Origin of the sequence: Herbaspirillum sp. LeCh32-8, from assembly GCF_017814915.1 — a bacterium.
Taxonomy (GTDB): domain Bacteria; phylum Pseudomonadota; class Gammaproteobacteria; order Burkholderiales; family Burkholderiaceae_D; genus Herbaspirillum.
In genome coordinates, this window is record NZ_JAGIPZ010000010.1 from 1 (window position 1) to 112,207 (window position 112,207).

A 112,207-nucleotide genomic window follows, 5' to 3' on the forward strand; every position below is an offset into this window, starting at 1 on the left:
ACGACCGTGTGGCTGCCTTTGGAAGGCAGTGGAAGGTGGGTCAATTGGAGAGGGTCAATTCTGCGAGCAAATCAACATTCTGGGTACATTTTCACTTGATGATAACTATCATCAATGAAAATTTGAGATGAAAGAAGATGCTCAATCGCTTTTTGATTAAGCTTAGGTGCGGCAATATGAAACGCGGACAAGACGTCATTACTAATCTCGCTCCGCTCGACCGGAATCTCAATATTCTCCAACCCACAAATCTGGGAGGCCGACGCGATTCTCTCTGCGGCATCCTCTAGGTCTTGAACATTCAGACCAAGAATATCGTCAAGCCGCTTATCGTCCGAGCGCAGCTTGTGTACTTCACGCGCTACTCGATTGAATACCTCCGTCAGCGAACGAGGTGGGTCATCAAGCAAGTTAATTCGTGCAATAACATCAAGGCCCCCTGGCGTTTGACATAGCCCAAACAAACCACGCTCTCCAGCAGTTTCTATGAGCGATTTACTGTTCGACATCCTCCTCGTTTCTTCCAAATATCGAATTGCTTGGTCTGCTTCCAAGTCCATGAGTCTGAAAACCTTCAATCCAGACGCGGACGTACTCACAACGGACGCCATCTTGGCGTCAGAAACTCCAGCGATTGAATCTACTAGCCCATCCTCGGAATTAGATGAACGCACTTGTACCGTATATTGAACGTCTAGTAGCTGCGCCAACATCGGAAGAAAATTTGGCGTAATAATTGCAGGCCGCGTAGAGAAAACCCATCGCACACGCTCGCGCGCACTACCCAGCTCATTCATCAGCTTGCCGACTAAATACTCGATGTTGTCCCGATGAGTGGCTGCCGCCTCATCCAAAGAGTCAACGAAGAGGGTCAGCAACTCTGTACTCGAATTGCGCCACGCCAAATAGCAAGTGCGGCTTGGCCCCTCCAAAGCACGCTCAAGAGTGTCGAGCGTCAACAATCTTCTTAGCGCCAAAAATGACGCCGGCCGGCCTGCTTCCCGCTCCTCCAGTGCACGCTGCTGCATCTCCATTGTCTTACCTGCATTAGCGGCAGCGATGATTACTGACGCTTTGTTCTCAAGAACATCATCCCAACCAATTCGCTTCCCACGTGCCGCTGCGGCTACAAAATCCTTGTAGTCGTGAGATTTTCTTTCGACAAATTTCCTGTCTAACTTGCAGTAGTCTTTCATTACCCCCCCTTCTTATTGTGCTGACCAACCCCAAAATATCATGCTCACCGATAGCTACTAGCAGCAGCTGAATCCAATCGAAACAGCCATTTGGAAGCGGAAATTGCTAGAATGCCCTGTTTATGTGGCGCTCCATTTGTAAAAAATAGGACGCGCTCTAGTTTTCACCTGTCAACACAATAAAGCTATGCATCGTCGAATTGAAGCCCGTATCGTCAATCCCCTTCTGGGTGACACAATCCCCGTACCGACCTATGCGACTGATGGCTCTGCTGCTTTAGACCTCCGCGCATGCATCGATGCGCCAATCACTATCCGCGTCGGCGGTCGTGAACTGATTAAAACTGGCTTGGCTATCAATATGATGGACCCAGCACTGGTTGCAATCGTCGCTTCTCGTTCCGGTCTGTCCCTCAAACATGGTCTGCACGTTGCTCAAGGTATCGGCGTGATTGATGCCGATTACCACGGTGAAATTGCAGTCATACTCGCAAATTCCGGCGGTGAAGAGTATGTGGTCCAGCCTGGCGACCGAATCGCACAATTGATGTTCCAGCCCGTCGTACAAGTTGCTTTGAGCTTTGTACCGGAGTTCTCGACTGAGACCGAACGCGGCGAAGGCGGCTTCGGTAGCACCGGGAAGTCTTAAACCTACACTTTTTGTTTGCCTACGCTGAAGTATCGCCAACTGAGACAGTTTTTTTATGACTGTTTCGTAAAGCCCAACATCGGAGCGGGTTTCAAGCTTTTGAGACACCTCAGGGTGCGGATAGCCATCGGTCTGATCGACTCCGACTACCAGGGCCAGCTGATGGTCTCGACATGGAACCGGGGCGCTACCGAATTTGTCCTAAACCCCATGGAACGCCTGGCCCAGCTGGTGATCGTCCCCGTGCTGCAGGTCGGGTTCAATGTGGTGGAAGAATTCGACAGCAGCGAACGCGGCGCCGGCGGTTTCGGCAGCACTGGCAAACACTGACGGAGAATCGAATGCTCGCACCCCACATGCCCAAGTCCTCGTGGCAGAAGATAAAAAGTATCGTTACCCTGGCGCCGCTGGCCGTGCTGGCCGCTTGCGCGACGCAGGAAACAGGATCCCCGGCCGCTCCCAGCACTACCCCTGCGCCATCGGTCGCGGTGCAGCCGGTCAGGCAGGTTGAAAACCCGCAGCAAAAAGAATTGCGCGAGCTGATCGCGCAGCAGGATCGCCTCTATCGCGTGGCGGCGCCGCTGCTGACGACCAACGCGCAATTGTGCCGCGGCAATGCCCGTAATTTGCTGGGCTTCACCGCCAAGAACAAGTATTCCTTCCCGATCGAGTACGCCGAAACCGCGCGCAGCCTGGGCTATGACGAGCGCCTGCAAGTCACCGGCGTGCTGCCGGGCAGCGGCGCCGAACAGGCCGGCATCCAGCGCGGCGACGTGCTGATGTCGGTTGCCGGCAAGCCGATGCCGCAAGGCACCGATGCCGAACGCCAAGCCGCCGTACTGCTCTCCCCGCTGGTGGTGAAGAAGGCGCCGATCAGCCTGGGCGTGCAGCGCAAGGGCCAGACCAGCACGCTGAACGTGCCGCTGACCTTTGCCTGCGCCTTCAGCATCGAGCTGGGCAATGCCGACAACGTCAACACCTACGCCGACGGCCGCCGCGTGCTGATTACTCGCGGCATGATGAAGTTTGCGCAGAGCGACGAAGAGCTGGCCTACCTGATCGCCAAGGACATGGCGCACAACATCCTGGGCCATGCTATCCGCCAGCGCATGGTCTCCACTATCGCCGAGGTGATCGACAACCTGCTGCTGCCGCACCCGGATCCGACCACCACGGCCGGCACCGCCGGCATCCGCGTCTATCCGCAGGACCTGGACGCTGCCGCCGATACGCTCTCGCTGTACCTGCTGGCGCGCGCCGGCTACGGCATCGACAACGTCCCGGCCTTCTGGAAGCGCCTAGCGGAACAGTATCCGGCCAGCGTGCCCAACGGCTATACGGCGCTGCACCCGTCGACCGCCTATCGCCTGTCGATGATCGACAAGGTGACCCAGATCGTGAAGGCCAAGCAGGAGGCCGGTAAGCCGCTGGTGCCCTGAGTTGTCGTTGTTTCGGCCTGAATGAACACGGCGCGGTGAGGATTGCCTCCCCCGCCGTTTTTATTTTCTGGCTACGCCACCCTTCCCTCCGTCATCCCGGCGCAAGCCGGGATCCAGTGCCGTTGACCCGGAGCAGCAACGCGCGACGAACGACGCCGGATCCTGACTTTCGTCAGGATGACGGGGATGGGTGGGTGTGAACCGGTCATGCGGGCTGCATTGAAAGTGAGACGGGCATGCCGCCACTGCATTTATTGTGACGGCTTGAATGAAACGCCGGCCGGACGCCGCAGTTTCATTTTGTAGCTACGGCGCTCCCCCCTCCGTCATCCCGGCGAAGGCCGGGATCCAGTGCCGTTTGCCCGCAGCAGCGACGAACGACGCTGGATCCTGACTTTCGTCAGGATGACGGCGGTGGGTGGATGTGAGCCGGCTATGCGGACAGCGTGCGGAGCGAGACGAGCACGCGCGCAATGCCCGTCACGCATGGCGCTCAATGAAGGCCTGCCTGCTCTGCACGGGGATTGAAGGGATGTCCAAGGCCTGCGGATAAAAAAAGCCGGAACTATGGTTCCGGCTTTTTCTTTGCTGCGATGAAGAAAGCTTATTCCACTTCCAGCTTTTCCTGCGGCTCTTCCGGCGGGGAAGAGTCGTCGCCTTCCGGGAACTCCAGCTTGACCTGGTCCTTGTCGTCCATCTCCACGGTCACGCGTCCGCCGTTGACCAGCTTGCCGAACAGCAGCTCGTCGGCCAGCGCCTTGCGGATCATGTCCTGGATCAGCCGCGACATCGGACGCGCGCCCATCAGCGGATCGAAGCCCTTCTTGCCCAGGAACTTGCGCAGGCTTTCCGAGAAGACGGCTTCCACCTTCTTCTCGTGCAGCTGCTCTTCCAGCTGCATCAGGAACTTGTCGACCACGCGCAGGATGATTTCCTCGTCCAGCGGGCGGAAGCTGATGATGGCGTCCAGACGGTTGCGGAACTCGGGCGTGAACATGCGCTTGATGTCCGCCATCTCGTCGCCGGCTTCCTTCTTCTCGGTGAAGCCGATGGTGCGACGCTGCAGGCTCTCGGCGCCCGCGTTGGTGGTCATGATGATGATCACGTTGCGGAAGTCGGTCTTGCGGCCGTTGTTATCGGTCAGGGTGCCATGGTCCATCACCTGCAACAGGATGTTGAAGATGTCGGGGTGCGCCTTCTCGATTTCGTCCAGCAGCAGCACGGCATGCGGCTTCTTGTTGACGGCCTCGGTCAGCAGACCGCCCTGGTCAAAGCCGACGTAGCCCGGCGGCGCGCCGATCAGGCGGCTCACCGCATGGCGCTCCATGTACTCGGACATGTCGAAGCGCACCAGCTCGATGCCCAGGATGAAGGCCAACTGCTTGGCGACTTCGGTCTTGCCCACGCCGGTCGGACCGGAGAACAGGAAGGAGCCGATCGGCTTGTCGGTCTTGCCCAGACCGGCGCGCGCCATCTTGATCGCCGAGGACAGCGCTTCGATGGCAGGATCCTGGCCGAACACGACGTTCTTCAGATCGCGGTCGATGGTCTGCAGCTTGGCGCGGTCATCCTGGTTGACCGACTGCGGCGGAATGCGCGCGATCTTGGAGATGATCTCCTCGATTTCGGGCTTGCCGATGGTCTTTTTCTGCTTGGACTTCGGCAGGATGCGCTGCGCCGCGCCGGCTTCGTCGATGACGTCGATCGCCTTGTCGGGCAGATGACGGTCGTTGATGAAGCGCGCGGCCAATTCAGCTGCCGAAGTCAGCGCCGAGGCGGAGTACTTCACGCCGTGGTGCTCTTCGAACTTGGACTTCAGGCCGCGCAGGATCTGCACGGTCTGCTCGACCGTCGGCTCGTTGACGTCGATCTTCTGGAAGCGACGCGACAGCGCGTGGTCCTTCTCGAACACGCCGCGGAATTCGGTATAGGTGGTCGCGCCGATGCACTTCAGCTGGCCGCTGGAGAGCGCCGGCTTCAACAGGTTCGACGCATCCAGCGTGCCGCCCGACGCCGAGCCGGCGCCGATGATGGTGTGGATCTCGTCGATGAAGAGAATGCCGTTGGGGCTGTCCTTCAACTGCTTCAGCACCGCCTTCAGGCGTTGCTCGAAGTCACCGCGGTACTTGGTGCCGGCCAGCAGCGCGCCCATGTCGAGCGAATACACGACGGCGTTCTTCAGGATCTCGGGGACGTCGCCCTGCGTCACGCGCCAAGCCAGGCCTTCCGCGATGGCGGTCTTGCCGACGCCGGCTTCGCCGACCAGCAGCGGGTTGTTCTTGCGACGACGGCACAGGGTCTGGATGACGCGCTCGACTTCAGCTTCGCGGCCGATCAGCGGATCGATCTTGCCTTCGGCAGCGGCCTTGTTCAGGTTCTGGGTGAACTGGTCGAGCGGGCTTTCCTTCTGCTGGCCTTCGGCCTGCACGTCCTCGGCGCCTTCCGGGGCCTTCTGCGGATCTGCCTGCTGGTCCTTGCGCACGCCGTGCGAAATGAAATTGACCACGTCCAGGCGGGTCACGCCCTGCTGGTGCAGGTAGTAGACCGCGTGCGAATCCTTCTCGCCGAAGATGGCCACCAGCACGTTGGCGCCGGTCACTTCCTTCTTGCCGTTGGACGCCGACTGCACGTGCATGATCGCGCGCTGGATCACACGCTGGAAACCCAGCGTGGGTTGCGTGTCCACTTCATTGGTGCCGGGGACGGTGGGGGTATTGTCGGTGATGAAATTGGTCAGCGTTTTACGCAGATCGTCAATATTCACCGAGCAGGCGCGCAGCACTTCGGCTGCGGACGGGTTGTCCAGCAGCGCGAGCAGCAGGTGCTCCACGGTAATGAATTCATGACGCGATTGTCTGGCTTCGACAAAGGCCATATGCAAACTGACTTCGAGTTCCTGCGCAATCATGCTTCCTCCATCACGCATTGCAGGGGGTGCCCTGCCTTTCGAGCGTGGGTTAAAACGAGTTCCACTTTTGTGGATGCGATATCTTTGGGATACACACCACACATTCCCTTCCCATCGCGGTGAACCTTGAGCATGATCTGCGTCGCGGTTTCACGGTCTTTGTTGAAGTACTCCTGAATGACTGCGACGACGAACTCCATCGGCGTGTAGTCATCGTTCAACAACAGAACTTGGTACATAGGGGGCGGCTTAAGTTTCGCTTCCTGCCGCTCCAGGACAGTACCGCCATCATTTTCGTGCTTGGTTGCCATGCGTTTATTCGACCATCAAAGCTGTGCAACGCACAATGGACACGTAACATCTAGATGAGAGAGATATTACGCGTTTTCCTCATGTCGCGCAGATGACGATGATTTATCCTAATTCAAGGGCGACATCGTCGAACGCCTAAACAGCGGCCCAATCTTTCAGTTGAAAACTGCTTGACTTTTTAATTTCTACCGAGAACAATGGGATTTCATTGACAGGCAGTTACGGCTCGCCGGTAATGAACAGTAGAAAAGGGGGCACGGTTTAAGGGGGGCTGCGTGACGCGCGATGCTTCTTGCTTGACGGCTCGTGTGATAGTTTTTATTTGAAAGAATGCTTTTATGGCAACAGGTACTGTTAAGTGGTTCAACGATTCCAAAGGCTTTGGCTTCATCACTCCGGACGACGGCGGTGAGGATCTGTTCGCTCACTTCTCGGCAATCCAGATGAACGGCTTCAAGACCCTGAAAGAAGGTCAAAAGGTCCAGTTCGAAGTAACCCAAGGCCCCAAGGGCAAGCAAGCTTCGAACATCCAGCAAGGCTGATTTTTTCAGCTTGCAGTGAAGAACCTCGCCGCGGCGAGGTTTTTTTGCGCCTGTCGCCTGGCATGCATTGCCACTGGCTTGCCGGTAACTGCACAATCGAAGAACAATAAAAAACCGGGCATTCATTTGCCCGGTTTTTTTATGCCGAAGATGCGTTCGCGCAGGATCTTACATGTTCTCGATCACCGCCTCGCCGAAGCCCGAGCACGACACCTGCGTCGCGCCTTCCAGCAGGCGCGCGAAGTCATAGGTCACGCGCTTGGACGAGATCGCCTTTTGCATCGCATCGATGATTAGGTCGGCCGCTTCGATCCAACCCATGTGGCGCAACATCATCTCGGCCGAGAGGATGATGGAACCCGGGTTGACGTAGTCCTTGCCGGCGTACTTGGGCGCCGTGCCGTGGGTGGCTTCGAACATCGCCACCGAGTCCGACATATTGGCGCCCGGCGCAATGCCGATGCCGCCGACCTGGGCCGCCACGGCGTCCGAAATATAGTCGCCGTTCAGGTTCAGCGTAGCGATCACACTGTACTCCACCGGGCGCATCAGCACCTGCAGGAAAAAGGCGTCGGTGATGGCGTCCTTGATGATGATGTCACGGCCGGTCTTGGGATTCTTCATGCGCATCCACGGACCGTCGTCGATCAGCTGGGCGCCGAACTCGCGCGCCGCCAGCGCATAACCCCAATCGCGGAAGGCGCCTTCGGTGAACTTCATAATGTTGCCCTTGTGGACCAGCGTCACTGAAGGCTTGTCATGGTCGATCGCGTATTGCAGCGCTTGGCGCACCAAGCGCTCGGTACCCTCGCGCGAGACCGGCTTGATGCCCAGCGCCGAGGTCTCCGGGAAGCGCAATTTCTTGACGCCCATCTCCTTGGTCAGGAACTCGATCACCTTGCCCACTTCAGGCGAGCCAGCCTGCCACTCGATGCCGGCGTAGATGTCTTCCGAGTTCTCGCGGAACACCACCATGTCGGTCTTCTCAGGCTCGCGCAGCGGCGAAGGCACGCCCTTGAAGTAGCGCACCGGACGCAGACAGACGTACAGATCCAGATGCTGGCGCAGGGTAACGTTGAGCGAGCGGATGCCGCCCCCCACCGGCGTGGTCAACGGCCCCTTGATGGACACCAGGTAATCCTTCACGACCTCCAGCGTTTCATCCGGCATCCATACGTTGGGGCCGTACACTTTGGTTGCCTTTTCACCGGCGTAGATTTCCATCCAGTGGATCTTGCGCGCGCCGCCGTAGGCTTTCTCCACGGCCGCATTCACCACCTTGAGCATCACCGGCGTGACGTCCACGCCGATACCGTCGCCCTCGATATAGGGAATGATCGGGTTATTCGGCACGTTCAGGGTGTAATCGGCGTTGGCGGTGATCTTCCGGCCTTCGGCTGGCACTTGGATATGTTGGTACGACGACATCGTGGTCTCCGGCGGTTAAGGCAATATGGCTGAAAAGCAAGGAACAAGCGGGGAATTTTAAGAGATTTCGGCAAACCAGGTGGCAGCAGTGCGTGCAAAGCATGATTTTGTCCCGGCTCGCACCGCAGATCTCATCTATAAGACACATGATATGTCAGGTCGCGACGCCGGAGGGTTTTACGACAAGCCGCGATTTTGCGACACTAGCGCATGCCTCTCATCTTATTCAACAAGCCCTTCCAGGTCATGAGCCAATTCTCCGCCCATCCAGAGCGCGAGACACTCTCAGACTATCTCGATATTCCCGACATCTATCCCGCCGGCCGCCTCGACGCCGACAGCGAAGGTCTGCTGCTGCTGACCGACGACGGCAAGCTGCAACACGAGATCAGCCACCCGCGCCGCAAACAGACCAAGACCTATCTCGCGCAGGTGGAGGGCGAAGCCTCGCCGCAAGCGCTGGAGCGCCTGCGCAATCCGCTCGACCTGGGCGACTTCGTGACCCAGCGCGGCGAAGCCAGGCTGATCCAGGAACCGGGCTGGCTGTGGCCGCGCAATCCGCCGATCCGCGAGCGCAAGAACCAGCCGACCAGCTGGATTGCGCTGACCATCAGCGAGGGCAAGAACCGCCAGGTGCGCCGCATGACCGCCGCCGTCGGCCTGCCCACGCTGCGGCTGATCCGGATCGCCATCGGACCGTTTTCCCTGGCCACGCATCCGGTACTGCCGGGCGAATGGCGCGAGGTCGATCCGCTTGAACTGGAGAAGTAAAACGGATTCAAATTATTTCCACATAGAAATAAATTAAATCCCCCGCTCCACTTCCTCACAAAAAAGTTGAAACTTGCTGTCAACCTCCATTGACGCCTGCCGTTATTGACAGTGATTCATACGAATCATCGTTTGCCTCACATCCCTAACATGTTGAATTGAAGGACGCAAAATGAAAAAATTGATCGCCGCTCTGATCGCTGGTCTGTTCGCAACTGCTGCTTTCGCACAAGCTCCGGCCGCTCCGGCTGCTGCTCCGGCCGCTGAAGCCGCTGCTCCGGCACCGAAGGCCAAGAAGGCAAAGAAGGCCAAGAAAGCAAAGAAGGCAAAGAAGGCAGCAGAAGCTAAGTAATTAGCGTCCGCGCAATTCGAAAAAGGCAGGCTGGTCCTGCCTTTTTTCATTTCTGCGCCACCCGGCAAGCAATCGTCCGCATCCACTTTCCCGCCCTCATCCGACGCCAGCGCGACGGATCGCTATAATCCTGCTGTCCCGCTTTCCGGATTGACCCAAAAACAAATACCGATCATGCGCCAAGCCAAATTACGCCGCTTCCTTAGCCACACCGCCATCGCCCTGCTGACCGCCGCCTGCGCCAGCAGCGCCGGCGCCCAGACGCCGCAGGTTCGCAAATTCCCGACCACCCAGCTCAACATCGGCATCCACCTGATCAAGGCCGAGGTCGCGCAGACCGAGGCCGAGCGCGAGCAGGGCCTGATGTTCCGGGAAAAGATGGGCGATAACGAGGGCATGCTGTTCCTCTTCGGCGCGCCGGCCGGCGTATGCATGTGGATGAAGAACACACTGATCCCGCTGTCGGTCGCCTTCATGGACGAGGACGGCAAGATCATCAACATCGAGGAAATGAAGGAACAGACGCTGGATTCGCACTGCGCCAAGCGCGGCGCGGTCTATGCGCTGGAAATGAACAAGGGCTGGTTCAAGAGCAAGAACATCAAGCCCGGCACCAAGATCGACGGCCTGCCGAAGTAAGCTCGCCCCGCTGCGCCGGGAGCCGCTCCCGGCGCAAGCAAGGCCGGACGATTTATCCGGCCAGGAGGATCAGGCCCACAAGCCGGGCATTGCCCCATATCCTTGGCTCAAATCGTTCGACCAAATGCAAAAACCCGCCTGAAACCAGACGGGTTTTTGTTGTACTGCGAACCGAGGCGAACCTCAGTCGAAGACCGGCGAATTAAGCAGCCAGGGCCTTCAGGGCAGCAGCCAGGCGGCTCTTGTGACGAGCAGCCTTGTTCTTGTGGATGATCTTCTTGTCGGCGATGCTGTCGATGGTCGACACCGAAGCCTGGAACACGGAGGTTGCTGCGGCCTTGTCGCCACCGGCGATTGCCTTGCGAACAGCCTTGATTGCGGTGCGCAGGGTCGAACGCTGGCTCGAGTTGTGCGCGTTTTGCTTAACTGCTTGACGTGCACGCTTACGTGCCTGTGCGGTATTTGCCATGAAATTATCCTAAATCGAGAGTCGTAGTGCGCCGCAAACCCCGGGGACTCGCGATGCCAAATTCTGTAAAGCATCGGATTATAACCATTTTTCCGAAACAGGGCAAATACCCTGCCCGAACGGCCATGAATTTGGGCGCATCCGTTGCTATCCAGCCAAAAAAGCGCAGGCGCGCATTGATCGCGTCGCGCCAAGGGCCGCCTCGCCCCATCCATTAGGGAGAGAGCGTCAAAACAAGGCGAAATATTGTCAAAAAGAATTTTTCCAGTAGCATCGAACCGATTCGAAATCCAACCACTCTACCGCCGCACCTGCCCAGCCCGACTCATCAGGACGGCAGCCCCGACTCCCTGCAACCGGCGGCCGCCGTCATCGGCCGCGCCGCTATAATGCCGCACCATGAACTTGCATAAAACGCTAGCCGCCATCTCCGGCATGACGATGCTCTCGCGCATCACCGGACTGGCCAGAGAAATCCTGTTTGCCCGCGCTTTCGGCGCCTCGGCCTATACCGACGCCTTCAATATTGCTTTCCGCATCCCCAACCTGCTGCGCCGCCTGTTCGCTGAAGGCGCGTTCTCCCAGGCCTTCGTCCCCATCCTGGCCGAGTACAAGAACCAGCGCGGCGAGGAAGAAACCAAGCACCTGGTCGACCATGTCGCCACCGTGCTGATGTGGGTCATGCTGGTCACCTGCATGGTCGGCATCGTGGCCACGCCCTTCGTCGTGTACTTCATCGCCACCGGCCTGCAATACAACCAGGACGCCTTCCACGCCTCGGTGGTGATGACCCGCATCATGTTCCCCTACATCGGCTTCATGGCCTTCGTGGCGCTGGCCGGCGGCATCCTCAATACCTGGAAGGAATTCAAGATCCCGGCCTTCACCTCGGTGCTGCTGAACCTGGCCTTCATTGCCGCGTCGCTGTTCGTTGCGCCCTTCATGGATCAGCCGATCTACGCCATGGCCTTCGCGGTGCTGGTGGGCGGCATCCTGCAGGTGGCGATCCAGGTGCCGGCGCTGGTGAAGATCGGCATGCTGCCGCGCCTGTACTGGAATCCGATGCTGGGCCTGGCCGACGCCGGCGTGAAGCGCGTGCTCAAGAAGATGGGCCCGGCCGTGTTCGCCGTGTCCGCCGCGCAGATCAGCCTGATGATCAACACCAACATCGCCTCGCGCCTGGAACATGGCAGCGTGTCCTGGCTGTCCTATGCCGACCGCCTGATGGAATTTCCAACCGCGCTGCTGGGCGTGGCGCTGGGCACCATCCTGCTGCCCAGCCTGGCCAATGCGCATGCCGCCAAGGACATGGACGAGTACTCCGCCCTGCTCGACTGGGGCCTGCGCCTGACCTTCATGCTGGCCATGCCGGCCGCCGTCGGGCTGGCCACACTGTCCGAGCCGCTGACGGCGACGCTGTTCCACTATGGCAAATTCGACAACCTGTCGGTCACCATGACCGGCCACGCGCTGGTGGCCTACGGCGTCGGGCTGATCGGCCTGATCATGGTGAAGATCCTGGCCCCCGGCTTTTACGCCAAGCAGGACATCCGCACCCCGGTCAAGATCGCCATCGGCGTGCTGATCGCCACCCAGCTGATGAACAGCCTGTTCGTGCCGATGTTCGCGCACGCCGGCCTGGCGCTGTCGATCGGGCTGGGCGCCTGCCTGAACGCCGGCTTCCTGTTCTGGGGCCTGCGCCGTCGCCAGATCTATGTGCCGCGCCCGGGCTGGGGCATGTTCCTGGTGCGCCTGACGGGCGCGCTGCTGGTGCTGGCCGGTGTGGCGCTATGGATTGCGGGTCACTTTGACTGGATCGCATTACGCGCGCATCCCTTACTGCGCATCGGCGCGCTGGGGCTGGTCATCGCGGTCTGCGGACTCGCCTATTTCGGCCCGCTGTTTGCGATGGGATTCAGGCTGCGCGAATTCAAGCGCATCGCGCGCCGCTGAACAAGAGGCGGAAAGAGCAAGAGCTTAAACCGAGGCAGCCTCATCCGCCAGAGCTGCCCGGGAGAAACAACAAGTATTTTTCCTGCGACGTTTTCATGCGTGACGCCGGTCAAAATATTTTGATAGGATGGACGGCATGACGCTCACCTCCCTCGAATATTTTGCTTCGCTGGTGCGCCAGGATGATTCGATCCCCTTGTTCGAATCCGCCTTGACGCTGGGACAGGACTTCTATCCCGAGATGGATTTTGCCGAGCAGGAAATCGAGCTCGACATGCTGTCGGCCAAGCTGAGGCAGCGCCTGCCGACCGATGCATCGCAGATCCAGAAGCTGCGCATGCTGAACCATTTCTTCTTCCAGGAAATGGCCTTCGCCGGCAACATCAACAATTACTACGACCCCGACAACAGCTATATCCACCGCGTCATCGCGACGCGACGCGGTATCCCGATTTCGTTGGCGGTGGTCTACATCGAGCTGGCCCAGCAGGTCGGCCTGGACATGAAGGGGGTGTCCTTCCCCGGCCACTTCCTGATGAAGCTCTCGGTGCAGTCGGGCGAGATCGTGCTCGATCCGATGAACGGCTCCAGCCTGTCGCGCGAGGAATTGGAAGAGCGCCTGGAACCCTATCTCGAACGCCAGCAGCAACACGAGGAAGAGTTCGACGACGAATTGCCGCTGGCCGCGTACCTGCGCGCCGCGCATCCGCGTGAAATCCTGGCGCGCATGCTACGCAACCTCAAGGCCATCTTCATGGAAAGCCAGCGCTGGCAACAGGTGCTGGATGTGCAGGAACGCCTGGTGATCCTGCTGCCGGAGGAAATCACCGAACGCCGCGACCGCGGCCTGGCGCACGCCAACCTCGGCCTGGCGCAAGCCGCGCTGGAAGACCTGGAAGCCTATCTGGCGATGCGCCCGCACGCCGATGACGCACAGAGCCTGCGCGAGATGCTGCCGGACCTGCGCGAGGCGCTACGCAAACCCAACTGAAACCGATGCAATAAGCGACCGGCGATCCCTGCGCGAGCAGGAACGACGGAGAAATGAAAACGGGCGGCATCGTCATGATGCCGCCCGTTTTGTTTGACCGCTCGCTTGGTCGGAGCGACTCGTCGTCCCTGCGAAAGCGGGGACCCAGCGTCGTTCAACCGGCGTCGCGGCACAAACAAAGCCGCTGGCTCCCGCTTTCGCAGGAGCGGCACGGAAGAAATTGTGTCGTGACGCGGTCGCCGCTCTTCGGCTGCCTACTTGCGCCCGTCGATCTCTTCCCAACGCTCCAGGCTGGTCAGCAACTCCTCATCGATCTCGGCGAAGCGCTCATTCAACTTCACCACCTCGTCGGCGTTGCTCTTGTACAGCCCGGGGTCGGCCAGCTTTTCCGAAATCACTTTCTGCTCCGCTTCCAGCTCGGCGATGCGCTTGGGCAGTTCTTCCAGCTCACGCTGCTCCTTGTAGCTGAGCTTCTTCTTCGGTTGCGCGGGAGCCACCGGCGCCGGCGCGGCCATGGTCGACTCGGCCTTGACTTCCACCTTGTCGTTCTTCACCGCCGGCCTGGCCGCCGAGGCCGCCGGGCGCTGACGCTCCCAGTCGGTGTAGCCGCCCACGTACTCGCGCCACACGCCGTTGCCTTCGGAGGCGATCACCTGCGTCACCACGTTGTCCAGGAACATGCGGTCGTGGCTGACCAGGAACACCGTGCCTTCGTACTCTTCCAGCAGCTCTTCCAGCAGCTCCAGCGTGTCGATGTCGAGGTCGTTGGTCGGTTCGTCCAGCACCAGCACGTTGGCAGGCTTGGCGAACAGGCGCGCCAGCAGCAGGCGGTTGCGCTCGCCGCCGGACAGCGTACGCACCGGCGAGCGCGCGCGCTCGGGGGCGAACAGGAAGTCCGACAGATAGGTCATCACGTGCTTGCGCTGGCCGTTGATCTCGACCCAGTCACTGCCCGGCGCGATGGTGTCGGCCAGGCTGGTTTCTTCATTCAACTGGGCGCGCATCTGGTCGAAGTACGCGACCTGCATCTTGGTGCCTTGCTTGACGGTGCCGCTGTCGGGCGCTTCCTCGCCGAGGATCAGCTTCAACAACGTGGTCTTGCCGGCGCCGTTCTGGCCGATCAGGCCAACCTTGTCGCCGCGCATCAGGATGGACGAGAAATCGCGCACGATGGTCTTGGGGCCATAGGCCTTGTTGACGTTTTCCAGTTCCGCCACGATCTTGCCCGAACGCTCGCCCGTGCCAACCTCCAGCTTGACCTGGCCCTGCCGGTCGCGGCGCTCGCTGCGCTGCACGCGCAATGCCTCCAGGCGACGCACGCGGCCTTCGTCGCGGGTGCGGCGCGCCTGCACGCCCTTGCGGATCCAGACTTCTTCCTGTGCCAGGAATTTGTCGAACTTGGCGTTCTCCACTTCCTCGTTGGCCAGCAGCTCGGCCTTGCGCGTCTGGTAGGTGGTGAAGTTGCCGGGGAAGGACAGGATCTTGCCGCGGTCCAGCTCGATGATGCGGGTAGAGACGTTGTCCAGGAAGGAGCGATCGTGGGTGATGAACAGGATGCTGCCCTTGAAGTCGCGCAGCAGGCCTTCCAGCCACAGGATGGAGCCGAAGTCGAGGTGGTTGGTCGGTTCGTCCAGCAGCAGCACGTCAGGGTTGCCGACCAGGCCGCAGGCCAGCGCCACGCGTTTCTTCATACCGCCGGAGAGCTCGCCGATCCTGGCGTCGCGGTTCAGGTTGAGCTTGTCCAGCGTGGTTTCGACCTTGTTGCCGATGGACCAGGCATCGGCCGCGTCCAGCACGGTCTGGATCTGGTGCATGCGCTCCAGCAGCGCGTCGTCGTTGTCGCCGCCGAACTGGCCGGTGATGGCCTCGTACTCGGCCAGCAGCGCCGGCAATTCGCCCAGGCCCGAGGCCACGGCATCGAACACGCTCATCTCCGACGGGAAGTGCGGCTCCTGGTCGACATAGGCAATCTTCAGGCCCTGCTGCATCACCAAGAGGCCGTCATCGAGCTTGGAGCGGCCCGCGATGATCTTCAGCAGTGAAGACTTGCCGGTACCGTTGCGGCCGATCAGGCCGATGCGTTCGCCGGTCTCCAGCGAGAATTCGGCGTGATCGAGGAGCGCTACGTGGCCGAAGGCCAACTGCGCGTCGGTGAGGGAAATGACTGCCATAGGATGCTGTACCTGGAGTGCGCCGACCGGGGCCGCGCGACGGATGGGTGAAAAGGCGCAGATGCGCGTAAAGAGCGGCATTGTACCGGCTGGCGCGGGGAAATGCTGCAAAACGGGCGGGAAGAGCGTTCGAAAGGCGACATCTGGCGGCGCCGAAGCAATTGTTTGCTTTGCGACATCAAAAGCATCGAGCAGGCGCCTCGGCGAAACATCTTTTACATCTCGTTAAGCATTGCCCGCAGCCGCCCCGGCGGGCCGGCGCGCCCGATGCGGTAAGATAGCGCATTCAGATTCCCGCTCACCCCATGCATCTTTCCAACTCCCCGCCCCCGCTGCGCCGCCAACGCGGTTTCCTCAATCCCAATATCGCCAAGTTCATCGGCTTGTCCATCGTCGGTCTGGCCATCGCCGGCGCGCTGCTGGTCGTGTATGCGCTGATCTTCATCAATCCGCGCCTGCCCTCGCTGGACCTGATCACCGATTACCGGCCCAAGGTGCCGCTGCGCATCTGGTCGGAGGACAAGGTGCTGCTGGGCGAATTCGGCGAGGAAAAGCGCAGCCTGGTCAAGCTGGACGACATTCCGGCCGACATGAAGAACGCCGTGCTGGCGATCGAGGATTACCGCTTCTACCAGCATGGCGGCATCGACTACATCGGCATCGCCCGCGCGCTGGTCACCGACGTGCTGCGCGGCAGCGCCTCGCAGGGCGCCTCCACCATCACCATGCAGGTGGCGCGCAACGTGTTCCTGACCAAGGAAAAGACCTTCTCCCGCAAGCTGTATGAAGTGCTGCTGGCCAACAAGATCGAATCCGCGCTGACCAAGGACCAGATCCTCGAGGTCTACATGAACCAGATCTACCTGGGCCAGCGCGCCTTCGGCTTCGCCGCCGCCGCGCGCACCTACTTCGGCAAGGATCTCAAGGACGTCGACCTGGCCGAGGCCGCGATGCTGGCCGGCCTGCCCAAGGCGCCGTCGGCTTACAACCCGATCGTCAACCCCAAGCGCGCCCACATTCGCCAGCAGTACATCCTGCAGCGCATGCTGGACGTCGGCTTCATCACCCAGGCCCAGTACGACAAGGCCGCCAAGGAAGAAGTGAAGGTGCGCGCGCCGGGCAGCCAGTACACCGTGCATGCCGAGTACGTCAATGAGATGGTGCGCCAGATGGTCTACGCGCAATACAAGGAAGACACCTACACCCAGGGCTTCAATGTCTACACCACCGTCAACGCCGCCGACCAGCAGGCCGCTTATCTGGCCGTGCGCAAGGGCGTGATGGACTACGACCGCCGCCACGGCTACCGCGGTCCGGAAGAGACCGTGCCCTTGCCGACCAATGCCGAAGACCGCGCCGCCGCCATCGACGACGTGATGGACGACCATCCCGACAACGACGACATCCTGGCCGCCGTGGTGGTGGCCGCCAGCCCCAAGCAAGTGGACGCGGTGCTGCGCTCGGGCGACAAGGTCACCATCAAGGGCGAGGCGCTGCGCTTCGTCGCCAATGCCCTGTCGGAGAAGGCCAAGAAGGAGATCCGCATCCAGCCGGGCGCGCTGATCCGCGTGATGCAGGACGCCAAGCAGAACTGGCAGATCGTGCAGCTGCCGCAGGTGGAATCGGCGCTGGTGTCGGTGGTGCCGCAGGACGGCGCGATCCGCGCGCTGGTGGGCGGCTTCGACTTCACCCAGAACAACTTCAACCACGTGACCCAGGCATGGCGCCAACCGGGCTCGACCTTCAAGCCCTTCATCTATTCGGCGGCGCTGGAAAAAGGTTTCGCCCCGGCCTCCATCGTCAATGACGCACCGGTCTCCTACCCCGCCGGTCCCGGCCAGCCGAACTGGGAGCCGCGCGATGACGAACCGCCGGCCGGCCCGATGACAGTGCGCACCGCGCTGCAGAAGTCGGTCAACCTGGTGGCGATCCGCACGCTGGACAACATCGGCGTGCCCTTCGCCAAGGACTTCATCACCGGCACCTACGGCTTCGATCCGGACAAGGTGCCGCCTTACCTGCCGATGGCGCTGGGCGCGGGCCAGACCAACCCGCTGCAGTTGTCGGCGGCCTATGCGGTGTTCGCCAACGGCGGCTACAAGATTCAGCCCTACCTGATCTCGCTGATCACCGACGCGCGCGGCAAGGCTCTGTCGCAGGCGGCACCGCTGGTGGTGGGCAACGGCGCGCCGCGCGTGGTGGCCGAGCGCAACAGCTACATGATGACCAACCTGCTGAAGTCGGTAGCCCAGCGCGGCACCGGCGCGCGCAGCAACAGCCTGGGCCGCACCGACTTGGCCGGCAAGACCGGCACCACCAACGACGCGGTCGACGGCTGGTTCGCCGGCTATCAGCGCACGCTGGCCACCGTGGTGTGGATGGGATACGACCAGCCCAAGAGCTTGGGCGGCATGGAATTCGGCGCGCAACTGGCGCTGCCGATCTGGGTCGACTACATGGGCAAGGCGCTCAAGGGCGTGCCGCAGTTCGAGCAGCCGGTGCCGGACGGCATCCGCTTCATCGACGGCGAGCCGTACTACGACAACTTCACGCCGGAGAACGGCCTGGTCACCAACGTCGGCGTGACGGTGGTCGATGCGATCTCCAACTTCTTCGGCTGGACGCCAAGTTCGGCGCCAAGCGGTCCGGCGCCGGCCACGCAAGCGGCGCCCAGCGCGCCCGGCACGCAAACGCCGGCGCGTCCGACGCAAAACGAGAACGCACGCCGCTTCAACGACAATACCTATCAGAGCCCCTGATAGTTCGCCCTCATCGGCCGAGGCGGGCCGCAAAAGAAAAAAGCGCAGAAGACATCTTCTGCGCTTTTTTTATGCTGGCGCCCCCGACACGGATCGAACGTGTGACCTATCCCTTAGGAGGGGATCGCTCTATCCACTGAGCTACGGGGGCAGCAAGGGCGTTATTGTATCCGCTGCGCCATGGCTTGCAAAGCCGCGCTATTTTGCCGCCCGCTCATGCCGGGCCATGTATGGCCCTTGTATGGAACAGTGGCGCGGCGGCTTCCACTACAATAGGCCGGCACTGCATCCGCTTCACTCTCGCTGCGCCGCCGGACACTCAGAGAAAGGAAGACCCGCTTGAGGTCGCAACCCATCCCGTCCCGCTGGACCCAATGCCTGCCGGCGGCCTGCCTGGCGCTGGCGTGCTGGATCGCCGGCGGCCCAGCGCAAGCACAGACGCAGGCGACGGTCGCACCGCCCGGCATGGCCGAACGGGTAGCGGCCTGCACCGCCTGCCACGGCAAGGAGGGGCGCGCGACTGCAGACGGCTACTATCCGCGCATCGCCGGCAAGCCGGAAACCTATCTCTTCAACCAGCTGCAGAATTTCCGCGACGGGCGCCGCCAGTACCCGATGATGAATTACCTGCTGGCCAATATGTCAGACGACTATCTGCACCAGATCGCCGCCTTCTTCGCCAACGAACACCCCCCCTATCCGCCCCCTGTGCCGCCCGCTGCCACTGCCGCGGTGCTGGAGCGCGGCCGCGCACTGGTCACCGACGGCATCAGGGAGCGACGCATCCCCGCCTGCGCCGCCTGCCACGGCGCTGCGCTGACCGGCGTGCAGCCGGCCATCCCCGGCTTGCTGGGACTGCCACGCGATTACATCAATGCCCAGCTGGGCGCCTGGCGCAACGGTGTGCGCAAGGCGCGCACGCCGGACTGCATGGCTGACATTGCCCAGGCGCTGACGCCGGAAGACATCAACGCCGCCAGCAGCTGGTTGTCGGCCCAGCCGGTACCGGCCGGCGCGCTTCCCGCCGCGTCCTTGCCGGCGCCGCTGCCCATGACGTGCGGCAGCATGAGCCACAGCGCCAGGAGCGGCCGATGAAAAAAACCGCACTGCTCATCGGCGCACTGGTGCTAGCCCTGTTGCTGGCACTGGCCGCCGTGCTTGCCTGGCAAGTGCTGCGCGATGAAGATCCCGGCGTAGCCACGCCTGTGGCCGACCGCGCGCAGCAACTGCGACAAGGCCAATACCTGGCGCGCGCCGGCAATTGCATGGCCTGCCACACCATGCGCGGCGGCGCCGCTTATGCCGGTGGACGCGCCATCGACACGCCGTTCGGTGCGCTGTATTCCTCCAACATCACACCGGACAAGGAAACCGGCATCGGCAACTGGAGTGCCGACGACTTCTGGCGCGCGCTGCATCACGGGCGCGCGCGCGACGGCAGCTTCCTCTACCCGGCCTTCCCCTTCCCCAGCTACACCAAGTTAAGCCGCGACGACAGTGATGCCCTGTTCGCCTACCTGCAGTCGGTGCAGCCGGTGGGACGCCCCAACCAGGAGCACGCGCTGCGCTTTCCCTACAACCAGCGTTTCCTGCTGGCCTTCTGGCGCGCGCTGTATTTCGAACCCGGCCAATATGTGGCCGAGAGCGGGCAAAGCGTGCAATGGAATCGCGGCGCCTACCTGGTGCAGGGCTTGGGCCATTGCAGCACCTGCCACAGCGAACGCAACAGCTTCGGCGCCAGCGTCTCGCCGCTGCAGCTGGCAGGCGGCATGATTCCGGGTCTGGAGTGGTACGCGCCGCCGCTCAATGGCGAGCGCCGACACGGCCTGGGGGACTGGCAGGCCGAACATTTGGGCGCGCTGCTGAAGACCGGTGTCTCGCCGCGCGGGGCGGTGTTCGGACCGATGGCAGAAGTCGTCGGCAAGAGCCTGCAATATCTGGATGAGCGCGACATCGCGGCGATGACGCTGTACCTGCAATCGCTGCCGCCGTCGCCGGCCTCGCCGAGCACGACCAGGCAGCAACCCGAGGCGGCGGAGGCGGAACGCATCCTGCAAGCGGGAAAAAAACTCTACGGCGAATTGTGCGTGGATTGCCACGGCAGTAAGGGCCAAGGCAACGCGCCGGACTATCCGCCGCTCAACGACAACCAGGCTGTGGCCGGCCCTTCCGCAGTTAACGCCATCCGCATCGTGCTCAACGGCGGCTATCCGCCCTCCACCACCGGTAATCCTTATCCGTTCGGCATGCCGCCATTCGGGCCGCGCCTGTCCGACCAGGAGGTGGCGGCGGTGGTTTCCTACATCCGCAACAGCTGGGACAACCGCGCCGGCTTTGTTTCGCCGGTGGAAGTGAACCGCTATCGCAGCGTGCCGCTCGACTGAGCATTCGAGCGGCTTGCGGCAATAAAAAAAGCGATCCGGCCGGATCGCTTTTTTTATGCTGACGCGCGAGGCGCGCCACGTGCGCGACTACTCCTGCACCTCGGCGCTAAGCTTGTAGCCGACGCCGCGCACGGTCTGCACGTAATGCGACAGGTCGCCCAGCGATTTGCGCAAGCGCATGATGTGCACATCCACGGTACGCTCTTCGATGAAGGTATGGTCGCCCCAGACCTTGTCGAGCAACTGCGCGCGCGAGAAGATGCGATCCGGATGCGCCACCAGGTAACGCAGCAGCTTGAACTCTGCCTGATCCAGCGCCACCGGGCGCCCGTCCACCGACACCTGGCGTCGCTCGACGTCGATGCTGATGGCGCCGTACTTGAGCGCCTGGCTACCGATCTCCGGCGCCTTGCGGCGCAGCAGCGCCTGCACCCGCGCCACCAGCTCCTTGGGCGAGAACGGCTTGGTGACGTAATCGTCGGCGCCCTCATTCAAGCCCTTGACCTTGTCTTCTTCCATGCCCTTGGCGGTCAGCATGATCACCGGCAACGCGGCGGTGCGCTGATCGCGACGCAGCTCGGAGAGCAGCGCCAGGCCGGAGCTGTCGGGCAGCATCCAGTCCAGCAGCACGGCGTGCGGCAACGCCTCGGCGATCAGCCGGCGCGCCTGAGCGACATCGGTGGCGATGGTGGTGGCAAAGCCGGCGCCCTGCATCGTGAAGCGCAGGAGCTCGGCGATACTTGGCTCATCCTCGACCATCAGGATATGGGGTGACTCTTTTGACATTGTCCTTTTGTCTGAAAATGGCGGGGAAGGATTCGATCGCGCAGCGCTCAGAGCACCTTGTCGGCGATGCGCTGGGCCATGCTGCGCGCCAGGTCGGCATCTTCGGCTTCCACCATCACGCGGATCAGCGGCTCGGTGCCCGACGGGCGCAGCAGCACGCGGCCGCGCTCGCCCAAGCTTTCCTCCACGGCGGCTTTCTCGGCCTGCAATGCGGCGTTGGATTTCCAGTCGTAGCCCAGCGGGATCTTGACGTTGATCAGCGCCTGCGGGAACAGCTTCAGGTCGGCCGTCATCTGCGCCAGCGTCTGGCCGCTGCGACGCAGCGCCGACAGCACTTGCAGCGCCGAGACGATGCCGTCGCCTGTGGTGTGCTTGTCCAGGCACAGCAGGTGGCCGGAGCCTTCGCCGCCCAGCTGCCAGCCTTTTTCCTGCAGCACTTCGAGCACGTAACGGTCGCCCACCTTAGCGCGCTCGAAAGCAATGCCCATCTTCTTGAACGCCACCTGCAGCGCCATGTTGGTCATCAGCGTGCCGACCGCGCCCTCGACCGGGCCGGTAGCCAGGCGATCCTTGACCATCAGGTACAGCAGCTCGTCACCGTTGTAGATGCGACCGGATGCGTCGACCATCAGCAGACGATCGGCGTCGCCATCCAGCGCGATGCCGAGGTCGCCGCGGTATTCGCGCACCGACGCGGCCAGCGCCTTGGGCGCGGTGGCGCCGCATTCTTCATTGATGTTGTAGCCGTCAGGCTGATTGCCGATGGTGATGACTTCGGCGCCCAGCTCATGGAACACGTGCGGCGCGATGTTGTAGGCCGCGCCATGGGCGCAGTCCACCACCAGGCGCATGCCGCGCAGGTCCAGCGCGTTGGGGAAGGTGCTCTTGCAGAACTCGATGTAGCGGCCCGGCGCATCGGACAGGCGGCGCGCCTTGCCCAGCTTCTCCGAGGGCACGCAGTCCATCGGCTGTTCCAGCGCGGCTTCGATGTCGGCTTCGACCGAGTCGGGCAGCTTGTTGCCGGTGGCCGAGAAGAACTTGATGCCGTTGTCGTGGAAAGGATTGTGCGAGGCCGAGATCACCACGCCGGCCGACAGGCGCAATGCGCGCGTAAGGTAGGCTACCGCAGGCGTCGGCACCGGGCCGGCCAGCCAGACATCCACGCCGGCCGCAGCGAAACCGGCTTCCAGCGCGGCTTCCAGCATATAGCCGGAGATCCGGGTGTCCTTGCCGATCAACACCGTCGGTTTCGCCACACCGTCGCGGGTCTTGGCCAGCACCTTGCCGGCGGCATAGCCCAGGCGCATGACGAAATCAGGAGTGATGGGCGCCACGCCCACGCGGCCGCGCACGCCGTCGGTGCCGAAGTATTTTGCTGCCATGGTTTTCCTTTCCTTCCCAAACTGGGTGTGCCGCGTCCCGCGGCATCGCAAGGAGCGGCCGATGCCGCTCGCTGAATCGAATTCTTGTGGCCGGTGAAACCGGCGTCCCCGTTGTTGCTGTCTGCTCTTTGCTGTTGCTGTCGTTTTTGCTGTCGTTGTCGGGTGCCGGCCGGGCCGACGGCCATTCACCGACCCGCCGACCATGCATCGGTCACTGATGGCCTGGTTACTGCGCGTCTTCCCGTCCCGCCTGCCACATCTTGAGCGCATCCACCGTCTCGGCCACGTCGTGCACGCGCACGATCATCGCGCCCTGCTGCGCCGCCGCCAGCGCCGCACCTATGCTGCCGGCCATGCGCTTTTCCAGCGGCTTGCCGGTAACCGCGCCCACCATGGATTTGCGCGACATGCCGGCCAACAGCGGCAGGCCGAGATTGGCAATCAGGCGCCTGGTGCTTTTCAGCAAAGCCAGATTATGCTCCACACTCTTGCCAAATCCAAAACCGGGATCGATGCAGATGCGCTCACGCGCCACGCCGGCCGAGCTCATCAGCGCCACCTGGCGACGCAGGAATTGCTCGACCTCGCCCACCACGTCGTCATAGCGCGGCTCCTGCTGCATGGTCTGCGGCTCGCCTTGCATGTGCATCACGCACAGGGCGGCCTCGCTGTCCTTCACCGCATCGATCGCACCCTCAGCGCGGAAGCCGTTGATGTCATTGATCATGTCGACCTCGGCCAGCAGGGCTTCGCGCATCACGGCCGGCTTGTAGGTATCGATCGAAAGCGGCTTGCCGCAGTCGCGCAGCGCGTAGATGATCGGCATCACCCGCTCGAGCTCCTGCTCCAGCGACAGCGGCGCGATGCCCGGGCGGGTCGACTCGCCGCCGATGTCGATGATGTCGACGCCGTCGGCGATCATCTGCTCGGCATGCGAAAGCGCAAATTCAAGGGAATTGTGACGGCCACCGTCGGAGAACGAGTCCGGCGTCACATTGAGGATACCCATCACCAGGGGGCGACGGCCTTGCTGGACCGGCAGGCGGAACCTGCCGCATTTGAGGAATGCTGGTGTCATCTTGCCTAACTTCTTTGTCTTGCCATGTTGTTACGTGTTGCTTGCCGCCTGAGGTCGGCGCATGTACTTGCTGCCGGCAACCGGCGGCGAATGGATACGGTCCGACGCCAGCCACGATGTTGCCTTTTTTATCACTGACCAGACGGAAAAAAGGGCGAGGATTGCTCCTCACCCTTTGATCGGTTCGCTGTCCAAACCGGCTTGATCGTCAGAATCAGGCCGGTGCAGTAGCGTTCGGCGTAACGTCGCCCGGACGGTTGTTGTCCGAGGACGACTTCTTGGCCGGGACGCCGTTGCGCGGCGGACGCGGCTCGTCGCCGTTCATGATGTCGTTGACCTGGTCTGCATCCAGAGTTTCCCACTCGAGCAGCGCCTTGGCCATCACGTCGACCTTGTCGCTGTGCTCTTCCAGCAGCTTGCGCGCCAGGGCGTATTGCTCGTCCAGGATGCTGCGGATCTCGGCGTCGACCTTCTGCTGCGTCGCTTCCGACACAGTCTTGGCGGACATGCGGCCGAAGTAGGCATCCTGCTCGGAGTCCTCGTAGACCATGGTGCCAAGGGTCTCGGACATGCCGTAGCGGGTCACCATCGCACGGGCCAGCTTGGTGGCGCGCTCGAAGTCGTTGGACGCGCCGGTGGACATCTGGTGCATGAAGATCTCTTCGGCAATACGGCCACCAAACAGAATGGAGATCTCTTCCAGCATCTTGTCCTTGTACATGTTCACACGGTCATGTTCAGGCAGCTGCCAGGTCAGGCCCAGCGCATAGCCGCGCGGCATGATGGTGACCTTGTGCACCGGATCGGCCTTGGGCAGCAGCTTGGCGACCACCGCGTGGCCGGACTCGTGGTAAGCGGTGTTGCGACGTTCTTCTTCGCGCATCACGGCCGACTTGCGTTCCGGGCCCATGACGATCTTGTCCTTGGCGTCTTCGAAGTCCTGCATTTCGACCAGGCGCTTGTTGCGGCGCGCAGCGAACAGGGCGGCTTCGTTGACCAGGTTGGCCAAGTCGGCGCCGGAGAAGCCCGGGGTGCCGCGCGCCAGGATGTCGGCTTTGACGTCCGGAGCGATAGGCACCTTGCGCATGTGCACGTACAGGATCTGTTCGCGCCCACGGATATCGGGCAGGCCGACCATCACCTGGCGGTCGAAACGGCCCGGACGCAGCAGCGCCTTATCCAGCACGTCGGAACGGTTGGTCGCGGCGATCACGATGACGCCGGAGTTGGCCTCGAAGCCGTCCATCTCAACCAGCATCTGGTTCAGGGTCTGTTCACGCTCGTCGTTACCGCCGCCCATGCCGGCGCCACGATGGCGACCGACGGCGTCGATTTCGTCGATGAAGATGATGCAAGGCGCATGCTTCTTGGCGTTTTCGAACATGTCGCGCACGCGGGACGCGCCCACACCGACGAACATTTCAACGAAGTCGGAACCGGAGATGGTGAAGAACGGCACCTTGGCTTCGCCGGCGATGGCGCGAGCCAGCAGCGTCTTACCCGTACCCGGGGGGCCGACCATCAGCACGCCGTGAGGGATACGACCACCCAGCTTCTGGAACTTGGTGGGATCGCGCAGGAACTCGACCAGCTCCTGCACTTCTTCCTTGGCCTCGTCGCAACCGGCGACGTCGGCGAAGGTGACGGAGTTGCTGTTCTCATCGAGCATGCGCGCCTTGGACTTGCCGAAGGAGAATGCGCCGCCCTTGCCGCCGCCCTGCATCTGACGCATGAAGAAGATCCACACGCCGATCAGCAACAGCATCGGGAACCAGGAAATGAAAACTTGCGACAGGAAGGATTGCTCTTCCGGTTGCTTGACGTCGAACTTCACGCCGTTGTTCAGCAGGTCGCCGACCAGGCCGCGATCCAGCACGGTGGCCGCGGTCTTGACCTTGGTGCCGTCCTGGGTGGTGGCAACGATGGTGCGGTCTTCAAGGGTTGCATCCTTGATGTGGCCGGCCTTCACCTCGGTGATGAAGTCGGAATACGCGATCGACTTGGCATTCGACGCCATGCTGCGGCTGTCGAACTGTTTGAACACCATAAACAGTACGAGCGCGATGACCACCCAGATGGCCGCCTTGGAAAACATGTTGTTCACTGGAACTCCTCCGACGCGCTATGCGCCACGTTGCCTTTGTACGCTCCGATTTTACCCGGATTCAACCACCCTTACTAGGAAACCGCCGAGTCGCCCCTGCCCTGCCGTGCCAAGCCAGCAACGCGGCAATGAAGATACAACCGGGGAGCCTGCATTGCCGCACTGATATTCATCGACATTGACGACCGTTGTCGGCGTCACGTCGGCAGTACAGGCGATGGAAGCAAAACTACATCGGGCTTGCCGAAAAGACAGCAAACACGGCCTGATGACGGCTTCCGAAAATCGATATGAGGCTGAAAGTGGGCAAAACAAGACGCCAAAACGGCTTCTTTTGACAGTTTTTGAGCAAAAAACGGCGTGTTGATTCCTGCTTTTCCGCACTTCTTTCGGTCACTGTACCTGATTTGTCAGCGCGGATTCTTCAGGATTTTCCCTAACAGGAAAATTTCGGACGACTTGTCGCGGCTGGCCTTGGGCTTCTTGGAGGCGACGGTCTTGAACTCGGCGCGGAATTTATGCACCAGCTCGTTGTAGCCGGTGCCGTTGAAGCACTTCACCAGTAGCGCGCCGGTGGGTTTCATGTGCATCTGTGCGAACTCGATTGCCAGATCGATAAGATATTCGACCCGCGCCGCGTCGGCGATCGCCACGCCGGACAGGTTGGGCGCCATGTCCGACAACACCAGGTCGACCTTGCGGCCGTCCAGCAGCGCCTCGAGCTGCTGCAGCGAGTCCTCTTCGCGGAAGTCGCCCTGAATGTAATGCACGTCGGCGATCGGATCCATCGGCAGGATGTCCAGGCCGATGATGGTGCCGTGGATGCCGCCGCCCTCGGCGCCGGCCAGCTTGTTGCGCACGTACTGGCACCAGCTGCCCGGGGTGCAGCCGAGGTCGACGATGATCTGGCCCGACTTGATCAGGCGCTCTTCCTCGTCGATTTCCTTGAGCTTGTAAGCGGCGCGCGCACGATAGCCTTCCTTTTGCGCAAGCTTCACATAAGGATCGTTGATATGGTCGTGCAGCCAGTTTTTGTTCAGTTTGTTCTTTGCCATTCGCGTAGAATACTGGTTTTATCTCTTTCAGGGACAGCTTCGCGCCACCGGCGCCCGGTCCCGCTTCGCATTCCCATGTTGACACTTACCCCCGCCGAGCGCAGCGAACTGCGCGCCCAGGCCCATGCCCTCAATCCGGTCGTAATGGTCGGCGAAAGCGGCCTGTCCGACTCCGTCTTGAAGGAAATCGACAAGAGCCTCAACGCCCACGGCCTGATCAAGGTGCGCGTGTTCGGCGACGACCGCGAAGAACGCATCGCGATCTACGAAACCATCTGCGCAGAGCTCAAGGCCGCGCCGGTGCAGCACATCGGCAAGCTGCTCGTGCTCTACCGCCCGCGCAAGGAAGACCTGAAGAAGGCCGCCGCCGGCGCCAAGGGCGGCCTGCGCGAAGTCACCATCGTCAAGACCCACACCACCAAACGCCCGACGGTCAACAAGGTCATGCTCAAGGGCAATGAACGCGTCACCGCCGGCGGCCTGGTCAAGCGCGCCAAGCCGCGCCAGCGCAGCACCAAGAAGTCGCTGGGTTAAGCCGGCGCTGCGGTCGGCTCCGGATTGCGCCGAAGTCAGAAAACAGAATGCCCGCTGATGCGGGCATTTTCACGTCTTGCTCCGGGTCCGACTCCCTCACGGCCGCGCACGGCGGCGTGAGGCCTGGTCCCGCCGGTTCGGACGGGACGCGCGCATCATCAGACGTAGCGCACTTCCAGGATTTCATACTCCTTCAGGCCCGACGGCGCTTCCACCGCCACCACGTCGCCGGCGCTCTTGCCGATCAGGGCGCGCGCGATCGGCGACGTCACCGACACCTTGGATTCCTTGATGTCTGCCTCGTCCAGGCCCACGATCTGGTAGGTCACCTTCTCGCCGCTTTCCAGGTTTTCCAGGTCCACGGTGGCGGCGAACACCACCCGGCCATCGGCGCTCAATTCCGCCGGGTCGACGATCTGGGCCGCGCCCAGCTTGCCTTCCAGGTCGGCGATACGTCCTTCGATGAAGGACTGGCGCTCCTTGGCCGATTCGTACTCGGCGTTTTCCGACAAGTCACCCTGCGCGCGCGCTTCGGCGATCGCATTGATGACTTCCGGACGGTCTTTGGATTTCAAACGTTGCAACTCTTCTTTCAGAAGTTCGGCACCACGCTTGGTAAGGGGAACTGTGCTCATAAGTCTCTTGCTCAAGGTTAGGGAATTCCGGAAAACGCAGGCAAGGTTCACCCGCGCGATTGCAAACGCAAAAGGAGAACTCCGTCGCGCAATCTGGCGACCGGTCGTCGTCTTTCCGGGAACAATCATCACTGATGAACGGAACGCTGCTGCAGAAGTTCCGTCAGCTCTTCAACAACACGCGCGCCTGCCTCAGAGCCGCTAACAAAATACCGCCGTCCGATTCATCCAGAACGATAGGCGGTGGCGGGATTTTGTTAGCGGCCCCCGGACGGATCTGCCCTGCAACATTGAACATGTTGTGGCCGCAGGGAGTCGCCCTACGAGTCGCTAACAAGAAACTGCTGGCGGTACATGCCATCACTCTCTTGTTAGCGACTCTAAAAGTCAGAGAGGGCATCGATTGCTCAGATGCCCTCTGCGCTTGCCAGCGTCAATTCAATTCCAGCCGGCAATCCAACGTGTTGTGGGTTTAGTGTATAGCTTTATGCAGGCCTTGTAAATCGTAGACGTCCAGCGTGTCCAGATGGCGCATGCCTTCCACTGCCGCCTCAGCGCCGGCGATGGTGGTGAAGGTGGTCACGCGCGCGGCCAGCGCCGAGGTACGGATCGCACCGGAGTCGGCAATTGCGTTGCGCTTTTCTTCAACGGTATTGACCACCAAGGCGATTTCGTTGTTCTTCACCATGTCGACGATGTGCGGACGCCCCTCGACCACCTTGTTGACGGTGGTCACCGGAATACCGGCGGCGTTGATCGCAGCCGCAGTGCCCTTGGTGGCGACCACCGAGAAGCCCAGCGCGACGAGATCCTTGGCCACTTGCACGGCGCGCGGCTTGTCGTTGTTCTTCACCGACAGGAACACCTTGCCCGAGGTCGGCAGCTTGACGCCAGCGCCCATCTGCGACTTCACGAAGGCTTCGCCGAAGGTCTTGCCCACACCCATGACTTCACCGGTCGACTTCATTTCAGGGCCGAGGATGGTGTCCACGCCCGGGAACTTGACGAACGGGAAGACGGCTTCCTTGACGCTGTAGTAAGGCGGCACGACTTCGTTCTTGATGCCCTGGCTGTCCAGCGACTGGCCGACCATGCAACGTGCGGCGATCTTGGCCAGCTGCAGGCCGGTGGCCTTGGACACGAACGGCACGGTACGCGACGCGCGCGGGTTCACTTCCAGCACGAACACGGTGTCGACGGTCTTGCCGTCGACTTCGCTTTGCTGGATCGCGAACTGCACGTTCATCAGGCCGACCACGTTCAGGCCCTTGGCCATGGCGGCGGTCTGGCGCTTCAGTTCGTCGATGGTGTCCTTGGACAGCGAGTACGGCGGCAGCGAGCAGGCGGAGTCGCCCGAGTGCACGCCGGCTTGCTCGATGTGCTCCATCACGCCGCCGATGAAGGTGCGTTCGCCGTCGGACAGGCAGTCCACGTCCACTTCGATGGCGTCGTTCAGGAAGCGGTCCAGCAGCACCGGCGAATCATGCGAGACCTTCACGGCTTCACGCATGTAGCGCTCGAGGTCGCGCTGCTCATGAACGATTTCCATCGCGCGGCCGCCCAGCACATAAGACGGGCGAACCACCAGCGGGTAACCGATTTCCTGCGCCAGGCGCAGCGCGTCGGCTTCGGTACGGGCGGTACGGTTGGGCGGCTGACGCAGGCCCAGGTCCTGCAGCAGCTTCTGGAAACGCTCGCGGTCTTCGGCGGCGTCGATCATGTCCGGCGAGGTGCCGACGATGGGCACGCCGTTGGCTTCCAGGTCCAGCGCCAGCTTCAGCGGGGTCTGGCCGCCGTACTGGACGATTACGCCGACCGGCTTTTCCTTGTCGACGATTTCCAGCACGTCTTCCAGCGTCACCGGCTCGAAGTACAGGCGATCGGAGGTGTCGTAGTCGGTCGAGACGGTTTCCGGGTTGCAGTTGACCATGATGGTTTCATAGCCGTCATCGCGCATCGCCAGCGCCGCGTGCACGCAGCAGTAGTCGAACTCGATGCCCTGGCCGATACGGTTGGGACCGCCGCCCAGCACCATGATCTTCTTCTTGTCGGTCGGGTTGGATTCGCACTCTTCGTCGTAGGTCGAATACATGTACGCGGTGTCGGTCGAGAACTCGCCCGCGCAGGTGTCGACGCGCTTGAAGACCGGACGCACGCCCAGCTTCTTGCGCTGTTCGCGCACGGCGGTGTCGGTGGTCTTCAACAGCTTGGCCAGGCGACGATCCGAGAAGCCCTTCTGCTTCAGCTGGAACAGGGTGGCCTTGTCCAGCGACTCGAGCGCCACGTCCTTTTCCAGCCACAGTTCGATGTCGACGATCTCCTTGATCTGCGACAGGAACCACGGGTCGATGTGGGTCAGGCCGTGCACTTCTTCCAGCGAGAAGCCTTGCGCGAAGGCGTCGCCCACGTACCAGATGCGGTCCGGGCCGGGTTCGCCCAGCTCTTCCTCGATGGTCTCGCGGTCGGTGGTCTTCTCGTTCATGCCGTCCACGCCCACTTCCAGGCCGCGCAGGGCTTTCTGGAAGGATTCCTGGAAGGTGCGGCCGATCGCCATCACTTCGCCCACCGACTTCATCTGGGTGGTCAGGTGCTTGTCGGCCTGCGGGAATTTCTCGAAGGTGAAGCGCGGGATCTTGGTCACGACATAGTCGATCGACGGCTCGAACGACGCCGGGGTCGCGCCGCCGGTGATCTCGTTGCGCAGTTCATCCAGCGTAAAGCCCACGGCCAGCTTGGCGGCGATCTTGGCGATCGGGAAGCCGGTGGCCTTGGAGGCCAGCGCCGAGGAACGCGACACGCGCGGGTTCATTTCGATGACGATCATGCGGCCGTCGGCCGGGTTGACCGAGAACTGCACGTTGGAGCCGCCGGTGTCCACGCCGATTTCACGCAGCACCGCCAGCGAGGCGTTACGCATGATCTGGTATTCCTTGTCGGTCAGCGTCTGCGCCGGCGCCACGGTGATCGAGTCGCCGGTGTGCACGCCCATCGGGTCGAGGTTTTCGATCGAGCACACGATGATGCAGTTGTCCGCCTTGTCGCGCACCACTTCCATCTCGTATTCCTTCCAGCCGATCAGCGATTCTTCGATCAGCAGTTCGGAGGTCGGCGAAGCTTCCAGGCCGCGCTTGCAGATGGTTTCGAATTCTTCGGCGTTGTAGGCGATGCCGCCGCCGGTGCCGCCCATGGTGAAGGACGGACGGATGATGACCGGGAAGCCGATGGTCTTCTGCACCGCCCACGATTCTTCCATCGTGTGCGACACGCCCGAACGGGCCGAGCCCAGACCGATCTTGGTCATGGCCTGCTTGAACTTGGAACGGTCTTCAGCCTTGTCGATGGCTTCCGGGGTGGCGCCGATCAGCTCGACCTTGTACTTGTCGAGGATGCCATGGCGATGCAGGTCCAGCGCGCAGTTCAGCGCGGTCTGGCCGCCCATGGTCGGCAGGATCGCGTCCGGCTTTTCCTTGGCGATGATGCGCTCCACCGCTTGCCAGGTGATCGGCTCGATGTAGGTGGCGTCGGCCATTTCCGGGTCGGTCATGATGGTCGCAGGATTGCTGTTGACCAGGATGACCTTGAAGCCTTCTTCACGCAATGCCTTGCAGGCCTGTGCGCCGGAGTAGTCGAATTCGCAGGCCTGGCCGATGATGATCGGGCCGGCGCCAATGATCAGGATGCTTTTAATGTCGGTACGCTTAGGCATTTTGTTTCTTCTCCATCATCGCCACGAACTTGTCGAAAAGGGGGGCGATGTCATGCGGTCCAGGGGATGCTTCGGGGTGGCCCTGGAAGCAGAAAGCAGGCTTGTCGGTACGCTCGAAGCCTTGCAGCGAGCCGTCGAACAGCGAGACGTGGGTGACGCGGCAATTGGCCGGCAGGGTCGCCTGGTCCACGGCGAAACCGTGGTTTTGCGAGGTGATCATCACCTGCTTGCTGTCCAGGTCCTGCACCGGGTGGTTGGCGCCGTGGTGGCCGAACTTCATCTTCAGCGTCTTGGCGCCGGAAGCCAGCGCCATGATCTGGTGACCCAGGCAGATGCCGAAGGTCGGGATGCCGCGCTCGATCAGCTCCTTGGAAGCCGCGATCGCGTAGTCGCAAGGCTCCGGATCGCCGGGGCCGTTGGACAGGAAGATGCCGTCCGGATTCAGCGCCAGCGCGTCCGCTGCGGTGGCTTGCGCCGGCAGCACGGTGACCTTGCAGCCGCGCTCGGCCAGCATGCGCAGGATGTTGTACTTGACGCCGTAGTCGAAGGCGACCACGTGGAACTTGGGGGTGATCTGCTGGCCGTAGCCGCGGCCCAGTTGCCACTCGGTCTCGGTCCAGTTGTAAGCCTTCTTGGTCGACACGACCTTGGCCAGGTCCATGCCGGCCAGGCCCGGGAAGGCGCGCGCCAGTTCCAGCGCCTTGGCGGTGGCGGCTTCGATGTTGGCTTCGCCGGCCACGATGGCGCCGTTCTGGGCGCCCTTCTCGCGCAGGACGCGGGTCAGCTTGCGGGTATCGATGCCGGCGATGGAGACAATATTGCCTTCCTTCAGGTAATCGGACAGCGATTGCTGGCTGCGGAAGTTCGACAGCAGACGCGGCAGATCCTTGATGATCAGGCCGGCGGCGTGGATCTGCGAGGCTTCGACGTCTTCACGGTTCACGCCCGTGTTGCCGATGTGCGGATAAGTGAGGGTGACGATCTGGCGGCTGTAGCTGGGGTCGGTCAGGATTTCCTGGTAACCGGTCATGGCCGTGTTGAACACCACTTCGCCAGTGGTATTGCCTTCGGCGCCGATAGAAAATCCTTGGAAGACGGACCCGTCCGCGAGCGCGAGAACCGCTGGGATCGCGGGACCGGAAAGAAGAGGCAGCAAGGGTAACTCCTGAGATGTTACCGCCGCGGCTGGATGACCGGAAGATCCTTGGCGCGCCAAACCGGCCGGCGCGAACTCCCCGACTCATTCGGTACGGGAGCTGGCTTGTGGCCTGTAAGGAACGAGGTGGAGAATGGGTATGCGCTACGGCGGAATTAAATTGGCTAAACCGCGTAATTATAGCGCAAGAGGCTCCCTCCGGCAAATCGATGATCGCCGAAAGTTGCTGCGAGATGCGTCCAGATGGACGCAATAGGCAGGATTCGCCGGCCGGCCGCAGCCGCCGGCGAAGCGGGAATATTACAGACCCAGCGCGGCAATGCCGGCCTTGGCGATCTGCACATCCTCGGAGGACTTGACGCCGGACACACCCACGGCGCCCACGTACTGGCCGTCGACCACGACCGGCACGCCGCCTTCCAGCAGGCCGTCCAGGCCGGGGGCGCTCATGAAGGAGAAGCGGCCGTTGTTGATCATGTCTTCATAGATCTTGCTTTCGCGGCGGCCCAGCGCAGCGGTGCGCGCCTTGCCCGGAGCGATCTGCGAGGAGATCGGCGCGGTGCCGTCCATGCGCTGCAGCCACAGCAGGTGGCCGCCGTCGTCGACGATGGCGATGGCCACGTTCCAGTTGTTGGCACGGGCCTCGGCTTCAGCGCCGGCGGCGATCTTCTTGACATCATCCAGCGTCAGGTAAGGTTTGGTTTGCATGCTTGCTCCGGTATGCTCAAAAATTTGAACGCTGATTGTACGGCGAGAAAGACGATTTGGCACCAAGCGCGTCGGTGAGAGTTTTTAACTGAAGCGCGGCGGCATGGGCGGCCATCCCTGCGTAAATCATTTAGCTCAAAAAAAATTTCAGCCGCTTGTAGGAGAAACACTTACTGGGAGATACCACCCGAAGCCCCGATTTAGCCCCGCGAACGGTGCAATTATGACAATTTTTCAGGAAATTAGCTTTTGACACAGCGTAAGAATTCACTTACAGTCCCGCAATCCTACTTTGTGAGAGGATTCTGATGACCCAGCGCCGCTCTGATCGACTACGACGACACACCGCCCGCGCGTGTGCGATCGCTGCCGGACTCCTGATCAGCGCACAGGCCTTCTCCGCCGACCTCTCCCTGGCGGCACAGGATCTCCCTCCTCCCCAAGCAACATCCCCGCAAGCCCAGCAGCTCATCAGCAAGACCAACCTCGCCATCGCGCGTCTGCAGGACATCACCAACCGCGCTTCCGAACTGGCAACGCAGGCGCTGGCCATGCTGGGCATCAACTATCGCTACGGCGGCAACACCCCCGACACCGGCCTGGATTGCAGCGGCCTGGTGCGTTATGTGTTCAAGGAAGCATGGGGCACCGACCTGCCGCGCACCTCGCTGGAAATCTCCCGCGTGGGCGAAAAGATCGGCAAGGACAATCTGCAGCCGGGCGACCTGGTGTTCTATAACACCCTGCGCCGCGGTTTCTCGCACGTCGGCATCTATCTGGGCGACGGCAAGTTCATCCACTCGCCCTCCTCCGGCGGCCAGGTGCGCATCGAGAGCATGGACGAGTCCTACTGGAAGAAGCGTTTCAACGGCGCGCGCCGCATCGCCGCCGACGAGGAAGAAGGCAAGTAAGCCTTCGCCGGTTCCAGCCAGACAAAAGCCGCCCGAGGGCGGCTTTTTTGCTTTCTGCGAATCAGCAATGAGTCAGCCGCGCCGGCTCAGTTGCCGGCCATCGCCTTCAACTTGCGCTTGATCTCCGGCATGGCCGCCATCGCCGCCTGCTCGCCGGCCAGGATGGCCACGTTGCGGCTGGCGAAGTCGCTGCCCTTCATCGCCCCCAGCACCGGCTGCAGCACGATGTCGGCGTTCTTCAGTTCGTACTGGTTGATGGTCTGCCCCATGATCGCGAAGGTCTGCAGCAGCACGTCCACCGAGGACGACGAGGCCTGCGCCTCGGGCTGCGCGGAGATATTCACCGCGATCACGAAGTCCGCCCCCATCTGGCGCGCAAACCGCACCGGCACCGGCGCCACCAGGCCGCCGTCCACATAATAGTGGTCGCCGATCTTCACCGACTGGAACACCCCCGGCACCGCCGAGGACGCGCGCACCGCAATGCCCGGGTTGCCGCGCTGGAACAGGATGGGCTGGCCGGTCTTCAGGTCGGTCGCGACCGCGCCGAAGGGGATCTTGAATTTCTCGATCGGCAGATTGTTCAGGGTCTTGTTGACGTAGTTCTGCACACCCTCGCCCTTCAACACCCCCGCCACCTTGGCGAAGAACGGCACCGACCAGTCGGAAATGGTGGCCTCGTCCATCGCCAGCGCCAGCTTTTGCAGCGCGAAGCCGTCGTTGCCGGCCGCGTACATCGCCCCCACGAGGCTGCCGGCGCTGGTGCCGGCCACGATGTCGGCATCGATGCCCTGCGACTCCAGCGCCTTGATCACACCGATATGGGCAAATCCGCGCGCCGCGCCACCGCCCAGCGCCAGGCCGATACGAACCTTTTTGGGCGTGCTGGCGACCGGCGCCGGCGTGGTGGAGACGCTATCGGCCGGCTTGCCGTCGGAAGATCCCTGCAACCAAGTGGTGGTGCCGCAACCGGCCAGCACGAAGGTGGAGACGATGGCGGCACAGGCCGTGCGGCGAAGCGAAGAAATACGCATGAACGTGGATGATCTGATGAATACGGGCAATACAGGATAGACAAGCGCTCGAACCGCCGCTGCGCGTGACGACGGCGAACGCAGCTCACGGCGGCAAGCGGCGTCACATTCTACTGCAAGCGGCGCGCGCGCCCCGGCGTCCGGGCCGCGCTGCCCGCTGGTGTAGAATGCGGCCCCGGCCCCAGCGACACAACGATGCCCCAATGAATATCGTCATCAACGAAGAACTGCAGAAGTACATCGATCCCCTCACCCCCAACGAGTACGCCTCGCTGGAGCGCAGCATCCTGGCCGAAGGCTGCCGCGATGCGCTGGTGCTGTGGGGCGAAGTGCTGGTCGACGGCCACAACCGCTACGAGATCTGCCGCAAGTACGAACTGCCCTTCAACACCGTCCAGAACGAAAGCTTCAAGTCGCTCGACGACGTGCTGCTGTGGATGATCGACAACCAGCTCGGCCGCCGCAGCGTGTCCGACTTCCAGCGCGGCATGCTGGCGCTGCGCAAGCGCGACATCATGGCCGCCCGCACCAAGGCCGCCGGCAAACCGCCCAAGGTCGATGACGGCGCACACGCGCTGACCGAAGCCGTGGACGGGGCTACGGACGCAGCGCCGGCAAGCGAGGCCGGCGATCCGCCTTGGCACGCCGACGACACCACCGGCCCCATCAAGACGCGCGAGGACATCGCCCGCGCCGCCGGCATCAGCAGCGCCACCGTCGGCCAGATCGACCGCATCCGCAAGACCGCAGCACCCGAGCTGGTCGAGGCCGTGCGCACCGGCGCCATCTCCATCAACGCCGCCGCCGCGGTCGCCTCGCTGCCCAGCGAAGACCAGGTCAGCGCGGTAGCCGGCGGCAAGAAAGAACTGCGCGAAGCCGCCAAGAAAGTGCGCGAGCAAAAGGCCGCCACCCGCACCCCGCGCGCGCCGAAGGTGGAAGACGGCAACGCCGCCAACGCCATCGCGCTGGTCGAGGGCCAGGAGAACGAACTCACCGCCACCCTGCGCCGCGAGATCGCCGCGCTGCAATCACGCGTGTCGCAACTGACCCAGGAAAACCAGGGCCTGCGCGCCGAAGTCGCCCTGCTCAAGGGCGACGCCTGAGCCTGAGCGACTGAGATCAGGAACCGCCGCCCGTGCCCACCTTCACCATCGCCGCACGCACCGAGATCGAGCTGGACATCCGCAAGAGCCGCTTCATCGGCATCGTGATGCCGGTAGCCGGGCGTGAGGCCGCGATGGTAGAAATCGAACGCATGCGCGAGGCCCATCGCGGCGCCACCCACGTGTGCTGGGCGCTGATGGCCGGCGGCCAGTCCGGCATGTCGGACGACGGCGAACCCTCCGGCACCGCCGGCCGCCCGATGCTGGAAGTGCTGCGCCACCATGAGCTCGACGGCGTGCTGGCCATGGTGGTGCGCTACTACGGCGGCATCAAGCTGGGCGCCGGCGGGCTGGTGCGCGCCTACACCGATGCGGTGGCCACCGCGTTGAAGAACGCCGAGCGCACCGAGCGCGTGCCGCAGGCCGAGATCGAAATCGGCATCACCTACGCCGCCGAACCGCAGCTGCGGCACTGGCTGGCGCAACACAAATACGAACTGCTGGACAGCCGCCACGACGCGCTGGCGCATCTGCTGCTACGCCTGCCGCAAGCGCAGCTGGCTCAGGCGGAAGAAGAAATCCGCCGCGTGGCCTCGAACGCCTCGATCAAACGCATCATCTGATCCATCCGTTCGCGGTCGCCCGGCCGCGGCCGGCGCGACCACAAGAGGTCGAACTCCGCCACCAGCAGGTGGTATCCGATCTCGTCCAGTTCGGCATGCATCGTCATCCTCCCTGTCTGCGGATATCTGCTCAATGCGCGCGCGCCAGACGGCGCGCCAAACGCACCGCCAGCGCCGGGGCAATGGCGAACACCGCGAACAGCACCGCAGCGGCCTGGCCGGCGCCCTCGACGCCGCCCGGCGCGATCACCCCGGCCTGGTTGGCCACTAGCCCCACCAGCGCCGCGCCGATCGCCATGGCGTAAAGCTGCACGGTCGTCACCGCCGCCGAGGTCAGGTTCTCCTCACCCGGCTTGGCGGCCCGCATCGCACGTTCGATCAGGTGCGGCCAACCGAGGCCGATGCCCATCCCGGCCGCCGCCAGCGCCAGCACGATGAAGGCATCCGCAAGCCAACCCGCGCCGACCCATACGCCCGGCAGCAGCACGGCCAGCGCCAGCAGCCCTGCGCTCATCAGCATCGGGCCGACGCGCACCATGCGATCGGCCGTCGTCGCGGCGCGCCCGGAGCTGAGCAACGATCCCACGCTCCAGCCGCCGGCCATCACCGCCGTCATGTAGCCGGCCGCCAGGGGCTGGTAGCCATGCAACGTCTGCAGGAAATACGGCACGAAGATCTCGGTGCAGCTGCCAATCACCAGCAGCGAGACGCACGCAAACACCTTGCCCATCACCGTGCCGGTGGCGTAGCCGTCACGCGGCAGCAGGCTCACGCGATGGCGCAGGTCGATGCGCATCACCATCCAGCCCAGCAGCACGCCGCCGGCCACGCAGGCCATCGATTGCCAGCCGGCGTCGGTCTGCGCGGCCAACGCCATCAGCAGCACCGAGCCTGCCAGCAACAGGATGCGGCCCAGCGGCATGGCCGCGCCCGAGCTCTCCACCTTGCGCACCGAGCGCGGCCCCAGCTGGCCGGCCACCATGGCCGCCTGCAACAGCAGCAAGGGCATCAGCGCCCAGAAGGCCAGCCGCCAGTGTCCGCCGGCCGCGAACAGCCCGCCCACCGCCGGCCCCAGCAAGGTGGAGATGCCCCACATGCCGGACTCCAGCGCGATCGCGCGCGACCACAGGCGCTGCTCGAACACCAGCGGGATCAGCGCATAACCCAGGCCCGCAAGCAAACCGCCGCCGATGCCCTGCACCGCCCTGCCGCCCAGCATGCCCATCATGCTGTCGGCAGTGGCGCACAGCAGCGCGCCGGCGCCGAAGATCGCCAGTCCCAGCAAGTAGGTGCGGCGTGCGCCCAGGGCGGCGAGCAGCTTGTTGGTCAGGGTGGAGCCGATGATGGAAGTGACCACGAACAGCGTCACGTTCCAGGCGTAGTAGTCGAGCCCGCCGATGTCGCGCACCACCGAGGGCAGGATGGTAGTAACGATGTGCACGTTGATCGCATGCAGCGCAATGCCGCCGGTCAGCGCCACGGCGAGCAGACCGTTGCGTCCGCTCAATAGCTCGCCCCAGGAGGCGCTTGATTGCTGCAGGGAATCGACCGGCAGGTCGGTCGGTGAGGTGTGGGAGGTCATCTGTTGCCCTTCGCTTCTTGTGGTGGCTCAGGCCCGCAGTCGACAAGTCGCCGCTGCAGGAATAATATGCAAGCATTCGTTTGCTTATTTGATGGCATGGTAAATCGTCCCGATTAATTTAACAAGTAAACACTTGGAAAAATAAATGCAACCCGATTCTTCCCAGGCCGGCCCGTCCACCGCCGAACGCATCCTGTTCCGCCTGAAGACGCGCGGCCCGGCCTCTACCGCCGAGCTCGCGCGCGAGCTCGGCATGACTTCGGAAGCTGCGCGCCAGCAGGTGCAAAAGCTGGTGTCTGAAGGCCTGATCGCCGGGCATCAGGCCAGCGCCGCGCCCAGGGCCGGACGTCCGCGCCAGGACTGGGACCTGACCGCGGCCGGCCATGGCCGCTTCCCCGATACGCACGCACAGCTGACGGTGCAATTGATCGGCTCGATCCGCCAGCTGTTCGGCGAGCAGGGCCTGGAAAAACTGATCGGCCAGCGCGAGGAAGAGATGCGCGCCGACTACCAACGCCATTGCGCCGGCATCGCCTCGCTGCCCAAGAAGCTGGAGAAGCTGGCCGAGATCCGCAGCGCCGAGGGCTATATGGCGCACGTGGAAAAGGACGGAAAGGACTGGCTGCTGCTGGAGGATCACTGCCCGATTTGCGCCGCGGCGCAAAGCTGCCAAGGCTTCTGCCGCTCGGAGCTGCAGCTGTTCCGGGAAGTGGTGGGCGACAAGGCCAGCGTCACGCGCGAGGAGCACCTGCCGGCCGGCGGACGGCGTTGCGTCTATCGCATCGTGCCGGTGTGAGCACGGCGGGCTGGCAGGCAACCAGCCATGGATTTCCGGATGCCGTACCAGTGGAGCGACTGGCACGGTGCTATCGCGGCCGGATGGCTTGCGGGCGTCGCCGTCGCTTGACCCTGCGTCACTTACGTAATAATATAAGTTACATGAAACGCAGCGACCGCCTCTCGATTGCCCTGCACATCCTGTTGCACATGGGCCAGCGCCCCGACGCGCCGATGACCTCGGAAGAGATCGCCGGCTGGGTCGGCACCAATCCCGTCGTCATCCGCCGCACCTTCGCCGGGCTGCGCGAGGCCGGCATCGTCGCCTCCACCAAGGGGCACGGCGGCGGCTGGTCGCTGGCGCGGCCGATGGAAGAGATCAGCCTGCAGCAGGTCCAACAAGCGCTGGGCGAGCGGCTGGTGACGCTGGGCGCGCGCGAAGAGTCGCCCGGTTGCCTGGTGGAGATCGCCGTCAACCGCGCGCTCGACGATGTGATGGAAGAAGCCAACCGCATCCTCGACCAGCGCCTGGCCGGCATCACGCTGGCCGCACTGGCCAGGGATGTCGGCCCCCATTTCCACAACTGGCAACCGCCGCCACACTGACTTCACTGACGACGCTGAGCGCATGGACTTGTACTGACGCCACTGGCCGTATCCGGCGGCCCGTCTCTTCGTCACCGCTCCACTGATTCACCTTCTCGCTGTTCCACTTCCGCGCCCGGCCGCACCGGGCGCGCGGGCAGGCTCACGCCTGCATTCCTGAAAGGAGCTTTCATGCAATACGATGTCATCGTCGTCGGCGCCAGCTTTGCCGGCGCATCGGCCGCCATGCAACTGGTGCGCGCACGACGCAAGGTGCTGCTGGTCGATGCCGGCCTGCCGCGCAATCGCTTCTCCCACGCCTCGCACGGCTTCCTCGGCCAGGACGGCACGCCGCCGCACGAGATCGTCGCCATCGCGGTGCAGCAGTTGATGGCCTATCCAAGTTTTGAGCTGGCCGTGGCGCACGCCGAACACGCCGCCGCCGATGAGCACGGCGTCAGCGTGACGCTGGAAGACGGCCGCAGTTTCCGTGCGCACCGCCTGATCCTCGCCACCGGCGTGCGCGACGAATTGCCCGCCATCCCTGGCCTGCAGGAGCGCTGGGGACAGACCGTGATCCACTGTCCCTATTGCCACGGCTACGAAGTGCGCGACCGCCAGCTGGGCGTGATCGCCACCTCGCCGCTGTCAGCGCACCAGGGCATCATGCTGCCGGACTGGGGGCCGACTACCTACTTCACCCAAGGCCAGTTCGAGCCGGAGGAAGCGGAGCTCGATCTGATGCGCAAGCGCGGCGTCGCCATCGAGCGCACGCCGGTGGTCGCTGTCATCGGCACGGCGCCGGAGATCGATGCGGTGCAGCTGGCCGATGGCCGCAGCGTGGAGATCGGCGCGCTATTCGTCGGCCCGCGCGTGCACATGTCCAGCCCGCTGGCAATGCAGCTGGGCTGCGCCTTCGAGCAAGGCCCGATCGGTCCCTACATCCGCACCGACGAAATGCGCCAGACCTCGGTGCCCAAGGTGTTCGCCGCCGGCGACGCGGCGATGGTGTTCAGCAACGGCACCATGGCCTCGGCCTCGGGCGTGATGGCCGGCGTCAGCGCGCATCGCTCGCTGGTCATGGAGTGACTTGCTGCTGCCGAAAAAAAGGGCGCCGCATGGCGCCCTTTTTTCTTTGCATCCCTGAAATCCTGAGATCGTCGGGACGCTCACATCCCCATGTAACGCCCGGGACGATGGTTCAGCGCGATCACCAGGTTGGCGACCACCGCACCGAGGATCGACGCCGCCAGCACCGTGGGTGTGACCACGAACAGCGAGGCCAGCACGATCACCACGTCCACGCCCATCTGCAGCTTGCCGGCGCGCAAGCCGTAGCGGTCCTGCAGGAACAGCGTCACCACGTTGACGCCGCCCAGGCTGGCGCCGTGACGAAACAGCATCACGAAACCGCTGCCGATCAGCAGGCCGCCCAGCACGGCGCTGTAGAAGAGGTCCAGCTTGTCGTAGGCGATGAAGTGCGGATGCAGCAGCGAGAAGCCCGACACCAGCGCCACCGCGCAGAAGGTCTTGCCCATGAAGCGCATGCCCATGCGACGGAATGCGAAGTAGTAGAACGGGATATTGATGACGAAGAACACCACCCCGAACGGCAGCCCCGAGAGGTAATGGATCAGGAAGGCCAGGCCGGCGGTGCTGCCGGTCAGCAGCCCGACGTGGGTGTACATGTTCACCCCCAGCGAGATGAACAGCGTGCCGGCCACCAGCGCCAGCGCATCTTCATAGACGCGGTGCCGCACGTCCGGCTGCACCTTCAGCAGCGCCTCAGCCACGCAGCACCTCGGCCATGGTCTCGGCCACGCGCGCGACGTTGCCGTCGTTCAGGCCGGCCACGCAGATGCGGCCGGTGGCAATCGCGTACACGCCGAACTCGTTGCGCAGGCGATCCACCTGCGCGGCCGTCAGGCCGGTGTAGCCAAACATGCCGTGCTGGCGCAGCAGGAAGGAGAAGTCCTGGTCCGGCACCGCAGTTTTCAGCTGCGCCGCCAGCTTGGTGCGCATGTCGCGCACGCGCAGGCGCATCTCCTCGACCTCGGCGCGCCATTGCGCGGCCAGCGCCGGATCCGAAAGCACCCGCGCCACCAGTAGCGCGCCGTGCATCGGCGGGCTGGAGTAGTTGCGACGCACGGTCAGCTTCAGCTGGCCCAGCACGTTGGCGGCTTCACCCCGGTTCGGACAGAACACCGACAAGGCGCCCACGCGTTCGCTGTAGAGCGAGAAGATCTTGGAGAAGGAGTTGCTGAGGAAAAAGGCGATGCCCCGGCGCACGCATTCGCGCACCGGCCAGATGTCCTCATCCAGGCTCTCGGCGAAGCCCTGGTAGGCCAGGTCGAAGAACGGCAGCAGGCCGCGCTGCTCGATCACGGAAACGATCTGCTGCCACTGCTCGCGGGTCGGGTCGACGCCGGTCGGGTTGTGGCAGCACGGATGCAGCAGCACCACCGCCCCCTTGGGCAAGGAGCCGATCTTCGCCAGCATGGCGTCGAAGTCCAGGCCGCGAGTGGCGGCGTCGTAATACGGATAGCGCTCGACCTTGAAGCCGGCGCCTTCGAAGATGCCGATGTGGTTGTCCCAGGTCGGATCCGGAATCCATACGGTGGGCTGCGGGAAAAAGCGCGCGATCAGATCGGCGCCCACCTTCAGCGCGCCCGAGCCGCCCAGCGTCTGCACCACGGCCAGGTGTTCCGGCGCCGGCAGGTCGGCGCCGAACAGCAGCTGCGCCACCGCCTGGCGATAGTTGCCGAGGCCTTCCATGGGCAGGTAGACGTAAGGCGTGGTGGACTGGGCGATCTCGGTCGCCGCCGCGCGCACCGACGGCAGCACCGGCACGACGCCACGGCCATCGGTATAGATGCCGATGCTCAGGTTGACCTTGTTGGCGCGTTCATCGCGCTGGAACACTTCCATCAGGCTGAGGATGGGGTCGCCGGCGTACGGGGGGAGATGGGAAAACATGATGGCCTCTGCGGAACAAATGATACGAATGAAATGCGGCGGCGATGCAGCGCCGGCAGTCTGACAATCCGCTATGGTAGCGCGCCCGGACGAAAAAAAGCGGCCGTAGCCGCTTTCTCGTCCGCATCGCCGCTACGACTTATTGCTGGCCGAGCTCGCGATACAGCTGATTGGCGCGCGTCAGGTGGGCGCGCATCGCCTCGGCGGCGGCGTCGCCGTCATGCGCGGCGATGGCGTCGACGATGCGCTGGTGCTCGGCCAGGGTCAGCTCCTCGGCGCCGGGCGCGCGCACCAGGGTGGTGTAGAACTCGCTGGCCCAGCGGAACATCGATTCCACGATGGAGGGGAAGATCGGGTTGCCGCTGATGTCGGCGATCTCGCGGTGGAAGGCCATGTCGCGCTCGATGAATTCTTCCAGGTTCACCATCGAGGCGCGGTGCGCATCGATCGCCTGGCGCAAGCGCGCGACCTGCTCTTCGGTGGCGCGCTCGGCCGCCATGCGGGCGGTGCTGGTCTCAAGAAAAACGCGCGCCTCCTTCATGTGCTTCAGCATGTCGGGCTTGGTGCGCAGCAGATGTTGCGCGCCGGCGGCGATCTGGGCGATCAGGCGATCGGCGGTCGGGTCGACCACGCGCGCACGCTCGCCGTGGGCGATCTCGACGAAACCGGAACGCTCCATCGCCTGCAGCGCCTCGCGCACGGCCGGACGGCCCACGCCGTATTGCTCCATCAGTTCGCGCTCTGAGGGCAGTTGGGAGCCCGGCGGGAAATCGCCGTTATGGATGCGTTCCATGAGGCGTTCCAGGACTTCCTGGTATAGCTTGCGTCGCTGTATCGGTTCCGGCATGGGCAAAATCGTCTCGGGTGGAGTTGTCATAACTCATGTCATCAGTCACATGAAATGAGTTGCTGTATCGCTGGACGCGCACTCTACCACAATCCAGTCCCGGCCTGCCTTTGCGGCGGTTCCGGGCTTGCCTGCGACACAACTTTCCGGTCAGCCGGCGGGCTGCCCTTCCAGCACGTCGCCGAAGAAGCTGCGCGCACCCACCTGCCCGCCCTTCAACACCAATTCGAGTCCGTCGCGACGGGGATTGTCCGACCATGCGCGGCACAGCGGCGCGCCCGGCGCCAGGCCGGCGCAGACCGACAGCGCGGCGATGTCCAGCGCGCTGGCCACCTCGCCCGAGCTGTCGCCGCCGGCAATGGCGATACGCTTGAGCGGGTGCGCATCCAGGATGCGTCGCATCACCTCGGCCAGCGCCACGCCGACGCTGCGCGCAGCTTCCGCGCGCGGCATGCCGGCGCCGCGGGCGATGGCGTCAAAGCCGGTGACCGAGGCGTCGTCCGGCCCCTCGGCAGAAAACACCAGCGGACTGCGACCGGCGCGGATGGCTTCGCCTGCGCGTTGCACCAGGCGCACCAGTTCCGCCTCACGGCTCAGCGCACCCAGCACTGCCGGCAAATCCATGCGTTCGGCGGCGAAGCCGTGCTCGCGCGCCCAGGCGATCTGGCCGGCGGTCACCGGCGAGCAGCTGCCGCTGACTGCTGCGATCACCGGCACGGTGCCGGCCTGCGGCAACGAAGGTTGCGCCGCAATCCAGCCGCGCGCGCGCCAGTACGCCGCCAGCGCATATTGCAAGCCCGAGGACGAGGCGCTGAACGCGCCGGCGCCCTTGCCTTCCCACACCAGTCGCCCGGCTTCGCGCAGGGTCTCTTCGTCCAGCACATCGACCAGCACCACCGGCCTGTCGTCGCCGCGCAAGTCTTGCAGGCGCGTGTGCGCCGCGGCGCCGCCGTCGCGCAACTGCAGCATGTCCACCAGTTCGACGCGGCGCGACGTTTGCTTTCCCAGATGGCGACGTAGGTCGGCTTCGTCCATCGGCGTGACCGGATGGCGCGCCATGGTGGGATGGCGATCAAGCCGGTAGCCGACGCCATCCACCGCTGCGAACAGGTTGCCGAACATCTGGTAGCGCTTCAGGCGCGGTGCGCCCACCACCATCGGCGACCAGTCGCCCGGCATGACGCGCACGCCGAGGTCGATGGCGCGGCCGATCGAGCCGGTGTCGGCGGAAGAATCGAAGGTGGAGCACACCTTGTATTGCATCAGCGGAGGACGCAACGCCGCCAGCATCTCGAAGGCCGGCGGCAGATGCTGCTCCATCCATTGCGGCGAGCGCCCGCGCGAAGAACCGGCGATGCCCACGCAGCGCGCATCGGGGAAACGTCCCAGCAAGGCCGCATCCGGCGTACGCAGGAACAGCACAGTGGACAGGCCGGCCGCCGTCATCACTTCCATGGCGTCGGTGGAGCCGGTGAAGTCGTCGCCGTAATAGGCCAGCAGCAGGCCCGAGGGCAGCGCGCCGCTGTCGGCGCCGTGGCGGGATGTCATTTCCAGAATCCCAACGCCGCCTGCAAGGCCTTGTTGCCCTTGGCATGCTGTTCCAGCGGCACGCCTTCCATCGCCGCGACCCAGGCTTCGCGCAGCGCCTCGACACCGGCCGATACGCCTTGCGGGTGGCCGAAGATACCGCCGCCGGCGGTGTGGATCAGGTCGGCGCAACCGATCACGGCATAGGTGTCGGCCGCCTGCAGGCCGGTCTGGCCGGAGCTGAACACCGGCATGGTGGAGACCATGTCGACGCCCTCGACCACCGGCTTCAATACCGAACGCGCCGCCGTGACGACGCTGTCGTCAGGCTCACTGAATTTGTTGCGAAGGCCGTTGACGTGCATGTGGTCGGCGCCGGCCAAACGCCACAGCTGCTGCCACGGCGCATAGTCCCAGCCCAGCTGCGGGCTGCGCGTGAGGTAGCCCCAGCCGGCGCGGTGCGCGTGAATCGGCACTTGCGTATGGCGACGCAGCTCGCGCAGGCCGACCAGGCCGATCGAGTTCAGCACCGCCATCGCGCAGGTGCCGCCCTCGGCCACGATCAGGTCATGGCGGCGACGCATCTCGTCAAGGTCGCCGGTAAGGTTGAAGGCCATCATGACCTTCTTGCCGGTGCGCTGCGCATGGTCGTTGATGACGCGCATGACGGCGCGCACGCGCTCGTCGAACGGGCAGCGGCCGCCATCAGCCTGCAGCTCGTCGTCCTTGATGAAGTCGATGCCGCCGGCCACCAGCTCGCGCACCTGCTGCACCGTCTCTTCCACCGAGAGGCCGATGCTGGGCTTGATGATGGTGCCGATCAGCGGGCCGCGTTCCACGCCGGTCAGCCTGCGCGTGCCTTCGATGCCGAAGGCCGGGCCCGGATAGGCGTCGGCGAAGGCCTTGGGCAGCTTCAGCCCGGTCAGGCGCAGGCCGGACACCTGGCGCAACTCGAACAGGTTGCCGGCAATCGTCGACATCAGGTTGGGCAATGAGGCGCCGGTGTTTTCCAGCGGCCACGACAGCTCCAGTTCGCACTGCGTGTAACGCTCGGAACGCATGCCGCCCGGCAGGCTGGGCTCCTTGCTGTGACCGAGGATGTTGAGCCGCTCGACGCGGGCGCCGGAGCGCTCCTTCAGTTCGGGAGTCTCGGTGGCCAGCGCGACGAAGGTGCCGCTCGATTGCTCGCCGGCGATGACGTCGGCGGCGCGCGCGGGGTCGTCGCCGGTTTCCAGCCAGTAGCTGGCGTAGATGCGTTCCATGCTTGATCTCTTCTCTCGTGTTCGTTCTTCATGCGCCGCGGGCCATCCCTGCCTTGTCCATCATGCGGCAGGGATGAGCCCGCGGCGGTGCGGCGACTCCGTCAGGTGATGCGACGGATGCTCTCCGCGATTTCATCATGATCGAACACCTTGAGCCAGTCGTCGCGCAACAGGCGCGGCAGGCCGTTCTGGATCGCCTTGTTGCAGGCGTCCGAGAAGGCGCCCGGGATCTCCTTGAAGATCACCGCGCCCAGGATGTTCATGTGCCCCAGCAGGAAGTCGCGCGCGGCTTCTTCCGGCACGCCGCGGCGCACGGTTTCGTCCATGGCTTGCTTCATCGCGTAGAGCAGCGTGGCGCACACGGTTTCCGACAGGCCCGGCTCCAGGATCGCCATCTGCTCCACGGTCAGGCGATAGCTGCGCAGGATCGGCTGGTAGATCACCTTGGCCACGTCCTCGCCGAGGTCGAAGGCGGACTCCGGACCTTGCATCAGCGCGCTGGTGATCGATTGCTTGGCGGCGCCGCCACCGAAGAAGTCGCGACGGCCTTCCGGCGTGGTCTCGTCGTTGAAGATCGGCGGATGGCAGGGGTGGGCCACGAAGTAGACCAGGTCCGGTCGATCCGGCAAATGGCCGGCGAACGGCGCGGCCGCGTCCAGCGTCATCACCATCACGCCGGCGCGCAGCTTGGGCGAGATCTCGGCGGCGATCTTGCCGATCAGGGTGTCGGGCACCGCCAGGATGACAACGTCGACATTGTCCAGCGCGGCGTCGATGCTGACGCAGTCGATGCCGACTTCGTCCTTCAGGCGCTTCTGCCCCACTTCGCTGACTTCGACGTGGGCCACCACGTAGTCGGATTTCTTCAGGTTCTTGGCCAGGCGCACGCCCATCTTGCCGCCGGCGCCGAACAGGGCGATTTTTTCCTTCATGATTTCTCTCCGTTCAAAATGCATTGCTGCACAGGTGATTCGACTGCTTGGGGAAGCGGCGCCACGCCGCCTCCGGGATTCATTCGGCGATGACGCGGCCCTGCAATTCGGCCGCCTCTTCACGCGCACCGGCACCGATGGCGAAGATCACCACCGCCGACAGCAGCATCAGCGCGCCCACCACGAACATCGGCGCCTGGTAGGAACCGGTGGCGTCCTTGATGGCGCCGGTGATGAATGGCGCCATGAAGCCCGCGGCGTTGCCCACGGTGTTGATCAGCGCAATGCCGGCGGCCGCCGCAGCGCCCGACAAGAAGCGCGCCGGGATCGACCAGAAGGTCGGCAGGGCAGAGAAGATGGCGCAGGCGGTGACGGTGATGGCCAGCACGGTGGCGGCCGGGGTCTGCATGTACAGCGCGGCCGGGATGCTGACGGCGCCCAGCAACGCCGGCAGGCCGACGTGCCAGCTGCGCACGCCGCGGCGGGTGGCGTCACGGCTCCACAGGAACAGCGCGACGGCGGCCGGCGCGTAAGGAATGGCGGTAATCAGGCCCTTCTGGAAGACGTTGAATTTGGCGCCGAACTGGGTCTCGAAGCCGCCGATGATGGTGGGCAGGAAGAAGGCCAGCGCATACAGGCCGTAGATCAGGCCGAAGTAGACCAGCGCCAGCATCCACACGCGGCCGTTCTTCAGCGCGGCGCTGGCGTGCGGGACGTGCTTCATGTCCTTGCTGCTGTGCTCGGCTTGCAGCGCCGCGGTCAGCCACTTGCGCTCGGCTTCGTTGAGCCACTTGGCGTCGGACGGCTTGTCGGCCAGATAGAACCACGCGACCACGCCCACCACGATGGCCGGCAGCGCCACGCCGGCGAACATCACGCGCCAGCCTTCCAGACCAAACAGGCCATGCGCCTCGATCAGCAGGGCCGCCACCGGTGCGCCGATGACGATGGTCAGCGGCTGCGCCAGATAGAACAGCGCGAGGATGTGGCTGCGATGCTTGGCCGGCACCCACAGGCTCAGGTAGAGAATGGCGCCGGGGAAGAAGCCGGCCTCGGCCACGCCCAGCAGGAAACGCAGCACGTACAAGCCTTCCACGCTGCTGACCCAGGTGAACAGCAGCGCGACGATGCCCCAGGTGACCATGATGCGCGCCAGCCAGCGGCGCGCGCCGTATTTGTGCAGGGCCAGGTTGCTGGGAATTTCCAGCAGCACGTAGCCGATGAAGAACACGCCCGCGGCGAAGCCGAACTGGGCCGCCGTCAGCGCCAGATCCTTGGTCATGCCGTTGGGACCGGCGAACGAGATCGCCGTGCGATCGAGGAAGTTGATGAAGAACATCAGGCCGACGAAAGGCACGAGCCTCATCGCGACCTTGCGGATGGCCGATTTCTCGACCGCGCTGGTGGTTTGCATACTGTCTCCTGGCTGGTTGCGAGGCTGATGCCCTTCAACAACAACCTCTTTTTTGTGGTGTCGGTCCGCCAGGATCCGCGGGGGCTGCGAACGCCTGCGTTCGCCTGGCTGCCGTCTTTTTGCATGGCCTGCTTTTTTGCGTGCTCTTGCCGCGCTGTGCGCTGTTATTGCCGGTTGCCATGACTTTCCCTTACAAAAGCCGTATGTTCGCAACTGGTATCATCACTATACCAGTTTAATTTTTGAGTGTTCGATTAATTTTTTGCACGCGAAAGATGAGCGCAACCAGCATGCCGGGAGGCAACATGCCGCCGGCAAGCGGCGCCCTCCCGGGAAGAAGGGCGCGGTAAGGAGATAACAGTCTGAACGGCTCGCAGGCCCTGGGCCGTGTGGACGCCTCAGGCGCCGAAGGTCTTGCGTGCGCCGCCCTGCTCCAGCAACAGCTGCACGAAGGAGCGCGCCGCCGGCGACAGCTCGCCCCCCTTGCGGGTGACGATGCCGATGGTCTGCGACACCGAGGTCAGCGCCACCGGCAGGATGCGCAGCACGCCGCTGTCGACAAACATCTTCGCCACGCTGGTGGGCAGGATCGCCACGGTGTCGGCGGCCTGGCGCAGCACCGCCACGGTGACGAAGGTGGAGGCCGTAGAGATGACGCCGGCCGGCAGGTCCAGCCCGGCCAGGTCGAACTCGCGCTCCAGTACCGCGTGCAGCGGCATGTGGCTGGGATAGGTGACCCAGCGCAGCCCCTGCAGGTCGGCCAGGCTCACCGACCTGGCGCGCAGGCGCGGATGTTCGCTGGACACCACCACCGACAAGGGCTCGTCGGACAGCGGCTGGTAGTGATACTTGGCGGGATTGTCGGACACGCTGGCGCGGCCCAGCAGCAGGTCGATGTGGCCGTCGTCCAGCAAACCCAGCATGTGCACGCTGGTGTCTTCGATGATGTCGATGGAGAGCTCGGGATGGCTCTGGTGCAGCGCGTTCACGGCCGGCACCACCAGCTCGGGCACCGCCCCCATCACCGCGCCGATGGCCAGCCGGCCGCCGCGGCCCGAGCGGATCTGCGCCATCTCCTCGCACAGCGCGCCGAGGTCGGTCGCCATCAGCCGCGCGTAGCGGATCACGCAATGGCCGAACTGGTTGGGCACCAGCCCGGCCTTGGTGCGCTCGAACAATTGCGCATCCAATATCGCCTCCAGCTCGGCCAGCGACTTGCTGGCGGCCGACTGCGTCATGGCCAGCGCGTTGGAGGCCTTGTGCAGGGACTTGTGATCGTCCAGCGCGATCAGCAGCTGGAGCTGCTTCATGCGCAGGCGCGACAGGAGACTGTTGAGGTTCTGCAGGCTGGAGACGGGTTTCATGAAGATGGCCTGATGAGTCGCAAAAGCGATCACATGATGGAAAGTCTTCACTATACAGCCCCTGCCCCCGGACGTATATTCGTCGCCATCCGGAGCCATGCGCGCTGCGCTGGAAGCCGGCCGATTTCATTCCAAACACAAGCGGAGACTGCATGAGCACCCCCATCTACCGCGGCGTATTCCCCGTCGCCCCGACCATCTTCGACCAGAACGGCAACCTCGACCTGGAAGGCCAGAAGCGCGCCATCGATTTCATGATCGACGCCGGCTCCAACGGCATCTGTATCCTGGCCAACTTCTCCGAGCAGTTCGTGCTGTCCGACGAGGAACGCACCCTGGTGCAAAACACTGTGTTGGAACATGTGGCCGGCCGCGTCCCGGTGATCGTCACCACCACCCACTACGGCAGCCAGATCTGCGCCGAGCGCAGCCGCGCCGCGCAGGACGCCGGCGCGGCCATGGTGATGGTGATGCCGCCGTACCACGGCGCCACCTTCCGCGTCTCCGAAAAGCAGATCTACGAGTTCTACGATCGCGTCTCTTCCGCCATCGACATCCCCATCATGATCCAGGACGCGCCGGTGGCCGGCACGCCGCTTTCCGCCCCCTTCCTGGCCAAGATGGCCAAAGAGATCGAACAGGTTTCCTACTTCAAGATCGAGACCGCCGGCGCCGCCTCCAAGCTGCGCGAGCTGATCGAGCTGGGCGGCGACGCCGTAGTCGGCCCGTGGGACGGTGAAGAAGCGATCACCCTGATCCCCGACTTCGACGCCGGCGCCACCGGCGCCATGACCGGCGGCGGCTACCCGGACGGCATCCGCAAGATCGTCGACGCCTACTTCGCCGGCGACACCGAGAAGGCCGCGGAGCTGTACATGAACTGGCTGCCGCTGATCAACTATGAAAACCGCCAATGCGGCCTGGCGGCCTGCAAGGCGCTGATGGTCGAAGGCGGCGTGATCAAGTCGGACATGCTGCGCCATCCGCAGCCGGCGATGCACCCGAAGGTGCGCGAAGGCCTGCTGCGCGTGGCGCGCCGCCTCGATCCGCTGGTGCTGAGCTGGGGCAAGTAAGCGCCGCTGTCCGCGCCCACCCGCGCGAGAACCCTATGCCGTTCAGGCGAGTGCTGAACGGCATTTTTTTTGGGGAGCGTTGATTTTGCTTGGCGTTTGACCCCATCCCCACCCCAACCCTCCCCTTGAAGTGGAGGGAGTGTTCTATGAACTTCCCGTCTTTCCCCATCCCTTCATGGGAGGGGGGTTGTGAACATCCTGTCTTTCCCCCTTCCCTTCAAGCGAGGGAGTGTTCTGTGAACTTCCTGTCTTTCCACTCCCCGTCCCTTCAAGGGAAGGGGTGCTTTGTGAACTTCCTGTCTTTCCCTTTCCCTTCAAGCGGGGAAGTGTTCTGTAGACTTCTTGTCTTTCCCCCTCCCCTTCAAGGGGAGGGCCGGGGTGGAGATGGGTTCAAAAACCCGGACTCGGGATAGCTTCAAAACCTTACCGCCGAAATATGTCATCCTGCCTTTTTCCTTCCCGCCTACAGGAGCCCGTCTTGAGCCAACCGCCGCCATCGCCCCACTTCCGTCCCGTCGCCCTGCACCACGCCAGCCGCCTGATCAACCACGGCCCTACCGTACTGGTGAGCGCCGCCCACGACGGTCGCCGCAACATCATGGCGGCGGCCTGGTCCATGCCGGTGGAATTCACCCCGCCGCGCATCGCCGTGGTGATCGACAAGAGCACCTGGACGCGCGAGCTGATCACCGCCTCCGGCGGCTTCGGCCTGATCGTGCCGGGCGCGGCGCTGATGGATCTGACCTACGCGGTCGGCAGCGAATCCGGACGTGACCATGACAAGTTCGTGCACTACGGCATCGAGGCCGGCGCCGGTCCCGAGCTGGGCATGCCGGTGCTGGAGCATGGTTGCGCGGCCTGGCTGGAATGCCGATGGATCCAGGAGACCCGCAGCGAGACTGCCTACGACACCTTCTTCGGCGAAGTGGTCGCGGCCGCGGCCGACGCGCGCATCTTCGACAACGGTCACTGGAACTTCACGCCCGACAATGCCGAGCTGCACACGCTGCACCACCTGGGCGCAGGCAAGTTCGTCGTGGCCGGCAACCAAGTGCAGGCCCGGGCGTTGACGCCGATCGTCCGATAAACAATGAACATCAAAGGCAAGCGTCCAGCGCTTGCCGTGACTTGCCTTCGACAGGAATCGCCATGACACAGCCAGCCGCCAACGCGCCAGCCGAGAGCTTCGAGCAGTTTCGCCAGTCCATGCTGGCGCAAGGATACGACGAGGTGCTTGAACGCACCTGGGAGCCGGACACCGTGATCGACACTCACACCCATCCCTTCGAAGCCAACGCAGTGATAAGTCGGGGCGAGATGTTCCTCGCCGTACAGGGCCAGGCCGAACGCCGCCTGCTGCCGGGCGACCGTTTCCACCTGCTGCCCAACGTGCCGCATGCCGAACGCTACGGCGCGCAGGGAGCGACCTACTGGGTGGCGCGCAAGGCCTGAGCCGCATTGCCGCCGGCCATAAAAAAAGCGGCCGCCCGGCCGCTTTTTGCGCTGCATGCGATCACCCGCGGCGCGTTGCCTGCGCCTTACTCGTCGTCTTCCCGGCTGCGGCGCACCGGTTCGGCATCCTCATCGGCCGCCGCCGCGCGCGCCTGGCGGAAGCGCTCGGCGGCGCGCTGGTTGATCTGATATTGCTCTTCGGCATGCTGGAAGGCCAGTTGCTCCTTGGGCGAGCGGCTGCAGCCGGTCAGCGCGAGGAGTAGCAGCGACAGCAGTACAGCTGGGTAGCGGCTCACGTTTGTCTCCGATTGTTATATTTCCACTTGGAAATATACTCCTCACAAATCCTCATAGCAATAGTCCCGGCCAGCCTGCATGCGCCACACCGGGCGTCGAAAATTTGCGTAAAGGCGCAGCCTGCCCCCATAATTGAAAACAATTCTCATTCTTAAAAATTAACCAGAACATGCCAGGGAGGGCAATTTGGCGGCCGCCGATTCGTCTTTGCAGCAGGAAGTGCGCATCCTTTACCAGGACCATCACGGCTGGCTGAAAGGCTGGCTGCGTTACAAGCTTGGCAATGCCTTCGATGCCGCCGACCTGGCCCAGGACGTGTTCATGCGCCTCTTGGCGCGCCAGGAACCGGTGGCCGCGCGCGAACCCAAGGCCTTCCTCTCGACCATCGCGCGCCGCCTGGTGATCGAGCACTGGCGTCGCCGCGAGCTGGAGCAGGCCTGGCTGGAAACCCTGGCCGCCCAGCCTGAAGCCGAAGCCCCCTCGCCTGAAAGCCGGGCTCTGTTCCTGGAGACGCTGGTGGAAATCGACGCCGTGCTCGATGGCCTCAAGCCGCCGGTGCGCTCGGCGTTCCTGATGGCGCAGCTGGACGGCCTGACCTGCCCGCAGATCGCGCGTGAGCTCGGCGTCTCGCTGGCCACCGTCGAGCGCTACCTGGCCAAGGCGCTGCGCGCCTGCTACGCAATGCGTTTCGAGTAAGCGCGCCGAGATGTCCGCCCCCGGCAACGCAGGCAGCCCGCGCCTGCCCGAGACCGTGATCGACGCCGCCATCGTGTGGGGCGTCAAACTCAACTACGGCGAACCGACACCGGAAACCCGCAACCGCTTCCAGCACTGGCTCGCGGCCGATCCGCTGCACCTGCTGGCCTGGGAGCGCATCGGCTCGTTCAAGCCGGCCGCCGGCTCGCTGCAGCCGGCGCTGGGCCGCGACGTGCTGGCCGCCGCCGAACGCGCGCGCCGCCAGCAAGGCCACGAGCGCCGGCGCACGCTCAAGGTGCTTTCCATCGGCGGCCTCGCCGTCCTGTTCGGCTGGCACCTGCGCGACGAGTTGGGCTGGCTGCGCCTGAGCGCTGACTCGGTCACCGCCGTGGGCGAACAACGCCGCCTGCTGCTGGCCGACGGCACCGCCATCATGCTCAACACCGACAGCGCCGTGAGCACCGACTTCAGCGGCGAGCGCCGCGTGGTGATCCTGCGCCGCGGCGAGATCATGGTCACCACCGGCGCCGACGGCGACTCGGCCGCGCGACGCCCGTTCTGGGTCTTCACGCCCTTCGGCAAGATGCAGGCGCTGGGCACGCGCTTCGTGGTGCGGCTGGAGCCGCAACGGGCGCGCATCAGCGTGCAGGAAGGCGCGGTCGAACTGCACCCCTCCGCCGGCGGCGCTTCGCTGGTGATCCACCCCGGCCAGAGCGCCTGGCTGGCCGACGACGGCGCACAGGCCGCGGCTGCGCAGGGCTTCGCCGCCGACGGTTTTGCCGAGGGCGTCATCGCCGGCCAAGACATCCGCCTGGACGCCCTGCTCGACGAGCTGGCGCGCTACCGGCGCGGCATCATCAGCTGCGATGCGGCGGTGGCCGGCCTGCGCGTATCGGGCGTGTTCCACGTCGACGATACCGACCGCGCGCTGCAGTTCCTGCTGCAAACCCAGCCGCTAAGCGTGACCTACCGCACCCGCCTGTGGGTGGTGGTGGGGCCTGCCCGCCCGGGCTGATGCGCTTGATGCTTACGCGCCTGTGGAAAAAATAATGCGAAAAAAGTGAGGGGATTTCGCTTCTCGCCCGACCTGACAGATAAGAGGCCTGCTCACAGGCTCCCACCCTCTCACTGTCGGAAACCACCATGAACCTCAGCTCCACGCACCATCCACGCCATAGCGCGCTGGCTCTTGCCATCTCCCTCGCCCTGCTCGGCGCCGCCGCCGGCACGCACGCGCAGACGCCGGCCGCCCTGCCGCCGGGCGCCGCCGTCAGGCACTTCGACCTGCCGGCCGGCCCGCTGGCGCAGGCGCTGGACCGCTTCGGCCGCAGTGCCGGCGTCAACCTTTCCTACGACCCGGCGCTGGTCAACGGCGTCACCACGCAAGGCGTGTCGGGCGAGGTCAGCGTCGAGTCGGCCTTGCGCGCGCTGCTGCGCGACACCGGCCTGGAAGCCGTGGCCCAACCGGGCGGTGGTTATTCGCTGCGCAAGGCTGCGGCGGGCGCAGCCGCCCCGGCCGCCGCCGGCGCGCTCCCGCACATCACCGTCTCCGGCCAGGCCGAGACCGAGAGCGCCACCGGCCCGCTGCGCGGCTACCTCGCGCGTCGCAGCGCGAGCGCCACCAAGACCGACACGCCGGTGCTGGAAATCCCGCAATCGATCTCGGTGGTCACGCGCGACGAGATGGATGCGCGCGCCGCCAACAGCGTGCTGGAAGTGCTGCGCTACATGCCCGGCGCCAATACCGAAACCCACGGCGTGGATCCGCGCGGCTATGACTACTTCAACCTGCGCGGCTTCATCAACGCGCAAAACACCAGCGACTTCCTGAACGGCCTGCGCCAGGTCGGCGGCGGCTTCGGCATGTTCCGCACCGAGCCTTACGGCCTGGAACGGGTCGAGGTGCTGCGCGGCGCAGGTTCGGTGATGTTCGGCCAGGGCGACCCGGGCGGCACCATCAACCGCGTGAGCAAGGTGGCCGGCACCGGCGCCGGCAACGAGCTGATGGTGGACGTGGGCAGCTTCAACCGCCGCCAGGTGACGGCCGACCTGAACGGCAAGTTCGACGAGGACGGCAAGCTGCAGGGCCGCTTCGTCGGCCTGCTGCTCGACAGCGACAACCAGTTCGACTACGGCAACGGCCGCGCCGGCAACAATGACCGCGTCTACCTCGCGCCCTCGCTGAACTGGCGACCTTCCGCCGCCACCAGCTTCACGCTGCTGGCCAGCTACACCAACGACAGCAGCGGCAGCGGCCGCTGGACCGCGGTGCGCCCGGACGGCACCAAGACCCATCTGCTTTACGGCAACCCAGACTTCGACAAGCAACACAACGAGCAATGGTCCCTCGGCTACATGCTGGAGCATCGCCTGGACGACACCTGGACCCTGCGCCAGAATTTCCGCCAGGCCGGGCTCAACTCCACCTATAACGCGGTCAACCCGGTCGCGCAAAGCGGCAACCTGATCACCCGCACCACCGCCACCTACTACAGCCAGATCAACAACACCCTGCTGGACAACCAGGCCCAGGCCAAATTCAACTGGGGGCCGACGCAGCACACGGTCCTGCTCGGCCTGGACTGGCTGCGCATGACCGACCGCGAGGTGCGCTACCGCGGCGCCGCGCCGGTGTTCAACATCAACGCGCCCGACTACACCACGCCGATCGCCGCGCCCACCACCTTGTTCGGCAACCTGGACGAAACGCTGACCCAGACCGGCCTCTATGCCCAAGACCAGATCAAGTACCAGCGCTTCATCCTGACCGCCGGCGCGCGCTATGACCGCGCCAAAGACACCACCCGCAACTACCTGACCAACACGCGCGTGGTCGCCGACGACGGCGCCGTCAGCGGACGCGTCGGCCTGACCTACATGGTCACGCCGGAACTGGCACCCTACGTCAGCTACAGCACCTCCTTCCTGCCGCAGTCCGGCTCCGACTTCTTCGGCACGCCGTTCGAGCCGTCCAAGGCCAAGCAGTATGAAGTGGGGATCAAGTACCAGCCGGCCGACCAGAAGAGCCTGTTCACCGCCGCCGTGTTCGACCTGACCAAGACTAACGTGCTCACCAGCGATCCGCTGCACACCAACTTCTCGGTGCCCACCGGCGAGGTGCGCTCGCGCGGCGTCGAACTGGAGGCCAAGGGAGAAATCGCGCGCGGGCTCAACATCACTGCCGCCTACACCTACACGCAGGTGGAAAACACCAAGAACACCACCGCCAACCTGCAAGGCAAGACCCCCATCCTGGTGCCGCGCCACGCGGCCTCGCTGTGGATGGATTACACGGTGCAGGCCGGCGCGCTGGCCGGTCTGGGGCTGGGCGGCGGCGCACGCTATACCGGCCGCAACTACGCCAACGCCGTCAACACGGTGCAAAACGCCTCGGTCACCGTGTTCGACGCCGTGCTGCACTTCACCAGCGGGCGCTGGCGCTACGCGCTCAACGTCAACAACCTGACCAACAAGGAATACACCTCCTGCCTGGCCGAGCCCAACCTGACCTGCTTCTGGGCGCCGGAACGCACCGCCATCCTGAGCGCGCGCTACAAGTGGTAAGCCGCTGACGCCGTCACGCCAAAGACAAACGGCCCGCCATGACAAGGCGGGCCGTTTTTCTTTTTGCAGCAGCGATCAGTACTTCCAGTTGATCGCCACGCTGCCGTTGACCGGCGGCGCGTAATAGCCCGATCCCTGCGACACGCTGTAAAGGTACTTCTTGTTGAACACGTTGTTCAGGTTGAACGACAACGTCAGGTTGCGGCTGATCTCGTAGCTGGACATCAGGTTGAACACCGAGTAACCGCCCTGGTAGGCGGCATTGCTGGTGTCGTAGCTGGTCTTGCCCTGATACAGCAGGCTGGCGCCGACCTTGAGCTGCTCCAGTTGCGGCACGCGATAGGTGGTGGACAGGCGCAGTTGGCGACGCGGAACATAGTTGCGCACCTGCGCGCCGTCGTCGCCGACGATGCGCATCGTCACCAGGCCGAGGCCGGCCTGCCAGTTTCGGGCCAGTTGGCCGTTGAGGTTGAACTCCACGCCTTCGGAGCGGGCGTTGATGCCGGTGTAGTAGTAGGAGCCGTCCGAGGCCATGCCGGCGTAGCTGGCCGCGCCGTTCTGCTTGACGCGGAACACCGATGCCGAGCTGTTCAGGCGACGCTCGAAGAACTCGCCCTTCAGGCCCAGCTCGTAGCTGTCGCCGCGGGCTGCGGCCAGCGTGGCATGGTTGACGTCGACCTGGTACTGCGGGTTGAAGATCTTGGTGTAGCTGCCGAAGGCCGAGATGTGTTCGCTCAGGTCCACCACCAGTCCGGCGTAGGGCGAGCTGGCCGACTGGTTCAGCACGTGCGAGCTGGACTCCGAATAACCGGTGGAGTCGGCACGCGTGTAGTTGATGCCCAGCAGCAGCTTGACGCGGTCATGCAGGTTCAGGCGCGTGGCCGCGTAGACCGTCTTGCGCGTGTCGGCATAGGCCTGGGTGGTCATGTCGCCGTTGTAGACCGGCGTCGGGAAGGCGCCGCCGAAGGCCTGCGACAAGGGGATGTCGTAGTAGTAGCCGCCGGCGCCGGAGTCGGAGTTGCGGCTGACCTGGTCCTGCGTGGAGCGCGACCAGCTCACGCCGACGTTGAGGTCATGCTCGCGCCCGAACAGGCTGAATTTGCCGCCCACGTTGCTGTCGGCGAAGGTGCGCTTGTTGCTGCTGACGGTGGCCGACGGAAAGCCGTAGAGACCGGTGCCGCTCGAGGCGTCATAGGCGCCCGCGACATAGAACAGGGAACTGTCGCTATCGATGGCGTCGTGGTTCAGCGAGGTCTTCCACGTCCAGCCGTTGCCGAGTTGCTGCGCCAGCTCGGCAAACGCGCGCTGCTCCTTGGAGTCATAGTAAGACCAGTCGGCCGAGGTGTTGGCCCCCACCCCGTACTGCGCCGGGCTGCCGTCCGCATACGTCAGCGGCAAGGCGCCCCACATCGCCCCCTTGCCATGCACCTTCTGGTAGCTGTAGCCCAGCGTGACCGTGGTGGCGCTGCTGATATCAGCCTGCAACACGCCATAGACCAGGTCTTTGGTCGGATGGTAGCGGTCAAGGTAGGAGTCGCCCTCCTGGTGCGCGACCACCAGGCGACCCGAGAGCGTGCCGGCTTCGTTGAGCGGGCCGGAGATGTCGGCATCCATGCGCTTGGTGTTCCACGAACTGAGCGTCAGGCCGGCCGAGGCCTGGAGCTCCTGGGTGGGACGCTTGCGCACAAAGTTGACCGTGGCCGACGGATTGCCGGTGGACACGGCCAGGCCGTTGGCGCCCTGCAGCACTTCGACGCGGTCGAACATGGCGGTATCAAGATCACCCGCCTGCGCGCCGTAGGTCAGCGGCACGCCCACGCCGTCGAACATGAAGTTGGTGACGTCGAAACCGCGCGCGGTGAAATAGGTGCGGTCGGTCTCCGACTTCTCCACGGTGATGCCTGCGGTATTGGCCAGCACATCGTTGGCGGTATTGAGCTTGAAGTCATCCATCTTGGCGCGCGTGGTCACCGTGATGGTCTGCGGCGTTTCGCGCGGCGACAGTCCCATGCGGGTGGCGGTGCTGCTCTCACGAATGGTGTAGGTGTCCGATCCCTGGGTCGGCGCCTGCCCGGTGCGCGCGGCGGCCACCGTCACCACCGGCAGGCTGGCGCCGGTGTCGGCGCTGCCGCCCTCGCTGCGCTTCAGGGTCAGCGTGCCGTTGGCAGTCTGCTGCAATTGCAGGCCGCTGTCGGCGATGGCCTGCTGCACCGCCTCGATGGCGCTGAGGTTGCCGCGAATGGCCGGCGCCTGGCGACCACGCACCAGCTCGGGATCAACCGCGATGGCCTGGCCGCTCTGCTGCGCGATCTGCATCAGCGTCGTCCCCAACGGCCCGGCCGGCAATTGATAGGCGCGCGTCTGCACGGCAGCGGCGGCGCCCGCAGCCTGCGCCATGGCGGCAGGCGCCGCCAGCACGGCGCACGCGGCCGAGATTGCCAGCGCCAGTACGCGCGGCTGCAAGCGGGAACGGGAAGAGCGGAAGGGACGCGGATTCATGAAGAGGGTTTCCTTTTTAGAATGATGTATCGGTCTAAAAAGGAGGTAACGCCAACCGTCGGAAAGTGATCATTCCGATGAAAGAAAAAATAAAAAATTCCTGTGGCTCTGCCCAGCCCTATCGCACATCGATGGTGACCAGCACATTGCCGAAGTTGCGGATGCGCAGCGGCATGGTCTGTTCCAGCGAACGCAGCACGTTGTCGGTGTCGTCCAGCGGGAAGGCCCCGAGGACGCGCAGCCGCGCTGCCTCAGGCGACACCCGCAGGAAGCCCTTGCGGTACGGGCGCAACGCGGCCACCACATCGCCCAGCGGCTCCTCGTTGGCTACCAGCATGCCGTCGGCCCAGGCGGCGCGGCCGCTGCGATCATCCACGATGCGCTCGATGGCGCCAGCGTGATAGTAGGCCGCTTCGCCCTGCCGCAATTCCTGCCGACTGCTGCCGTTGTCCACACGGATGCTGTGCTCGAGCACCAGCGCCATGCTGCGCGCCTCTTCCAGCCTCACCAGAAAACGCGTACCTAATGCGCGCGCCGTTCCGTGCGCAGTCTCGACCACAAAGGGACGCGCGGCATCCGCCGCCACCGTGGCGATCAGCTCGCCTTGGCGCAAGCGCACGCGGCGCTGCTTGCCGCTGAAATCGATGTCGACGGCCGAACGGGCATTGAGCACCAGCGTGCTGCCGTCCGGCAGCGCGACACTTTTCCGCTGTCCGGTGCCGGTGCGCAGATCGGCGCTGAGATCGGCCAGGGACCAGGAGCGGTGGAGCAGCGTCGCCGTGGCGACGCCGGCGGCGGCGAAGGCCAGCGTGCGGCGCAAGGCCTTGCGCCTCGCCGGCGAATCGGCAGATTGCGGCGGACGCAGCATGATCCGCTCGACCGCCGCGGCCTGGCCGGGCGAACGCGCGTCGGCATCGCGGATCGGCGCGAAAGATCGCTGCAGCATGCCCTGCATGCGCTCCCAGGCTTGCGCATGGCGCGGGTCGGCGGCGCTCCAGATGGCAAAGCGGTGATAGTCGTCGGGCGTGGCCTCGCCCGAGCGAAATAACACCATCCATTCGATGGCCTGCTCGGCGACGGGATTGTCGAGCGCCGTCGCGGCGCCGCGGACGCGCGCGCTCATTGCGGCTCGGCCGCGAGCCAGCATGCGCGCATGGCTTGCGTCATGTAGCGGCGCACGGTGATGACCGGCATGCCCAGCCGCTCGCCGATCTGGCTGTAGGTCAGCTCATGCAACTGACTCAGCAAGAAGACTTCGCGCACGCGCGGCTTGAGCCCACTCAGCACGGTATCGATCTGCTGCAGGGCCTCCAGCACCAGGGCGCGGTCTTCTTCCGACGGCGCCCAGGCGGCGGGAAATTGCGCCAGCTCCTCCAGGTAGGCCCGCTCGATGTCGCGCCGACGCCAGAAGTTGAACATCACCCGCTTCGCCAACGTCGCCAGGAAAGCGCGCGGCTCCTCGATCTGCGCCACGTTGCGCGCAGCCACCACTTGGATGAACGTGTCCTGGCTCAGGTCAGCGGCATCGTGCCCACAGCCCAGCCGCTGACGCAGCCAGCCTTGCAGCCAGTCATGATGGGCATCGTAGAACTGCGCCAGCTGGGCATCTTGCGCGCCGGAAGACATGATGGTGGGAACGTTTCATCGTTAAAAATGAGAATTATTACTATTAACGATGATGTGTGCAAGGCCGGCAACGCAAGCGTGGTCATGCCGACAACGTCCCATCCTTCTGTGGCTCGGGAATCACACGGTAAAAGATTTTCACTTGTAAAGAAACCGGCCACGCGCCGGCTGCCGGACGTTATTTGACTAACAATACGAAACATCCGGCAACGCGCCCGGGCATACCGACACGATGCAGACAGGGGAATGGCAAAGTTGAAGAGACGGCCGACTAGCCGGTGGTCTTGCGCATGATCGCGAGGTGGGCGGTCCAGATGCCCATGCTGCGCAGGCTGGCAAAATCCGGGTAGAGGCTCTCGGTATCGCGCAGCAGTTCGGTCTCCGCTCCCTTGCGCAACTCGACCGCAAGCCGCCACCCGCCGGGCATTTCATAGCCGACAATGGTGACATCGAAATTGCGGTAGGTGAAGCCGCAGGTGAGCGACGCCATGGAAAGGTCCGATGGTGAGGGAAAGATTCAAACGCCAGGACTCAGGCGCCAAGGTTCATCGATTATATACGGATGAGATTGCATTTCGATTACACGGATTGCCTCTGCGCCGCCCTTTATCGGTCACACAAGTGATGAGATATCGGATCGTCAACGCTTTCACTCTCCTACCAGGGTCATCCCCGCGCCGCTTGCTCCGCCTGCTCATACAACTCCAGCGGCAAGCCGTCCGGATCGGCGAAGAAGGTGAAGCGCCGCTGCGTGTATTCGTCGACCCGCACCGGCTCCACTTGCACGCCTTGCCCCTCCAGCCAACGCTTGGCGAATGCCACGTCCTCCACCGCAAACGAGAGATGGCGCAAACCGCAGGCCTCCGGCCGCGACGTGCGCGGCGGCGGCGAAGGGAAAGAAAACAGCTCGAGCTGTCCGCCATTGGGCAGGGCCAGATCCAGCTTGTACGACTGGCGATCCGCGCGGTAATTTTCCGCTACCACGCGCAGCCCCAGCAGATCGACGTAAAAGGCCCTGGACACCTGATAGTCGGAGCAAATGATGGCAACGTGATGGATGGCGTGCAGGCGCATGATGAAAAGCGATGATGTCGTGGGCTGGTTGGCGGCGGCGATATGGTTCAGAGCTTACCGCAGGGGAATTGTTCAACGCCAGGTCAACGCAACGGCAATACGCCGGACACGCTGAAACAATCCCCTGCGGCAACATTTGCGTTATCCCGGTGGCATCAACACCTGCTCGCGCAGCAAGGTCGCAACAGAGAAGCAAGTTAGGCAAGCCGCAAAAGTTGCCGGAGGCTAAAATACCCTTCGCCGCGCATCCGATTGTTTTTGCGCGGCAAGTATTTGCAGATCCGTTATTCATGGCTTTAGATCCCACCACCATCCTCATTCTTTCCACTGCACTGGCCGCGGCCGCGGGCCTGTACCTGGCGGTGGAATGGACCAGCGTACGCGAAAAGTCCCTGCTGTTCTGGAGCGCCGGCTTCGCCGTCATCACCGTGGGCTGCGTGCTGGCCTTGGCGCGCTCGGCCGGCTTCCTGTTGCTCGGCATCTGGTTCGCCAACGGCTTGCTGATCGCTGCCCACGGCCTGTTCCTGGCCGGCGTGGCCTGGTTCACGCGCACCCGGCTCTCCCGCGGCTGGTACCTGATCGCCGTGCTCTGGCTGGCGATGCTGCTGCTGCCCAACCAAGCCTGGTGGTCCAAGGTGATGCTCTGCATCCAGTCGCTGCTGATCGCCGGCATCACCTTGCGCGCCAGCTTCCTGCTGCGCCCGCACGGCGTGTCGCTCAGCGTGGGCGCGGTGCAGCTGCGCTATGTGCTGCTGGTGCACGGCCTGTTCTACCTGGCCAAGGCCGGCTCCACGCTGGTGCTGGGCGGCAGCGTCGACCTGCCCGCCTTCCGCGGCCTGGTGATCCAGATCTCGCTGGTGGAAGGCGCCATGGCGATCATGCTGATCGCCTTGTCCATGACGGGCACCGAGCGCCACCGTCGCGAAGAACGCATCGAACAGCTCGCCGCGCGCGACCCCCTGACCGGCCTGTACAACCGCCGCGCACTGGACCGTCGCGCGCCCGGCCTGCTGGCGCTGGCCTCGCCGGCCAATCCCGGCGCCCTGCTGCTAATCGATATCGACAATTTCAAGCAGGTCAACGACCTCTACGGTCATGCCGCCGGCGACAAGCTGCTGGTGGCCCTGAGCGACATGATGCGCGACGCCCTGCCGCGCAGCGCGCTGGCGGCGCGCCTGGGCGGCGACGAGTTCCTGATTCTGCTGGAGGGCTCATCCGACGACGACGTGGCGGCGCTTTGCGACAATCTGCGCGACGCTTTTGCGCAGAAAGCGCAGGAGGAGTTCCCCACCCCCAACGCAGTCACGCTGAGCGTGGGAGGAACGCTGTTCGAGCAACCGTCGTCAGGCCTGGCTGCGCTGATTGAACGCGGCGACGGCGCCCTCTACGCCTCCAAACGCGAAGGCCGCGACAGGCTCAAGCTCATGCCCGCCGCGTAAGTACAGGCACCGCGGCACCCTCTGCCATAGCGCCTGTAGGGCATTTCCTGATAGACGCAAAGCGGGTTCTTTAGAAAGATGTGTTCCTGAGAAAAGCCGTTTCAGGGACGCATCATGACAGGTCAACCAACATCGCATACATCACGGGCAACGAAGATCTTCGTCGTCCTGGTGTGCGCCGTCATCGTGACGTTGGAAGCCTGGTCCGCCTAGCGGGCCCGCAGCGTCGAGATCGAACAGGCCAACACAGCCTCCTCCAATATGGCGGTGGCGCTCGCGCAGCATGCCGACCAGACCTTCAACGAGGTCGACATCGTGCTGCAAAGCGTGCTGGAGCATCTGCAAAACGACGGCGCATCCGCCGCCGGCCGGATCAGAACGCATGAATTCATGGTGACCACGGTGGGCGCCATGCCGCAGCTGGCGGGCCTGTTCGTCTACGACGCCAAGGGGCGCTGGCTGGTCAATTCGCAACCCCTGCTGCAGACCCGCTTCAACAATGCGGAGCACGATTACTTCCGCTATCACCTCACGCACCGCACCGACAAGGCCTACATCGGCAAGCCGATGCGCAGCCAGACATCGGGCCAATGGGTGCTGACCGTCAGTCGCCGCGTGAACAATCCCGACGGCTCCTTCGCCGGCGTCGCGCTGGCTACTATCGATCTCTCCTACTTCGACCGCTTTTACCAGCAGTTCGATATCGGGCGCGAAGGCGCGATCCTGTTCGGGTTGAGCGACGGCACGCTGATTCACCGCCGCCCGCTGCTCAGCGATTCGGTGGGCAAGAATATTTCGCGCATGCCGCTGTTCCGCGACTACGTCAGCCGCGGCCCGGGCGGCACCTTTGAGATGCGCTCGCCGCAGGATGGCGTGGTGCGCATCAGCAGCTACCAGCATCCGGCCGCCTATCCGCTGTTCGTGGTGGTATCGCTGGGCAAGAACGACGTGCTGGAAGACTGGAGCCGCCACCTGTGGGTGCGCAGCCTCGGCGTGGCGCTGCTGCTGCTCGTCATCTGTTACGGCGGCAACAAACTGGTGGCCCAGGTCTCGCGCCGCGAAGCCGCTGAACGCCAGGCCATCGAGTCGAAACTGGAGCTCGAAGAGCTGTACCAGGCGCTGGAGGCGCAGGCGCAAAAGGATGGCCTGACCGAGGTGTTCAACCGCCGCTATTTCGACCAGACGCTGTCCTCCGAACTGGCGCGCTTCAGTCGTTCCGGCGGCTCCCTGTCGCTGGTGATGCTGGATGTGGACCACTTCAAGAAATTCAACGACACCTACGGCCATGCCGCCGGCGACGTCTGCCTGCAGCAGGTGGCCGCGGCCATCGCCAACGTGGCGCAGCGGCATTGCGACGTGGTGGCGCGCTATGGCGGCGAGGAGTTCGCGCTGATCCTGCCGACCTGCGGCAAGACCTGCGCCCATGCCGTGGCCGACCAGATGGTCGAAGCAGTCCGTGCACTGAGGATCGCACACGCGGCCAGCCCCGGCGGCGCGGTCACCATCAGCGTCGGCGTGGCCACGCTGGCGCATGCCGGCGGCTTCCAGGCAGCGCCGCGCGATCTCATCGAGGTCGCCGACGAAGCCCTGTACAGCGCCAAGGAGCAAGGCCGCGACCGCGCCGTGCACCGGGACTTCACCGTACTGAAGACGCTCGGCAAGACTTACATGGCGGCCTGATCCATATCGCCTGCCGCCTCCCCTCAACATTCACGCCACCGGAATCCGACCATGCGCTGCCTCATCAGATACCAGCTTCGCGACGAAGACAAGCCCGCCCGCTATGAATTTTCGGACAGCGCGCCCGACTTGGAGAAGGTGATCACGCGTCTGACAGAGTTCCTGCATCCCGAGGTCACCTATGAATTTCTGCCGATCCAGAAAGACGGCGCCGACACAGTCACCCAGCTGCGCGCGCGCATCGCCGACGCCCGGGCCTTCCTGGAACACTATTGCGGATTGAAGAGCTTGTCCTACCGCCTGCAGCGCGACGATGCTCCGCCGTCGGACGCCGAATGGTCGGGACTGCTGTTGGTCGATGGCCTGCAGGACTGGAGCGACCTGCCGACGGCCGGCTCGCTCGCGCCCAGACGGGTGATTCCGGCCGGCTTCACGGCGTTCGCCTGAGTCTCTCCTGCGCAGCAACGCTGCGTTGCATCACGCATATTCGTCCACTAAAATAGTACGAATATGAGCAAAGACCTTGACCAGCGCATCGGCGCACGCATCCGCATCGAAAGGGAAAGCCGCCATTGGTCGCTGACTGAGCTGGCCGAACGCTCGACGGTGTCGCGCGCGATGATCTTCAAGATCGAGCGCGGCGAAAGCAGCCCCACCGCCAATTTACTGGCCAAACTCTCCGGCGCCTTCGGCCTGAGCATGTCAGCGCTGATGGCGCGCGCCGAACTGGGCCAGGGAAAATTGCTGCGCAAGGAAAACCAGCCGGTCTGGACCGACCCGGACAGCGGCTACGTGCGCCGCCATGTATCGCCGAAGTCCGATCTTCCGCTCGATATCGTGCACATCACCCTGCCGGCGCGCACCGCAGTGCCGATGCCGGCCTCGGCCTACGCCTTCATTCGCCAGCAGATATGGGTGCTGGAGGGCGAACTGGTGTTTGTCGAAGGCAACACCCGCCATGTGCTGCACGAGGGCGATTGCCTGGAGCCCGGCCCACCGGCCGACTGCGTCTTCGAAAACGAGAGCGACGCCGACTGCACATATGCCGTCATCGTGCTGAGCACCACCTGATTCCGGCTGCGCTCAAGCGCTATTGCCCTTGCCGCAGTCGTCCACTATAGTAGACCACCTTGATAACACATGACCGACTCCACCATGCTGATACGTGAGGCCAACGCCGGCGATGTGCCCGGCATCGCCGCGATCTATAACGACGCCGTCAACAACACCACCGCGATCTGGAATGAAACCCCGGTCAGCGAACAGAACCGCCTGGAATGGCTCAACACGCGGCAGGCCAGCGGCTATCCGGTGCTGGTGGCCGTATCGCCTGCGGACGAGGTGCTGGGCTACGCGACCTTCGGCGACTGGCGCGCCTTCGACGGTTATCGCCACACGGTGGAACATTCGGTCTACGTGCACAAGGACCGGCGCGGCGCGGGCATCGGCAAGCAACTGATGCAGGTGCTGATCGACAAGGCGCGCGCCTTGGGCAAGCACGTCATGGTAGCCGGCATCGAGGCCAATAACCGCGGTTCGGTGGCGCTGCACGAGAAGCTGGGCTTCGAACACGTGGGTCACCTCAAGCAGGTCGGCACCAAATTCGGCCAATGGCTGGACCTGGCCTTCCTGCAGCTGACGCTGGACGACCGCGAGCGCCCGGCCAACTGATTTGCGCGCAGCGAAGGCTGCGCAGACGCAACAATGTCCACCGGCGCACGCCAATCAGTCCTCGCGTGCGCCGCTGTCCCTCAAGATTTCTTCAAAGCCGGCCTCCACGCCGCGCTCCAGCTTGCGACGCCTCTCGGCGCCATACACCTCGGAGTGAATCCGCCATAGTTCCAGATGCCGGAAGTAGGTCGAGCCGCTGTCGACCCGCCTGACCGCCCCCACCGGATCAACCGGGATAACGGGCGTAACTGGATTGCGCGCCATGTTGCCTCCTTCTGTAATGCGGGACGCCGGATGGCGTCATCTCAAGCACGGGGTGCGACCAATGCCCGCCCTTGCCTGCGCAGGTGCATGAACTGCGCGGTCAATCCCACGATCAGCAGAACCAGCAAGGCCGCCTGCGCGCCCAGCAGCAGCGGCGAGGTCAGATCGGTGACGAAGGGATGGCCATCCGGCACGCGACGCAGCGTTTCGCTCACCGTCGGCACCATCAGCAAGAAGGCCGTGAAGCTCAGCAAGCCCGTCTCCACGTAACGCCCCGCCCGTCCCAGCCAGGCCAGCCGCCCGACGCCATAACCCGCCAGCAGGCAGGCCAGCGTGGCGACACCGATGGCGTTGCTGATCGGCTGGCGCGCCACCAGGAACACGGTGACGGCGCCGATCAGCATTGAAATGAAATATACGATGCCGGCCGCCGAGCGCGGCACGATGCGACCGTAGCGCGCAAACATGTACACGGCGACAGGGATGGCAGGCAAGCTGCCGAGGGTATGGATCCATCCGAGAGGGGAAATGCCGAACATGGGTGTTCCTCCATTCAAAAATTAAAAATGATGCGTAACAGGAGCGGCCATTCATTCCCGCAGGAAAGATCGCCGCCTGATGCCTTAAATCTACCTACCAGTAAGTAGGATTCATGTTCCAAAAATAGCGCCGCGTTGCCGGGCGGCGCAGGATGCCGGAGCGTGGGCCGACCTCCGCTCAAGCCCCCATGCGCGCCAGCACCGCACCGACGATCGCGCTGAACATCTTGGTATCGCCATAGGCCCGTGCCGCCAGCATGGCGCCGTGCACGGTCGCCATCAGGGTTTCCGCCTCGACCTGGGGCGCCTGTTCCAATCGCAGGCTGCCCTGCTTGCCGCCGCGCTCAAGCACCGACGCCAGCCAGGCCGATAAAGCCCGGAAATGCGCCCGGACCTCGAGCGCGATTTCTTCCGGCAACATCGGCATCTCCGCGGCCAGCAAGGCGCATACGCAGAAAGACGACGCCGGATCGCCAATGCAGGCTTCCCAATAACCGCAATACGCACGCAGCTGCACCACCGGATCGGCCACCTTGCGTTCCATTTCTGCGATCCCCGCCTGGGAAGCCTCGCGGTACTGCTTCACCAGCGTCTGCACCAAGATCGCCTTGCTGGGAAAATGGTGATGGATGCTGGCGTTGCGAATGCCGATCACCTTGGCGATATCGGCATAACTGAAACCGTTGTAGCTGCCGGCCACGATCAGCGTTTGCGCGCACTGCAGGATTTTCTCGGCGGTATTGGATGAGTTGGAAGAAGTAACCATGCACGCATCCTACTAACTAGTAGGTATGTCGTCAAGCGGCGGCTGAAATTTCATGATGCGGCAACGCGACGATGGCGCGCGCCGCTGTCGCGCCATGACACGCGCGATGGTCGCTGCGCTTGATTTATCCGGTCGATCAACGTAACTTTTAATCAGCAAAAATACTTAACCAATCCGCATGTTGCAGCAAGACAAGCAGCGGAAACGATGGAGGGCTGTGTGAAGAAACGTTTGTTCTGGCTGGCGATGCTCCTGTTGTCCGCCGGCGCCGCTCATGCCGAGCGCACGGTCATGCTGGAGCAGGACATGGGCTGCGATAGCGTGGAGGTGCAGCAGATGCGCGTACAGCTTACGCGCATCATCATGAACACCGACAATGAACAGTCCAAGGACGAGGCCACCCGCAGGATCGTCGACCTGACGCAGCAGCACTGCGTGGCCCTCTCCGGCATCTTCCCGATCACCGGCAAGGCGAGCGGCCTGCTGAAGGTCACCACCCGCGAAGGCCGGGATCTGTGGCTGGTGGAGTGAGGGCGCAGACCGCCTATGGGGATTCCAATGAACACCGCGGTGGCGGAGGCGGAGGCGGAGGCGGAGGCTTCTTGGCCGCTTCTTGCCGATTGCATCGGGCTCCTCCCGTACCCGGACGATGCCACCATGAATCCCGCACAATCAGCGCGGCCCTCAGGATTTTCCCGATGGGCGCAATCCGGCGTCGCCTCTAAAATCTGCACACGTCTCCTGAATCCTGCAAGATTCAGCTCCGCCTCCGGTCTCGCGACCGGGGGCTTTTTTTACAGTGGCAGCGCCGAACCTATGTCTATCTCCATCGATCTGGATATCGCCGACCGATACGCCGCCCTGATCCAGGATCTCGCCGCGCTGGCCCGTAGCGGCAACTATGTGACGGCAAATCTCGCCTGCGCGCTCGACAACGCCAGGCGCGACTTCGATGCCGGCGACCGCGACGCCTGCCGCCAGTGCATCCAGACGCTGGCTTATGCGATGCAGGATGAAGATGAAGCCAATACTTCAGTAATATATAACGCCGTCCTGCACTGGGCGATCAAGGGCCTGCACACGGATTGATCGCGTGGCGGCAACGCCTTCCCACTTCGCTTCCACTTGAAGAAAGCCAGCAATGCTGTACCGCGTCCTGAGTTGCTTCCTGCTGCTGGCCTCCCTGCCAGGCCCTGCGGCCATGGCCGCCGACCAGATCATCTGGGGCAAGCATCACGTGCCGCCCTACATGATCCGCGAGGGCGAATGGGCGCACCAGGGCATCTTCGATCTGACCCTCGACGTCATCAAAGAAAACCTTCCCCAGTACCAGCACATGGAGCTGGGCGCCCCCTTCCCCCGTGTGCTCAGCGAGATAAAGAAAGGCAGCCACTGGTGCTACATCGGCACGCTGAAGACGCCCGAGCGCGAGGCCTTGGGCCACTTCTCGCTGCCCACCTCGATCTTCTTGCCCTTGCGCATCATCGTGCGGCGCGACCGCCTGGCCCAGTTCAAGAGCCCGCAATCCTTACAGGCGCTGCTGCAAAATCGCCAGCTGACCACCTCGGTCATGCGCGACCGCTCCTATAGCCCGACGGTGGACAAGCTGCTGGCCGCCTACCCGCCGCGTGAATACTATTCCGAGCAGGTCGAAGCCATCAGCATGCTGCTGGCCGGGCGCATCGACTACATGATCGAGCTGCCGCTGCTGGCCTTCGACCAGGCCCGGCTGATGGGCCGCGCCGGCGAACTGGTCGCCATCCCCACGCAAGAAGCGGACGAAGTGGTCTTCAACCGGGTGATGTGCCCCAAAAACGAATGGGGACGCAAGGTCATCGAGCAGATCGACAAAGTACTCGCCGCCAACCGCGACAAGCCCTACTACCGCAGCATCGTCGAGAAGTGGCACGACCCGGAATCGGTAGCGGAGATCCGCAAGATCTATGACAGCGTGTTTCTCAGGATCCAATGATGGCGCTCACAACGACCGTGAGGCGCCCACAAAAAAGCCCGCAACCGCGGGCTTTTTTCATCGGGAGAAGAACGGCCATCGGCCGCATCCAGGCGCATCAACCGCGATAGCGCCCCGGCTTGTGCCAGACGATCAGCATGCCGTTCATGGCCACGGTGCCCAGCACCGACCACAACATCTTGGTCAGCGGCAGCGACGCCGCGGCCAGCGCGAACAGGAGCAGATCAAAGCCCAGCTGGGCGATGCCGGCGTTGATGCGATAGCGACGCTGGATCCACAGGGTGACGGCGCCGGTGCCGCCCATCGATGCATTGTGGCGCGCCAGGCACAGGATGCCCATGCCCAGGAAAGTGCCGCCGGCAATGGCGGCGAAGCCGCTGCCCACGCCCGAGACATTGAGCCAATGGTCGATGCCGGCCACCACGGCGCCGATGGCGGCGCTGACCACGATGCTCTTGGAGGCGAAGAAGCGGCCCATCGCAAAGAAGCTGAACACGATGAACGGGATATTGATCAACGGCACCAGCGGCGCAGGCGCCAGGCCGGTGAGCAGGGACGTCAGCAAAGCCATGCCGGCGATGCCGCCGGTGATCAGCCCGCCTTTGGCCAACAGGGAAATCCCCATGGCCGAAAACAGCACGCCAAGATAAAGGCCGTACAGATCGTCCAGGGCATTGTGGGGGACAAGCTGGGCCTGACTGGCAGTCTGGGCGGGAATATCGGTGAGATTTGTTGCGCTGCGATGCGTGCGATTCAACGGGCCGGTCCCGGTCAGGGCGGTGCGCGACACATCCAGGCGATCGCCGGCAACGCGGCGTCGAGTGCTGAAATACATGGTTTCCCTTGAAGGTAATCTGGGGACTGAACCTGCGACCGTGAGCGTTTGCTTGTGGCTTGGCGATGGTCGAGGCGAAACGATTTGCTGCAAGTATACATTTCTTTTCCCGGGGATCTGCCGGACAGGCGGCGGCGAGCTTGAAAAAGATGCTGTGTGTCGTTAATTCGCCTAAGGCGGATCGATGCAACGGCGGCGGAAAGTAGAAAAATGCCAACAGAAAACGCAAACGCCCCGGTACAAGCCGGGGCGAACGGTATCCATCTTGCCGCGCCGCTCGACGCGCACGCGGACTGCCTTCTCATCTGACGAGCTTGCGCAAGCCGGCTCAGGCGTCCTGCCACCCCAGGCTTGCCGCCTCGGCGGCGCTGAGCGCCCTGCCGCGCAGTTCATCCGGGATCTGGTGCGCGTCCTCGTCGTTGACGCGGTAAACACGTACATCGGTGCCCGGGTGCAAACCCAGTCGGCGGGCCTGCGCGACGGCGGCGTCCATGTCGACGGCATCAAGGATGGCGTGGCCCAACCAGCGCGGCGGCGCCGCCCCTGAGGCGGCAAAGGCCAGCCAGAAACTCATTGTCGGCTGCGCCATGTCGGGATCATCCACGGTATCGCCGTAGACCGCGGCCACGATGGCTCGCAAGGCGGCTTCCGCCGGTGTGGCGCCGTTGCCCCAGGGACCGTCGCTGCCCTTCAGCTCGGCGCTCCAACGCTCGCCGGCCCTGAAGGTCTCGATGCGATGTTTGGCCAGCAGCGCATCGCTGAGCGTTTTGTCCTGCGTCGGCTGGTAGCGCTGCGCGGCTTGCCCGGGCTGGGCGCCGGCCAGCAGGCATTGCCCGCCGTGGCGAACGACCGCGATGCCTTCGGCCTTGCCGACCCAGAAATCGAGGTCAGTCCCGGCAAGGTCGTTTGTGTAGAAATGGGGCATGGCGATCGGCGATGAGTACGATGAGGAAGAAGATAAAGCGGCCGCGCATTGTACTGCCCGCCGCCTCGCCTCATCAAACCCGCTCAGACCCTGGCGGCGGCGCGTCGCTTCGACGACAGGTAGATACCCGGCAGCACCAGCGCCGCGCCGGCGGCATGGAACCAGTGCGGGGCCTCGCCCAGCACGATCCAGGCCGCCAGCACCGCGTAGATCGGACTCAGATAAAGCAGCAGCGCGGTGCGCGTGGCGCCCAACTGGCGCAGCATGAAGGTGTAGGCCAGATAGGCCATCAGCCCGGGCACCAACCCGGCGATGAAAATGAGCAAACACGCATAGGGCGTCAGCCAGCCGACAGCGGCATTGGCCGTCTCGTACCAAGTGAACGGAAACAGGATCAGCAGCCCGGCCAGCGTGCTGCCGAACAGGCGCTGCACCGGCGTCAGCCCGGTTTTCCACCATTGCTGCAGCAGCGTGAAGCCTATCCACGCCAGCGTCGCCGCCACGATCCACAGGTCGCCGGCCACGAAGCGGATGCCCAGCAACGCATCCAGGCTGCCCTTGGAGATGATGAACATCAGCCCGGCCAGCGCCAGCAGCATGCCCAGCCGCTGGCGCAGCGCCAGCCGCTCGCGCAGCAGGTAGCTGCCGACCAGGGTGATGCCGACCGGTGCGGCCGAATAGATCAGCGCGATGTTGGTGGCCGAGGTGGTCTGCCCGGCGATATAGGGAAACGAGCCGCAGATCCAGGTGCCCAGCGCGCCAAAGCTGAGCAGCTGCTTCCATTCGCGCCGGCCGTGCTCGACCAGCGCACGCCGCTCGCGCCACACCAGCGGCAGCATCAGGGACAGCGCCACCAGCCAGCGGCCGAAGGCCAGCGTGTTGGGCGGCACCACGCCGACACCGACGCGAGCGATGATGTAGTTGGAAGACCAGATGGCCGGCGTCACCCACAGCAGGATTTCCGCCAGTCGGGTGGACGTGAGATTGACCGATGGCAGGGGCGTGGCGCCGCGTGGCATGGTTGCGCTTCCGGAGGTGTCAGTTGGAATGCGCTTTATTCTGGACGAGAGCGCCACCGCGATGGGTGAAAATTATGCAATGCCGGACGCGCCCTGCCCCGGCTGCCGGGGCCTTGCCCGCTATGTGGACGCCAGCCAGTCGAGGACTTCCTCGGTCGGCATCGGCCTGGCGAACAGGTAGCCCTGCCCCAGCGTGGCGCCCAGCTCGCTCAGGATGGCCAGATGCCCTTCGGTCTCCAGTCCTTCCACCACGCAGGCGACCTGCATGTCATGGCTCAGCGTAAGCAGCGACTTGACGATCTTGTAACTCACCGTGTCGTGGCCGATGTCGGCCACGAAGCTCTTGTCGATCTTGATGCGTGTCAGCGGCAACGCCAGCAGATGGCTCAGGCTGGCATAGCCGGTGCCAAAATCGTCAAGCGTCACGCCGCAGCCGAGCTGGCGCAGCTGCGTGATCATCCGGCTGGTCTTGTCCAGGTCGTGCAACACTGCTGTCTCGGTGATCTCCAAATCCAGCCGCTGCGGCGCGAATCCGGAATCCCGGATCACGCGCATGATCTCGGCCAGCCCTTCGCTGGTGTTGATGTCGTTGGCCGACAGGTTGAACGACAGGCGAATATGCTCCGGCCAGCGATAGGCCGCCTGCAGCGCCTTTCGCAGCAGGGTGACGCTGAGCTGGTTGATCATGCCCATGCGCTCGGCGGCGGGGATGAATTCCATCGGCGAGACCTGGCCGACCAGCGGGCTGTTCCAGCGCGCCAGCGCTTCGAAAGCGATCGTGCGGCGATCGCGCAGGTCGACGATGGGCTGAAAGTACACACTGAGCTCGTGACCGAAATTGGCCTGGCGCAGCGCCTGTTCGATGTTGGCATTGCGCTGGATCTGCGCCTTGTCCTGTTCCGAAAACAAGGTTACGGTACCGCGCCGCTCGCGCTTGCCGTGGTACAGCGCGTAGTCGGCGTGCTCGTAGAGCGACCGGGCATCGCAGGCCATGTCGGGGAAGGTCGCCACGCCGACCGAGGCGGCAATCTGCACGGTGGCCTTGAAGATCACGAAGGGCCGGCGCAGGACGTCGCAGATCTGCTTGCCGATTTCCTGCAGCGCCTCGTCGCTCAGGTCGCGGTCCATGATCAGCGCGAACTCGTCGCCGCCCAGGCGCGCCAGGTGGAAGTACTCCGCCCGGCAGGTGTCGAGCAGGCGCCTGCCGACTTCCTCCAGCAGGCTGTCGCCGTAAGCGTGGCCGTACAAATCGTTGACGGCCTTGAAGCCGTCCAGGTCCAGGATCGCGACCGCGAAGCGGTCATTGCCGGCCTGCGCGCGCTGGCAGACCTCGTCGAGCAGCGTGAAGAACTTGCGCCGGTTCGGTATCTGCGTGAGCGAATCGAGATTGGCCAGTCGGGAGTTTTCATCGCTCAGGATGGCCGTCTTCACCTGGGCGTCGATCAGGCGCCTGAACTCGATGTAATGGCTGTTGACCACCACCAGCATCACCGCCGTCACCAGCACCACGTTGAGCGCGGCCGCAACGAACACCGGAATATCGGTGGAGACGAAGAACACCGTGAAGATGCCGTTGACGATCAGCGCCGCCGTCAGCGCCGCGGAGCGCAGATACATCAGGCAGAAGATGCAGCAGATGACGGTGACGCCCATATAGAACGCCACATGTGCATGCGCGTAAGCATCGCCATACGGGAACAGCATCACCGCCCAGACGGAAAAGCTGACGGCAATCGGGGCGGTCAACACATTGGTGCGCGTCAACGCCGTAGCCGCCTCCTCCGGGCTGGGGTCGATCTTGCGGCCGCGCCACCAGAACGCGAAACGGGCTGCGCAAAACACCGTCATGACGGCCGGATACACGATGCTCAACCAGCGCGGAGCCCAGTCGAGATGGGTATAGGCTAGCGCCCAGGTGTTGACCACCAGGATGAGATACATCATCGGCATCTTCCGGGAAAATGCCTTGTATTGGGCGGCCAGCAGTTCCGGCTGGCTATTGTCTATGCGCCAGTAACGGCGCAGCTGGTCGATCATGGGGAGGGTGAATGGCGTATCACGAGGTGAGCTATTTTATCCGGCCTCGCCCCCTCACCTCATCAGGAAATCCCCGAGAGACAGGCAGCGGAGGCTGAATTGCGCAACTGCATTTCCGCACGGTATTTTTTGTTTGCCACTGTGCCGACCTGGCAGCGCACTGGAAAAATTCCCTCTTCCCGCATAAAAAATGCCGACGCAATGCGCCGGCATCTTTTGTGGCCCACTCATCAGGCGGGTCAATGACTGGTCTGCGTGCGCGTCTCGGGAGCGGGTGTCGCGTTCCTTTTATTGGACACGATCAGCAGGATGAAGCCTATCACCTGCAGCGCGAGGATAGGCGTCAGCGCCAGCGCGAAACTGCCTGTCTGTTCCTTGATCACGCCGATCAGGTAGGTGCCGACGAAACCGGCAAGGTTGCCGACGGCGTTGATCTGCGCCAGGCCGGCAGCGGCAGCTGCAGGACCCAGCCGCTCTGTAGAGAGTGCCCAGAAGGGCCCCTTGAACGCGTAAGTGCCGACCAGCGTGAGCACCATGAAGAGCATGGCCGGCGCCAGCTGCTTGGTGAGCATGCCTGCGCCCAGCGCGCAGGCCGACAGCAACAACGGCAGCGCGGTGCTCCAGACGCGTTCACGACGACGGTCCGAGACGCCGCCCCACCAGATCATCATCACGGATGCAATGGCGAAGGGAATGGCGTTGAGCCAGCCGGTCTGGATGGTGCTCAGGCCAAAGCTCTTGATGATCTGCGGCTGCCACAGCGACAAACCGTTGCTGGCTGCCGAGGTGCCGGCATAGACCAGTGACAGCAGCAGCACCTGCGGATGGAAGATGATCTTCCAGGTACGTCCTTCACGCACCGGCGCTGCACCGGCGCCGCTGCGCTGGCGCTCGGCCTCCAGTGTGTTGCTGAGCCATTGCTTTTGCTCGGCGCTCAGCCATTTGGCATCGTTGGGCGAATCCGGCAGCCAGAAGTAGGTGAAGAAGGCCAGCAGCACGGCCGGCGCCGCTTCGATCACGAACAGCCACTGCCAGCCGTACAGGCCGCCGATCCCGTCCATCTGCAGCAAAGCGGCGGAGATGGGTGAGCCGACGAAGCTGGACAGCGGCACCGCGACATAGAACAGGCTGACGATGCGCCCGCGCGTGGCCGCCGGGAACCACTGGGTCAGGTACAGGATGACGCCGGGAAAGAAGCCGGCCTCGGCTGCGCCGAGCAGGAAGCGCACCACATAAAAGGAGTTCGGCCCCGTGACCAGCGCCGTGCAGGCCGAGATGATGCCCCAGCTCAGCATGATGCGGGCGATCCACTTGCGCGCCCCGAACTTCTTCATCGCCAGGTTGCTCGGCACTTCGAATAGGAAGTAGCTGATGAAGAACAGCCCTCCCCCAAGACCGAACACCGCCGGCGTCAGCCCGATGTCCTTGTTCATCTGGAACGCGGCGAAGCCCACGTTGACCCGGTCGATGAACGACACCAGGTAGCAGATCATCAGGAACGGGATCAGTACCCTGGTCACCCGCTTGACCGTTGATGCCCCAATTTCGTCAGCACTCATAGTTATTGTCTCCTCAGCAACAGATATGTTCAGGATTTAAAAATAATTCCACATACATGCTAACGTATACGTTAAAGTATTCGTTAACTTATTTCTTGGCTGATGCACAATTGCGCTTCCTGGTTCTATCAAACATGGTGAGAAATGAGCGCTAACGAGTTGCAACAGACGATGGAAACCGAGGCCCCCAGCGGGCGCATGGCCGATGCCGCCTATGCCACGATCAGGCAGCGGATCCTGGACAACGTCTGGTCCGCCGGTTACCAGGCCACCGAAGCGATGGTGGCCACCGAGCTCGGCATGAGCCGCACGCCGGTGCGCGAAGCGTTGATGAAGCTGCAGCAGGAAGGCCTGATCAAGGTCACGCCGCGCCACGGCATGCGGGTGCTGCCGGTCTCGCCCGAGGACATGGAGCAGATCTACCAGATCCTGACCTCGCTCGAGGCCACGGCGGCCGAGCTGGTCGCCGCGCGCGGCCTGGACGATGCGCAGTTGAAGCCGCTCAGCGACGCCACCACGGCAATGGACGAGGCGCTCAAGGTCGACGACCTGGATGCCTGGGCCGCGGCCGATGAGCAGTTCCACGCTCACCTGCTGACGCTGTGCGGCAACGACATGCTGCGCAACGTGGTGCTGAACTTCTGGGATCGCGCCCACCGCGCCCGCATGGTCACGCTGCGCATCCGGCCCAAGCCGACCCATTCGACCCGCGAGCACATCGAGCTGGTCGCGGCCATCCGGTCGGGCGATGCAAACCTGGCTGGGAGCGTGCAACGCGCCCACCGCAAACGGGCAGGCACCGAACTGCTCAGTCTACTCAACCGGTTAGGGCTCAATCGGCTCTAGCTTTTCGTATGAGAAATCATACGCACTCACTTAGGTATCAACATGTCCCAGACTACCCCGTCGATCTACGATATTGCAGTGCTGCCAGGCGATGGCATTGGCGTTGAAGTGATGCAGGCGTGCGTGGCGCTGCTTGAAGCAGCCCAGCAACTCGACAAAGGCCCGCAGCTCAAGCTCACCCGCTACGACGCCGGCGCCCAGCACTACGCCAAACACGGGGAAGCGCTGCCGGAACGCACGCTCGACGCTGCGCGCTCAGCGCACGCGGTGCTGTTCGGCGCGATGGGATGGCCTAATGTGCGTTATCCGGACGGCACCGAACCGATCCCGCAGCTCGACCTGCGCATGGCATTGGATCTCTACGCCGGCGTGCGCCCGATCCGCTGGTTCCCGGGCCTGCCCAAGGTGCTGACCGACGAGCGCGCCGAGAAGATCGACTTCGTGCTGGTGCGCGAACAGACCGAAGGCCTGTTCTATGCGCGCGGCAAGGGCTCGGTCAACGAGGCCGGCGAATCCTACGACACCATGCAGATCACCCGCCGCGGCACCGACCGCGTGAGCCGCTTCGCCTTCAAGCTGGCCGAGCAGCGCAAGCGCCGCCGCGGCCAGGCCAATGTCACCTGCGTCGACAAGGCCAACGTATTCACCTCGATGGCCTTCTTCCGTGACGTGTTCAACGACGCCGCCAGGGATTTCTCCGGCATCACCTACGATCACGCCTACGTCGACGCCATGGCCCTGACCATGATCAAGAAACCGTGGACGCTGGACGTGATGGTGACCGAGAACATGTTCGGCGACATCCTCTCTGACCTGGCCGCCGGCCTGATCGGCGGCATGGGCATGGCGCCCTCGGCCGACGTCGGCGACCACCACGGCCTGTTCCAGCCGGCGCACGGCACCGCGCCCGACATCGCTGGCCAGGGCAAAGCCAATCCCGGCGCGATGTTCCTGTCGGGCGCCATGATGCTGGACTGGCTGGCCGACCGCCACGACCAGCCCGAGCTGGAAAAGCGCGCGCGCACGATCGAAGCTGCGCTGGAAGCGGTGCTGGGCAGCGGCAAGATCCGTCCGATGGAATACGGCGGCGACGCCGGCACCAAGGCCATGACCGACGCCGTCATCGCCGCACTGCCGGAAGTCGCCGGCAAATAAGCCCGCGGCGCCGGCGACTGGCCGGCGCTGTTCCCCATTCAAGGAAAGCCATCCCGCCATGCTCATCATCGCCGTCACCTTCAAGGTCAAGCAAGACAACGCCGCCGCGTTCCGCGCGGCCATCCTGAAAAACGCCGCCACCTCACTGGCCGAGGAAGCCGGCTGTAATCTCTTCGACGTCTGCGAGAACCAAGAAGGCGTCTTTTACCTCTACGAGCGCTACACCGACGACGAGGCCTTCAACATCCACCTGCGCTCCACGCACTTCGTGGAGTTCGACAAGCTGGTCGCTCCCTGGGTAGAAACCAAGAAGATAGAACGCTACTCGCTGATTTCACCGGTTTGATTCAATCTCCCAATTGAGCAAGCCTTGGTTTGGCCCGGTTGTTTCCAACCGGGCCTTTTTGTTTTGCGGGATGGCGGCAAGAAAACACCAGCCTCAGCGGCGGCGGTACGAAGCGCCGGGCAGTGCGATGCAGACGCGGCCTTTCACGCGCGTCCAACAGCCGATGCCGCTGATGAAAAAATAGCCGCCGACCTGCGTCAGCGGCTATCGGCGCGACGCAATGCGGCCGGCGTCAGAAGGTCTCCCACTCGACGTCGGACGTCGCCTGTGCGCCGGCCGCGGGGAGCGCCCGCCGCGCGGCTGGCAAGGCTGCTTTCGGCACGGTTGTCGATACTGTCGTCGATGCGGTCTTTGCCGCAGCCTTCAGGCGCACCGGATCAGCCCCGGACGCGGCGCTTGCCGACGCCAGGGTCGGCGCCTGCACATGGGCGGCCGACAACTTGAAGACGCTCACCAGACCCGAGAGCTGTTGCGCCTGATCCTGCAGCGATTGCGCGGCGGCGGCGGCCTCTTCGACCAGCGCGGCGTTTTCCTGCGTGCTCTGGTCCATCTGCATGATCGCACGATTAATTTCCTCGATACCGGTGCTCTGCTCCTGGCTGGCGGCGGAAATCTCCGCGACGATGTCGGTCACGCTGCGCACCGCATCCACCACTTCGCGCATCGTGGCGCCGGCGCGGTTCACCAGGGTGCCGCCGACCTCGACCTTGGCCACGGAGTCGTCGATGAGCTGCTTGATTTCCTTGGCGGCGGTGGCCGAGCGCTGGGCCAGCGAACGCACCTCGGACGCCACCACTGCGAAGCCGCGCCCTTGCTCGCCGGCACGCGCGGCCTCCACCGCGGCGTTCAGCGCCAGGATGTTGGTCTGGAACGCGATGCCGTCGATCACGCTGATGATGTCCACAATCTTGCGCGACGATTCATTGATGGACGACATGGTGTCGACCACCTGGCTGACCACGTCGCCGCCCTCCACCGCAACGCGCGAGGCGGTTGCGGCCAGGGCATTGGCCTGGCGCGCGTTGTCGGAGTTCTGCTTGACGGTGCCGGTCATCTGCTCCATCGCGGAGGCGGTTTCCTCCAGCGAGCCGGCCTGTTCCTCCGTGCGCGAGGACAGGTCGAGATTGCCGTGCGTGATCTGGCCCGAGGCGGTGGCGATGGTGTCGGTGCCGGAGCGCACCTGCGCCACGATGCCGTGTAGCGCGTCGTTCATCAGCTTGAGGGCGTCCATCAGCTCGCCGGTTTCATCGCGGCTGTTGGCGCGGATGTCCGTGCGCAGGTCGCCGCCGGCCACGGCGCGCGCGGCCACCACCGCCTGACGCAGCGGGCGCGAGATGGAGCGGGCGACATAGGCGGCCAGGGCGATGCCGGCCAGCATGGCCAGCGCCAGGATCAGGATGATGCCCAGGCGCGCGTCGGCAAAGGTGTCGTCCGCCCCGCGATTGGCCCGCTCGGCGCCTTCTTCATTGATCTTGACCAGCTTTTCCAGATCGGCGGTCAGCTTGAAATAGTTGGCCTGGCCATCTCCGCGAAAGACGCGCTTGGCCTCGTCCAGCGTATGCGCCTGCATGGCCTCGGCGATCATCTTGTGATGCTGCAGCAGCGTTTCCACGTTCTTCTTGAACGTCGGGTAGATCGCCTGCTCGGCCGGCAGGGCGATCTGCGTTTCGTAGGTGGCAAGCGTCTTGTTGAGCACCTTGATGGCGTCCTCGGTGCGCGCATTCACCTTCTTGCCGGCTTCGTCGTCGCCGTCGGTCAGTTGCAGCTGCGCGTCGTTGCTGCGCATGCGGGTCAGCACCAGCTTGAGATCGGCCAGCGTGGCCAGGCGCGGTATCCAATTGCGCGACATGTCGCTGGAGGCGCCGTTGACCGCCTTGAGCTGCACAATGGCAAAGCCGCCCGACAGGGCCATCAATATCAATACGCATGCGAAGGAAATCGCCAGCTTCTTCGCAATCTTCATGTTGTTGAACCAACTCATCATTCCCCCCTTATGTATGTAATGCGACGGCGGGCATACCGCGCCGCCGCTAGGCATGTTGGCGCCAGCACGGATTATTGCATGCATTAACGTATTCATTAAAATTGAATTGGGGCAATAAATCGTTTGCCGTTCGGCTTGACGCGGATACGCAACATCCTGGATGCAAGATGGGGAACAGATCGTCGACACGGCCTTGGCAGGCGCCCGATCCTGCCGACCGGCGGCCGGCGGCGTTGAATTGCGGGCAATACCCGACCGGCCCTGATGCCCCGGAGGCGCTTGTTCCGACAATAAAAAAACCCGCGCAGGCGGGCTTTTCACATTCCGGCGTCATCGCCGATACGACGGTGCGGCGGCGACATAGCGGTCATTCCAGGGGGGCTTGCAGCGGATATGTCGTCCGGCGGCATCACCTCGCTTGCGCAATCAGCCGCCTCCCATCATCAGGTTCTCCAGGGCGAACTTGATCAATTCGGTACGCCCCTCGATGTTCAATTTGCGCTTGATGTTCAGGCAATGCGTCTCGACGGTGCGAACGCTCAGCGCCAGCGTATCGGCGATGCTCTTGTTCGACGCGCCCCTGGCGATCTGTTCCAGTACCTGGCGTTCGCGCGCGGTCAGCGACTCTTCCTTCACGCGCGGCTGCGCGATGATGGGCATCAGGGCGGCGCTGTAATAGATGCCGCCGTTGAGCACCGCCTCGATGGCGCGCACGATGTCGCTTCCCGGCGCATCCTTCAACACGTAGCCGCGGGCGCCGGCGCGCATCGACTGCAGGACGTACTCGGCCTTGTTGTGCATGCTCAGGACCAGTACCGCGATATGGGGAAAGTCGGCCTGGAATTTGCCGGTGAGCTCGATGCCGCTCACCCCGTTCAAGTTGATGTCCATCAGCACCAGATCGATCGGCTGGCGCGCGGCGTGCTGCAGGGCCTCGTCGGCATTGCCGGTCTCGGCGACGACGCACACTCCGGGCATGCTCTCCAGCCGTGCGCGCAAGCCATCCCTGATCATCGGGTGGTCGTCGACGATCATGATGTTTTTGGTTGCCGTCCCTTCAAGCATGCAAAGCCTCCTTTGTCGACAGCGAAACGCGCGCGGTCACCGTAGTGCCGTCCGGGCCGGATGATACGGAAAAACTGCCACCGACGGCGCCCAGCCGTTCGGCCATGTTGCGCAAGCCGATACCCTGCTTGGGATGCTTGGCGATCTGCCCCGGATCGAAGCCGGCGCCGTTGTCACGAACCACCAGCACCAGCCAGCCATGCTCCTCGGCCAGTTCAAGCGACACCGCCGTGGCCTGCGCATGGCGCCAGGTATTGTTCAAGGCCTCCTGCGCCACCCGGAACATGACCGTATTGATCATCGCGGACGCCGGATTTTCCTGCGCCTTACAGCTGAAATCGACCTGCATTTTGCCATGCGCGCCCCATTCGTCGCACAGGAACTGCAGCGCGCTGCCCAGGCCCAGATCATCGAGGATGGCCGGCCGCAGATCATGCGAGATGTGGCGGATTTCGCCCAGCAGGCGGTTCATCTGCTGCACGGTGTGCTCGAACGCCCGGCGCGCGGCTTCGACCTGCTGCGGCGCTTCCAGCTTGATGATGGCGGCTTCGGACTGCAGCTTGATGGACACCAGGTGCTGGCTGATACCGTCATGCAGGTCGCGCGAGACGCGTGCACGCTCTTCTTCCTGCGACAGCACGACGCGCTGGGCCAGCTCCCTCAGCTTGACGTCGGCCACACGCTGCTCGCTGAGATTGAACAGCAGGCCGAGGCTGGCGACGGCCGCCACCGCCAGCAGCGCAATGATGGCGATCATGCGCATGGTGTCGCGATTGTGTCCGGAGACCTGCTCGTCGATCTTGGCCAGGGCCGCGTCCACGTCGTCGAGATAGATGCCGGTGCCGATGATCCAGCCCCATTTGGGCAGTGCGATCACGTAGGCCAGCTTGGGCGCCACCGTGCTGCTGGACGGCTTGCTCCACAGGTAGCGTTCGTAACCGCCGCCGTTGCGGGCGCGGTCGATCAACAGCCGGATGGTCTTGGTGCCGTCGACGTTTTCCCAGTTCCACATGTTTCTTCCGAGCAGCTCGGGCTGGCGCGGATGCACCAGCGTATTGCCGTCGAAGTCGTAGGCGAAGAAATAACCGTCGTCGCCGTAGTCCAGCTGCGCCAGTATCTTCAGCGCTTCGCGCTTGGCGGCCTCGGTGTCGGATCGTGCGTACAGATGCGAGATGGAATGCTCGGCCAGGTCGACGTAGTGGCGCAGCTCCGCGTCCTTGCTGCTCTGGTAGGCCTCCTGGATCGAATGACGCTGCTGGTCGCCGAGTCGGATGGTCTGATGCCAGACGACGACGGCAATCACCGCGAACGAGATCAGCAGCGGCGTGGCTGCGTAGAAAATGATCTTGTGCCTTAGTTTCATTCCAGCAATATCTCCTCTGGCGGACAGGCCGCGCGCACTCCCTGATGCGCCGTCCCGTCAAGCATCCCGCTTGTTTGCCCGCGATTTTATGCCGGATCGCGCATGGCCACCTACGTGTTCCTACGTAGAAGCGCTAAGTGATCCCCCGCTTGTCCGGCAGCGGGGAGTTGCGAATACTACGGCTCATAAAAAAATGCCCAAGAAACGATGCACGCCGCTGTCGCATGTATCCGGAGACATCCTCGCAACACCCCAGCCGCATGCCTTGTCGCGGATGTACTCCAGGCCACCTATCCATTTTCCATAACGACATAGGAGATCTGATGTCCACCGACATTTCATCCGGAAAAGAGGGGCGGAGCTATCTGAAAGCCCTGCTGCTGCTCCCCTTCCTCGCCTTGCTTTGGGTTCCGTTCTACAACGCCGAAACGCCTGAGCTGTTCGGTTTCCCCTTCTTCTACTGGTACCAGCTGCTGTGGGTGCCGCTGACGTCCCTGATTATCTGGATCGTCTACCGCGACGGCCTGAAGAAAGGAGTCGAATAATGGAAACCAACAACATCCACTGGTCGGCCCTCTGGGTCTTCATCTTCTTCTTCGCGCTGGTCACCATCATGGGCTTCTGGGCCTCCAAATGGATGGCCGGCCCCAAGAACAAGGGCGCCCACCTCGATGAATGGGGCCTGGGCGGCCGCAACTTCGGCACCTGGATCACCTGGTTCCTGGTCGGCGGCGACTTCTACACCGCCTACACCGTGATCGCGGTGCCGGCGCTGGTGTATGCGGTCGGCGCCTACGGCTTCTTCGCGCTGCCCTACACCATCCTGGTCTACCCGATCGTGTTCGTGATCATGCCCAAGCTGTGGCACGCCGCCCACAAAGCCGGCCACGTGACTGCGGCCGACGTCGTCTGGGGCCGCTACAAGTCGCGTCCGCTGGAGTTCGCCATCGCGCTGACCGGCGTGGTGGCGACCATGCCCTACATCGCCCTGCAGCTGATCGGCATGGAAGTGGTGATCAAGGCGCTGGGACTGACCGGCGAGCTGCCGCTGCTGGCGGCCTTCGTGATCCTGGCCCTGTACACCTACTCGGCCGGCCTGCGCGCTCCGGCGCTGATCGCCTTCGTCAAGGACATCATGATCTACATCGTGGTGCTGGTGGCGGTGATCGTGGTGCCGGCCAAGCTGGGCGGCTACGGTGCGGTGTTCAGCTCGGCGCGCGAAGCCTTTGCCCTGAAGGGCGGCGCCACCGGCCTGACCTTGAAGCCGACGCAGTTCCTGCCCTTCGCCACCCTGGCGCTGGGCTCGGCGATGGCGGCCTTCATGTATCCGCACACCCTGACCGGCATCTTCGCCGCCAAGGATGCGAACACGATCCGCAAGAACGCCGTGTTCCTGCCGGCCTACACCGTGCTGCTGGGCCTGATCGCGCTGCTGGGCTACATGGCCTACGCTGCGGGCATCAAGGTGCAGACCAACAACGACGTGGTGCCGGCGCTGTTCAACGGCCTGTTCCCGGGCTGGTTCGCAGGCTTCGCCTTCGCCGCGATCGCGATTGGCGCGCTGGTGCCGGCGGCGGTGATGTCGATCGGCGCCTCCAACCTGTTCACCCGCAACTTCTGGAAGCCTTACGTCAACCCCGGCATCAATGCCGAAGGTGAAGCCAAGGTCGCCAAGATCGTGTCGCTGGTGGTCAAGTTCGGCGCGCTGGTGTTCATCCTGTTCCTGCCGACCAAGTTCGCGCTGGACCTGCAGCTGCTGGGTGGCGTGTGGATCCTGCAGACCTTCCCGGCGCTGGTGTTTGGCCTCTTCGTCGGCTGGTTCGGCGCACGTGCGCTGCTGTGCGGCTGGGCGGTGGGCATCATCGGCGGCAGCTGGATGGCGTTTGCCGACGGCATCAAGCCGGTGCACACCTTCGTGGTGGGCGGCGACTCCTACACCATGTACACCGGCCTGATCGCACTGGCCGCCAACATCGTGGTGGCGGTCATCGCCAACCTGGTGCTGGGCCGCGGTTCGCAGCCGGCGCTGAAGCAGTCGTAAGTTTCAGCAGGCATGCAAAAAGCCGTGCCCGCCGGAAGGCCGAGCACGGCTTTTTTTCAAGGCCGGCGCAATGAAAAAAGCGGCCCCTGAAGGGGCCGCTTTCATTTGAGGCTATCGATGAAGATCCGCACTCGACTGCAAACCGCATGCCGTTACGCCGACATGTCACTTCGGATCCGACCCTGCAGCCCAGAGACGATTATTCTTGCTCGAACCATTCAGGCCAGGAGCTGCGGTGCCGTCGTCCTGCTTCGACATGAGGGATCAATCGCTGCGCCAGCACGGGTAAGCGATTCGCTGATTTGGCAATCCGGTATTTGACGATGTGCACGCATTCCCGGTCGCCAAACTCGCAGCGATTGAGCGAGGTGCCGCCGCAAGGACCGTTCGCCAAGCCTTTGGGACATGTCTCCGGACATATGTAGACGGTGTCCTGCAGGCGGCAGCTGCCGCAGGTATCGCAACCGACCAGCGGTCGCTTGACGGCGCGCTCGACGGCGCGCAGTGCGTCCGCCCCCATGCCGGCCTTCCATACCGGCCGCGTTACGCTCCAGCCGAAGGCTCTGCCCAGCCATCCCCTGCGGTTGAACAGCTTCTCATGCACTGCAGAGAGCAGCGTATATCGGAAGCGCTCCCCACGGGTGGCGGCGACGTCTGACTGCCCTCTTTTCCAGCCGCCGGGTCCGGGGGAAAAACACACCCGTACCATCCCTGGCATCTGCCAGCTTGCATGCCATTGCTCCCGCCAATCGGCCAGCGAGCTCACGCTGTCGCGCAGCTCGGCAATCGCTCGCTCCAGCGACAGCAGCTCGTTCAACGTATGCACCCCTGGCATATGTATGCCGGCATAGCCCATCAATTGCAGGCCGACGATCTGCAGCGCCAGGCGTTCCAGGCTGCGCGCGTCGGCATGGGCCGGCGATACCAGCTGCTCCCGGGCCAATAGCTCGCGCATGGATGCGGTGATCACGATGCCCGGCACATCCCGGAGCATGGCCGCACGCTTGCCGGTCAGCCTCATCACGCAGGCCAGCATGGGTTTCATGCGCGCCTGCGCGCGCATCCAGCTCAGCGCTTCCATATGCTTGGCGGCATCGAAGCCCAGTTGCAGGGTAAGGAAATCGGCGCCGGCCAGCAGCTTTTTCTGCGCCTTCAGATACTGGGCGCAGCCTTCTTCCTCGCGGTATTTGAATGGATTCAACGCCGCGCCCAGCAGCCAGTCCGGACCGTGCTCGCGCGCAATTTGCAGCGCGGGCACCGATTCCAGATAACGCACCGGCGCCCGGCCGGGATGATGGCCGGGCAAGCGATCGCCGCTGAGCAGCAGCAGTTGCTTCAGGCCTCGGGCCTTCATCGATGCCATCTGCTGCAACACGTCGGTTCGTTCGCGATCCTTCCCCGAGAAGTGGAGCAAGGAAGAAGCCGGGTCGCCCAACGCCGCTGCGCCTTCCATGGGGCTCATGTCCGAGTGCAGACCGACGCGATCGGAAAAGGACGGCATCAGCGGCCAGCCCGCCAGATACCCGCGCCGGGTGATTTGCGCAAGCGCGGCGACGCGCGATGGGGAATGTTGAGGAATGACTTCCAGCACGCAGACGAACCGACCTTCGTTCAGCGCTTGTTGCAATGGGCTCAAGAACAGCTCGATACCTGACAGATCCGGGGGATGCGCCAGTGGAGGAGACAAATTATCAAACCGCGCCATGCGCGGCGATGTTGCGATACTGCCCTTTGAAGTACAGCAGCGGGCGCAGGTCGACTTCCGGCAGGTCCAGCGCTTTCACCTCGCCGATGACGATCACGTGATCACCCGCGACGTGTTCGGCGTAGATCTCGCAATCCAGCCAATGCATGCTGCCGGCGATGATTGGATTGCCCAGCGGGGACTCCCGCCATTCGATCCCATGCCATTTGTCCGCGCCACGCCGGGCGAACTGGTTGGAAATATCGATCTGCTCATCGGACAGGATGTTGACCGCGAAGCGGCGCGCCTGACGAATCTTTGGATAGCTGGCCGAACCGGACATGACGCTGAATGACACCAGCGGCGGGCTCATCGACACGCTGTAAAACGACTGACAAGTGAAGCCGACCGGCTCGCCATCGATCTGTGAGGTAATCACCGTGATGCCGGAGGCGTAGTGTCCGAGCGCTTCGCGAAAGCGCAACGGCTCGATGGCGATACTGGAATGTGACATGGCAGGTGCCCGGCAGGTGCTCAATAAAATGGCCGTCGCAAACAGCGCGCGACGGCCTTTTCCGTGGATAGAGTTACTTCGCCAGTTCCTGGCGGATGATCTCCGCGCCTGCGCTCAGGGCGTTGAGCTTGCCGCGCGCAACCTCACGCGCCAGAGGCGCCATGCCGCAGTTGGTGCACGGATAGAGCTTGTCGGCATCGACAAACTTCAGCGCCTGGCGCAAGGTGTTGGCGACTTCCTCAGGCGTTTCAATGGTATTGCTTGCCACGTCGATGGCGCCCACCATCACCTTCTTGCCGCGGATCAGTTCGATCAGGTCCATCGGAACGTGCGAGTTGTGGCATTCCAGCGAAACGATGTCGATGCTCGACTTTTGCAGCTTGGGGAAGGCCTCTTCATATTGACGCCATTCCGAGCCCAGGGTCTTCTTCCAATCCGTATTGGCCTTGATGCCATAGCCGTAGCAAATGTGGACGGCGGTCTCGCACTTCAGCCCTTCGATTGCGCGCTCCAGCGTGGCCACTCCCCACTCGTTGACTTCATCGAAGAAAACATTGAACGCGGGTTCGTCGAACTGGATGATGTCGACGCCGGCCGCTTCCAGCTCGCGCGCTTCCTGGTTCAGGATCTTGGCGAATTCCCAGGCCAGCTTTTCACGACTCTTGTAATGATCGTCATACAGGGTGTCGATCATCGTCATGGGGCCCGGTAACGCCCACTTGATCGGCTGATTGGTCTGTTGCCTGAGGAACTTTGCATCCTCGACGAACACCGGCTTGCGACGCGCCACGGCGCCGAACACGGTCGGCACGCTGGCGTCGTAGCGGTCGCGAATGCGCACGGTCTTGCGGTTCTCGAAATCGACGCCTTCCAGGTGCTCGATGAAGGTCGTCACGAAGTGCTGGCGCGTCTGTTCGCCGTCGCTGACGATATCAATGCCGGCGTGCTGCTGCTCTTGCAGCGACAGGCGCAGGGCGTCACGCTTGCCGTCGATCAGTTCCTGGTCTTGCAGCTTCCAGGGGGACCACAGTTTTTCCGGCTCCGCGAGCCAGGAAGGTTTGGGCAGGCTGCCGGCGGTCGAGGTGGGTAACAGTTTTTTCACAATGGATGACCTGGTGTGTTGAATGAATCAGTAAATCAGTGCGCGTAATTGGCGGACCATTGCGCCAGAACCGTCTGGTAAGGTTTGATGAAGTTCTCCTCCACAAACCTGCCCTGTTCCACCGCGAGACGGCTGCGCTCTTCGCGGTCATAGACGATCCGGGTCAATGAATAGTCCTGGTGCTTCAGGCTGGGTTGATAGGATTTTCCCGCCGCTGAATTGGCGTTGTAGATCTCGGGGCGATAGATCTTCTGGAAGGTATCCATCGTGCTGATGGTGCTGATCAGCTCAAGGTTCGTGTAGTCGCCCAGCAAGTCGCCCGAGAAGTAAAAGGCCAGCGGCGCTGCGCTGTTGGGCGGCATGAAATAGCGCACCTTCATGCCCATCTTCTTGAAGTATTCATCGGTCAGGGAATACGCGTCCTGGAGGTATTCCACGCCCAATACAGGATGCCGATTTTCGGTGCGCTGATAGGTCTTGCTGCTCGACACGCTCAGGCAGATGACGGGCGGCTTCTTGAAATGCGCCTTGTATGCGTCCGAGTTCACGAAGGACTTGAACAACTTGCCGTGCAGGTCGCCAAAATCCTCCGGTGCGCTGAAGACCGGCTGGTTCCTGTTGCGTTCCAGCAGGACCACGCTGAAGTCGTAGTCGCGGACGTAGGAGGAGAAATTATTTCCGACAATCCCGGCGATGCGTTCATTGGTGTGGCGATCGATGACGGTGGTTTTCAGGATCTCGATCAACGGCAGCGCGTTGCCGGCGCTCTCGCCATCGACACTCATCTCGACCGACACGATCTCCAGCTGCACGCTGTAACGGTCGCCGGTGGGATTGTCCCAATCGGCCAGGGCATTGAAGCGGTTGTCGATCATCCGGAAGGTGTTGCGCAGGTTTTCCCGGCGGCTCTCTCCTCGCGCCAGATTGGCGAAGTTGGTGGTGATGCGCGTGTTCTCCGAAGGACGATAGTCTTCATCGAAACAAATGCTCTTGATCGCGAAGGTAAATTCTTTGCTCATGATGTTCCGGTATCCCGATGTCTGAAATGAAGCTGCGTTGGCTTCCTGCTTCTTCAGTGCTTCGCCCGTTTGTTGCTTGTCTGTTGCCGGCTTTTTTGTCCGGCGGACTGCGCACTGTCGATATCCGGAGTGAATTTTATGTCGATCCATCCATGAATAAAAATGAATTGATCTCATAAAACCATTAGATTTACTCATGACAAAAATAGATGTGCCGATGCTCGCTCAGGATTGCCCCTCATGCGGAGCCTTGCGCTGCGCGCTGACGACGGCCGTCGGCCTCGACGTTCAGTCGGGCCGGCAGCCAGGTGAGGGAATTATCGCGAGGGGACGAGTTTGCCTGGGCGGCGGGGATTTGCTCGCGTCGGATCGATGCGAGCGGGGAGCGATGAAATGGAGCGTGGGTGAGCGCAGTCTCACTCACCGCAGCGGCAGGAACTGATGAATGCAAGGGCGGCGCTTGCCCGATTTCTCCACGATCGCAGACGGCAAAAGCCTGCCGCCCGGCATCAAACGGCGGCGGGGCTTTTCGCCTGCTCGATGAATGCGCGCAGGTAGTCGGTACCGACGTCCGCTTCTCGCGCGCCCAGGAAGATGTGCTTGGCGATGCCGTTCTTGCCCAGTCGCACCGGCACCACGTCCATCTTGTCTGCATACTCCAGCACCAGCCAGCGCGGCAGCGCCGCCACACCGCGACCGCTGGCGACCATCTGCAGCATGATGTCGGTGGTCTCGATCGGCTTGTGACGCTTGGGCGTGATGCCGGCCGGCGTGAGGAACATGCTGTAGATATCGAGGCGGTCCACCGGCACCGGGTAGGTCACCAACACCTCATTGCTCAGCTGCCTGGGCTTGACGTATTCCTCCTGCGCCAATTTGTGGTTGCCGGCGACGACCAGGACCTGCTCATAATCGAACACCGGCTCGAACACCAGGCCAGGCTTGTCCAGCGGATCGGGAGTCACCAACAGGTCGATCTCGTACCCGAACAACGCGCCGATGCCGCCGAACTGGAATTTCTGCTTCACGTCCACATCCACGTCCGGCCACGCGGCCAGATAAGGCGACACGACCTTCAACAACCATTGGTAACAGGGATGACATTCCATGCCGATGCGCAGCGCGCCGCGCTCGCCCTGGGCGAACTGCTGCAAACGCTCTTCCGCCAGGTTCAGCTGCGGCAGGACCCGGTTGGCCACTGCCAGCAGGTACTGGCCGGCTTGGGTCAGGCGCAGGCTGCGCCCTTCTCTCAACCAGATATCGGTGCCCAGCTGCTGCTCCAGCTTCTTCATGCTGTGGCTCAAGGCCGACTGCGTCACATGCAGCACGCCCGCCGCTGCGGTCAGAGAGCCTTGCTTTTCCACCTCTTGCACGATGGACAGATGAATGCGATCAAGCATGGTAAATGAATGAAATTCATGATTTTTTCACAGAAGACGATTTTACTTCATCGCTGATACGCCCGTAAAAACGCTCCTTATCCAGTCGACGCCGCTCCCGACACGGATCAACGCTGTCTCGACAGTGTCAGCTTATCGTCAGTGGTTTGTCAGTGCATCATGTAAAGATTGCATGACGCAACGATGCTCTGGGAAGCATCCTCATACGCGCTTTTCAAAAAAATCCAACGGCATCCAAAGGGGGAATCTTGGACAAGGGGCACGCGCAATCGATCGATTGGCTGCAGCGGCACTGTGATCTGCTGCATCGGAAAGCGAACGATGTATGGAACGAACTGACCGGCGCCATGGCGCCGGCGATGTCGTCGACGGAGCCCGCCGAGCGGCTGTTCACTCAGCTGCTTGATGCGGAAATCGCGCTGTGCCGGGCCATCGGCCTCAAGGCCCACCTGGAAGGCGAGGACAAATCCCTGCGCTTTGACGATGCCAGCATCGGCGGCCTGTTCGAGCGGGTCCATACGGAAGAGACCGCACTGGTCGACCAGTTTGAACGATGGAAGGGAAAAACGGCGCCGCCTCTGGCCGCCGTTGACCTGGCGCCGTGGCGCGAGGCGATGGCCTCTTACTTTCGCGCTTCGCCCGGAGAGATCTGAAGTACCCTGCCGCGGCAGCGGCCCCACGCATGTCGTCCACCGCCGCTGCCCATCTGACTTACGCCCCCTCACCGCGGCTCACGCCGAGTCAACGCGCGCGTCTTTTCTCGACGCTTGCAAGGCTTATAGCGCGTGATACCCTAGCCGCCAGCGGACGACGAGCACCTCCTCGCTTGTCTGTGAGCCTGACCACGTCGCCCCCTTGCCCAAACGGCAGCGCCCTCCATTCAACGCACACCAGGAAAATCGACATGACCGACCAGGCCCGACATCTCCGCATCGACAATATCGAATTCAACGTCGCCGACATCGCACGCAGCAAGGCGTTCTACGGCAGGGTGTTCGGCTGGAGCTTCGTGGACTACGGCCCCGCCTATACCGAGTTCAGCGACGGCCGCCTGGCGGGCGGCTTCACCACCGGCGAGCCGGTCAGGCCTGGCGGCCCGCTGGTCATCCTGTATGCCGACGATCTTGAGGCCATTCAACGCAAGCTCATCGACGCCGGCGCCGCCATCAGCCGCCAGACCTTCTCTTTCCCGGGCGGCAAACGTTTCCACTTCATCGACCCCGACGGTTATGAATTAGCAGTGTGGTGCGCCGACGCAGCGTAACAAGGCATCAACGACCTCTCGCCAAGTCGAACAGGCAAAACCGACGAGAACGGTTCGGGAGAGGTGGCCCATCTGCGTCCGGGTCAAGGCGCCTTCGGTAATGCGATAATTGTGCCTGGTCATTTTTTCCCATCGCGATGAAAGTGAAAGCCACGTCTCTTGATCTTCTCTGTCCCACCTGCGGCATGACCGTCCTGCAAGTGCACGCCCAGACACGGCCGATACAAGAAAACAAGATCACTTGCCCCGCCTGCAAAGAGCAGACCAGGATCGCCTTGATGCACACAGCTTACGGGTCGACCTTCCAGGCCTATCTGCGGGATTTCAAGAACAAGGGAAAAATCCCTTTGTACGAGCCGCACCTGACGCCGTATGGAAAGTCCCGGCCAACCAAGAGCGATGCAAAGGCAAAGCGCAAGGGTGCGCAGCCAACGTCGGACCACGGCTGAAGCGCCGCCGGTCGGCCTCTTCGCCAGCCCGGACTATCTGGCGCGGCATGGCATGCCGGCTCCCGGCAGCGAATGCGCGGGCCATGAGATCGTGGCCTACAAGCCTTATACAGCGCCTGCGAAGGCGTTTTCGCTGGTGGATGAACCCTGCATGCGAAGGTGCGATTGTGGCGCTGATGAATTCAGGCCTGATGTTGAGACGGGTGGTTGCAGCTGGCCCGGGCATCGGGGAAATGCCCCTGCACGTGGGCGAAGCGATGGACTGGTGCCGATTTGGGCGCAGAAAGTGCGCAAGCCGGATGACGGCGTCTGGCTGGTCATGCATCCGGATCTGCGCGGCACCGCGAGGGCTCGGACCGTCGCAGACTTGCTCGCGACCGCAATTCGTTCCGGCAGAACGGGGACACCCAGCTCCCCATCACTCTCGATTCTCACTCAGTATGGCCGCGCACCGCGCCGCAGAGTCAGTTGGGCGAGCGTATCAATATCGACGGGCTTGACCAGATAATCGTCCACGCCGGCATTGAATGCCTGCTGCTTGTCTTCATCGCCGCTGAATCCCGAACAGGCAAGCAGGTAAATGTCGCGGGTACGTTCATTGCCGCGCAGGGACCGGATCAGCTCATATCCGGTCATGTCCTTCAAACCGATGTCCAGCATCACGGCATCGGGTCTGATCTCCGTTGCGCGGCGAATGGCATCTGCGCCGCTGTAGGCGACATCGGCCTCATGCCCCAACAGTTCCATCAACTCCTTCATGGTGTCGGCGATATCGATGTTGTCATCCACGACAAGGATACGCAGCGGCCCCTGATTGACCGGCGCTTGCCCCGGCGCCGGCGGTGCGTCCTGTGCGCCGTCATTGGCCGAGCTCGCCGCTTGCGGCAACTCGACGCGGAAGCAGCTTCCCTTGTCCAGGCCTTCGCTATGGGCAGTCAGGCTGCCGTCATGCAGCTCAATCAGACTCTTTGCCAACGATAAACCGATACCCAGACCATCCTGCCGGTCATGTCCCAGTACATTGGCCTGCGCGAACATCCCCCAAATCTCCTCCAGTCGCTCCGGTGAAATGCCGATGCCGTTATCGCTGACGGTAATCACGACCCGGCCGTTCTCGCTGTATGCGGCCAATTCGATCAAGCCGCCATCGGCCGTAAATTTGGCGGCGTTATGCAGCAAGTTGATCAAGACCTGGGTCAGCCGTACCTCGTCGCCCATCACAGCCAGGTTTGGATCGGCGCATACGGTTTCCAGTCGTTGGCGCTTGCGCTCCATCAGCTGGCGCGTGGCTTCCAGCGCGCTCTGCACGATATCGCCCACGCTCGTTCGCTTCGATTGCAACGCCAGCTTGTTGTGCGACAGCCGTGAAACATCCAGCAGATCGTCGACCAGCCGCACCATATGGTCGAGATGCCGCGAAATGGTAGAGCGGGCGCGCAGCTCCCAATCGGGCGCATCCGGCGCCCGCGTGTTGAGAATGCCGATGGCATTGCGGATCGGCACCAAAGGGTTGCGCAATTCGTGCGCCAGGATGGCGAGAAACTCATCCTTGCGGCGATCCATCTCGCGCAGTTCGCTCTCCACCTTGGCCAGGCGCAGCAGCGCGTTGACATTGGCGACCAGCTCGGCCGGTTCGATCGGTTCGAACAGATAATTGTCGGCGCCGCCTTCCAACGCCCGGATCTTGTCGGCCACGCCGATGTAGGAGGCCGATGTCTGCAGTACCAGGATGAAGGACGTGGCGGGGTCGGCCTTCAGGCGGGCGCACACTTCCATGCCGTGGATGTCCGGCAGCTTGACGTCGAGCAGGATCAGGTCCGGCCTCAGCTCACGCGCCAGCGCCAGGGCTTCGGTGCCGCTTGCCGCCTCCACCACGCGCATGCCGGCCTTGGTCAGGATACGGGTCTTGGCATAGCGCGCGGCGTCCGTATCGTCGACATTGAGGATCAGTTGTTGCTGGATAGTCATATCGAGGAAGCGATCAATGGTTTAGCCGTTGACCGCGCGCAAAGGCATTTCGTTTCCATCCGGCCCGGCGCCGACCAGCGCGCGCAACGCGCCCAGCAATTCGTCGCGGCTGACCGGCTTGTGGAAATAGGCGTCGGCGCCCAGGCCCATGGCTTTGTTCTTGTCGTCGACATCGGATGCAATGATGACCGGCACGTGGCTGCGCGTTTCATCGTTCTTGATGCTGACCAGCCAATGCCAGGTGTCTTTCTCGCCCAGCAAGATGTCGAGTACGACTGCACGGGGTTCGACATTGCGCCAGAAGGTCTCGGCCTCCGCCAGGGAAGACGCCTGAAGCAGACGGAATTCCGATTGATGCAGATAGCGCTCATAGAGCAGCCGCAGTTCGGCACGGTCTTCTATCACCAGCACCGGCAAGCGGACGTCGTCGCTCTTCTGCGCCGCGAATTGCTCGTAACCGGATGCGGGCGCCTGGAAATGGACGGCCGGAATCACGGCGCTGAAGGTCGATCCTTGGCCGGGCCGACTCTCGACCGCGACTTCGCCCTTGAGCAAGGTAGCAAGCTGGCGGCACAGGGGCAGCCCCAATCCGGTGCCCTTGACATGGCGCTGCAGGTGATTCTCCACCTGGCTGAACTCCTCGAAGATGGTGGCAAGATGCCCTGCGTCTATGCCTATCCCGGTATCGGTGACGGAGAATCTGATCGAACCCGCTTCCGGCACGGGTTCTGCCGTGACCGTGATGCTGCCTCGCTCGGTAAATTTGATCGCGTTGGAGATGAAGTTGCGCAGGATTTGCGACACCTTCCCCTCGTCGTTGTACATTTCGCAATCCTCAGGCGCATGGAAACTCAACTGCAGCCGCTCCGACACCAACAGCGGTCGCAGCATGCCGCGAAGCGCGCTAAACAACTCCGCCACCTGGAAGGTGCTGGGCCGGATTTCCACTTTCCCGGCCTCGATCTTGGCCAGGTCCAGCAGGTCGTTGACCAGCTCGGTCAGCGAGTTGGCGCTGTCAAGGATGAAGCGAACCTGCTTTTCCTGCTCCACGCTCAAGTCGCCGTCGACCCGGTCCAGCAGCAATTTGGCCAACGCCCGCACGGATGACAGCGGGGTGCGGAATTCATGGCTCATGTTGGACAGGAAGCGTGACTTGGCTTCGTCGGCGCGACGCAGGTGATCGGCCTTTTCATCCAGCTCGGCATACAGCGCCACCACGCCGCGGTTGGTGTCTTCCAGCTCCCGCGTCAACTGCAGCAACTCTTCCTGGCGACTCTTCAGTTCGGCCAGGGCCGTCAGCAACTCCTGGTTTTGCTGCTGTGCCTCGGACAGTGCCACATCCATGGTCACCGAGGCCAACGAAGCGCCGACCTCGCCGATGACACGCGGTGTCACCAGCCGCGCCGCCGGCGGCAGGAGCTTTCGCAGCAGGATGGTGGTGCCCTGTCCTGCGGCGGTATGGACCTCGAAGGCATCCATCAGCTTCTTCGCGCCCAGCAGGCCCAGTCCCATGCCGGTGCTGGAACGATAGTGTCCGGCCAGGATCTGGTCGATATCCTGTATTCCCGGCCCCTTGTCACGCACATGCATCAGCAAGGTCTGCGGCGCGGTGCTCCCTTCGATGGCGAAATCAACATGGCCGCTGCCCGCATAACGAAAGACATTACGCGCCAGCTCGGAGATGGTGGTGGCGATGCGCACCTGATCCTGCTGCGCGAAACCGCATAATTCGGCGATGTGGCGCGCACGCTGACGGGCGCTGACGACATCGACTTCGCTGCGAATGGAAACGGTGAGCAAGCGGTGCGTCATGAAGAGGATCCCCTGCGAATGACCAGAACGCTGACATCGTCGCGTCCTCGGTAGAAATCGCGATAAAGCACGCCGGCGATGATCGCCGGATGCGTCTGTTCCAACCCGGGATAGGCATCCAGCGACCAGCGGCTGGTCAAGCCATCCGAATGGAGCACCAGCAGCATGTCGTCGCGCCAGGCGGCGTCGAACTGCTGCGTCTTGCGAATGTTATGGCCGACGATGCCGTTGAGCGAAACCAGGTGACGGCGCTCGCCGCCCACGATGGTGCAAGCCGCGATGTTGCCAATCCCGGCAAACGCCGCCCTGCCGCCGGACGAATCCAGTCGGGCAATGGCCACCGCGGCGCCGCGCGTCTTCTGCAGTACGGTATGCATCCGCAGCGCCAGCTCGGCAGGCGGCAACACGAAAGCCAGCGCCGGCATCAGCGCCACCGCCTCGTCCGAGGCCAGGGCCGCGGCGTCGCCATGCCCCAGGCCATCGCTGATCATGGCGACGACCTCGTTATCGCGCACCGCGGCCCAGCCGGCGTCTCCGCAGCTTTCTTCGCCGGCCAGCGGCACGCACACCAATCCGCATTCCCACCGCTCGCGCGCGCCGGCAACTTCCCAGACCACCGCCCGCAACACGGTGCCATTGCCGGGTAGTGAAAAAATATCGAATGTGTCGGCTTGACGCCGGATGGCGCCAAGCCCGACCCCATAGGTTCCGGCGGTGGAATTGCCGTCGACCATTGATGCACCGGTATCGGCCATGCCGGCGCCCTCGTCAAGGGCGAGCAGCTCGATGCCTCGCGCCGTGCTGCCGTCCGCGCCCTCTCCTTTCAGGGTGCGCAACAGGATCTGGCCGTGACCGGCATGTTTAAGCACGTTGGTGGCCGCTTCCGTCACCACCAGCGCCAAGCGCCCCGAAACCTCCTCGGGAAAGGCGATCTGCCGCGCCAGATCGGTCGCAGCACGCCGCGCCGCGGCCACATCGGCGGCCTCGCTGATGGCGACGATCTCCTCGGTGCGAGAAGCCGTCAGAACATTTTCCATTTGATGATGGTGACTTGTGTACCCGCGCCCGGCGCGGTGTTGATGTCGAATTCGTCTGCCAGACGCTTGGCGCCCGAGAGCCCCAGGCCGAGGCCGCCGCCGGTGGTGTAGCCGTCCGTCAGCGCCAGTTCGATATTCTCGATGCCCGGCCCCTGATCCGCGAACACCAGCCGGATGCCGCGCTTGACGCCGTTGTGCATTTCGCTCACGTGCGCCTCGCCGCCACCGCCATAGCGAAGAGTGTTACGCGCCAGTTCACTGGCGGCGGTCACCATCTTGGTTTGTTCGACCAGGGAAAAACCCATCCGCACCAAGTGGTCACGTACCAGCTTGCGCAGACGAACCACATCCTCATCGGAGCCCAGCGATTGCGTCAGCAGGCCCTGTTCATCCACCGCGCACCCCGCGCGATCGCTCAAGGCGTCCCATCACTCAATCTCCAGCTCAAGCAGCTTGACGCCACGCTCGACATTGAGCGCAGTCTTGACGCCCTCCAGCGTCAGGCCCAGCTCGACCAGCGTGATGGCCACGGCCGGCTGCATGCCGACCACCACCGTCTTGGCATCGAGCACGCGCGCCATCGACGCGGTATTGCTGATCATGCGGCCGATGAAGGAGTCCACCACATCCAGGGCCGAGATATCGATCAATACGCCGCGCGCGCGGTCGCTGACAATGCGCGCGGTAAGATCGTCCTGCAGCGTCATGGCCAGCCGGTCATGCATATCGACCTGGATGGTCACCAGCAACAGCCGGCCCATGCGCAAAATTGGAATGCGCTCCATCGCTTACTCCGCGGCGGATTGGACGGTAACGCGGGATCCGGTCTTTTTCAGCGCCACCATGAAGGCGTCGGCCAGCGTAGCCTTGGTGATGACGTCTTCCAGGTTCACGCCCAGATGCACGATGGTTTGCGCAATCTGCGGGCGAATGCCGCTGATGATGCAGTCGGCGCCCATCAGGCGCGCCGCCGCAATGGTCTTGAGCAAGTGTTGCGCGACCAGCGTATCGACGGTGGGCACGCCGGTAATGTCGATGATGGCAATCATGGCGCCGGTCTCGACGATCTTTTGCAGCAGGCTTTCCATCACCACTTGCGTACGCGAGCTGTCCAGCGTTCCGATCAGCGGAAGCGCCAGCACGTTTTGCCACAGCTGCACCACCGGCGTGGACAACTCCAGCAATTCCTGCTGCTGGCGCAGGATGACCTGCTCGCGCGCCTTCTGGTGCACCTCGATGGTGTACAGGCCGAGCTTGTCGAACAGCGTGCTGGTGCTGGCGATCTCCAGGGCCAGTTGCTCCGGCTGCGCCGCCATGGCGATGCGCAGATGCTCGTACAACGGCTCCTTGAGGGCAAACACGAAGGTGGCCGTATCCAGCGAGGAAAAACCTTGCAGCGCACGCGTGCGCGACACCTCGCCCAGCAGATGGCGCATATCGGCCCAGTCGGCGGAATCGGTGTCGCCGCCGGCGCCGGTTTCCAGCGTCTTGATCAGGATTTGCAGGAATTGCTCGGCCTGACGGCGAATTTCGAATTCACCGCCTTTTTCCTTGCGGCCCAGTTTTGAAGTCAGCGTCTTGAGCCAGTTATCCAGCAGGGATTGCTGATGTTGGTTCAGGGTCGCTGCCAGTTGTTCGCTTCGCGCTGATGTCATTTTTTTCTTGTGTCCTTAGCAGAGCTAACCCCGGCTGCCTGTCGGCCGGCCGGGGCGTCGTAATGAGGGTGCAGGATGAGCGCGACCAGATTCCCCCCAGCCGCGCCGAGGGCCATTCTAGAAGGGGGCCGGACTTGCGCCTGTCGGAAACCGGCGCGAGCGCGTGTAGGAATTCATAACCCTCCTGCAATATTTCTCGCATTGCGAGATCAATGGAGCACCTTCCTCCCGGCGGCGGGGCTTCGCCGTAGAATCCGACTCGCCTATAATTCGGCTGTGTGTATTTGTGAATTTGAGCCATCACCATGATTTTTCGCTATGAAATCAAAGGGAATGCGTCAGCCTTCACCTTCGGGGTGTGGTGCTGCATGAACGGTGGTTCATGGATCGTCAGCGGCGTTGAAATTCGTCACGACACGATAGGCTCGCTCTTTCCCAAACGCTCGCTTCCCGGCCTGTTCGACTCCAAAGCGCTCGCATTGGCGCGCGGCATTCGTTGGTGCGAGAGCGTTGCGCACCAGCTGCTGGACGCGGAAGTGCCCGACGTGCCGGCGGAGATGGTCCGCCCCATCCGGCATTTCCTGCGCCCGGCGCTCTGATAACCGTCCTGCCTTGCGTTCACTGCAGCTGAAGCGCTGCAGATATGTCCATCGATCCGGACGACAGCGACTCACGCTTGCTGAACCGTCATAATCGCCTCCGCGCGACGTCCCGACTGGTTGTCCGATTCCAGCAGGAACAGCAACAGGGAATGCGGCGACACCGTATAGCCCTCGCCGGGCGAGAAGCGCGGCAGCTCCGGGCGTTGCGGTACGTTGGTGTCGATCAGGCCGATCCAGCGCTCGCCGTTGGCCACCGGCGGCATCGTGAATTCCACCACGTCATGATGGCTGTTGAAGACCACCAGAACCGTCGCATCCCCGGCATGACGCCGGATGTTGCTTTCCCGCGAGCGCCCGTCGAGCACGATGCCGAAGCATTTCATGTGGGCGTCGTTCCACTGCTCCTGCGTCAAGGTCTCGCCGTTGGCGGCGATCCACATGGAATCGGTGACGCCCAGGTCTTCGTTGTATTCGCCGTTGAGGAAACGGCTTCGGCGCAGCACGCCCAGTTCGCGGCGCAAGGCCAGCAGGCGGCGCGTGAAGTCCTGTTGTGCGCGGCCGGCGTCATCGATGGCTTGCCATTGCAGCCAGCTGATGTCGTTGTCCTGGCAATACGCATTGTTGTTGCCCTGCTGCGAGCGGCCGAACTCGTCGCCGGCCACCAGCATGGGCGTACCCTGCGCCAGCAGCAGCGTCGACAGCAGGTTGCGTTGCTGGCGCCGGCGCAGCGCATTGATCGCCTCGTCCTCGGTCGGCCCTTCGGCGCCGCAGTTCCAGGAGCGGTTGTCGGAATGGCCGTCGCGGTTATCCTCGCCGTTGGCCTCGTTGTGCTTGTCCTGGTATGACACCAGGTCGTGCAGCGTGAAGCCGTCGTGAGCGGTGATGAAGTTGACGCTGGACCAGGCGCGCCGGCCATGATGATTGAACATGTCGGCCGAGGCGGAGAAACGCGTGGCCAGCTTGGACGCCATGGATTCGTCGCCCTTCCAGAAAGCGCGCACATCGTCACGGAAGCGGTCGTTCCACTCGGCCCATCCGGGTGGGAAGCCGCCCACCTGATATCCACCCGGACCGCAATCCCAAGGCTCGGCGATCAACTTGACGGCCGACAGCACCGGATCCTGCATGCAGGCGTTGAGAAAGCCGTTGCGCTGCTCAAAGCCGTGGTCCTCGCGCCCGAGGATGGTGGCCAGATCGAAGCGGAAGCCGTCGACATGCTGCTCCTGCACCCAGTAGCGCAGGCTGTCGGTGACCATCTGCATCACACGCGGATGAGACAGGTTCAACGTATTGCCGGTGCCGGTATCGTTGATGTAGTACCGGCGGTCGTCCGGCATGAGGCGGTAATAGGAGGCGTTGTCGATGCCCTTGAAACTCAGCGTCGGGCCGAGCTCGTTGCCTTCCGCAGTGTGGTTGTAGACCACGTCGAGGATGACTTCCAGCCCGGCCTCGTGCAGCGCGTCGACCATCTCACGGAACTCCGACGGATCCTGGCGCGAGAAATAGCGCGGATCCGCTGCAAAAAAGCCGATGCTGTTATAGCCCCAATAATTGGTCAGGCCCTTGTCCAACAGGTAGGAGTCATTGACGAAGGAATGCACCGGCAGTAATTCCACCGACGTCACGCCCAGCTCCTTCATGTAGCGCACCAACGGTTGTTGGGCCAGGCCGGCGAAGGTCCCGCGAAGGTGTTCCGGCACCTCCGGGTGGCGCATGCTCATGCCGCGCACGTGGGCTTCGTAGAATACCGTGCTATCCCATGGCACGCGGTGCCGGGTCGGCACAAGCGGCGTATCGGCGGCGTCGACCACCACGCACTTCGGCACAAACGGAGCGCTGTCACGGGTATCGAAACTGAGGTCGCCTTCGGGACTGCCGAGCTCATATCCGAAGATCTCCGGCGCCCATGTCAGCTCACCCAGGTGACGACGCGCATACGGATCCATCAGCAGCTTGTTGGGATTGAAGCGGTGGCCATTGGCGGGGTCATAGGGGCCATGCACTCGATAACCGTAGACGGTGCCCGGCTGCAGTCCGTCAATATGCACGTGCCATACTTCATTCGTATATTCCGGCATGGGGATGCGCGCGATCTCATGTTCGCCCGCCTCGTCGAACAGGCACAGGTCCACGCCCGTGGCGTGCGCTGAAAAGACAGCGAAATTTACGCCGCTTCCCGTGTAGGTGGCGCCGCGAGGAAATGGAGCTCCCTCTCGAATGCGCGCTGCGTAGTCGCCGGCATCGGGAACGAAGGGTTGGGATGCGTTTCTGACGTCGTCTTTCATGGATATGGGCGTTCAGGAAAATGATGGAAGTACGGCGCATGCAATTGCAAGACGCTTTCCCGAATGGCGGCCTTTGTTTCAGCCGCCGGAAAACATCGGATGCCCTGCCGCGATGTGAAGCAAAGTTTAGTTACACTTTTTTTTCGCGGCAGTCGGATGGCATCGCAAGCTCATGTAGGCCACCCGGGAAGTTGCCACGCCGGTGCCCGTGCGGCAAACCACGCAATATTGACGGAAGGAAACGCCCTCTCGGGACCGGATGCGATACCTGTAAAGCGACGCGCGTACATCGTTCATGCAATAGCATCGACAAGCGAAGGCGCCACCCGCAAGCTGACGCTGGAGCCGGTTCAGATGCCCGCATCTCTTCCGAGCTCGGGATTAACCTGATAGCCCGCCTGAAGCGCACAGCCTAAAGTAGAACTTATAGTAGAGCTTAAGGACGGGGAGATGGCAATGGAGACGAGAACGCTGCTTGTGGAGCATTATCTGCTTCTGATCAAGAACATCGCCTACCTTACCGCGCACGGCATCCAGTATCTGGAACGCATGGAGCCGCTTTTACTGCGCGCGATAGACCATTTGCATGTGGCGCATGTTGCTGATGCGCCTACCTGCAAGGCGCTTTTAACGCTCGCCATAGAAGATGAGCTTTGTCATGTGCACAGCCAGCATCCGCAATATGCGCATTCCCTTCGCATGGCGCTGCAGAGCCTCGGCCGCTAATCGCGCGCCAGTCTGACGGGGCGCGCCGCCCACATTCACTCACCGGGCACGTTGTCCGTGTTCAGATGCGCGACGATGGCTTCGCACCACTCGATGCCGCGCGCCACCGCCTGAGCCTCGCTGGCAAAAACGCCATTCACCTTGCGCCACTGCGTCAGGGGCTCGTCATCCATCACTACCTGGGCGGCGTCCAGCTGCCATCCGTCGGCTTGTTCGCTGTAGCGAAAGCGATAGAGATATTTTCCCTCGTGTGCTTTTCGTTCGTAGATCGGCATAGCGTGTTGGTTGCGAAGGCGCCCCGGCGCGGTGAATTCTTGTCGACGTGGTGATATCTCTCGCGCCGGACTCGGCGCTTGCCGGTTTGAACGCCCCATCGAGTCCCGGTTCCGCGATCGACCAGGCTCTGTCAGCGGGCTCGCACGGGCGTGCGCTCGATCCTACCGCGCCATCGGCGTCTTCCCACACGCACGGCGGGCATCGGCCGATAGCGCATCCACCGCCGACACCGCATGCTCAGTGATGTCTCCTATTGCTCAAGAGGTTGTATGCGAACCACCGCACATGAATTGGCGGCAGCCGAGTCGGCGTCACGTCGCTATCAGGATCATTCCGCCATCGCATCCGCCGGCGGCATCGCTGCCGAGGTTTATGGCAGTTTGTTCGTACCCGGACCCAATGCGTCGGCATTGCTTGCCGGTCGGCAATTTCTTGATGCGCGGCTGCGCGACGCCGAAGCGCTGGATTGCGATCTGCCTGCGGATCCCGCATTGCTCGCAGCATGGATGGAAGAGCGTAGCCTGCGCGTGGGTGAGGCGTATGAGGAATATCTGCAACAGCGCACCGCTGGCGCGCCTCGCCGATTCTTCTCGAGTCGCGCCCATGCGCTGAACTTTCTGATGCGGGTCGCGCCGACCAAGCTGGTGGACGGCGCCTGGCTCTACAGTGCGCTCAAAGGTTGGCGCGATCCGCTGTTGGCTCCGCTCATCCTCACTTATCTGGAAGAATTGGGGGACGGAGATCCGGCGATGAACCATGTAGCCTTGTTCCGCAGTCTGCTTCAGTCCAGTGGCTGTGAGCACACAGGGCGGCTGTCGGATGAGCATTACGTGCAGGGCGCGATACAACTGGCGCTGGCCCATCACGGCCATGATTTGCAGGCCGAGGTATTCGGCTTCAATCTAGGTTATGAGCAATTACCGCTACATCTGCTTATCACGGCCTATGAACTTAACGAGCTGGGCATCGATCCTTACTATTTCACGCTGCATGTCACCATCGACAATGCCGCAAGCGGTCATGCCAGGAAGGCGGCGCAAGCAGTCATGGCAGCCGCGGCCCTCGCTCCCGACCGTGAGCGCTTCCTGCTGGGCGTAAGGCGCGGCTATCTGCTCAACGAGCTTGGCGCCAGCACCATGAGCGTGATCGAATCATTCGATACGCAGCGCGAAGTGGTCAGGATCCTGGCGGAGAAGGCCCGCTACGGGAAAATGATGCACTCGGACTATTGCCGCATCGGCGGCAAGACCGTCAACGAGTGGCTTGAAGAGCCCGCCTCGATCGCCCGGTTTCTCGTGGAGCTGGTGAACGGAAAGTGGATACTCCGCGGTGCCCCGGCAGAGCACAGCCGCTTCTGGCGCCTCGTGAACGCAGCCGGCGGCGAAATGTTCGGCGTATTTACCAGCTACGAAAAAGCTGTACTGAAAGAATGGATCGAAGACGGCCGCGTGCCGGCGCCGCGCACCGCGAGCTTTCGCGCCAAAGCGCGGACGAGCATGGCGGCAACCGGGCCTGTCGAGGTTCCTTTCACCCCCCGCTCTGTTGCTGATTTAGATGAACTGATCGCCGAATTGGCGCCGGGCCGTCATTATTTTTCTGATGGTTTACTGGCCACGCGCGTCTTCAGCCGCGCTTATCGTCATGGGCCAACAAGTTAATGGCTTCTTTGATGATGGATAGGGGGAGACGGTGACGCCTGGATGGTAACGTCTCCCTATCGGGTTGGCGTCAAGCCGCCACCCTACCCTGTCGTCGCTATCGATGAGGCCGCTGCCAGCCTGGTCAATCAGATTCGCCCGCATCTGCAAGCTTCTCATCAAGCCGGTCGATCGCTGTGCGCGTGTGCTTTTCGGCGTTGGCCAGGGCATCGTGTGGATCGGCGTACGACATCGCCTCCGGGACAAACAACAGCAAGCCATCCACATGGACGACCGCAACCCATCCGCTGTGGTCACGGGCGGCCAGCACGCGGATCGACAGCTTCCTGCCCTTGTACGTCAGCTTTGCCGTCACCGCCGGTGGTCGGTCTTTCGATGCTTTGCGCCGGTAGATACTCATCCGCCAGTCCTCCCTGGGCCAACTCATCGGTTTGCACCGTTGATCCGCGGCAGCCGCTGCATTCACGCCCGGGCGCTTGCGCCCCGTGGGTCGCGAAAATCGTGCGTCTGCCTATTCGTCTTTTTGGGGCGTGCCCTTCTCTGTCAATACCCCGCCCGGCCCGGGCTTCTGAACGCCCGCGGGAGCGTGCAAAGGCGCCTGCCCTCCCATCGTTCCCTGCTTTCCTTCGGCCTCCTTTTCGTAATGCGTCTCGCGTGAGGTCTCGCCGGGCTTTGCCTCATTTTTCTGTTCGCGCATATTCATCTCCTCAAAATATGCAGACTAATGCGCTGAGGGCCTGCTTCCCATCGGGATAAAACGCTTTCGTTCGTCAGAAAAATCCTCACATTCGGAGAGCCGGCTTTAGAAAGGCAAACGTCCTGGTGAATCTAAGTCTGCGGGCGGCAGTCAAACTTCCATCCAATATCAGGAGTGCGCGATGAACGTGCAATGGGATGAGCTCACCAGCTTCAGCGTCTCACCGCTGGAAATCGTACTGCGGGGCACCTTGATCTATCTGTTCTTGTTTGTGTTCTTCCGATTCGTTCTCAGGCGCGACACCGGCAATGTGGGCGTGGGCGATTTCCTGTTGGTGGTGATCGTCGCTGACGCGTCGCAGAACGGCATGAGCGGCGACTCCGACACTGTGCCCGATGCCCTGTTGTTGGTATTGACCTTGATGACCTGGAACTACCTGATCGACGTGGCCAGCTTTCATTCCACCCGGCTGCGCAAGCTGCTGGAGCCGCGACCATTGCCCCTGGTTCAACATGGCCGGCTGCTGCGCCGGAACATGCGCAAGGAATTTGTGACCATCGACGAGATCCACGCCAAGCTTCGGGAAAAAGGCATCGGCGAGCTTGCCGAAGTCGAGGCCATGACCATGGAAAGCGACGGAGAAATCAGCGTGCTCAGGAAAAAGTAAGCTGTTCTTTATTCAGGGGCCGGGGCTCTCAACGATTTTCAAACCTGGCAAAGGGGATGAGATGAAACAGATGTATGCCGTGATCAGTTATCGCGATTTCGAGATCCGGGTGCTGTGCGCAGAGAAAGACTTGTCGTGGTTCATCCTTGAGCTCGATGCGCTCAATCCTGACTCCCCCGGGGATCGGCTGGTCGCAAGCGGATTCGACCTGCAGACGCCTTATGCGAGCGGCGAGACGGCGATAGAGGCAGGACATGCCGAGGGCCGGCGGATAGTGGATGAAAAACTGCGGCTTCCCGACGGGCATGCCTGACAGGAAGCGATATGCAGCGGAAAATGAGCGAATGCAACGCGGCGACGGTGCTGCGGCCGGCTCACCCGAGGCGCCGATGACGAGAAAAGAAATCCAGCATCAGCCTGCTGGCGCTGGGACCTTTCGCATGAAAGGGAACGCTTTCATCCCCGCCGCTCCAGGCATGTCCCAGCCCTTCTATCTGGACGGAGCGCAACAACAGCTTGCGCCCTGCGCGATAGTCGCGAACCAGCATGCGGCGCTTGCGCCTTGTTGCTGAAGAAGTTCGACCAAATGCCTTGGTCACCGGCGGTTGCGCCAGAGGCTGCCAAGCCTGATTGAGCCGGAGGAACTGCCGCTCCAACTGCCTTCCGTTGATCGATCGCACCACCTGGTCGTTGTCGCCGCAAAGAAGAATGGCAGGCATGGGGGCGGCAGCGCCACGTTTTTTCAATATGTCATCGATAGGCGCCTCAACATGCAGAGCGCCGTGTTGCATGACGCGTATGGCTCCGGCTGCGCTGCGGCAGGCCCCGAACACAGGACCGCAGTGCATGCCGACCGCCGCGATCAGCTCCGGATAATGAAGAGCAAGAATATGGGCCATTGCCGCGCCCGCCGATATGCCGCAGACATAAATGCGTTGCGGGTCAATCTGGTAGAGAGTAAGCAACTCCCTGATCAGATGTGCAATGAGCGCGGCATCTGCGCCACCGCGCTGCGTAGTGCAGTCGTACCACGTCCAGCATCGTCGCGCATGGGCGCCAAGTGACTGCTCGGGATAAACAACGGCGTATCCCTTGCTCTCTGCCAGCACATTCATGCCGGTTCCTTTTGCAAGCTCATCTGCATCCTGGTGACAGCCGTGCAGCATGATCACCAGCGGCATGCCGGCGGCATCCCTGGCCGGAGGGGATGGCAAGAACAGCCGGTAGCTCAGGCCCCTTCCCGCGCCCTCCTTGGCGAAACGGCGCGGCAGCCAGCTAGCCGCCGGGGCGGCGCCCTTATCGGATGTTCGCCCGGAATAAGCGGCTGCACCTTGCGCAACCCCGCGCTTTTTAATGCCGGCCCGAATGCGCCGGCCCTGCTGCCTCACCAGCTTTTCGATCCCGCGATACCACAATCGATTCAGCTTCCTGAACATAAGGGAACGCGCCCGGGCTCAAGTGTTGGAGGAGCAACAGAGGCACCGCGGCAAGATCCTCGGCTGAAGACCTTGTCCACCGGAAGGCCTCAGGCTGCAACGGGCGTCAGGCCGTGCTCTTCGCGCATCTGGTTCTTCCCCTTGAGCAGCTCGGCGCCGATGACCGACAAATCCAGCCTGGCCTTCTTCACCTTTGGGAACATCTCGGTCTCTTCCTCTTCCACGTGATGCTTGATCTGCTCGCCCAACACCTTGATCTTGGCGTCGAACATGGGATCATCCGGCTTGAGCTGTCCGATCTGTTTGATCAGATCCTTGGCGCCGGCGTGCTCCACTACCGATTCATTCATCAGGTCATCGTCATCGATCTTTTGCCGCACTTGCGGATAGAAGATTTTCTCCTCGATCTCCATATGGATCAGCAGCGCGCTGCAGACCTTTTTGGCGATCTCCATTCTTTCCTGGGCGCTGGCTTTATCTTTCATCTTTTCATATTGATCGAACAAAGACTCGGCTTCGCGATGGTCGGCTTCCAACAGTTTGATTGCGTCCTGGCTATCCATAATGGTCTCCTGTGAAGTGGCTTGGTGCAACAGGTTCATCATGCTCACGCGGACCGGATCCCGACATCGGTGATTCTCTGGTTTTGCTGTGAGAAGCTTCCGACGAAGGGGCATCCGCGCGACGTAGCCGGCGCCAGGTTCAAGGGGTCAGCACTACCTTGCGGCAGTTTTCCTGCTTCTCGTTGAATATTTTGTAGCCCTGCGCGGCCTGCGCAAGCGGCAAACGGTGAGTAATGATGGCTTCGGGATGCAGCCGTCCCTCCTCGATGAAGCCGAGCAGCTCGGGCATGTAGTGCTGAACATGAGTCTGCCCGGTCTTGACCGAGGCACCCTTCTCGAAGATGTCGCCGAACATGAAGCCATGGATGAAACCGGCATACACGCCCGGCACGCTGATGGTTCCCCCTCGCCTCACCGAGGCAATGCACTGGCGCAGCGCCTGGCCGCTGCTGCCCTCCAGCTTGATTGCAGCCATCGCGGTCTCCAGCGTGCTGCCCTTGGCCTCGAAGCCCACCGCATCGATGACCGCATCCACGCCGCGGCCGGATGTGTTGCTGATGATGTGGTCGGCGGCATCAAGCTCGTCGAAGTTGACCGGGATCACACCGTACTGCTCCGCTGCAAATTGCAGCCGGTAAGCATGGTGATCAACCATGAAAATTTTCTCCGCGCCCAACATGCGTGCACTGGCTGCAGCCATCTGACCCACGGGTCCGGCTCCGTAGATTGCCACGCTGGAGCCGGCCTTCACGCCGCCATTCTTCGCGGCCTGATAACCGGTCGGCAAGATGTCGCTCAGGAACAGCACCTGCTCATCGGCCAGTGTGCCCGGCACCTTGATAGGACCGACGTTGGCCTTCGGTACACGCACGTACTCTGCCTGACCGCCCGGCATGCCGCCGTAGAGGTGACTGTAGCCGAACAAGGCGGCGCCCGAGCGGATGCCCTTGCCGTTCATGATTGATCCCCGATCCGGATTGGTGGTTTCGCACGCCGAGTAGAGGTGCTGGTCGCAGAAAAAACAGCTGCCGCAGGCGATCACGAAAGGCACTACCACGCGGTCACCCACCTGCAGCCTGGTGACGGCGGGCCCGGCCTCGACCACCTCGCCCATGAACTCGTGGCCCAGGATGTCGCCTTCGCGCATCGTCGGGATCTTGCCCCGGTAGAGGTGAAGGTCGGAACCGCAGATGGCTGTCGCGGTGACCTTCAGGATGATGTCGTCAGGCTCCTGCAACATCGGGTCGGGTACGTTGTCGACTCGCACATCGTGCGAGGAATGGTAGATCAATGCGCGCACGGCGTTCTCCGGTTGAGGTGGGCGGCGATACGAGATGTCATTGCTCGCGCCGCGCAGGCGGCTGAACGGCATCGAACTCGGGCTTGGCAATTTCCTTGTTGGGGCTGTCGGTATCGGTCTCGCGATTTTCGATGTGCTCGCCCTTGGCCTGGCGGCTGGTCGCATCACCGGCGCTCTGACGCGGGCTGGGATTTTCGCGTGAAGGGATGTTCGATTCGATGGACATGGCGGCCTCCTCATGGTTGAACTTTGACGAAGCAACGGCCGCCCTTCGGACGGCCGTTGCTGGAAACGCGTTCAGCAAGTCACTTGGTGTTCTTGTGGCTTTGCTGACCGGCCTTCACGTGCTGCTCGTGGCTGCCCCCTTGCGATGAGCTGGCCGACTTCGCGGTGCTGCTGTCCGATGCCGGAGAATTCTTGTGGCTTTGCTGCCCTGCCTTGACGTGTTGTTCGTGGCTGCCGCCGCGGGTGTGTTCGCTAGACATATGCATATCTCCTTGGATGTTTGAAAGACTCGGAAGTGCGAAGTGCACTACCGAGCATTCAGACTAACGGCCCGCCCCCGAGGCGGCTATCAGTCAGGCACGCCTTGCGCAGTGAGCGTTCGCTGACGGACAAGTCAGCGCGGGTTGATGAGAGTCGTATTCGCACCCGCCTGGAATCAAGCCGGCGAGACTGCGGTCGAATCTGGAAACCGACAAGGAGGCTCTCATGGATTTTCCAGCACTGTACGCCGGCATTTGGGACGGCCTTGATCTGCTCGGAAAGAGCGACGAACTGGACGCGTCGTCGATGGTCGTGCGTGCGCTCTTGGTGTTTCTCGCCACACTGCTGTTCCTGCGCACTGCGGGCCGGCGCTCATTCGGTCAGGGCAGCGCGTTCGATCTGTGCCTGATGGTGCTGCTCGGGGCGATCCTCAGCCGCGCGGTAGTGGGTGCGTCCGCCATGCTGCCGACTTTATGCGCGGGCGCCACGATCGTATTGTTGCATCGCCTTCTGGCCATGCTATTGATACGTTGGCCGGGATTGGACGACCTGTTGAGCGGACGGGAGCGAATCCTGATTCGGGATGGCAAAGAGCAGCCGCGGGAGATGCACGCCGGCCTCATCAGCCGACATGATCTGAAGACCGCTTTACGCAAGACGGGAAACGGCGCCGACCTTGATCAGGTCGTTCTGGCGGTGTTGGAGCGCAACGGAGAGATCAGCGTGGTACGGCAGTCCCGGCATGCCGATCCGCAATAAGCTCCAGAGCGAACGTG

The 112,207-nt window shown here is 63.1% G+C and carries 108 protein-coding genes, 1 tRNA gene and 1 pseudogene; 47 read left to right on the forward strand and 63 right to left on the reverse strand.

Annotation, left to right across the window (positions count from 1 at the left end):
• Positions 1–71: 71 nt before the first annotated feature.
• Positions 72–1,196: a hypothetical protein gene (locus J8I26_RS16660; protein WP_209608231.1), complete on the reverse strand. Its 1,125-nt coding sequence runs from the start codon at positions 1,194–1,196 to the stop codon at positions 72–74.
• 187 nt (positions 1,197–1,383) lie between these two features.
• Here J8I26_RS16660 and dut point away from each other — a divergent pair, with 187 nt between their 5' ends.
• The 3 genes and pseudogenes from dut to J8I26_RS16675 all read left to right on the forward strand — a co-directional run bounded on the left by dut (position 1,384) and on the right by J8I26_RS16675 (position 3,284).
• Positions 1,384–1,845: a dUTP diphosphatase gene (dut, locus tag J8I26_RS16665; protein WP_209608232.1), complete on the forward strand. Its 462-nt coding sequence runs from the start codon at positions 1,384–1,386 to the stop codon at positions 1,843–1,845.
• Positions 1,846–1,971: 126 nt separating this feature from the next.
• Positions 1,972–2,175 (forward strand): annotated as a pseudogene (locus J8I26_RS16670) (dUTP diphosphatase); the annotation flags it as partial.
• A gap of 11 nt (positions 2,176–2,186) precedes the next feature.
• Positions 2,187–3,284, forward strand: a complete 1,098-nt coding sequence (locus J8I26_RS16675; protein ID WP_209608233.1) for a M48 family metallopeptidase — start codon at positions 2,187–2,189, stop codon at positions 3,282–3,284.
• Positions 3,285–3,888: 604 nt separating this feature from the next.
• Here the strand turns inward: J8I26_RS16675 and clpA are convergent.
• Complete coding sequence (clpA, locus tag J8I26_RS16680) at positions 3,889–6,192, reverse strand: ATP-dependent Clp protease ATP-binding subunit ClpA (RefSeq protein ID WP_209608234.1); 2,304 nt, start codon at positions 6,190–6,192, stop codon at positions 3,889–3,891.
• Entirely contained in the window at positions 6,189–6,503 is a 315-nt protein-coding gene (gene clpS / locus J8I26_RS16685; protein WP_050468104.1) for an ATP-dependent Clp protease adapter ClpS, read from the reverse strand. The genes clpA and clpS overlap by 4 nt, the downstream gene beginning before the upstream one ends.
• Positions 6,504–6,842: 339 nt before the next feature.
• Between clpS and J8I26_RS16690 the strand changes: the two genes are divergently transcribed.
• On the forward strand, positions 6,843–7,046 hold the full coding sequence (locus J8I26_RS16690) for a cold-shock protein (protein WP_209608235.1): 204 nt from the start codon (positions 6,843–6,845) through the stop codon (positions 7,044–7,046).
• 168 nt (positions 7,047–7,214) lie between these two features.
• Here the strand turns inward: J8I26_RS16690 and icd are convergent, their stop codons facing one another.
• Entirely contained in the window at positions 7,215–8,474 is a 1,260-nt protein-coding gene (icd, locus tag J8I26_RS16695) for an NADP-dependent isocitrate dehydrogenase (RefSeq protein ID WP_209608236.1), read from the reverse strand.
• A gap of 210 nt (positions 8,475–8,684) precedes the next feature.
• Between icd and J8I26_RS16700 the strand changes: the two genes are divergently transcribed.
• From J8I26_RS16700 to J8I26_RS16710, 3 genes are all read left to right on the forward strand, one after another.
• Positions 8,685–9,245 carry a pseudouridine synthase gene (locus J8I26_RS16700; RefSeq protein ID WP_209608237.1) on the forward strand — a complete coding sequence of 187 codons (561 nt, stop codon included), beginning with the start codon at positions 8,685–8,687 and terminating at the stop codon, positions 9,243–9,245.
• Between the two features lie 172 nt (positions 9,246–9,417).
• A complete protein-coding gene (locus tag J8I26_RS16705) occupies positions 9,418–9,597 on the forward strand; it encodes a hypothetical protein (protein WP_209608238.1) in 180 nt (59 codons plus the stop codon).
• A gap of 174 nt (positions 9,598–9,771) precedes the next feature.
• Entirely contained in the window at positions 9,772–10,236 is a 465-nt protein-coding gene (locus tag J8I26_RS16710) for a DUF192 domain-containing protein (RefSeq protein WP_209608239.1), read from the forward strand.
• A 202-nt stretch (positions 10,237–10,438) separates the two neighbouring features.
• Here the strand turns inward: J8I26_RS16710 and rpsT are convergent, their stop codons facing one another.
• Positions 10,439–10,705, reverse strand: a complete 267-nt coding sequence (gene rpsT, locus J8I26_RS16715) for a 30S ribosomal protein S20 (protein ID WP_050468109.1) — start codon at positions 10,703–10,705, stop codon at positions 10,439–10,441.
• A 399-nt stretch (positions 10,706–11,104) separates the two neighbouring features.
• Between rpsT and murJ the strand changes: the two genes are divergently transcribed.
• Entirely contained in the window at positions 11,105–12,658 is a 1,554-nt protein-coding gene (gene murJ / locus J8I26_RS16720; RefSeq protein WP_209608240.1) for a murein biosynthesis integral membrane protein MurJ, read from the forward strand.
• A 136-nt stretch (positions 12,659–12,794) separates the two neighbouring features.
• Positions 12,795–13,649 carry a tetratricopeptide repeat protein gene (locus J8I26_RS16725; protein WP_209608241.1) on the forward strand — a complete coding sequence of 285 codons (855 nt, stop codon included), beginning with the start codon at positions 12,795–12,797 and terminating at the stop codon, positions 13,647–13,649.
• Positions 13,650–13,903: 254 nt separating this feature from the next.
• Here the strand turns inward: J8I26_RS16725 and J8I26_RS16730 are convergent, their stop codons facing one another.
• The gene (locus tag J8I26_RS16730; protein ID WP_209608242.1) at positions 13,904–15,820 is read right to left on the reverse strand and encodes an ATP-binding cassette domain-containing protein; all 1,917 of its coding nucleotides are present in this window, start codon (positions 15,818–15,820) and stop codon (positions 13,904–13,906) included.
• A gap of 305 nt (positions 15,821–16,125) precedes the next feature.
• On the opposite strand from J8I26_RS16730, the gene J8I26_RS16735 reads away from it, so the two are divergent.
• Positions 16,126–18,579 (forward strand): penicillin-binding protein 1A, encoded by a 2,454-nt coding sequence (locus J8I26_RS16735; RefSeq protein WP_209608243.1) that lies wholly within the window; start codon positions 16,126–16,128, stop codon positions 18,577–18,579.
• 75 nt (positions 18,580–18,654) lie between these two features.
• Here the strand turns inward: J8I26_RS16735 and J8I26_RS16740 are convergent.
• Positions 18,655–18,730: transfer RNA gene (locus J8I26_RS16740), tRNA-Arg, on the reverse strand.
• Positions 18,731–18,990: 260 nt separating this feature from the next.
• On the opposite strand from J8I26_RS16740, the gene J8I26_RS16745 reads away from it, so the two are divergent.
• Together J8I26_RS16745 and J8I26_RS16750 are read left to right on the forward strand one after the other, a co-directional pair.
• The gene (locus J8I26_RS16745) at positions 18,991–19,674 is read left to right on the forward strand and encodes a c-type cytochrome (protein WP_348635333.1); all 684 of its coding nucleotides are present in this window, start codon (positions 18,991–18,993) and stop codon (positions 19,672–19,674) included.
• Positions 19,671–20,963 carry a cytochrome c gene (locus J8I26_RS16750; protein ID WP_209608244.1) on the forward strand — a complete coding sequence of 431 codons (1,293 nt, stop codon included), beginning with the start codon at positions 19,671–19,673 and terminating at the stop codon, positions 20,961–20,963. Before J8I26_RS16745 ends, J8I26_RS16750 begins: the two co-directional genes overlap by 4 nt.
• Positions 20,964–21,050: 87 nt before the next feature.
• Here J8I26_RS16750 and J8I26_RS16755 read toward each other — a convergent pair whose 3' ends face one another.
• From J8I26_RS16755 to J8I26_RS16775, 5 genes are all read right to left on the reverse strand, one after another.
• Entirely contained in the window at positions 21,051–21,749 is a 699-nt protein-coding gene (locus tag J8I26_RS16755; protein WP_209608245.1) for a winged helix-turn-helix domain-containing protein, read from the reverse strand.
• Positions 21,750–21,796: 47 nt separating this feature from the next.
• Positions 21,797–23,131 carry a phosphoglucosamine mutase gene (glmM, locus tag J8I26_RS16760; protein ID WP_209608246.1) on the reverse strand — a complete coding sequence of 445 codons (1,335 nt, stop codon included), beginning with the start codon at positions 23,129–23,131 and terminating at the stop codon, positions 21,797–21,799.
• 226 nt (positions 23,132–23,357) lie between these two features.
• Entirely contained in the window at positions 23,358–24,209 is an 852-nt protein-coding gene (gene folP / locus J8I26_RS16765; protein WP_209608247.1) for a dihydropteroate synthase, read from the reverse strand.
• A gap of 214 nt (positions 24,210–24,423) precedes the next feature.
• The gene (gene ftsH / locus J8I26_RS16770; protein ID WP_209608248.1) at positions 24,424–26,313 is read right to left on the reverse strand and encodes an ATP-dependent zinc metalloprotease FtsH; all 1,890 of its coding nucleotides are present in this window, start codon (positions 26,311–26,313) and stop codon (positions 24,424–24,426) included.
• Between the two features lie 410 nt (positions 26,314–26,723).
• Positions 26,724–27,368, reverse strand: a complete 645-nt coding sequence (locus tag J8I26_RS16775; protein ID WP_209608249.1) for an RlmE family RNA methyltransferase — start codon at positions 27,366–27,368, stop codon at positions 26,724–26,726.
• Positions 27,369–27,443: 75 nt separating this feature from the next.
• Here J8I26_RS16775 and yhbY point away from each other — a divergent pair, with 75 nt between their 5' ends.
• A complete protein-coding gene (yhbY, locus tag J8I26_RS16780) occupies positions 27,444–27,902 on the forward strand; it encodes a ribosome assembly RNA-binding protein YhbY (protein ID WP_209608250.1) in 459 nt (152 codons plus the stop codon).
• Between the two features lie 158 nt (positions 27,903–28,060).
• Here the strand turns inward: yhbY and greA are convergent, their stop codons facing one another.
• From greA to J8I26_RS16800, 4 genes are all read right to left on the reverse strand, one after another.
• On the reverse strand, positions 28,061–28,537 hold the full coding sequence (gene greA, locus J8I26_RS16785) for a transcription elongation factor GreA (protein ID WP_209608251.1): 477 nt from the start codon (positions 28,535–28,537) through the stop codon (positions 28,061–28,063).
• Between the two features lie 472 nt (positions 28,538–29,009).
• The gene (carB, locus tag J8I26_RS16790) at positions 29,010–32,243 is read right to left on the reverse strand and encodes a carbamoyl-phosphate synthase large subunit (protein ID WP_209608252.1); all 3,234 of its coding nucleotides are present in this window, start codon (positions 32,241–32,243) and stop codon (positions 29,010–29,012) included.
• The gene (gene carA / locus J8I26_RS16795; RefSeq protein ID WP_209608253.1) at positions 32,236–33,399 is read right to left on the reverse strand and encodes a glutamine-hydrolyzing carbamoyl-phosphate synthase small subunit; all 1,164 of its coding nucleotides are present in this window, start codon (positions 33,397–33,399) and stop codon (positions 32,236–32,238) included. The genes carB and carA overlap by 8 nt, the downstream gene beginning before the upstream one ends.
• Before the next feature lie 300 nt (positions 33,400–33,699).
• Positions 33,700–34,107 (reverse strand): heme-binding protein, encoded by a 408-nt coding sequence (locus tag J8I26_RS16800; RefSeq protein WP_209608254.1) that lies wholly within the window; start codon positions 34,105–34,107, stop codon positions 33,700–33,702.
• A 308-nt stretch (positions 34,108–34,415) separates the two neighbouring features.
• On the opposite strand from J8I26_RS16800, the gene J8I26_RS16805 reads away from it, so the two are divergent.
• Entirely contained in the window at positions 34,416–35,018 is a 603-nt protein-coding gene (locus J8I26_RS16805; RefSeq protein ID WP_209608255.1) for a C40 family peptidase, read from the forward strand.
• 86 nt (positions 35,019–35,104) lie between these two features.
• Here the strand turns inward: J8I26_RS16805 and J8I26_RS16810 are convergent, their stop codons facing one another.
• Positions 35,105–36,052, reverse strand: coding sequence for a patatin-like phospholipase family protein (locus tag J8I26_RS16810; protein WP_209608256.1), 948 nt, complete (start codon positions 36,050–36,052; stop codon positions 35,105–35,107).
• Between the two features lie 203 nt (positions 36,053–36,255).
• Here J8I26_RS16810 and J8I26_RS16815 point away from each other — a divergent pair, with 203 nt between their 5' ends.
• Both J8I26_RS16815 and J8I26_RS16820 read left to right on the forward strand, forming a co-directional pair.
• Positions 36,256–37,155, forward strand: coding sequence for a hypothetical protein (locus tag J8I26_RS16815; RefSeq protein ID WP_209608257.1), 900 nt, complete (start codon positions 36,256–36,258; stop codon positions 37,153–37,155).
• A gap of 32 nt (positions 37,156–37,187) precedes the next feature.
• Positions 37,188–37,778 (forward strand): YigZ family protein, encoded by a 591-nt coding sequence (locus tag J8I26_RS16820; protein ID WP_209608258.1) that lies wholly within the window; start codon positions 37,188–37,190, stop codon positions 37,776–37,778.
• Positions 37,779–37,908: 130 nt separating this feature from the next.
• Here the strand turns inward: J8I26_RS16820 and J8I26_RS16825 are convergent, their stop codons facing one another.
• Complete coding sequence (locus tag J8I26_RS16825) at positions 37,909–39,360, reverse strand: MFS transporter (protein WP_209608259.1); 1,452 nt, start codon at positions 39,358–39,360, stop codon at positions 37,909–37,911.
• Positions 39,361–39,505: 145 nt separating this feature from the next.
• On the opposite strand from J8I26_RS16825, the gene J8I26_RS16830 reads away from it, so the two are divergent.
• The 3 genes from J8I26_RS16830 (at position 39,506) to J8I26_RS16840 (ending at position 41,811) form a co-directional block, all read left to right on the forward strand.
• Positions 39,506–40,156, forward strand: a complete 651-nt coding sequence (locus J8I26_RS16830; RefSeq protein ID WP_209608260.1) for a winged helix-turn-helix transcriptional regulator — start codon at positions 39,506–39,508, stop codon at positions 40,154–40,156.
• A gap of 143 nt (positions 40,157–40,299) precedes the next feature.
• The gene (locus J8I26_RS16835) at positions 40,300–40,743 is read left to right on the forward strand and encodes an Rrf2 family transcriptional regulator (RefSeq protein WP_209608261.1); all 444 of its coding nucleotides are present in this window, start codon (positions 40,300–40,302) and stop codon (positions 40,741–40,743) included.
• Between the two features lie 171 nt (positions 40,744–40,914).
• A complete protein-coding gene (locus J8I26_RS16840; RefSeq protein ID WP_209608262.1) occupies positions 40,915–41,811 on the forward strand; it encodes an NAD(P)/FAD-dependent oxidoreductase in 897 nt (298 codons plus the stop codon).
• Between the two features lie 80 nt (positions 41,812–41,891).
• On the opposite strand, the gene J8I26_RS16845 is transcribed toward J8I26_RS16840, so the two are convergent.
• The 8 genes from J8I26_RS16845 to J8I26_RS16880 all read right to left on the reverse strand — a co-directional run bounded on the left by J8I26_RS16845 (position 41,892) and on the right by J8I26_RS16880 (position 51,044).
• On the reverse strand, positions 41,892–42,515 hold the full coding sequence (locus J8I26_RS16845) for a YitT family protein (RefSeq protein ID WP_209608263.1): 624 nt from the start codon (positions 42,513–42,515) through the stop codon (positions 41,892–41,894).
• Positions 42,508–43,698, reverse strand: coding sequence for an amino acid aminotransferase (locus tag J8I26_RS16850; RefSeq protein ID WP_209608264.1), 1,191 nt, complete (start codon positions 43,696–43,698; stop codon positions 42,508–42,510). The genes J8I26_RS16845 and J8I26_RS16850 overlap by 8 nt, the downstream gene beginning before the upstream one ends.
• A 139-nt stretch (positions 43,699–43,837) precedes the next feature.
• Positions 43,838–44,545 (reverse strand): transcriptional regulator NanR, encoded by a 708-nt coding sequence (locus J8I26_RS16855; protein ID WP_209608265.1) that lies wholly within the window; start codon positions 44,543–44,545, stop codon positions 43,838–43,840.
• 150 nt (positions 44,546–44,695) lie between these two features.
• The gene (oiaK, locus tag J8I26_RS16860; RefSeq protein ID WP_209608266.1) at positions 44,696–46,093 is read right to left on the reverse strand and encodes a 3-oxo-isoapionate kinase OiaK; all 1,398 of its coding nucleotides are present in this window, start codon (positions 46,091–46,093) and stop codon (positions 44,696–44,698) included.
• Complete coding sequence (locus J8I26_RS16865; protein WP_209608267.1) at positions 46,090–47,334, reverse strand: ribulose-bisphosphate carboxylase large subunit family protein; 1,245 nt, start codon at positions 47,332–47,334, stop codon at positions 46,090–46,092. Before J8I26_RS16865 ends, oiaK begins: the two co-directional genes overlap by 4 nt.
• Positions 47,335–47,435: 101 nt before the next feature.
• Positions 47,436–48,266 carry a phosphogluconate dehydrogenase C-terminal domain-containing protein gene (locus J8I26_RS16870; RefSeq protein WP_209608268.1) on the reverse strand — a complete coding sequence of 277 codons (831 nt, stop codon included), beginning with the start codon at positions 48,264–48,266 and terminating at the stop codon, positions 47,436–47,438.
• A gap of 79 nt (positions 48,267–48,345) precedes the next feature.
• The gene (locus tag J8I26_RS16875; RefSeq protein ID WP_209608269.1) at positions 48,346–49,680 is read right to left on the reverse strand and encodes an MFS transporter; all 1,335 of its coding nucleotides are present in this window, start codon (positions 49,678–49,680) and stop codon (positions 48,346–48,348) included.
• 398 nt (positions 49,681–50,078) lie between these two features.
• Positions 50,079–51,044, reverse strand: coding sequence for a LysR family transcriptional regulator (locus tag J8I26_RS16880; protein ID WP_209608270.1), 966 nt, complete (start codon positions 51,042–51,044; stop codon positions 50,079–50,081).
• A 152-nt stretch (positions 51,045–51,196) separates the two neighbouring features.
• On the opposite strand from J8I26_RS16880, the gene J8I26_RS16885 reads away from it, so the two are divergent.
• The 3 genes from J8I26_RS16885 (at position 51,197) to J8I26_RS16895 (ending at position 53,569) form a co-directional block, all read left to right on the forward strand.
• The gene (locus J8I26_RS16885) at positions 51,197–52,117 is read left to right on the forward strand and encodes a dihydrodipicolinate synthase family protein (protein WP_209608271.1); all 921 of its coding nucleotides are present in this window, start codon (positions 51,197–51,199) and stop codon (positions 52,115–52,117) included.
• A gap of 478 nt (positions 52,118–52,595) precedes the next feature.
• Positions 52,596–53,204 (forward strand): flavin reductase family protein, encoded by a 609-nt coding sequence (locus J8I26_RS16890; protein ID WP_245200379.1) that lies wholly within the window; start codon positions 52,596–52,598, stop codon positions 53,202–53,204.
• 62 nt (positions 53,205–53,266) lie between these two features.
• A complete protein-coding gene (locus tag J8I26_RS16895; RefSeq protein WP_209608273.1) occupies positions 53,267–53,569 on the forward strand; it encodes an AraC family transcriptional regulator in 303 nt (100 codons plus the stop codon).
• Between the two features lie 86 nt (positions 53,570–53,655).
• On the opposite strand, the gene J8I26_RS16900 is transcribed toward J8I26_RS16895, so the two are convergent.
• Entirely contained in the window at positions 53,656–53,865 is a 210-nt protein-coding gene (locus J8I26_RS16900; RefSeq protein WP_209608274.1) for a hypothetical protein, read from the reverse strand.
• Positions 53,866–54,052: 187 nt separating this feature from the next.
• On the opposite strand from J8I26_RS16900, the gene J8I26_RS16905 reads away from it, so the two are divergent.
• From J8I26_RS16905 to J8I26_RS16915, 3 genes are all read left to right on the forward strand, one after another.
• On the forward strand, positions 54,053–54,562 hold the full coding sequence (locus J8I26_RS16905) for a sigma-70 family RNA polymerase sigma factor (RefSeq protein ID WP_209608275.1): 510 nt from the start codon (positions 54,053–54,055) through the stop codon (positions 54,560–54,562).
• A gap of 10 nt (positions 54,563–54,572) precedes the next feature.
• A complete protein-coding gene (locus J8I26_RS16910) occupies positions 54,573–55,577 on the forward strand; it encodes a FecR domain-containing protein (RefSeq protein WP_209608276.1) in 1,005 nt (334 codons plus the stop codon).
• Positions 55,578–55,705: 128 nt separating this feature from the next.
• The gene (locus J8I26_RS16915) at positions 55,706–58,126 is read left to right on the forward strand and encodes a TonB-dependent siderophore receptor (RefSeq protein ID WP_209608277.1); all 2,421 of its coding nucleotides are present in this window, start codon (positions 55,706–55,708) and stop codon (positions 58,124–58,126) included.
• Positions 58,127–58,201: 75 nt separating this feature from the next.
• On the opposite strand, the gene J8I26_RS16920 is transcribed toward J8I26_RS16915, so the two are convergent.
• The 5 genes from J8I26_RS16920 to J8I26_RS16940 all read right to left on the reverse strand — a co-directional run bounded on the left by J8I26_RS16920 (position 58,202) and on the right by J8I26_RS16940 (position 63,325).
• Positions 58,202–60,625, reverse strand: coding sequence for a TonB-dependent receptor (locus J8I26_RS16920; protein ID WP_245200380.1), 2,424 nt, complete (start codon positions 60,623–60,625; stop codon positions 58,202–58,204).
• Between the two features lie 118 nt (positions 60,626–60,743).
• Positions 60,744–61,748 (reverse strand): FecR family protein, encoded by a 1,005-nt coding sequence (locus J8I26_RS16925; RefSeq protein ID WP_209608278.1) that lies wholly within the window; start codon positions 61,746–61,748, stop codon positions 60,744–60,746.
• On the reverse strand, positions 61,745–62,251 hold the full coding sequence (locus J8I26_RS16930) for a sigma-70 family RNA polymerase sigma factor (protein WP_209608279.1): 507 nt from the start codon (positions 62,249–62,251) through the stop codon (positions 61,745–61,747). Before J8I26_RS16930 ends, J8I26_RS16925 begins: the two co-directional genes overlap by 4 nt.
• 271 nt (positions 62,252–62,522) lie before the next feature.
• On the reverse strand, positions 62,523–62,741 hold the full coding sequence (locus tag J8I26_RS16935) for a hypothetical protein (protein ID WP_209608280.1): 219 nt from the start codon (positions 62,739–62,741) through the stop codon (positions 62,523–62,525).
• A gap of 176 nt (positions 62,742–62,917) precedes the next feature.
• Positions 62,918–63,325, reverse strand: a complete 408-nt coding sequence (locus J8I26_RS16940; RefSeq protein ID WP_209608281.1) for a VOC family protein — start codon at positions 63,323–63,325, stop codon at positions 62,918–62,920.
• Positions 63,326–63,615: 290 nt separating this feature from the next.
• On the opposite strand from J8I26_RS16940, the gene J8I26_RS16945 reads away from it, so the two are divergent.
• From J8I26_RS16945 to J8I26_RS16965, 5 genes are all read left to right on the forward strand, one after another.
• Entirely contained in the window at positions 63,616–64,764 is a 1,149-nt protein-coding gene (locus J8I26_RS16945; protein WP_209608282.1) for a GGDEF domain-containing protein, read from the forward strand.
• Positions 64,765–64,995: 231 nt separating this feature from the next.
• A complete protein-coding gene (locus tag J8I26_RS16950; RefSeq protein WP_348635334.1) occupies positions 64,996–66,444 on the forward strand; it encodes a sensor domain-containing diguanylate cyclase in 1,449 nt (482 codons plus the stop codon).
• Positions 66,445–66,495: 51 nt separating this feature from the next.
• Positions 66,496–66,891, forward strand: a complete 396-nt coding sequence (locus J8I26_RS16955) for a hypothetical protein (protein ID WP_245200382.1) — start codon at positions 66,496–66,498, stop codon at positions 66,889–66,891.
• Between the two features lie 63 nt (positions 66,892–66,954).
• Complete coding sequence (locus tag J8I26_RS16960; RefSeq protein WP_209608283.1) at positions 66,955–67,515, forward strand: XRE family transcriptional regulator; 561 nt, start codon at positions 66,955–66,957, stop codon at positions 67,513–67,515.
• 84 nt (positions 67,516–67,599) lie between these two features.
• On the forward strand, positions 67,600–68,115 hold the full coding sequence (locus J8I26_RS16965; RefSeq protein ID WP_209608398.1) for a GNAT family N-acetyltransferase: 516 nt from the start codon (positions 67,600–67,602) through the stop codon (positions 68,113–68,115).
• Positions 68,116–68,169: 54 nt separating this feature from the next.
• On the opposite strand, the gene J8I26_RS16970 is transcribed toward J8I26_RS16965, so the two are convergent.
• The 3 genes from J8I26_RS16970 to J8I26_RS16980 form a co-directional block, all read right to left on the reverse strand.
• Positions 68,170–68,379, reverse strand: coding sequence for a hypothetical protein (locus J8I26_RS16970; RefSeq protein ID WP_209608413.1), 210 nt, complete (start codon positions 68,377–68,379; stop codon positions 68,170–68,172).
• Positions 68,380–68,420: 41 nt separating this feature from the next.
• On the reverse strand, positions 68,421–68,918 hold the full coding sequence (locus J8I26_RS16975) for a hypothetical protein (protein WP_209608284.1): 498 nt from the start codon (positions 68,916–68,918) through the stop codon (positions 68,421–68,423).
• A gap of 178 nt (positions 68,919–69,096) precedes the next feature.
• Positions 69,097–69,684, reverse strand: a complete 588-nt coding sequence (locus J8I26_RS16980) for a TetR/AcrR family transcriptional regulator (RefSeq protein ID WP_209608285.1) — start codon at positions 69,682–69,684, stop codon at positions 69,097–69,099.
• 219 nt (positions 69,685–69,903) lie between these two features.
• On the opposite strand from J8I26_RS16980, the gene J8I26_RS16985 reads away from it, so the two are divergent.
• Genes J8I26_RS16985 through J8I26_RS16995 form a run of 3 tightly spaced genes read left to right on the forward strand, consistent with a single transcriptional unit; the run spans position 69,904 to position 71,656 of the window.
• The gene (locus J8I26_RS16985; protein WP_209608286.1) at positions 69,904–70,215 is read left to right on the forward strand and encodes a hypothetical protein; all 312 of its coding nucleotides are present in this window, start codon (positions 69,904–69,906) and stop codon (positions 70,213–70,215) included.
• 27 nt (positions 70,216–70,242) lie between these two features.
• Complete coding sequence (locus tag J8I26_RS16990; RefSeq protein WP_209608287.1) at positions 70,243–70,773, forward strand: hypothetical protein; 531 nt, start codon at positions 70,243–70,245, stop codon at positions 70,771–70,773.
• A 52-nt stretch (positions 70,774–70,825) separates the two neighbouring features.
• On the forward strand, positions 70,826–71,656 hold the full coding sequence (locus J8I26_RS16995) for a TIGR02285 family protein (RefSeq protein WP_209608288.1): 831 nt from the start codon (positions 70,826–70,828) through the stop codon (positions 71,654–71,656).
• Between the two features lie 97 nt (positions 71,657–71,753).
• Here J8I26_RS16995 and J8I26_RS17000 read toward each other — a convergent pair whose 3' ends face one another.
• From J8I26_RS17000 to J8I26_RS17020, 5 genes are all read right to left on the reverse strand, one after another.
• Positions 71,754–72,491, reverse strand: a complete 738-nt coding sequence (locus J8I26_RS17000; protein WP_209608289.1) for a YitT family protein — start codon at positions 72,489–72,491, stop codon at positions 71,754–71,756.
• A 328-nt stretch (positions 72,492–72,819) separates the two neighbouring features.
• A complete protein-coding gene (locus J8I26_RS17005; RefSeq protein ID WP_209608290.1) occupies positions 72,820–73,416 on the reverse strand; it encodes a phage protein NinX family protein in 597 nt (198 codons plus the stop codon).
• A gap of 83 nt (positions 73,417–73,499) precedes the next feature.
• Complete coding sequence (locus J8I26_RS17010; RefSeq protein ID WP_209608291.1) at positions 73,500–74,435, reverse strand: DMT family transporter; 936 nt, start codon at positions 74,433–74,435, stop codon at positions 73,500–73,502.
• A 120-nt stretch (positions 74,436–74,555) separates the two neighbouring features.
• Complete coding sequence (locus J8I26_RS17015; protein ID WP_209608292.1) at positions 74,556–76,472, reverse strand: EAL domain-containing protein; 1,917 nt, start codon at positions 76,470–76,472, stop codon at positions 74,556–74,558.
• 239 nt (positions 76,473–76,711) lie between these two features.
• A complete protein-coding gene (locus tag J8I26_RS17020) occupies positions 76,712–78,031 on the reverse strand; it encodes an MFS transporter (protein ID WP_209608293.1) in 1,320 nt (439 codons plus the stop codon).
• A gap of 144 nt (positions 78,032–78,175) precedes the next feature.
• Here J8I26_RS17020 and J8I26_RS17025 point away from each other — a divergent pair, with 144 nt between their 5' ends.
• Genes J8I26_RS17025 through J8I26_RS17035 form a run of 3 tightly spaced genes read left to right on the forward strand, consistent with a single transcriptional unit; the run spans position 78,176 to position 80,378 of the window.
• On the forward strand, positions 78,176–78,877 hold the full coding sequence (locus J8I26_RS17025; RefSeq protein WP_245200383.1) for a GntR family transcriptional regulator: 702 nt from the start codon (positions 78,176–78,178) through the stop codon (positions 78,875–78,877).
• Between the two features lie 42 nt (positions 78,878–78,919).
• Positions 78,920–80,032: an isocitrate/isopropylmalate dehydrogenase family protein gene (locus J8I26_RS17030; protein WP_209608294.1), complete on the forward strand. Its 1,113-nt coding sequence runs from the start codon at positions 78,920–78,922 to the stop codon at positions 80,030–80,032.
• 58 nt (positions 80,033–80,090) lie between these two features.
• Positions 80,091–80,378, forward strand: coding sequence for a putative quinol monooxygenase (locus tag J8I26_RS17035; RefSeq protein WP_209608295.1), 288 nt, complete (start codon positions 80,091–80,093; stop codon positions 80,376–80,378).
• A gap of 232 nt (positions 80,379–80,610) precedes the next feature.
• Here J8I26_RS17035 and J8I26_RS17040 read toward each other — a convergent pair whose 3' ends face one another.
• The 3 genes from J8I26_RS17040 to J8I26_RS17050 all read right to left on the reverse strand — a co-directional run bounded on the left by J8I26_RS17040 (position 80,611) and on the right by J8I26_RS17050 (position 84,790).
• The gene (locus J8I26_RS17040; protein ID WP_209608296.1) at positions 80,611–82,359 is read right to left on the reverse strand and encodes a methyl-accepting chemotaxis protein; all 1,749 of its coding nucleotides are present in this window, start codon (positions 82,357–82,359) and stop codon (positions 80,611–80,613) included.
• Between the two features lie 429 nt (positions 82,360–82,788).
• A complete protein-coding gene (locus J8I26_RS17045; RefSeq protein WP_209608297.1) occupies positions 82,789–83,427 on the reverse strand; it encodes a response regulator transcription factor in 639 nt (212 codons plus the stop codon).
• Positions 83,420–84,790: a cache domain-containing protein gene (locus J8I26_RS17050; RefSeq protein WP_209608298.1), complete on the reverse strand. Its 1,371-nt coding sequence runs from the start codon at positions 84,788–84,790 to the stop codon at positions 83,420–83,422. Before J8I26_RS17050 ends, J8I26_RS17045 begins: the two co-directional genes overlap by 8 nt.
• 365 nt (positions 84,791–85,155) lie before the next feature.
• Between J8I26_RS17050 and J8I26_RS17055 the strand changes: the two genes are divergently transcribed.
• Complete coding sequence (locus tag J8I26_RS17055) at positions 85,156–85,335, forward strand: DUF3311 domain-containing protein (protein WP_209608400.1); 180 nt, start codon at positions 85,156–85,158, stop codon at positions 85,333–85,335.
• Positions 85,335–86,831, forward strand: coding sequence for a sodium:solute symporter family protein (locus tag J8I26_RS17060; RefSeq protein ID WP_209608299.1), 1,497 nt, complete (start codon positions 85,335–85,337; stop codon positions 86,829–86,831). The genes J8I26_RS17055 and J8I26_RS17060 overlap by 1 nt, the downstream gene beginning before the upstream one ends.
• A gap of 199 nt (positions 86,832–87,030) precedes the next feature.
• Here J8I26_RS17060 and J8I26_RS17065 read toward each other — a convergent pair whose 3' ends face one another.
• From J8I26_RS17065 to J8I26_RS17085, 5 genes are all read right to left on the reverse strand, one after another.
• Positions 87,031–88,467, reverse strand: a complete 1,437-nt coding sequence (locus tag J8I26_RS17065; RefSeq protein WP_245200384.1) for a methylenetetrahydrofolate reductase C-terminal domain-containing protein — start codon at positions 88,465–88,467, stop codon at positions 87,031–87,033.
• A 55-nt stretch (positions 88,468–88,522) separates the two neighbouring features.
• A complete protein-coding gene (locus J8I26_RS17070; RefSeq protein ID WP_245200385.1) occupies positions 88,523–89,053 on the reverse strand; it encodes a flavin reductase family protein in 531 nt (176 codons plus the stop codon).
• 49 nt (positions 89,054–89,102) lie between these two features.
• Complete coding sequence (locus tag J8I26_RS17075) at positions 89,103–90,131, reverse strand: methionine synthase (protein WP_209608300.1); 1,029 nt, start codon at positions 90,129–90,131, stop codon at positions 89,103–89,105.
• A 35-nt stretch (positions 90,132–90,166) separates the two neighbouring features.
• On the reverse strand, positions 90,167–91,150 hold the full coding sequence (locus J8I26_RS17080) for a DUF1852 domain-containing protein (protein ID WP_209608301.1): 984 nt from the start codon (positions 91,148–91,150) through the stop codon (positions 90,167–90,169).
• 509 nt (positions 91,151–91,659) lie between these two features.
• Complete coding sequence (locus J8I26_RS17085) at positions 91,660–92,550, reverse strand: LysR family transcriptional regulator (protein ID WP_209608302.1); 891 nt, start codon at positions 92,548–92,550, stop codon at positions 91,660–91,662.
• A 248-nt stretch (positions 92,551–92,798) separates the two neighbouring features.
• On the opposite strand from J8I26_RS17085, the gene J8I26_RS17090 reads away from it, so the two are divergent.
• The 3 genes from J8I26_RS17090 to J8I26_RS17100 all read left to right on the forward strand — a co-directional run bounded on the left by J8I26_RS17090 (position 92,799) and on the right by J8I26_RS17100 (position 94,263).
• Positions 92,799–93,203 (forward strand): hypothetical protein, encoded by a 405-nt coding sequence (locus J8I26_RS17090; RefSeq protein ID WP_209608303.1) that lies wholly within the window; start codon positions 92,799–92,801, stop codon positions 93,201–93,203.
• A gap of 251 nt (positions 93,204–93,454) precedes the next feature.
• The gene (locus J8I26_RS17095) at positions 93,455–93,814 is read left to right on the forward strand and encodes a VOC family protein (RefSeq protein WP_209608304.1); all 360 of its coding nucleotides are present in this window, start codon (positions 93,455–93,457) and stop codon (positions 93,812–93,814) included.
• Positions 93,815–93,999: 185 nt separating this feature from the next.
• Positions 94,000–94,263 (forward strand): hypothetical protein, encoded by a 264-nt coding sequence (locus J8I26_RS17100; RefSeq protein ID WP_209608305.1) that lies wholly within the window; start codon positions 94,000–94,002, stop codon positions 94,261–94,263.
• A gap of 435 nt (positions 94,264–94,698) precedes the next feature.
• Here J8I26_RS17100 and J8I26_RS17105 read toward each other — a convergent pair whose 3' ends face one another.
• Genes J8I26_RS17105 through J8I26_RS17130 form a run of 6 tightly spaced genes read right to left on the reverse strand, consistent with a single transcriptional unit; the run spans position 94,699 to position 100,735 of the window.
• Positions 94,699–96,231 carry a response regulator gene (locus tag J8I26_RS17105; protein WP_209608306.1) on the reverse strand — a complete coding sequence of 511 codons (1,533 nt, stop codon included), beginning with the start codon at positions 96,229–96,231 and terminating at the stop codon, positions 94,699–94,701.
• 21 nt (positions 96,232–96,252) lie between these two features.
• Positions 96,253–98,043, reverse strand: coding sequence for an ATP-binding protein (locus J8I26_RS17110; RefSeq protein ID WP_209608307.1), 1,791 nt, complete (start codon positions 98,041–98,043; stop codon positions 96,253–96,255).
• On the reverse strand, positions 98,040–99,080 hold the full coding sequence (locus J8I26_RS17115) for an ATP-binding protein (protein ID WP_209608308.1): 1,041 nt from the start codon (positions 99,078–99,080) through the stop codon (positions 98,040–98,042). Before J8I26_RS17115 ends, J8I26_RS17110 begins: the two co-directional genes overlap by 4 nt.
• A complete protein-coding gene (locus tag J8I26_RS17120; RefSeq protein ID WP_245200386.1) occupies positions 99,065–99,499 on the reverse strand; it encodes an ATP-binding protein in 435 nt (144 codons plus the stop codon). The genes J8I26_RS17115 and J8I26_RS17120 overlap by 16 nt, the downstream gene beginning before the upstream one ends.
• A 9-nt stretch (positions 99,500–99,508) precedes the next feature.
• Entirely contained in the window at positions 99,509–99,865 is a 357-nt protein-coding gene (locus J8I26_RS17125) for an STAS domain-containing protein (RefSeq protein WP_209608309.1), read from the reverse strand.
• A 3-nt stretch (positions 99,866–99,868) separates the two neighbouring features.
• Positions 99,869–100,735, reverse strand: a complete 867-nt coding sequence (locus J8I26_RS17130; protein WP_209608310.1) for an STAS domain-containing protein — start codon at positions 100,733–100,735, stop codon at positions 99,869–99,871.
• 305 nt (positions 100,736–101,040) lie between these two features.
• Between J8I26_RS17130 and J8I26_RS17135 the strand changes: the two genes are divergently transcribed.
• On the forward strand, positions 101,041–101,334 hold the full coding sequence (locus J8I26_RS17135) for a hypothetical protein (protein ID WP_209608311.1): 294 nt from the start codon (positions 101,041–101,043) through the stop codon (positions 101,332–101,334).
• 71 nt (positions 101,335–101,405) lie between these two features.
• Here the strand turns inward: J8I26_RS17135 and glgX are convergent, their stop codons facing one another.
• Complete coding sequence (glgX, locus tag J8I26_RS17140; protein ID WP_209608312.1) at positions 101,406–103,622, reverse strand: glycogen debranching protein GlgX; 2,217 nt, start codon at positions 103,620–103,622, stop codon at positions 101,406–101,408.
• A 450-nt stretch (positions 103,623–104,072) separates the two neighbouring features.
• On the opposite strand from glgX, the gene J8I26_RS17145 reads away from it, so the two are divergent.
• Positions 104,073–104,348 carry a hypothetical protein gene (locus J8I26_RS17145; RefSeq protein WP_209608313.1) on the forward strand — a complete coding sequence of 92 codons (276 nt, stop codon included), beginning with the start codon at positions 104,073–104,075 and terminating at the stop codon, positions 104,346–104,348.
• A gap of 35 nt (positions 104,349–104,383) precedes the next feature.
• On the opposite strand, the gene J8I26_RS17150 is transcribed toward J8I26_RS17145, so the two are convergent.
• Positions 104,384–104,623 carry a hypothetical protein gene (locus J8I26_RS17150; RefSeq protein ID WP_209608314.1) on the reverse strand — a complete coding sequence of 80 codons (240 nt, stop codon included), beginning with the start codon at positions 104,621–104,623 and terminating at the stop codon, positions 104,384–104,386.
• A gap of 270 nt (positions 104,624–104,893) precedes the next feature.
• Here J8I26_RS17150 and J8I26_RS17155 point away from each other — a divergent pair, with 270 nt between their 5' ends.
• Entirely contained in the window at positions 104,894–106,282 is a 1,389-nt protein-coding gene (locus tag J8I26_RS17155; RefSeq protein WP_209608315.1) for an iron-containing redox enzyme family protein, read from the forward strand.
• Between the two features lie 124 nt (positions 106,283–106,406).
• Here the strand turns inward: J8I26_RS17155 and J8I26_RS17160 are convergent, their stop codons facing one another.
• A complete protein-coding gene (locus tag J8I26_RS17160) occupies positions 106,407–106,682 on the reverse strand; it encodes a hypothetical protein (RefSeq protein WP_209608316.1) in 276 nt (91 codons plus the stop codon).
• Between the two features lie 111 nt (positions 106,683–106,793).
• Positions 106,794–106,979, reverse strand: a complete 186-nt coding sequence (locus tag J8I26_RS17165; protein WP_209608317.1) for a hypothetical protein — start codon at positions 106,977–106,979, stop codon at positions 106,794–106,796.
• 181 nt (positions 106,980–107,160) lie between these two features.
• Here J8I26_RS17165 and J8I26_RS17170 point away from each other — a divergent pair, with 181 nt between their 5' ends.
• Together J8I26_RS17170 and J8I26_RS17175 are read left to right on the forward strand one after the other, a co-directional pair.
• Entirely contained in the window at positions 107,161–107,646 is a 486-nt protein-coding gene (locus J8I26_RS17170; RefSeq protein ID WP_209608318.1) for a YetF domain-containing protein, read from the forward strand.
• Positions 107,647–107,707: 61 nt separating this feature from the next.
• Positions 107,708–107,959 carry a hypothetical protein gene (locus J8I26_RS17175; protein ID WP_209608319.1) on the forward strand — a complete coding sequence of 84 codons (252 nt, stop codon included), beginning with the start codon at positions 107,708–107,710 and terminating at the stop codon, positions 107,957–107,959.
• A gap of 61 nt (positions 107,960–108,020) precedes the next feature.
• Here J8I26_RS17175 and J8I26_RS17180 read toward each other — a convergent pair whose 3' ends face one another.
• The 5 genes from J8I26_RS17180 to J8I26_RS17200 all read right to left on the reverse strand — a co-directional run bounded on the left by J8I26_RS17180 (position 108,021) and on the right by J8I26_RS17200 (position 111,430).
• Positions 108,021–109,082, reverse strand: coding sequence for a PHB depolymerase family esterase (locus J8I26_RS17180; protein WP_245200387.1), 1,062 nt, complete (start codon positions 109,080–109,082; stop codon positions 108,021–108,023).
• Positions 109,083–109,171: 89 nt separating this feature from the next.
• The gene (locus tag J8I26_RS17185) at positions 109,172–109,687 is read right to left on the reverse strand and encodes a hemerythrin domain-containing protein (protein WP_245200397.1); all 516 of its coding nucleotides are present in this window, start codon (positions 109,685–109,687) and stop codon (positions 109,172–109,174) included.
• Positions 109,688–109,784: 97 nt separating this feature from the next.
• On the reverse strand, positions 109,785–110,945 hold the full coding sequence (locus J8I26_RS17190) for a zinc-dependent alcohol dehydrogenase (RefSeq protein ID WP_209608406.1): 1,161 nt from the start codon (positions 110,943–110,945) through the stop codon (positions 109,785–109,787).
• Positions 110,946–110,982: 37 nt separating this feature from the next.
• Complete coding sequence (locus J8I26_RS17195; RefSeq protein WP_209608320.1) at positions 110,983–111,171, reverse strand: hypothetical protein; 189 nt, start codon at positions 111,169–111,171, stop codon at positions 110,983–110,985.
• Between the two features lie 79 nt (positions 111,172–111,250).
• Entirely contained in the window at positions 111,251–111,430 is a 180-nt protein-coding gene (locus tag J8I26_RS17200) for a hypothetical protein (RefSeq protein WP_209608321.1), read from the reverse strand.
• 226 nt (positions 111,431–111,656) lie between these two features.
• Between J8I26_RS17200 and J8I26_RS17205 the strand changes: the two genes are divergently transcribed.
• On the forward strand, positions 111,657–112,190 hold the full coding sequence (locus J8I26_RS17205) for a YetF domain-containing protein (RefSeq protein WP_209608322.1): 534 nt from the start codon (positions 111,657–111,659) through the stop codon (positions 112,188–112,190).
• The last annotated feature ends 17 nt before the right edge of the window (positions 112,191–112,207 follow it).

What these genes read in the sequence shown, in the direction of transcription:
- J8I26_RS16660 (WP_209608231.1), bottom strand. Translation starts at nt 1,196, where the DNA reads ATGAAAGACTACTGCAAGTTAGACAGGAAATTTGTCGAAAGAAAATCT.
- dut (WP_209608232.1), top strand. Translation starts at nt 1,384, where the DNA reads ATGCATCGTCGAATTGAAGCCCGTATCGTCAATCCCCTTCTGGGTGAC.
- J8I26_RS16675 (WP_209608233.1), top strand. Translation starts at nt 2,187, where the DNA reads ATGCTCGCACCCCACATGCCCAAGTCCTCGTGGCAGAAGATAAAAAGT.
- clpA (WP_209608234.1), bottom strand. Translation starts at nt 6,192, where the DNA reads ATGATTGCGCAGGAACTCGAAGTCAGTTTGCATATGGCCTTTGTCGAA.
- clpS (WP_050468104.1), bottom strand. Translation starts at nt 6,503, where the DNA reads ATGGCAACCAAGCACGAAAATGATGGCGGTACTGTCCTGGAGCGGCAG.
- J8I26_RS16690 (WP_209608235.1), top strand. Translation starts at nt 6,843, where the DNA reads ATGGCAACAGGTACTGTTAAGTGGTTCAACGATTCCAAAGGCTTTGGC.
- icd (WP_209608236.1), bottom strand. Translation starts at nt 8,474, where the DNA reads ATGTCGTCGTACCAACATATCCAAGTGCCAGCCGAAGGCCGGAAGATC.
- J8I26_RS16700 (WP_209608237.1), top strand. Translation starts at nt 8,685, where the DNA reads ATGCCTCTCATCTTATTCAACAAGCCCTTCCAGGTCATGAGCCAATTC.
- J8I26_RS16705 (WP_209608238.1), top strand. Translation starts at nt 9,418, where the DNA reads ATGAAAAAATTGATCGCCGCTCTGATCGCTGGTCTGTTCGCAACTGCT.
- J8I26_RS16710 (WP_209608239.1), top strand. Translation starts at nt 9,772, where the DNA reads ATGCGCCAAGCCAAATTACGCCGCTTCCTTAGCCACACCGCCATCGCC.
- rpsT (WP_050468109.1), bottom strand. Translation starts at nt 10,705, where the DNA reads ATGGCAAATACCGCACAGGCACGTAAGCGTGCACGTCAAGCAGTTAAG.
- murJ (WP_209608240.1), top strand. Translation starts at nt 11,105, where the DNA reads ATGAACTTGCATAAAACGCTAGCCGCCATCTCCGGCATGACGATGCTC.
- J8I26_RS16725 (WP_209608241.1), top strand. Translation starts at nt 12,795, where the DNA reads ATGACGCTCACCTCCCTCGAATATTTTGCTTCGCTGGTGCGCCAGGAT.
- J8I26_RS16730 (WP_209608242.1), bottom strand. Translation starts at nt 15,820, where the DNA reads ATGGCAGTCATTTCCCTCACCGACGCGCAGTTGGCCTTCGGCCACGTA.
- J8I26_RS16735 (WP_209608243.1), top strand. Translation starts at nt 16,126, where the DNA reads ATGCATCTTTCCAACTCCCCGCCCCCGCTGCGCCGCCAACGCGGTTTC.
- J8I26_RS16750 (WP_209608244.1), top strand. Translation starts at nt 19,671, where the DNA reads ATGAAAAAAACCGCACTGCTCATCGGCGCACTGGTGCTAGCCCTGTTG.
- J8I26_RS16755 (WP_209608245.1), bottom strand. Translation starts at nt 21,749, where the DNA reads ATGTCAAAAGAGTCACCCCATATCCTGATGGTCGAGGATGAGCCAAGT.
- glmM (WP_209608246.1), bottom strand. Translation starts at nt 23,131, where the DNA reads ATGGCAGCAAAATACTTCGGCACCGACGGCGTGCGCGGCCGCGTGGGC.
- folP (WP_209608247.1), bottom strand. Translation starts at nt 24,209, where the DNA reads ATGACACCAGCATTCCTCAAATGCGGCAGGTTCCGCCTGCCGGTCCAG.
- J8I26_RS16775 (WP_209608249.1), bottom strand. Translation starts at nt 27,368, where the DNA reads ATGGCAAAGAACAAACTGAACAAAAACTGGCTGCACGACCATATCAAC.
- yhbY (WP_209608250.1), top strand. Translation starts at nt 27,444, where the DNA reads ATGTTGACACTTACCCCCGCCGAGCGCAGCGAACTGCGCGCCCAGGCC.
- greA (WP_209608251.1), bottom strand. Translation starts at nt 28,537, where the DNA reads ATGAGCACAGTTCCCCTTACCAAGCGTGGTGCCGAACTTCTGAAAGAA.
- carB (WP_209608252.1), bottom strand. Translation starts at nt 32,243, where the DNA reads ATGCCTAAGCGTACCGACATTAAAAGCATCCTGATCATTGGCGCCGGC.
- J8I26_RS16800 (WP_209608254.1), bottom strand. Translation starts at nt 34,107, where the DNA reads ATGCAAACCAAACCTTACCTGACGCTGGATGATGTCAAGAAGATCGCC.
- J8I26_RS16805 (WP_209608255.1), top strand. Translation starts at nt 34,416, where the DNA reads ATGACCCAGCGCCGCTCTGATCGACTACGACGACACACCGCCCGCGCG.
- J8I26_RS16810 (WP_209608256.1), bottom strand. Translation starts at nt 36,052, where the DNA reads ATGCGTATTTCTTCGCTTCGCCGCACGGCCTGTGCCGCCATCGTCTCC.
- J8I26_RS16815 (WP_209608257.1), top strand. Translation starts at nt 36,256, where the DNA reads ATGAATATCGTCATCAACGAAGAACTGCAGAAGTACATCGATCCCCTC.
- J8I26_RS16825 (WP_209608259.1), bottom strand. Translation starts at nt 39,360, where the DNA reads ATGACCTCCCACACCTCACCGACCGACCTGCCGGTCGATTCCCTGCAG.
- J8I26_RS16830 (WP_209608260.1), top strand. Translation starts at nt 39,506, where the DNA reads ATGCAACCCGATTCTTCCCAGGCCGGCCCGTCCACCGCCGAACGCATC.
- J8I26_RS16835 (WP_209608261.1), top strand. Translation starts at nt 40,300, where the DNA reads ATGAAACGCAGCGACCGCCTCTCGATTGCCCTGCACATCCTGTTGCAC.
- J8I26_RS16840 (WP_209608262.1), top strand. Translation starts at nt 40,915, where the DNA reads ATGCAATACGATGTCATCGTCGTCGGCGCCAGCTTTGCCGGCGCATCG.
- J8I26_RS16850 (WP_209608264.1), bottom strand. Translation starts at nt 43,698, where the DNA reads ATGTTTTCCCATCTCCCCCCGTACGCCGGCGACCCCATCCTCAGCCTG.
- J8I26_RS16855 (WP_209608265.1), bottom strand. Translation starts at nt 44,545, where the DNA reads ATGCCGGAACCGATACAGCGACGCAAGCTATACCAGGAAGTCCTGGAA.
- oiaK (WP_209608266.1), bottom strand. Translation starts at nt 46,093, where the DNA reads ATGACATCCCGCCACGGCGCCGACAGCGGCGCGCTGCCCTCGGGCCTG.
- J8I26_RS16865 (WP_209608267.1), bottom strand. Translation starts at nt 47,334, where the DNA reads ATGGAACGCATCTACGCCAGCTACTGGCTGGAAACCGGCGACGACCCC.
- J8I26_RS16870 (WP_209608268.1), bottom strand. Translation starts at nt 48,266, where the DNA reads ATGAAGGAAAAAATCGCCCTGTTCGGCGCCGGCGGCAAGATGGGCGTG.
- J8I26_RS16875 (WP_209608269.1), bottom strand. Translation starts at nt 49,680, where the DNA reads ATGCAAACCACCAGCGCGGTCGAGAAATCGGCCATCCGCAAGGTCGCG.
- J8I26_RS16880 (WP_209608270.1), bottom strand. Translation starts at nt 51,044, where the DNA reads ATGAAACCCGTCTCCAGCCTGCAGAACCTCAACAGTCTCCTGTCGCGC.
- J8I26_RS16885 (WP_209608271.1), top strand. Translation starts at nt 51,197, where the DNA reads ATGAGCACCCCCATCTACCGCGGCGTATTCCCCGTCGCCCCGACCATC.
- J8I26_RS16895 (WP_209608273.1), top strand. Translation starts at nt 53,267, where the DNA reads ATGACACAGCCAGCCGCCAACGCGCCAGCCGAGAGCTTCGAGCAGTTT.
- J8I26_RS16910 (WP_209608276.1), top strand. Translation starts at nt 54,573, where the DNA reads ATGTCCGCCCCCGGCAACGCAGGCAGCCCGCGCCTGCCCGAGACCGTG.
- J8I26_RS16915 (WP_209608277.1), top strand. Translation starts at nt 55,706, where the DNA reads ATGAACCTCAGCTCCACGCACCATCCACGCCATAGCGCGCTGGCTCTT.
- J8I26_RS16920 (WP_245200380.1), bottom strand. Translation starts at nt 60,625, where the DNA reads ATGAATCCGCGTCCCTTCCGCTCTTCCCGTTCCCGCTTGCAGCCGCGC.
- J8I26_RS16925 (WP_209608278.1), bottom strand. Translation starts at nt 61,748, where the DNA reads ATGAGCGCGCGCGTCCGCGGCGCCGCGACGGCGCTCGACAATCCCGTC.
- J8I26_RS16930 (WP_209608279.1), bottom strand. Translation starts at nt 62,251, where the DNA reads ATGTCTTCCGGCGCGCAAGATGCCCAGCTGGCGCAGTTCTACGATGCC.
- J8I26_RS16935 (WP_209608280.1), bottom strand. Translation starts at nt 62,741, where the DNA reads ATGGCGTCGCTCACCTGCGGCTTCACCTACCGCAATTTCGATGTCACC.
- J8I26_RS16940 (WP_209608281.1), bottom strand. Translation starts at nt 63,325, where the DNA reads ATGCGCCTGCACGCCATCCATCACGTTGCCATCATTTGCTCCGACTAT.
- J8I26_RS16945 (WP_209608282.1), top strand. Translation starts at nt 63,616, where the DNA reads ATGGCTTTAGATCCCACCACCATCCTCATTCTTTCCACTGCACTGGCC.
- J8I26_RS16955 (WP_245200382.1), top strand. Translation starts at nt 66,496, where the DNA reads ATGCGCTGCCTCATCAGATACCAGCTTCGCGACGAAGACAAGCCCGCC.
- J8I26_RS16960 (WP_209608283.1), top strand. Translation starts at nt 66,955, where the DNA reads ATGAGCAAAGACCTTGACCAGCGCATCGGCGCACGCATCCGCATCGAA.
- J8I26_RS16965 (WP_209608398.1), top strand. Translation starts at nt 67,600, where the DNA reads ATGCTGATACGTGAGGCCAACGCCGGCGATGTGCCCGGCATCGCCGCG.
- J8I26_RS16970 (WP_209608413.1), bottom strand. Translation starts at nt 68,379, where the DNA reads ATGGCGCGCAATCCAGTTACGCCCGTTATCCCGGTTGATCCGGTGGGG.
- J8I26_RS16975 (WP_209608284.1), bottom strand. Translation starts at nt 68,918, where the DNA reads ATGTTCGGCATTTCCCCTCTCGGATGGATCCATACCCTCGGCAGCTTG.
- J8I26_RS16980 (WP_209608285.1), bottom strand. Translation starts at nt 69,684, where the DNA reads ATGGTTACTTCTTCCAACTCATCCAATACCGCCGAGAAAATCCTGCAG.
- J8I26_RS16990 (WP_209608287.1), top strand. Translation starts at nt 70,243, where the DNA reads ATGAACACCGCGGTGGCGGAGGCGGAGGCGGAGGCGGAGGCTTCTTGG.
- J8I26_RS16995 (WP_209608288.1), top strand. Translation starts at nt 70,826, where the DNA reads ATGCTGTACCGCGTCCTGAGTTGCTTCCTGCTGCTGGCCTCCCTGCCA.
- J8I26_RS17000 (WP_209608289.1), bottom strand. Translation starts at nt 72,491, where the DNA reads ATGTATTTCAGCACTCGACGCCGCGTTGCCGGCGATCGCCTGGATGTG.
- J8I26_RS17005 (WP_209608290.1), bottom strand. Translation starts at nt 73,416, where the DNA reads ATGCCCCATTTCTACACAAACGACCTTGCCGGGACTGACCTCGATTTC.
- J8I26_RS17010 (WP_209608291.1), bottom strand. Translation starts at nt 74,435, where the DNA reads ATGCCACGCGGCGCCACGCCCCTGCCATCGGTCAATCTCACGTCCACC.
- J8I26_RS17015 (WP_209608292.1), bottom strand. Translation starts at nt 76,472, where the DNA reads ATGATCGACCAGCTGCGCCGTTACTGGCGCATAGACAATAGCCAGCCG.
- J8I26_RS17020 (WP_209608293.1), bottom strand. Translation starts at nt 78,031, where the DNA reads ATGAGTGCTGACGAAATTGGGGCATCAACGGTCAAGCGGGTGACCAGG.
- J8I26_RS17025 (WP_245200383.1), top strand. Translation starts at nt 78,176, where the DNA reads ATGAGCGCTAACGAGTTGCAACAGACGATGGAAACCGAGGCCCCCAGC.
- J8I26_RS17030 (WP_209608294.1), top strand. Translation starts at nt 78,920, where the DNA reads ATGTCCCAGACTACCCCGTCGATCTACGATATTGCAGTGCTGCCAGGC.
- J8I26_RS17035 (WP_209608295.1), top strand. Translation starts at nt 80,091, where the DNA reads ATGCTCATCATCGCCGTCACCTTCAAGGTCAAGCAAGACAACGCCGCC.
- J8I26_RS17040 (WP_209608296.1), bottom strand. Translation starts at nt 82,359, where the DNA reads ATGAGTTGGTTCAACAACATGAAGATTGCGAAGAAGCTGGCGATTTCC.
- J8I26_RS17045 (WP_209608297.1), bottom strand. Translation starts at nt 83,427, where the DNA reads ATGCTTGAAGGGACGGCAACCAAAAACATCATGATCGTCGACGACCAC.
- J8I26_RS17050 (WP_209608298.1), bottom strand. Translation starts at nt 84,790, where the DNA reads ATGAAACTAAGGCACAAGATCATTTTCTACGCAGCCACGCCGCTGCTG.
- J8I26_RS17060 (WP_209608299.1), top strand. Translation starts at nt 85,335, where the DNA reads ATGGAAACCAACAACATCCACTGGTCGGCCCTCTGGGTCTTCATCTTC.
- J8I26_RS17080 (WP_209608301.1), bottom strand. Translation starts at nt 91,150, where the DNA reads ATGAGCAAAGAATTTACCTTCGCGATCAAGAGCATTTGTTTCGATGAA.
- J8I26_RS17085 (WP_209608302.1), bottom strand. Translation starts at nt 92,550, where the DNA reads ATGCTTGATCGCATTCATCTGTCCATCGTGCAAGAGGTGGAAAAGCAA.
- J8I26_RS17095 (WP_209608304.1), top strand. Translation starts at nt 93,455, where the DNA reads ATGACCGACCAGGCCCGACATCTCCGCATCGACAATATCGAATTCAAC.
- J8I26_RS17100 (WP_209608305.1), top strand. Translation starts at nt 94,000, where the DNA reads ATGACCGTCCTGCAAGTGCACGCCCAGACACGGCCGATACAAGAAAAC.
- J8I26_RS17105 (WP_209608306.1), bottom strand. Translation starts at nt 96,231, where the DNA reads ATGACTATCCAGCAACAACTGATCCTCAATGTCGACGATACGGACGCC.
- J8I26_RS17110 (WP_209608307.1), bottom strand. Translation starts at nt 98,043, where the DNA reads ATGACGCACCGCTTGCTCACCGTTTCCATTCGCAGCGAAGTCGATGTC.
- J8I26_RS17115 (WP_209608308.1), bottom strand. Translation starts at nt 99,080, where the DNA reads ATGGAAAATGTTCTGACGGCTTCTCGCACCGAGGAGATCGTCGCCATC.
- J8I26_RS17125 (WP_209608309.1), bottom strand. Translation starts at nt 99,865, where the DNA reads ATGGAGCGCATTCCAATTTTGCGCATGGGCCGGCTGTTGCTGGTGACC.
- J8I26_RS17130 (WP_209608310.1), bottom strand. Translation starts at nt 100,735, where the DNA reads ATGACATCAGCGCGAAGCGAACAACTGGCAGCGACCCTGAACCAACAT.
- J8I26_RS17135 (WP_209608311.1), top strand. Translation starts at nt 101,041, where the DNA reads ATGATTTTTCGCTATGAAATCAAAGGGAATGCGTCAGCCTTCACCTTC.
- glgX (WP_209608312.1), bottom strand. Translation starts at nt 103,622, where the DNA reads ATGAAAGACGACGTCAGAAACGCATCCCAACCCTTCGTTCCCGATGCC.
- J8I26_RS17145 (WP_209608313.1), top strand. Translation starts at nt 104,073, where the DNA reads ATGGCAATGGAGACGAGAACGCTGCTTGTGGAGCATTATCTGCTTCTG.
- J8I26_RS17150 (WP_209608314.1), bottom strand. Translation starts at nt 104,623, where the DNA reads ATGCCGATCTACGAACGAAAAGCACACGAGGGAAAATATCTCTATCGC.
- J8I26_RS17155 (WP_209608315.1), top strand. Translation starts at nt 104,894, where the DNA reads ATGCGAACCACCGCACATGAATTGGCGGCAGCCGAGTCGGCGTCACGT.
- J8I26_RS17160 (WP_209608316.1), bottom strand. Translation starts at nt 106,682, where the DNA reads ATGAGTATCTACCGGCGCAAAGCATCGAAAGACCGACCACCGGCGGTG.
- J8I26_RS17165 (WP_209608317.1), bottom strand. Translation starts at nt 106,979, where the DNA reads ATGCGCGAACAGAAAAATGAGGCAAAGCCCGGCGAGACCTCACGCGAG.
- J8I26_RS17170 (WP_209608318.1), top strand. Translation starts at nt 107,161, where the DNA reads ATGAACGTGCAATGGGATGAGCTCACCAGCTTCAGCGTCTCACCGCTG.
- J8I26_RS17175 (WP_209608319.1), top strand. Translation starts at nt 107,708, where the DNA reads ATGAAACAGATGTATGCCGTGATCAGTTATCGCGATTTCGAGATCCGG.
- J8I26_RS17180 (WP_245200387.1), bottom strand. Translation starts at nt 109,082, where the DNA reads ATGTTCAGGAAGCTGAATCGATTGTGGTATCGCGGGATCGAAAAGCTG.
- J8I26_RS17185 (WP_245200397.1), bottom strand. Translation starts at nt 109,687, where the DNA reads ATGATGAACCTGTTGCACCAAGCCACTTCACAGGAGACCATTATGGAT.
- J8I26_RS17195 (WP_209608320.1), bottom strand. Translation starts at nt 111,171, where the DNA reads ATGTCCATCGAATCGAACATCCCTTCACGCGAAAATCCCAGCCCGCGT.
- J8I26_RS17200 (WP_209608321.1), bottom strand. Translation starts at nt 111,430, where the DNA reads ATGTCTAGCGAACACACCCGCGGCGGCAGCCACGAACAACACGTCAAG.
- J8I26_RS17205 (WP_209608322.1), top strand. Translation starts at nt 111,657, where the DNA reads ATGGATTTTCCAGCACTGTACGCCGGCATTTGGGACGGCCTTGATCTG.